This is a genomic window from Streptomyces sp. NPDC050485 (genome assembly GCF_044458185.1).
Lineage (GTDB): Bacteria > Actinomycetota > Actinomycetes > Streptomycetales > Streptomycetaceae > Streptomyces.
Window position 1 is genome coordinate 1 of the sequence record NZ_JBITHR010000027.1, and the last position, 104,463, is coordinate 104,463.

Here is a 104,463-nt window from a genome sequence, read left to right on the forward strand (position 1 = left end):
GACACGGGTGCGCGGCTGGGTATCCACGCGCAGGACGACACCGGGTGCGCGGTCGCCAACACCCTGGCCGCCGTGGACGCGGGCGCCACCCATGTGCAGTGCACCGCGAACGGCTACGGCGAGCGGGTCGGCAACGCGAACCTGTTCCCGGTGGTGGCGGCTTTGGAGTTGAAGTACGGCAAGCGGGTGCTGCCCAAGGGTGCGCTGGCGGAGATGACGCGGATCTCGCACGCGATCGCCGAGGTGGTCAACCTGGCGCCGTCCACGCACCAGCCGTATGTGGGTGTCTCGGCGTTCGCGCACAAGGCGGGCCTGCACGCCTCCGCGATCAAGGTCGACCCCGACCTCTACCAGCACATCGATCCGGGTCTGGTCGGCAACCACATCCGGATGCTGGTGTCCGACATGGCCGGGCGGGCCTCCATCGAGCTCAAGGGCAAGGAACTCGGCGTCGACCTGGGCGATGACCGCGCCACCGTCGCCCGCGTCGTGGAACGCGTCAAGGCACGCGAACTGGCGGGTTACACCTACGAAGCCGCCGACGCCTCCTTCGAACTCCTCCTGCGTGACGAAGTCGAAGGCGGCCCCCGCAACTACTTCCGCATCGAGTCGTACCGGGCGATCATCGAGACCCTCAAGGACGGCACCCACGCCAACGGCGCCACCGTGAAGTTCTGGGTCGGCGACGAGCGGATCATCGTCACCGCCGAGGGCAACGGCCCGGTCAACGCGATGGACTCCGCGCTGCTCCAGGGACTGGAGCGGTTCTATCCGCAGGTCGCCAAGTTCGAGCTGGTCGACTACAAGGTGCGCACCCTGGAGGGCAAGCACGGCACCGCCTCCACCACCCGCGTCCTGATCACCACCACGGACGGCACCGGCGAGTGGACCACCGTCGGCGCGGGCCCCAACGTCATCGCGGCGTCCTGGGAAGCCCTCCAGGACGCGTACACCTACGGACTGCTGCGCGCCGGAGCCAAACCGCTCCGGTAGGGGGTGTCCGTGGATCCGTCCAGGATGGAGCGGGGCGCGCCGCTCCTGCTCCATCCTGTATGTCCGTTTCCCGGCGGCCTCAGGTAGCGTCGGGCCCATGAGGCTCAGGGTTTTCTCCGCACTCGCCGCCGCAGCGCTCGCCGCGCTGGCCGTGGCGGCCCCCGCGATGGCCGCCACCGGCGCGTCCGACGTGGCCGACCAGCTCAAGAAGAGCCCCGTCTACGTGGACCCCGGGGCCGCGAACCAGCTCAGTCCGGCCCAGGCCGACGCGCTCGCGAAGAAGATCAAGGACGCGGACAAGCCGCTCTTCGTGGCCGTGCTCCCCAACAGCGCCGCGTTCCCCAAGGACTCCATCCTCCCGATCCTGCGCACCGACACCGGCGTCAGCGGCCTGTACGCGATCCGCCTCGGCGACGCGTTCACCTCCGGCGCCGACCGCAAGGTCATGTCGAAGCAGGCCGTCCAGAACCTGAACACCGCCGTCCGCGCGCCCGGTACCAACACCGACGCCGCGACCCAGCTCAACACCTTCGTCGACAAGGCGCTCCCGCAGATGAAGGGCCACGCCCCCGCCTCGTGGAGCGGCGGCTCGGGCTCCGGCGGCGGGGTCAGCACCGGCGCGCTCGTCGGCGTGGGCGCGGTGCTCGTCGCGGGCGGCGCGGGCGGGTACGCCCTGGTGCGGCGCAACCGCAGGAAGAAGGCCGAGGAGGAGCGGGCCGCGCTGCAGCGCCTCCAGGTCGTCGTGGACGAGGACATCACGGCGTTCGGCGAGGAACTCGACCGGCTCGACTTCCACCCGGCCGAGGCCGGTGCGGACGATGCGATGCGCGCCGACTACGAGCGCGCCCTTGACTCGTACGAGACCGCGAAGTCGCTGATGGCGAAGGCCGCGCGGCCCGCCGATGTGTCGGGCGTGACCCAGGCCCTGGAGGACGGCCGGTTCTCCCTCGCCACCCTCGCGGCCCGCCGCGAGCACAAGCCGCTGCCCGAGCGGCGCGCCCCCTGCTTCTTCGACCCGCGCCACGGCCCCTCCGTCGAGGACGCCAGCTGGACCCCGGTCGGCGGCGCCCCGCGCCAGGTGCCGGTCTGCCTGGCCGACGCGACCCGGCTGCGCGACGGCCAGGACCCGATGGTCCGCGAGGTCGACACCGACCAGGGCCGCCGCCCCTACTACGACGCGGGCCCGGCGTACGGCCCCTGGGCGGGCGGCTACTTCGGCGGCGGCATGCTGCCCGGCCTCCTGATGGGCACGATGCTCGGCTCGATGCTGTCCAGCCCGGCGTACGCAGCCGACTACGGCGCCGGTTCCTACGACGCGGGCTCCGGCTTCGACGGCGGCGACGTGTCGGGCGCCGACTTCAACTCCTCCGACTTCGGCGGCGGTTGGGGCGACGGTGGCGGCGGCGACGGGGGAGGCTTCGGCGGCGGCGACTGGTGACCGGGCCGGGCCCGGCGGTCGGCTGTTGACCCGCCCCGTTCCAGCGGGCGATAGTTTGCGAGCCGGACCATCCAGGGTTGGGGATACATGCACGCCGGGCACGACGACGTCATATCGGTCTGCGCCGATGCGGAGGCGCTGCTGCGGGCGGGCCGCAACAGCGAGGCCCGCAAGGCCGCGCGGGCCGCGCTGTACACGGACGGTCCCGACCCCCGGCTGTACGCCCTGCTCGGCCGCGCGCACGCCGCCGAGGCCGACCAGCGGCACACCGACCGGGCCGAGGCCATCCTCCGCGAAGGCCTCGCCACCTTCCCCGAGGACCCCGTCCTGCTGGCCGCGTACACGGATCTGCGCGCGGCGGTGGATCAGGCAGCCGCCCCTGAACTCGCCGCCCCGCCAAGGGAGTTGAGCCCCGAACGGCGCCGAGCGGCGGCTGCCGGTCAGGCGGCGGCGGCCACGGGAGCGGACCCGTCCGCGCCGGGACCGGCGAACGCCGATGGGGCGACGGACACCGATCGGGCGGCGGCCACCGGTGGGGCGGCGAGCGCCGATCGGGCGGCGGCCACCAGCATCCCCGTCACCGGCCAGGGCGGACGCGGTACCACGACCGCGACATCGGCCGGCCGTCGGCAGCGGCACGACGCACGCCTCGTGCTCGCCGTCATCGGCCATCCGATCGGCGCCGCCCAGCAGGCACGGGGCCAGGCGCAGGCGCGGCCCGCCGATGACCGGATCGCCGTCCTCGCCGAAACGCTCAGCGCGCTCGCCCGCCCCGGCCGGGCACCGCTGCGACTCCTGGTGCGGGCCCCGCTGACCGCCGGGGTCGGCTGCTGGGCCTGGTTCGCGGGCTGGCTGCTGGCCGTGGCCGCCCTGCACCTCCCGGCACCGGCAGGCCTCGCCGCACTGCTCGGCCCGGCGCTCTTCCCGCTGCTCCACGGGGTGCTGTGGGCGGCCCGCCACCGGGCCCGCGACCGCGCACCGGCCGCTCCCGCAGGGCCGCCCCCACACAGGGCGTTCCCCGTGCTGCCACCGGTCCCGCCGTACACACCCCGCGAGAAGGCGGCCGCCGCGCTGGTCCTCGCCATGGTCGCCGTAGCCCTCGCGGGCTTCGCACTGACGGGTAACTGAGCGGGTAACTGAGCGCTACGGCGTGGCCGGCCGGGGTGCGGGGCTCCGGCGGGCCGTGCCGTTTCGGCGGGGACGCGGGCCAGGTGTCACGCCGCCTTGATCGCGGAGATGTCGAGGGTCAGCTTCACCTTGTCGCCGACCAGGAAGCCACCGGTTTCCAGGGCCGTGTTCCAGGTCAGGCCCCAGTCCGAGCGCACGATCTCGGTGCCGCCCTCGAAGCCGATGCGCTGGTTGCCGTAGGGGTCGGTGGCCGTGCCGTTGAACTCCACGTCGATGGCGAGCGGCCTGGTCACGTCCTTGATCGTCAGGTCTCCGGTGAGCTGGTACGTGTCGCCGCCGAGCGCCTTCGCCCCGGTCGAGCGGAAGCTCATCACCGGGAACTGCTCGGCGTCGAAGAAGTCGGCGCTGCGTAGGTGGGCGTCGCGGTCGGCGATGCCGGTGTCGATGCTGGCGATCTTGATGTCGACGGAGGCGGTGGAATTCGCCGGGTTCGCGCCGTCCAGGGTGAGGGTCCCCTCGGACTCGGTGAAGGAGCCCCGGACGTTGGTGACCATGGCGTGCCGCACCACGAAGCCGATCCTGGTGTGCGCCGGGTCGATCGTGTACGTGCCGCTCAGCGCGGCCAGCGCCGGGTCGACGTCGGCGGGGGCGGCGGAAGCGGGGGTGCTGCTGTTCTTGCGGCCGAAGAGACCCATGACTGCTCCTTGGGGACGCGCTGCGGCCTTGCGCCGGAGCGGTTTAAGTTTCAACGAGATTCAGGTTAGGTCCATTCCGTTCGGGTTTCAACAACTTCGATTCCGGTGGTGTGGCGAGCGGTCGTTCCGGCAGTGGGAGTGCGCTAGATGCGGGGTGCCATGGGGGCCGGGCCCAGGGTCGTCGTGCCCGGTGCGGCGCGGTGGCCGAGGCCGGTGCGGTAGGCGTCCAGGGCCGCTTCGATGCGGCCGGTGCGGCGCAGGAGGTCGCCGAGCAGCCGGCACAAGTCTGCCACGTCACCGCTCGCCCCGCTCCGTTCGAGCAGCCCCAGCGCGGTGACGTAGTGCTCCTCCGCAGGCTCCGGCTCGCCCCGCTCCTCGCAGATCAGCCCGAGCAGCCGGTGCGCCCCGCCCGCGTGCACCGCGCCGTGCCGATCGCCGAGCTCGGTGAGCGGGGTGAGCAGCGCCATCGCCTCCGTGTGCCGCCCCCGGCGGCGCAGCACGTCCGCCAGCTCCACCTCGACCTGCGCGGTGAACAGCGCGGCCCGCTTGGCCGCGAGCATGTCCCGTGCCGTACTCAACTCCCGCTCGGCGGCGTCCAGTTCGCCCTCCTGGGCGTACACGTAGCCGCGCATCCAGTGGCAGTGCGCGAGGTCGGTGCGCAGCCGCAGCTGGCGGTAGATCGACTGGGCCTTGGCGAGCGAGGCGTCCGCGTCGGCGGTACGCCCCTCCGCGAGGAAGGTCCGCGCCACCTGCCGGTGCATTCCGGCGACCAGTGCCGGGTCCGAGACCTGCGGGGCCAGTGCGAGCGCCAGCTCGGCGGCGCGCGCGGCGCGGGCCTGGGCGCCCATGTCCAGATAGGGGCCGATGACCGCGGCGTACAGCAGGACGAGCGCCTCCGGGTCGGCGAGCCCGCTGATGCCGAGAGCGTCGATGGTCGACTCCAGGAGATAGCAGGCGTAGCGCAGCTCGCCCGCGAGGATGTGCGCGACGGCCCGGCCCCGGATCGCGCGCGCCCGGCGGGGCAGCGGCTCGGCCGCCAGAATCTGCTCGCACGCCTCGAAGTGCCGTATGGCGTCGGCGAGTTCACCGGTTTCGAGCGCACAGTCGCCGAGGCCGAGCAGCGCCTCGGCCCGCTCCTCGTCCAGGCCGTGCAGCTCGGCCTCGGTGAGCAGTTGCCGGTAGCGGACGGCGGCCTCGTCGGCCTCGCCGGTCGCGAGCGCCCGCTGGGCGTCGGTCAGGCCGAGCCGGAGTTCGGTGGCGAGGTGGGCCGGGCGCCCGGTGGCCAGCTCCTCGTACGTCGTGCCGAGCCGCTCCGCGAGATGGCGCAGGGCGGCCTCGGAGGGGCGGACCTTGCCGGACTCCAGGGTCGAGACATAGGCGGGCGTATAGGCGGGCTCGGCCAACTGGCGCTGGGTCAGGCCCAGTTGAGCGCGCAGTCGCTGAACTCGGCGGCCGATCACGGCGGGTTCATCCATGGCATCCCCTTGGCCCCGGGCCATTGCGCACGCCCCGTGCGCCCCCTAATTTAAGCAGGCCGTTCAACGCATTTACCCGATCGCTTAACTTCCGTTACAGGAGGAGGACTTCGTGCGTCCACCCATGCGCAGAGGCATCGTGACGGCGGCGCTCGCCACCACCGCCGTCCTGGCCGCGCTCGCCGCCGGACCCGGCTCCGCGGCCGCGGCCGATCCGGGGCCGCCGCAGCCGCACCGGCAGGTACAGGTCGAGATACCCGGCCCGGAGTCCGGCACCGGGGAGACCCTCGCCGGCTCCGGCCACGCGCTCGTACCGTCGAATGGGCAGGGCAAGCCCGCGCCGCACCTCTCGGCGCCCGCGGCCGTCGCGGCCGACGGCCAGGTCACCAAGATGATCGACAACGGCTCGACCGCCGACCGCCTGGACGTCGTCATCATCGGCGACGGCTACACGGCCGATCAGCTGGCGCAGTTCCACGCCGACGCCAAGGAGAAGTGGGGCGAGGTCACCGGCGTCGAGCCGTACACCACGTACCAGAACCTCTTCAACGTCTGGACGGTGGACGCGGTCTCCGCCCAGTCCGGCGTCTCCGGCGACCCGGCCAAGGGCGACGTGAAGAACACCGCGCTCGGCGCGTACTTCTGGTGCGACGGCGTCGAGCGGCTGCTCTGCGTCGACCAGGACAAGGTCGACTCGTACGTGGCGAAGGCGCCCCGGGCCGATCTGGTGATCGTCCTCGCCAACAGCGCCAAGTACGGCGGCGCGGGCTACAACGAGCCGTCCAAGACGCTCGGTTACGAGGGCATATCCACCGCCTCGGCGGGCAACGCCAAGTCCGGCCAGGTCGCCATCCACGAGACCGGCCACTCGCTCGGCAAGCTGGCCGACGAGTACTTCTACCCGGGCACCCCCGGCTACGAGCACTACTCGGGCCCCGAGGCGGTCCAGCCCGACATCTCGATCCTGCCCGCCGACCAGATGGCCGCGCAGCGCACCAAGTGGTACCGCTGGCTCGGCGAGACCTCGCCGGACGGGGGGACGGTCGGCGCGTACGAAGGCGGCGGCTACTACGTCACCGGCCTGTACCGGCCCACCGACGCCTCGATCATGCGGGTCCTGGGCAAGCCGTTCAACTTGCCCGGGGTGGAGGCCATGATCGCGGGCTTCTACCGCCACGCGTCGATCGCCACCGCCGGCACTCCGACCACTCGTACGCTGCGGTCCTACGACACCGCGAAGGTGACGGTGCCGCGGCTTGCCGGTGCGCGGCAGCTGGATGTCCGCTGGTACCTGGACGGCAAGGAGCTCAAGCGGTACGCGGGCCGTACGGCCGTGCCGGTGAGGGGGTTGGGCCTCGGCCGCGGCGACCACCGCCTGACGGTGAGGGTGGCCGACCGGACGCCCTCGGTCCGCGACCCTGCGATCGCAGCGGGACTGCGGGGGAGTGTGGAGTGGGGGGTGCGTCGCTGACCCGGGGCCGCCTTTGCTGGGGGCTGCGCCCCTAGCAAATCAAGCCCCTCCGGCGTTTGAGGAACGGGGGTTCGGGGGCGGAGCCCCCGGAGGGCACCCCGGTCAGCTGCTCGATGACCGTACCTTCAGCTCCGGCAGGATCGACAGATGGTGTCTGGGCCGCGCGGGGTCACCGATGCGGAGGGCCAGGAGGTCCACCGCCGCCACCCCCACGGCCCGCTTCGGCGGCGCCACCGCGGTGAGCGGAATGTCGGCCAGCGCCGCGACCTCGTCGTCGTACGCCACGATCGCGAGGTCGCCCGGCACGGAGAGCCCCCGTGCCCGCAGCCGCGGAAGCAGCACGATCGCATCGTGGTCGTTGTGGACCAGCACCGCGTCGAGCCGCCCCGCGGCCACCGCCCCGGTGAACTCGTCCAGTTGGGCGTCCCGCCGGGCTGGATCGGTCTCGGGGGCGGTGATCGTGAAGCGGAGTTCCCCGGGCGCCGGGAGCGCGAGGGAGGCGAGCCCGCCGAGGTAGCCCTCCAGGACCAGCGCGCCGTGCGGGCTGTCCGCGCGCAGCAGGAGCCCGATCCGCTCGCGGCCCGCCCGCGCGAGATGGCGTACGGCGAGGCGGGCGCCGTACGCGTGGTCGGTGACCACCCGCTCGGCACCCGGGACATCGTCCCCGGAACGCCGCTCCACCAGGGCGAACGGCACGCCCAGCGCCGCCAGCCAGTCCTGGTCGCCGACCGGGCTGCACGGCGCGATGAGCAGCCCGTCGATCCCGTGGGCGAGCAACTGGCGCACCTGCGCCTGCTCCTCGTCGGGGCGGTACTGCGAGATGCCGAGGACGAGCCGGATGCCCCGGGCCGCGGCGGCCTCCCTGGCACCCTTGATGACCTCGGGGTAGTAGTAGTCGGCCGCGGGCACGACGAGGCCGAAGACAAGGTCCGGGCCGGGCCCGCCGGGCGGCTGGAACGCGGGGGCGGCCGATGCCGCCGCGGCATCGGGCAGCAGCGCGCCGCCGTGCACCCGCGCCACCAGACCGCGCTCGGCGAGCGCCTCCACGTCCCGGCGCACGGTCACCGCGGACACCTTCAACTCCTCGGCGAAGTCGGTCACTCGCAGCGAGCCGCGCTCCCGCAGCCGCCGCAGTATCGCCTGGTGCCTGTCCTCGGCGTGCACGTGATTCCGCCTCTCCGGTCGACCGTCGTCAATCGCTGACCAGGAGCGTAACCCTCGCTAGATCGTTTGTGCACGGTTCTGACCGAACGATCAATTTCCCTGATGAATGTGCGAACTCTTGCGCGTTCTTTCGAAGTCATGAGAGAAACCGCTCAATCGCGCCTCACCCAACCCGCGTTCCGTGCTCCCCCGTGCCATCCAGCGCCACCCCGAGCTCCTCCCGCCTCGTTTCCGCTCCGGAGGTTCCGTCCATGTCATCCGCCCAGGGCCGTTCACGCCGCACCTTCCTCGCCGCGTCCACAACCGGCGCCGCCGCCGTCGCGCTCGGCCTGACGCTGCCCGCCGCGCGCGCCGCGCTGGCCCAACCGGCCGCCACCGGCGACGAGTTCGACACCCTGCGGCTGAGATGGCGCGACCTCACTCTCGGCACCGGCTTCGACGCGACCGCCGAGCCGTACGCCACCAAGCTGGCAGCGCTTGGCACTTCGGCCCGCACCGCACTCACCGCCATGCGGCCCGTGACCGGCTCGCTCTGGCCCGACCAGCCGCTGACCACCCCGGCCACCGGCTCCGCCAACATGAGCGGCAGCTACGGCCGGCTCAACACCATGGCGCAGGCCTGGGCGCAGCCCGGCACCGGCTCAACCGGCGACCCCGCCCTGATCGCCGCCGTCGGCAGGGGTCTGGACCACCTCTACACCCAGATCTACAACGAGCACACCAAGACCTTCGGCAACTGGTGGGACTGGCAGATCGGCAGCTCCCGGCTGCTCCTTGACACTGCCGTCATCGCCCACGACACCCTCACCGCCGAGCAGATCGCCCACTACACCGCCGCGATCGACCACTTCGTCCCGGACAGCGCCGTCGCCCGTTACACCGGCACCTCCACCGGGGCCAACCGCACCGACCTGTGCCGGGTGCTCGCCACGCGCGGTGTGCTCGGCAGGAACGCCGCGAAGATCGCGCTGGCCCGGGACGCCCTGTCGCCGGTCTTCCCGTACGTCACCTCGGGCGACGGGCTGCACGCCGACGGGTCCTTCGTCCAGCACACCTGGATCGCCTACACCGGTTCGTACGGCGAGGTCCAGATCGACGGCCTGGCCCGGCTCTTCGCCCTGCTCGCCGGGTCCAGCTGGGCGGTCACCGATCCGAACCGGCAGATCATCCTCGACTCGGTCGAGCGGAGCTACGCACCCCTCATCCACAACGGCCTGATGATGGACTGCGTCAACGGCCGCGCGGTCTCCCGCCAGACCACCGACGACCAGCTCACGGGCCGCACCGTCATGGCCCACATCGCCATGCTGGCCCTCAGTGCGTCGCCCGCCGAGCGCGACCGCTGGCGCGCACTGATCAAGGGCTGGGCCGCCCGGACCCAGGCCCCGCCCGTCCTCGCCGATCAGCGGCTCTCCGTCGCCGGCCTCGCCCTGCTGCGGGCTGCCGTGGACGCCGCGCCCGCCGCGGCGCCCGCCCCCACCGGCCACCGGCTGTTCCCCGCCATGGACCGCGCGGTGCACCGCGGCACCCGCTTCGCGGCCTCGCTGAGCATGGCCTCGGAACGGATCGCGTACTACGAGAACGGCAACGGCGAGAACCTGCGCGGCTGGCACACCGGCTCCGGCATGCTCGCCTGGTGGGGCGACGGCTTCGCCCAGGACCAGTACAGCGACGGCTTCTGGCCCACCGCGGACCCGTACCGCATGCCCGGCACCACCGTCTCGCGCAAGCCGCTCGCGGACGGCGAGGGCGGCGCCTGGGGCGCGGCCAGGCCCGCCGTGAAATGGGTCGGCGGCGCCACCGACGGTACGTACGCGGCCGTCGGCCAGCACCTCAAGGGGCTGTCCGCCACCCTCACCGCCCGCAAGTCGTGGTTCTTCGCGGGCGACGAGATCGTGTGCCTCGGCGCCGGGATCACCGCCACCGACGGCGTCCCCGTCGAGTCGGTCGTGGACCACCGCAACCTCGGCGCCACCGGAACCAACGCCCTCACCGTCGACGGCCGCCGGCTGCCCGCCACCCTCGGCCGCCACGACACCTTCCCGCGGGCCCACTGGGTGCACCTCGCGGGTCACGGCGGCTATGTCTTCCCCGACGGCGCCGCCGTGCAGGCGCTGCGCGAGGAGCGCACCGGCACCTGGAAGGCCATCAACACCGGCGGCACCAGCGACCCGGTGACCCGCCGCTACCTCACCCTCTGGTCCGACCACGGCACCGATCCCGTCGACGCCTCGTACGCGTACGTCCTGCTGCCCGGGGCCCGGCAGCAGGAGACCGCGGGACGCGCCGCCGACCGCGACCGCGTGCGCATCCTCGCCAACTCGCCCTTCGCGCAGGCCATTTCGGCCCACCGGCTCGGTCTGCTCGCCGCGAACTTCTGGACGGCGGGCACGGCGGGCGACCTGGCGGTGGACGGCCCCGCGAGTGTTCTGGTCCGCACTGCGGCGCACACGGCCACCCTCTTCGTCGCCGCGCCCGAGCGCACCGGGACTCCCATCGAGCTCACCTGGGACCGGCCGGTACGCTCGGTGGCCGCGCGGGACCCGAGGATCGAGGTGCTCGCCACCAGCCGCTCGCTGCGGCTGCGCATCACTCCGGACACCTTCTGCGGCACGGTGCGGACCGAGGTCGTGCTCGGCTGACGCGGAAACCCCGCCCGGGGCCGTTGTCGGGACCCTACAGATCTCGGCCCCCTGGCGCTGTCGAGTCGGCCGCTCGGCGCAGGTCTACTGTCATCCCTCACTAGGAAAGCGGTCCGGAGACTGTTCGGAGTCGACGGAGGAAATCCTTGGTCGCTTTCGTAGGGTCGGTACATGACCGTTGTGGACGAAACCCCGGGCGAGCCGAGCGACACCCGTGGACGCGTGGCCGAGCTGCTCGCCCTGCGCGAGGAGGCCCGGCGCGGGCCGAGTGACCGTGCGACCGAGGCGCAGCACGCGAAGGGCAAGCTGACCGCGCGTGAGCGTGTTGAGCTGTTGCTCGATCCGGAGTCGTTCCATGAGGTGGAGCAGCTGCGGCGGCACCGGGCGTCGGGTTTCGGCCTGGAGGCGAAGAGGCCGTACACGGACGGTGTGATCACCGGGTGGGGCACGGTGGAGGGCCGGACGGTCTTCGTGTACGCGCATGACTTCCGGATCTTCGGCGGCGCGCTGGGTGAGGCGCACGCGACGAAGATTCACAAGATCATGGACATGGCGATTGCGGCGGGTGCGCCGCTGGTGTCGCTGAACGACGGTGCGGGCGCGCGTATCCAGGAGGGTGTCTCGGCGCTCGCGGGGTATGGCGGGATCTTCCAGCGCAACACCAGGGCGTCGGGTGTGATCCCGCAGATCTCGGTGATGCTGGGTCCGTGCGCGGGTGGCGCCGCCTACTCGCCGGCGCTCACGGACTTCGTGTTCATGGTGCGGGAGACGTCGCAGATGTTCATCACCGGGCCGGACGTGGTGCGTGCGGTGACCGGTGAGGAGATCTCCCAGAACGGTCTGGGCGGCGCGGATGTGCACGCCGAGACCTCGGGCGTCGCGCACTTCGCGTACGACGACGAGGAGACCTGCCTGGCGGAGGTCCGCTATCTGATCTCGATGCTGCCGTCGAACAACCGGGAGAACCCTCCCGTCCACCCCGGCGGCGATCCCGCCGACCGCCGCTCCGAGGTCCTCCTGGACCTGGTCCCCGCCGACGGCAACCGCCCGTACGACATGCACAAGGTGATCGAGGAGCTCGTCGACGACGGCGATTTCCTGGAGGTCCACGAACGGTGGGCCCGCAACATCATCTGCGCGCTGGCCCGCCTGGACGGGCAGGTGGTGGGGATAGTGGCGAACCAGCCGCAGTCCCTGGCCGGGGTCCTGGACATCCAGGCCTCCGAGAAAGCCGCCCGCTTCGTACAGATGTGCGACGCGTTCAACATTCCCATCGTCACCCTGCTGGACGTACCCGGCTTCCTGCCTGGCGTCGACCAGGAGCACGGCGGCATCATCCGCCACGGCGCGAAACTCCTGTACGCGTACTGCAACGCCACCGTCCCGCGGATCTCACTGATCCTGCGCAAGGCCTACGGCGGCGCGTACATCGTCATGGATTCGCAGTCCATCGGCGCCGACCTCACCTACGCCTGGCCCACCAACGAGATCGCCGTGATGGGCGCGGAAGGCGCGGCCAACGTCATCTTCCGCCGCCAGATCGCCGGCGCCGAAGACCCCGAGGCGATGCGCGCGCGCATGGTCAAGGAGTACAAGGCCGAGCTGATGCACCCCTACTACGCCGCCGAACGCGGACTGGTGGACGACGTCATCGACCCCGCCGAAACCCGCCAGGTCCTCATCGCCTCCCTCGCGATGCTCCGCACCAAACACGCCGACCTGCCCTCCCGCAAGCACGGCAACCCCCCTCAGTAAGAGGAGACCGACGTGAACACCCCGACGCCTTCCGAATCCGTACTCCGCGTGGAAAAGGGCGACGCCGCCCCCGAGGAACTCGCCGCGATCACCGCGGTGCTCCTGGCCCGCGCCGCCGCCCAGGCCGACGCCCCCGCACCCAAGCGCGGCCGCAACACCGCCGGCTGGCGCCGACTGGAGCGCGCCCCCGGCTTCCGCGCCCCCCACTCCTGGCAGGTCTGACCTCTCCCGGAGCCACCGCGTGAAAGGCCCTCGCCGAGACATCGGCGGGGGCCTTTTTCGCTGTCCGAAAGCCTGTGGCCTAGGTATATTAGGCCTGAACCTAGAGGTACTAGGTTTCTGGTTCAGGGGGTGTGCGGATGGTGCGGGCAGGACTGAGCGCCGAGCGGCTCACCGTGGCGGCGGCCGAGCTGGCCGACGAGGTCGGGTTCGAGAACATCACCGTGTCCGCACTCGCGCGGCGCTTCGGCGTCAAGGACGCGAGCCTGTACTCGCACGTCAAGAACCTCCGCGAGCTGCGCCAGCGGGTCGCGCTGCACACGGCGGGCGAGTTCATCGACGCCATCGCGGCGGCCGTCGCGGGCCGGGCGGGCAAAGACGCCCTGATCGCCTTCGCCGACGCCTACCGTGCCTACGCGCTGGCCCATCCCGGCCGGTACGCCGCGACCCAGCTGCGGGTCGACCCGGAGGTCCTGGCGGACTCGACTGTCCTCGCGCGCACCGTGGACACCACCTACGCGATGCTCCGCGCCTACGGCCTCGCCGAGCCCGACCTCACCGACGCCGTACGCCTGCTGCGCAGCACCTTCCACGGCTACATCAGCCTCGAAGCGGCGGGCGGCTTCGGCCACCCCCGCGAGGTGCGGAAGTCGTGGGAGCGCGGGGTCGAGGCGCTGCACATCCTCCTTGAGCACTGGCCCACGAACGGGGAGAACAACGATGGCTGAACCGACCACCGGCACGCTCAAGGTGCCGGGCGCGACCCTCCGGTACGAGGTGCGCGGCACCGGACCCGTACTGCTGCTCATAGCGGGCGGTGGCGGTGACGCCGGGATCTTCGAGCCGGTGGCCGATGCGCTCGCCGACCGGTACACGGTGGTGACCTACGATCCGCGCGGCCATTCGCGCAGCCCGCTCGACGGTCCCGACGTGGACCAGCGGGTGGACGTACAGGCCGACGACGCGTACCGGCTGCTCGCGCGGGTGGCGCCGGACGGGGCGCCCGGGTACGTCTTCGGCAGCAGCTCGGGCGCGATCGTCGCGGTGGAGCTGCTGATCAGGCACCCCGAACAGCTGGCCCGGGTGGTCGCGCACGAGCCGGTGCTCGTGGGGCTGCTGCCCGACGCGGCCGAGCAGCACGCGTTCTTCGGCTCCGTCGTCGCCGCCTTCCATCGCGAGGGCGTCGGCGCGGCCATGGCGGAGCTGGGCGCGGGATGCGGCGAGGAGCGCGGGGGAAAGCCGGACTTCAGCGCGCTGTCGCCGTCGATGACCGAGACGTTCCAGCGGGTGCACGGCAATACGGCGTTCTTCCTGGCCCGGATCCTCGGCCAGTTCAGCGGGCATGTGCCGGATCTGGCCCAACTCGACGCGCAGGCGGGCAAGTTGGTACCGGCCGCAGGATGGGCCTCGTACGGGCTGCGGCTCCACCGGCCCGCCGCCCACCTCGCGGAGCGGTACGGCACCGAGCTCGCGGAGTTCCCCGGCGGCCACGTCGGGGTCACCACCCACCCCGCCCAATTCGCCCGGAAACTGGCCGAGTTGCTGCGGTAGCCGCATGACGAAGGCCCCGTGCTCCGGTGACGGAGTGCGGGGCCTTTCCCGTACGTACGACGACTACCGCAGGCGGGCCATCAGTGCGTGCTCGACCAGGGTGATGAGCGCGCTCTTGGCGTCCGCGCGGTGCCGGGCGTCCGTCGTGAGGATCGGGGTGTCGGGGCCGATCTGGAGTGCTTCGCGGACTTCGTCGGGGGTGTAGGGCTGGTGTCCGTCGAAGCCGTTGAGTGCGATGACGAAGGGGAGGCCGCTGTTCTCGAAGTAGTCGACGGCGGGGAAGCAGTCGGCGAGGCGGCGGGTGTCGACCAGGACGACGGCGCCGATGGCGCCGCGTACGAGGTCGTCCCACATGAACCAGAAGCGGTCCTGGCCGGGCGTACCGAAGAGGTACAGGATCAGGTCCTGGTCGAGCGTGATGCGGCCGAAGTCCATCGCGACCGTGGTGGTCGTCTTGTCGCCCGTGTGCGTGAGGTCGTCGATGCCCGCGCTCGCGGACGTCATGACGGCCTCGGTACGCAGGGGATTGATCTCCGAGACCGCGCCGACGAACGTGGTCTTGCCCACGCCGAAACCGCCCGCCACCACGATCTTCGCGGAAGTAGTGGAGCGGGCAGCACCGCCGCTAGAGCTTGCGAAGTCCACTGAGCACCCTTTCGAGCAGTGTCACGTCTGGCTGTCCGCCGGCGGACTCGTCGCCGCCGGGCTGGTGGATGGCGACAAGTCCGGCCTCCGCCAGGTCGGCGACGAGGATCCGGGCAACGCCGAGAGGAATGGTGAGGAGTGCCGAGATCTCGGCGACCGACTTGATCTCGCGGCACAGGTGGCAGATCCGCTGGTGCTCGGGCAACTGCCCTTGCAGCCTGGCCGGGTCTGCTGTGGTGCTGACCAGCGCCTCGATGGCGAGCTGGTAGCGCGGCCGGGTCCGGCCGCCGGTCATGGCGTACGGCCGCACCAGGGGATTGTGCTTGCTGCCCGCCGGTGCGGGCTGGGGCGTCTGCCTCGGCTGCACCGTTTCGATCCGGGGCTGCGGCGGCTCGTCGTACGGGCTCGGCTGACGGTGCGGCTGCTGGTACGGCTGTTGCCCGTACTGCCCCTGGCGCTGACCTTGTCTGCCGGGCGCGGAGGGGAAGTTGAAGCGGTTCTGGCCGTGCTCACCCGGAGACTGCTGTCCACCGCTGTACGGGTGCCCGCCTGGGGGTGTTGTCACGTTTCCTCCTCCGACTACCGGCGCCCGTCCCGTGGGGGCCGCGCCACCGCACCTTATGGCGCGGTGGCGAGAAACGCACTGCCTGTCTGCTGATTGAGAACTGATCGGTAACTATTGACTAGTTGAGCAGGCTTCCCTGGAGTTCCGCGCGCAGATCGGGAGTCAGTACACTCCCGGCGCGGTCCACGAGGAGGGCCATCTCGTAACCCACCAGGCCGATATCGGCCTCCGGGTGGGAGAGAACGGCGAGGGAGGAACCGTCGGAGACCGACATGATGAAGAGGAAGCCGCGCTCCATCTCCACCACCGTCTGGTTGACGGCACCGCCCTCGAAGATCCGGGAGGCACCCGCCGTGAGGGACGTCAGACCGGAGGCCACGGCCGCCAGCTGATCGGCCCGGTCCCGGGGAAAGCCTTCGGACATCGCCAGCAGGAGTCCGTCGGCGGAGACCACCACCGTGTGGGACACCCCGGGGGTGTTGTCCACGAAGTTGGTGATCAACCAGTTCAGATTCTGCGCCGCCTGGCTCATCGGGCTCACACTAACGCTCCTGGTTGTAGGTGTTACTTGTGTCCGACCCCGCGTTACGGCCCTGCTGGACACCGCGGCGCAGGTTGCTCAACCTGCCGCGCACGTCCTCCGGAGCGCGGGAGACCTGAGGGCCGCCCTGCGGGGTCTGCTCGGCCGTGCCCTCGACCAGATTGGCCTTGGGCACCCGCCGGGGGAGACCGGAGGGAGTGACCCCGCCGGCCTTCGGCTCGCGGAGCTTCTCGGCCCGCGTCCAGCGCTCGTCGTTGGTCGAGCGCCAGTTGCCCGCCGGTCCGTCCGGCTTCTCGGCCTGCTCCTGCTCGGGCTCGGCCGGCCAGCTCTGCTGGCTGCCGCGCCTCGGCAGACCGGCGTCGGTCAGCTTGTGGGCGGCGGTCGGGCCGGGGCCCGGACGGTCGAAGCCTACGCGCTCCGCGGCCCCCTCGGGACCGCCCCGGGTGTCCGCCGCGGATTCCGCTTCCGGCTGGAAGGGGGCCGCGTACGGCTCCTGGTAGCCGTTCTCCTGCTGCCAGTCGCCTTGCGGCGCCTGGGCGGCGTACGGGGCCTCATAGGCGCTCTGGTCGGCCGTGGGCTGCTGGTAGGAGCCTTCCGGATAGGCAGGTTCCCGGTAGTCGCCCTGAGGCGCGTAGGAGTCCTGCGCGTAGCCGCCGGTGTGCTCGGGAGCGTACTGCTGGTTCTGGTACGAGCCGTCGTAGCCGTTCTGCTGCTGGGGCTCGTACCCGGTGCCGTAGGGCTGCTCCTGGGCGTACTGCTGCTGGTTGTCGTACGAGTCGTCGTACGACGGGGTCTGCTGGGGCTCGATCTCGTCGCGGAACAGCGGGCGTTCGCCGCCCTGCGCCTGGGCCTCCAGGGCCGCGCGGCGCTCCTCGCGCATCAACGAGCGGTTGACCGGGTCGAGTTCACGCGGGTCGAGCTGCTCGCCGCTCTCGTACCGGGAGTCGTCGAAGCCGAGCTCGGCCGCCGTACGGATCGGGGCGGGGACGGGCTCGTACGACTGCTGCTGGCGCTGCTCGGGGATGATCGAGGAGACCGTGAAGTCGTCGCCGAGCGGGGCGCTCTCGCCGCCGCCACCGTGGGTGATGGCGTCCGGGAGCATGACCAGCGAGGTGGTGCCGGCCTGCTCGCCCGAGGGGCGCAGCTGCACGCGGATGCCGTGCCGGTCGGAGAGCCGGCCGACCACGAACAGGCCCATGCGCTGCGAGACGGCGGCGTCCACGGTCGGCGGGTTGGCCAGGCGGTGGTTGATGTCCGCGAAGTCCTCGGCGGTCAGGCCGATGCCCTTGTCGTGGATCTCGACCATCACGCGGCCGTCGGGGAGCCGGGTCGCGGTGACGCGGACCTTGGTCTGCGGCGAGGAGAACGTGGTGGCGTTCTCCAGGAGCTCGGCCAGCAGGTGCACGAGGTCGGTGACGGCCCGGCCGTGGATCTCGGCCTCCGGAACACCGGACAGCTCGATGCGCTCGTACGACTCCACCTCGGAGGAGGCGGCGCGCAGCACGTCGACCAGCGGGACCGGCTGGTCCCAGCGGCGGCCCGGCTCCTCGCCGGCGAGGACCAGGAGGTTCTCGCCGTTGCGGCGCATACGGGTCGCCAGGTGGTCGAGCCGGAAGAGGCTCTCCAGCTGGTCCGGGTCGGCCTCGTTGTTCTCCAGGTCGGTGATGAGGGTCAGCTGGCCCTCGATCAGGGACTGGTTGCGGCGCGACAGGTTGGTGAAGATCGCATTGACGTTCCCGCGCAGCAGCGCCTGCTCGGCGGCGAGCCGGACGGCCTCGCGGTGCACCTGGTCGAAGGCGCGGGCCACCTCGCCGATCTCGTCCGTGGAGTCGATCGGGATCGGCGTGACCCGGGTGTCGACCCGGCCCGGCTCGGTGCGCGAGAGCTGGTCGACGAGCATCGGCAGGCGCTGCTCGGCCACGTCGAAGGCGGCGTTGCGCAGCCGGCGCATCGAGCGGCTCATCTGGCGGGCCACCATGCCGGCCAGGATGAAGGCGGCGAGCAGCGAGACGACGACGATCGCGCCGTTGATGTACGCCGTGGTCTTGGCGTCGTCGGCGATCTGGCCGGCCTCGGTCACGGCCCGGCTGACCAGCTCGTTCTCGACCTGGCTGTACCCGTCGAACTTGGACGTGGCGGCGGCCATCCAGGACTCGGGGGTGATGCCCTCGGTCCTGAGCTGCTTGACGCTCTGGCCCCCGCCGATCGCGGCGGCCATCCCGTTGTAGATCGAGCCGTCGGCCGCCGGGGCGGCACCGATGTGCGGGCCGTCGTCGGCCTGCTGCTTGGCCCCGGGGAAGTCCTGGGCGACCTTGGCGGCGTTGGTGGTCATGACGTCTTTGAGGTGCTGGCTGTCGGCGTCCGTACCACCCGCGTCGAACTCGCCAAGAGCGATGAACTCCAGGTAGTTGTACGAGTTGAACGCCTTGACCTGCATCTGGAAGGTCTTGGGGTCGTCGCTCGGCCGGAGCAGGAGGTGCAGCCCGATGGAACGCTGCAGCGACCCCGCGGACTTGGCCAGGTCGACCGCGTACACCATGCGGCCGTAGCTGGTGATGTTGCCGGTTCCCAGACCGAGCTCGTTGGAGAACGTGCTCAGGTAGTGGGGGATCGCGGTGTAGCCCTCTTCGGTGAGCACCGGGTTCTTGGCCTCGACGCCCTTGACGTAGGCGGTCTTGCGCAGGTCGTCGAGGGTCTTCTCGGCGTCGCGGACCTTGGCCAGGCGGCGCTTGAGGCTCGGCGTGTCCGGCATGCCCTGGACGGCGTCGTTGAACTTGGCGCGGGCGGTGTCTGAGGTGGCGTACGCCTTGCTGATGATGTCGCTGTCGCGCTTGTTCTGCAGCAGGGGTTCGGCGGTGAGGTCGCGCTCGTTGAGCAGGGCCTGGCCGTAGTCGGAGGCGGCGCGCACGATGGTCGCGACCTTCTCGGCGTTCCGGGCGTCGCGCCAGGTGGCTATGGACCCCTTCACCTCGAAGCCGCCCATGACGAGGCCGACCAGTACGGGGATGAGGAGGATCGCGTTCAGCCTGGTGGCCACCCGCCAGTTGCGCGGCGAGAAGCGGCTGCTGCTGCCCGGGGCGTCCTTGCCGGGATCCGGGGCAGAGGAGGTCTGGGGCGCGGGCGCCACCGGCGTGCGCTGCGGCGGGGTGAAGTTGCCCCGCGCCTGCTGCGTCGCGGAGCTCGTCTTGCTTCGCTTCACTCGACCAACAACCTCTCGGAGCCGGCACCTCGATGGTGTGTGCCGCTTTGTGTTTCAGAGCCGTACTACTCGGGAGTTCGCCGAATTCCAGCACGCGAGACGGCTGCCATCCAAACGTGTGGAATCTCAGGTTCCGAGTGGCCAAGGCCTCAGATAAAACGGGCATAAAGAGCGAGCCCCGCCAAATGACGGGGCTGTTGTGTGCGCAGCGACACCGAATGAACGCGGCGGGTTGCGGTGACACGGGAATTCTCTGTCGAAACGTTATGAACACAGGGGCGGATCGTGTCAAAGGACACAGTCCGCCCCCAATTCCTCTACAACAACTGCCGTAGGCGACTACCTACTTGAGGCGGGCCATCAGTGCATGCTCGACCAGTGTGATCAGCGCGCTCTTCGCGTCCGCCCGATGCCGGGCATCGGTGACGATGATCGGAGCGTCCGGACCGATCTGGAGTGCTTCGCGGACTTCGTCGGGGGTGTAGGGCTGGTGTCCGTCGAAGCCGTTGAGTGCGATGACGAAGGGGAGGCCGCTGTTCTCGAAGTAGTCGACGGCGGGGAAGCAGTCGGCGAGGCGGCGGGTGTCGACCAGGACGACGGCGCCGATGGCGCCGCGTACGAGGTCGTCCCACATGAACCAGAAGCGGTCCTGGCCGGGCGTACCGAAGAGGTACAGGATCAGGTCCTGGTCGAGCGTGATGCGGCCGAAGTCCATGGCCACGGTCGTGGTGGTCTTGTCCCCGGTGTGGGTGAGATCGTCGATGCCGGCGGAGGCCGAGGTCATGACGGCCTCGGTGCGCAGCGGGTTGATCTCCGAGACCGCGCCGACGAACGTGGTCTTGCCCACGCCGAAACCGCCCGCCACCACGATCTTCGCGGAAGTAGTGGAGCGGGCAGCACCGCCGCTAGAGCTTGCGAAGTCCACTGAGCACCCTCTCGAGCAGCGTTACGTCCGGCGTGCCGCCGGCCTCTCCATTGCCCGGCTGGTGGATCGCCACCATGCCGGCCTCCGCCAGGTCGGCGACGAGGATCCGGGCGACACCGAGCGGCATCTGCAGCAGCGCGGACACCTCGGCCACCGACTTGACCTCACGGCACAGGTGGCAGATCCGCTGGTGCTCGGGCAGCAGCGTGGCAAGGTGCGCCGGGTCTGCTGTGGTGCTGACCAGCGCCTCGATGGCGAGCTGGTAGCGCGGCCTGGTCCGGCCGCCGGTCATGGCGTACGGACGGACCAGCGGCTGGTCGCCCTCACTGTCGTACGCCGCGTCGTGCAGCGCGCCGTACGAATCGTGTGAGGCGGGTGGCGGGGTCATTGGTTCCTCCGGGCGGCGACAGCAAGGCATCTGCGAGCCGTCTGACAGGGCCGGTGGGGGGCAGGGGTGCGGCCGGGACGGGTATCTGCGTCGTGCGGGGCCGGTCCGCGCCGGAGGGGGCGGCGCTTCGGGCTCCCGACCCCGGCCTCGCGAGCGGCTCGGCCGGGGGTTGGCGGTCAGTGGAGCAGGCTGCCCTGGAGCTCGGCGCGCAGGTCCGGAGTCAGGACGCTGCCCGCTCGGTCGACCAGGAGGGCCATCTCGTAGCCCACCAGGCCGATGTCGCACTCCGGGTGCGCGAGCACGGCCAGGGAGGAACCGTCGGACACGGACATCAGGAAGAGGAAGCCGCGCTCCATCTCCACCACGGTCTGGGCGACGCTGCCGCCCTCGAAGATCCGGGAGGCTCCAGCGGTCAGCGAGGTCAGCCCGGACGCCACGGCGGCCAGCTGGTCGGCGCGGTCGCGCGGGAAGCCTTCGGACATGGCGAGGAGCAGGCCGTCGGCGGAGACCACCACCGTGTGGGACACCCCTGGGGTGTTGTCCACAAAGTTGGTGATCAACCAGTTCAGGTTCTGTGCCGCCTGGCTCATCGGACTCAACTAACGCTCCTGCTGGTGAGTGGGGTCCACGTGGAAGCTGCCGGTTGAGCCGTTGCCGGCCTGCCGGCCCTGCTGGATGCCCCGGCGGAGATTGGTCAGCCGGCCGCGGACGTCGTCCGGCGCCCGGGAGACCTGGGGTCCTGCCTGGTGGTTCTGCTGCTGTGCGGTGCCCGGCACCAGGTTGGCGCGCGGGACCCGCTTGGGCAGTCCGGACGTGGTGACACCGCCGGCGGCGGGCTTGCGGGCCCGCTCGGCCTGGCGGACCAGATCGTCGTTCGGCGAACTGCGCCAGGCACCGGTGCCGCCAGAGCCGTCCGAGCCGTTCGCGGCGCCGCTCTCGCGGACCGGGCGGCGCTCGGCGGGCTGCTGCCGCGGCTCGGCCGTCCTGCCCTGCGGGGCCCGCTGCTGCGGAGCCTGGGGCGCCTGCGGTGCGCCCTGCTGCGGAGGCTGAGCGCCCTGCTGGCCCTGCTGCTGGAACCAGTTGGTCTCCAGCGTGTCGTACAGCGGGGTGCGCCCGTCACCGGCACCGGCCGGCGGCAGCGCCTCGTGCTGCGGCTGCGCCGGCAGGCTCGCGGCGGGCCGGCGCGGGGCACCGAAGTCGTCGCGCTGACGCGGGGCGCCCGGACCGAAGTCCTGGCCCTGCTGGGGCGCCTGCTGCTGGTACTGCTGCGGCGCGGGCGGCCGGGGCGCGTTGAAGTCCGGGCGGGCGAACTCGGAGGTAGCCGCGGGGCCCTGGAGCTCATCGGCGGCGGGGCGCCCGTACTGACCGGTGTCGCCACCCTGGCCGGGCCGGGGGAACTGGCCGGTGCTGGACGGGTCCTGGCCGGGACGCGCGAACTGGCCGGTGTTGGACGGGTCTTGGCCGGGACGCGCGAACTGGCCGGTGTTCGAGGACTGGTCGCCGTACCCGTTGTAGGCACCCGGGCGCTCGAACTGCCCGGTCGCCGAGGGGTCCTGCGCGGCCGGCGCGCCGAACACGTCGGGGCGTACGAACGGGCCGGTCGTCGCGGACTGGTCCTGGCCGGTGCCCGGCGGGGGACCGTCGAAGTCGGGGCGGGCGAACTCGGCGGTCGAGCCCGGACCCTGGCGGTCGTCGAGCGCGGGACGCGGGTACTGGCCGGTGTGCTGCTCCGGCTCCTCGTGGCCGCGCGGCGCGTCAAGCGCCGAACCCGGCCCCGCGGGCCGGTCGTTGCCCCAGCTCGCGGCCTGCGGCCGGGCGGGCTGCTGCGGGTTGCCGCCGGGCAGCTCGGCGCGCGGGGCGCCGGGCGGCGGGGTGATCGGACGGTCGCCGCGGCGCGGCGCGGCCGGGGGAGCGGCCGGGTTGCCGCCGAAGGCGGACTGCTGGCCCTGCTGCGGTCCTTGCTGCTGGCCCGGCTGGCCCTGCTGCGGGCCGCCGCTGCGGGGCGGCAGCGCGGCGCGCGGTCCCGTACCACCGGTGACCTGGCCGCGCGGAGCACCCGCGGCGAGCCGGCCGCCGGGGGCACCCGGGCCGCCGCCGAGCGGGCCCGCGGCGAGCCCGGCACGCGAGGGCGGACCGCCCGCGAGACCGGGACGGCCGCCCTGGCCGGCCGGGACCTGCGGCTGCTGGACACCCGCCTTGCTGGGCACCTTCTTGCCGCCCTGGGCGACATCGACGGGCAGCATGACGAGCGCTGTCGTACCGCCGGAGTCGGAGGGGCGCAGCTGGATGCGGATGCCGTGTCGCAGGGACAGGCGGCCGACCACGAACAGACCCATGCGGCGCGAGACCGAGACGTCCACGGTGGGCGGCGACGCGAGCCGCTCGTTGATCGCGGCGAGGTCCTCGGGGGAGAGGCCGATGCCGGTGTCGTGGATCTCGACCAGCACGCGGCCGTCGGGCAGCGCGTGACCGGTGACGCGGACCTTGGTCTGCGGCGAGGAGAACGAGGTCGCGTTCTCCAGGAGCTCGGCGAGGAGGTGCACGAGGTCGTTGACCACGCGTCCGGCGACCTCGGTCGCGGGCACGGCGGCCAGTTCGATGCGCTCGTACTGCTCCACCTCGGAGGCGGCGGCGCGGAGCACGTCGACCAGCGGGACCGGGCGGGTCCAGCGGCGGCCGGGCTCCTCACCGGCGAGGACGAGGAGGTTCTCACCGTTACGGCGCATGCGGGTCGCGAGGTGGTCGAGCTTGAACAGCGAGGACAGCTGGTCCGGGTCGGCCTCGCGGGACTCCAGCTCGGAGATGAGCGAGAGCTGACGCTGGATCAGACCCTGCGAGCGGCGCGAGAGGTTGGTGAACATCGCGTTGACGTTTCCTCGCAGCAGCGCCTGCTCGGCGGCGAGTCGTACGGCCTCGCGGTGTACGTCGTCGAAGGCCGCGGCCACCTGGCCGATCTCGTCCCGGGAGTGCACGCCGACCGACTCCACCGAGGTGTCGACGTCCTGCGGGTCCGACTCCGAGAGCTGCTTGACGAGCTCGGGCAGGCGGTCCTGGGCGACCCGGGTCGCGGTGTCCTGCAGGCGCCGCAGCGAGCGGATCATGGAGCGGGACACGACGAAGGCGCCGACCAGCGAGACGCCGAGGACGATGAGGATCAGCGCACCGTTGAGGATCGCGTCCTGCTGCGAGGAGTCGCGCAGATCGCGCGCCTTCTGCTCCATCTCGCCGAGCAGGGTCTGCTCGATGGTCTTCATCTGGTTGATCTTGTTGGAGTCCTGGTCGTACCAGTCGAGGTACGAGCGCCGCTGCTCCTGGTTGATGCCGCCGGTGTTCTTGAGCACGCGCTGTGAGTACGCGTTGGCGGCGGTGATCTCCGAGTTGCCCTTGTCGAGCGGGGCCATCAGCTCGGTGGAGTTGCCGCCGTTGGCCTCGTACACGTTCTGGAACGAGGCGAGGTCCTGGCGCTCGCCGTCCTGCGCGGCCTTGGCGTAGAGGCGGTCGGGCTCCAGGAGGTTGCCGGGCTTGTCCTTCGTGGCCGGCAGCGCGGCGGCGATGATCGCGCGCTGGACCGAGGCGTACTCCTTGGCGGAGGAGAAGGCCGCAAGCGCACGGGTCCGCTTGATCATCTCCGGGTTGGAGGTGGCCTGCGCCATGTCCTGGGAGAGGCTGAGCAGGCCGCGGATGAGACGGCTGTAGGACTCGACCGTCTGGGAGTTGGTGGAGCCGTCCTTGTACGCGGTCCGGCGGATGTTCTCCAGGTCCTGGAGCTGGATCGCGATGTTGGTGACGTTGCGCCGGATCGATTCCAGCGCGGCGTCGTTCTCCGTGCCGCTGACGGCCTGGGTCGCGCTCATGAACGACTTCTTGACCAGGTCGGTGGCCGAGCGGTCGGTCTGGACGCGGGCGTCGGAGGTCTGCGTGGAGAGCGGGCCCGCCGAGTCGTCGCGCTCGGTCTGGAGCGCGGCGGCGAGCTCGGTCGCCTGCTTGGTCATGTCGGTGAGCAGCTGCATGTGGTCGAGCTGCTGCATGTCGTTCATCGACTGGTTGATGCGCAGCCCGCCCAGGGTGGTCGCGGCGACCACGGGGAGGGCGAGCAGGGCGACCAGACGGGTCGAGATGCGCCAGTTGCGCAGGGCTATTCGGGAGCCGGTGTCGACGGGGCCCGTCGGCTTCTGGGCAGCCTTCGGCTCCTCGCCGCCGGTGGGGCCGGAAGGCCCGCCGGTGCGCGCCGTCGGACCGCTCGCGTCACTGGCCGGCGAGCCGGCCGGGTTCTCGGGGCCCCGGGGGTTCTGGGCGTGCTGGGGCGAGGAACTGGCTGTTCTGGGGCCAGTCCCGCCCTGCGGCTCCTGCTCCGCCGCAGCGCTGCCATCCCTCTTGAAACGTCCCTGCACTAGCGTCGCAACCTCTGGACCAGGCGTCCCCCCGCGTAGACGGATGGGACGGTGTCGGCGTCATCTGGGGGCACTGCGCGCCCCCTGTGTGGTCTGAGTGACCGGCGCTTGTCCTGCTCCCCCTCCCGCCGCTCACCGGCGCTGCGTTGCGCCCCTGCGCGCCGGTCCGGTCAGTGACCCGCGGCGGTGCGTGGAATTCCAGCACAGTGCCGGATCTCCAACAAGGCCCGCGTACCGGGCTGTGACCTGGGTGACACATTGTGATGAGCGCGTCACGAGACGTAGAAAGTGATCACGGAGAAAGCGGACGTTTGCGTACGAGTCGCTTACGGGTGGGGGGTGTCCCAGTCGCGATGATCAGGAGCGGAATGAAAGGTTCAGTACTGGAATGTCCGTTCCTGGATGGTCAGTTGACGGACCGCTATATCCCTTTTGTGGCTTGATTCGTGAGGAAACTCACACATTGATCGTCGTCTCTCGAACCCTTTGCCGGGAATTCGAATGTTTAGCCTGGCGCTTTACAGGGATGGCCAATCCGACAACCGGCGCCCCCGCGCGCCCGTACCGACAGGGTCCGTAGCAGAGATGAAGACGACGATGATCATCCGCAACATAGCCAACCCGCGCCGCACCACCCTCGCGCACCTCGCGGACGCCGAGGATCTGCAGCGGGCGCCCCAGCCGGAGCACACCGTCGAGCTGCCCGCCCAGACGGCCAACCCGCGCCGCACCATCCTGATGGAAGCCCCCGCCGAGGCCGCCGCCGCGCACTGACCGCCCGGCCCGGACCGCGGCCCGCCGCAGGTCGCGCCGCGGAGTAATCGCACAGCCGGTGCCCCCGCCCGCGTTAGCCTGGAGCGTCAGACTCCGGCCAGTACCAGCTAAGCGAAGTGAGGGGCGACAGCACTCGTGCGCATCGCCAGGTTCTCCATCGACGGCAATGTCGCCTTCGGAGCCGTCGAGGGCGAAGGCCCCGACGGTCTCGTACTCGACATCATCAAGGGCATCCCGTACGGCGACTTCGAGCTCAGCGGCACCAAGGTCCCGCTGAGCAAGGTCCGCCTCCTGCCGCCCGTGCTCCCCAACAAGGTCGTGGCCATCGGCCGCAACTACGCGGAGCACGCGAAGGAGCTCGGCAACGAGGTCCCTGAGGTGCCGGTCGCCTTCTTCAAGCCGACCACCTCGGTGATCGGCTCCGGGGACGCCATCGAGTACCCCTCCTTCTCCAACGAGCTGCACCACGAGGCCGAGCTCGCGGTCGTCATCGGCCGGATGTGCCGCGAGGTCCCGCGCGAGCGCGTCAAGGACGTCATCTTCGGCTACACCTGCGCCAACGACGTCACCGCCCGCGACGCCCAGCAGCGCGAGAAGCAGTGGGCCCGGGCCAAGGGCTTCGACACCTCGTGCCCGCTCGGCCCCTGGGTGGAGACCGACCTTGACCCGGCGGACCTCACCATCCAGGCGACCGTCAACGGTCAGCAGCGCCAGCTGGGCCGCACCAGCGACATGATCCGCTCCATCGAGGACCTGGTCGTCCACATCACCGAGGCCATGACGCTGCTCCCGGGCGACGTCATCCTCACCGGCACCCCCGCCGGGGTCGGCCCCCTCAACGTCGGCGACGAAGTCGCCGTCACCATCGAAGGCATCGGCACTCTCACCAACAAGGTGATCAAGCGTGGCTAACGCGACTCCCGTACGCGTACGGTTCTGTCCCTCCCCGACCGGCAACCCCCACGTGGGCCTGGTCAGGACCGCCCTGTTCAACTGGGCGTTCGCCCGGCACCACGGCGGCACCTTCGTCTTCCGCATCGAAGACACCGACGCGGCGCGCGACTCGGAGGAGTCGTACAAGCAGCTGCTCGACTCGATGCGCTGGCTGGGCTTCACCTGGGACGAGGGCCCGGAGATCGGCGGCCCGCACGCGCCCTACCGCCAGTCGCAGCGCATGGACATCTACCAGGACGTCGCCGAGAAGCTGCTCGCCGGCGGCTACGCGTACCCCTGCTACTGCACCACCGAGGAGCTGGACGCCCGCCGCGAGGCGGCCCGCGCCGCCGGCAAGCCGTCCGGCTACGACGGCCACTGCCGCGAGCTGAGCGCCGAGCAGAAGCAGGCGTACGAGGCCGAGGGCCGCAGCCACGTCGTCCGCTTCCGGATGCCGGACGAGGCGACCACCTTCACGGACCTGGTCCGCGGCGAGATCACCGTCCAGGCGGAGAACGTCACCGACTACGGCATCGTCCGCGCGAACGGCGCCCCGCTCTACACGCTCGTCAACCCGGTCGACGACGCCCTGATGGAGATCACCCACGTCCTGCGCGGCGAGGACCTGCTCTCCTCTACCCCGCGCCAGATCGCGCTCTACAAGGCGCTGATCGAGCTGGGCGTGGCCAAGGACATCCCGTCCTTCGGGCACCTCCCGTACGTCATGGGCGAGGGCAACAAGAAGCTCTCCAAGCGCGACCCGCAGGCGTCCCTGAACATCTACCGCGAGCGCGGCTTCCTGCCCGAGGGCCTCCTCAACTACCTCTCCCTGCTCGGCTGGTCGTTCTCGGCCGACCAGGACGTCTTCTCGATCTCCGAGATGGTGCAGAAGTTCGAGATCGGCGACGTCAACGCCAACCCGGCGCGCTTCGACCTGAAGAAGGCCGAGTCCATCAACGCGGACCACATCCGCCTCCTTGACGGGAAGGCGTTCGCGGCGGCCTGCGAGCCCTGGCTGACGGCCCCGCACGCCAACTGGGCCCCCGAGGACTTCGACCGGGCGGCGTGGGAGGCCATCGCCCCGCACGCCCAGACCCGCGTGACGGTCCTCTCCGACATCACGGCCAACGTCGACTTCCTGTTCCGCGCCGAGCCCGTCGAGGACGAGGCGTCCTGGACGAAGGCCATGAAGGAGGGCTCCGACGCGCTCCTGCGCACCGCGAAGGAGAAGCTGTCGGCGGCGGACTGGACGTCGCCGGAGTCCCTGAAGAACGCGGTCCTGGCGGCGGGCGAGGAGCACGGCCTGAAGCTGGGCAAGGCCCAGGCCCCGGTCCGCGTGGCCGTAACCGGCCGCACGGTCGGCCTCCCCCTCTTCGAGTCCCTGGAAATCCTGGGCAAGGAGAAGACCCTGGCGAGGATCGACGCGGCGCTGTCGAAGCTGGCGGCGTAGGCGTTCGGACGCACGTGACGTCCGTACGCACGTGACTGAGGGGCGGCAGCCGCATCGGCTGCCGCCCCTCAAGCCGTTGCCGCCCTCACACCGTTCCGGCCTCGGCCCAGCCGGTCGGCGAGCAGGGCGAGCCAGGCGCCGGGGGAGTAGCGGGCAGGGGGATCCACTTCCATGCCCAACTCGGCGACGGCGAGGGCGTATTGGGACTCGTCCAGGTCAAGGGTAACCAGCTCGTGCGGCTGCCCGACAGCTCTGGCGGCGAGTGACCGGTCCGTGGTCCGTCGGGCGTCCTGAGGTCCGGATCACTCTGCATGCCGCCCACCCTGGCGGCTTATCACCCTGTGGTCCTCAACCTTGCTCAAGCACCCTGACAACAGGCTTCAGCGGTACGGAAGTTGCATCTGTGACAGATGTGATGGCCGGGCGGCGTCGCCCCGGACGGCGTTGTCAGTGCCCCGAGTTATGTTTTCTGGCAGCGCAGAGAGCAACGGACAACAGCCGCACACCTTCCCGGGGAGACCCTCATGCCCATGCCCGCCCCCGACTTCTCCTGGCACTTCACTCCGGGCAACACCTTCACGGAGGAGTCCGGCACCACCGGCACGCTGTCCGTGGCGGCCGGCGGGGAGTTGTGGCTGCACACCGGGCGGGTCATCGCCTGCGATCCGTTCGTCTCGCTCGGATTCGGCGAGGCCGAGCCGTTCACGGCCGGCGTCGAGCCTGGGCGGTACCGCGTGGACGCGGCGGTGGCCACGCTCGTGCGGCCGGGGGAGCCCGAGCCGGACACCCCGCACCTGCGGGTGGCCGCCGCGCGGCTCGTCATCAAGGACGCCCCCACCGTCTCCTGGGAGCTCGCGCTCCAGCCCGGCCAGGACCTCGCCGAGCTCGACGACGACGAGTTCTTCGGGTACGGCGTCGACGCGGGCACCGGCTGCTTCTACGACGCCGGGTCCGACGGGTCCTTCCCCGACTGCGAGGGCGACGAGGGGCCGCTCTGGGACGCCTTCGACACCGTCCCGCCGTCCCCGGGTCCGCACACCGTGACCGACCCCGCCTCGGGCCACAACCTGATCGCGTTCACCTCCGGTTGGGGCGACGGTGCCTATCCGACCTGGATAGGCCGCGACGAGGCCGGCGCGATCACCTGCTTCGTCACCGACTTCTTCGTCGTCCCGGCCGAGGCGCTCCCGGCCGAGGCATCCACGGCCACGGCGCACGCCGACGAGGCGCTCACGCCCTGAGACCGCCCCGTTCGCGCTGTCCGCGAATGCCGTCCGCCGCCCGGGCGCACGGCCTAAGCTCGAAGCATGGCCATCCGCGCCGTCCTCTGGGACATCGACGACACGATCTTCGACTACGCCACGGCCTCCCGCTCCGGCATGCGCGCGCACCTCGCCATCGAGGGCCTGCCCCGTGCGTACGACTCCCTGGAGGCGGCGCTCGACAGCTGGGACGAGGTCACCGCGTACCACTGGGCGCGGTTCTCGGCCGGGGAGACCGACTGGCACGGGCAGCGGCGCGACCGGGTGCGGTCCTTCCTGGGCGAGGGCATGAGCGACGAGGACGCCGACGCCTGGTTCGAGCGGCACATCGCGCACTACGAAGCCGCCTGGAGCCTCTTCCCGGACACCCTGCCCGTCCTGGACGTACTCGCCGACGAGTACCGGCACGCCATCCTGTCCAACTCCTCCCTCCACAACCAGGAGCGGAAGCTCCGCATCCTGGGCGTGCGCGACCGCTTCGAGGCGCTGCTGTGCGCCGCCGAACTGGGCATCGCCAAACCGGAGGCGGCCGCCTTCCACGCCGGGTGCGAGGCGCTCGGGCTGCCCCCGGGAGAAGTCGTATACGTCGGCGACCAACCGGACATCGACGCTCGCGGGGCGGTCGAGGCGGGGCTCAAGGGGGTCTGGCTCGACCGGTCCGGGACCGGCGGACGGCCCGAGCTCATCCGCATCACCGGGCTCGACCAGCTCCCCGACCTCCTGCGTCTCGATACCCGTTTTGGAGCGCCGGACACCTTCGGGTAATGTTCTTCCTGCGCCGAGGGGAGCGGGAGAAAAAGCCCGGAACCGAAAGCGCAAGCCGAGCAAAACCCCCGACGGGAGTTGCGCTTTGGTGGGCTATGGTGTAATTGGCAGCACGACGGTTTCTGGTTCCGTTAGTCTAGGTTCGAGTCCTGGTAGCCCAGCTCGCAGAGCTTTTCTGCAACGCCCCCGTTGTGTAGCGGCCTAGCACGCCGCCCTCTCAAGGCGGTAGCGCCGGTTCGAATCCGGTCGGGGGTACAGATCCTTCCCGCAGGATCACCAGGGTCGCACCCGGTGGACCTGATGCAGGATCGCTAGGGCCCCCGTTGTGTAGCGGCCTAGCACGCCGCCCTCTCAAGGCGGTAGCGCCGGTTCGAATCCGGTCGGGGGTACTGGTCTAAACCACCATGGGCTATGGTGTAATTGGCAACACTACGGTTTCTGGTACCGTCATTCTAGGTTCGAGTCCTGGTAGCCCAGCGGGTCATTACAAGATCCTGGATCTTCATCGAAGGTCCGAAAAGCAGGCAGGCCCCCGTTGTGTAGCGGCCTAGCACGCCGCCCTCTCAAGGCGGTAGCGCCGGTTCGAATCCGGTCGGGGGTACGCACAGAGAATTGGCCCTCCGCATCATGCGGAGGGCCTTTTCGTGTGCCCTGCGCCGGAGTGCCGCGCCATCAACTCCCGGCCCGGCGCGAGCGGTTGAGCGGGCCCGGACACACCTGCGGCCCACCGCTGCGGCGTTGAAGCGGTGGGCCGGCAAGTGGCAGTAGGGACTCAGCCGTTGCGGCGCAGCGCCTCGGACAGGCGCGCGGCGGCGTCGATGACCGCCTGGGCGTGCATCCGGCCCGGATGCCGGGTCAGACGCTCGATGGGACCGGAGACCGATACGGCGGCCACCACCCGGTTCGACGGGCCGCGCACCGGCGCCGACACCGAGGCCACGCCCGGCTCGCGCTCGCCGATCGACTGGGCCCAGCCCCTGCGGCGTACCCCGGAAAGGGCCGTCGCCGTGAAGCGGGCGCCCTGCAGGCCGCGGTGCAGGCGCTCGGGCTCCTCCCAGGCCATCAGGATCTGGGCGGAGGAGCCGGCCTTCATCGTCAGCGTGGAGCCGACCGGGACGGTGTCGCGCAGGCCGGAGAGGCGCTCGGCGGCCGCCACGCAGATCCGCATGTCGCCCTGCCGGCGATAGAGCTGGGCGCTCTCGCCCGTCACATCGCGCAGATGCGTCAGTACGGGCCCGGCCGTGGCCAGCAGGCGGTCCTCGCCGGCGGCCGCCGCGAGCTCCGCGAGCCGGGGGCCGAGAATGAAACGGCCCTGCATGTCCCGCGCCACCATCCGGTGGTGTTCCAGTGCCACGGCGAGGCGGTGTGCCGTGGGTCGTGCGAGCCCAGTGGCCGCGACCAGACCTGCGAGGGTGGCCGGACCGGACTCCAGAGCGCTCAAGACAAGGGCAGCCTTGTCCAGAACGCCGACGCCGCTAGAGTTGTCCATGCAACGATATTCGCGTCTCACTCTGTGAAACGCAAGTTCAATTTTCTCCGGAAGTCGTCAAGCTGTACTGGCGATCCGTACAACGGATCCGGCTCTCGCCCGGGGCGTGCGGTACGGGCATGGGCAATCGGTCTCTAGAAGTGCCGGCGAAGACGCCGGCCGGAGGGAAGGCGATGGGTAGGACACTCGCGGAGAAGGTCTGGGACGACCATGTCGTCAGGCGCGCCGAGGGCGAGCCGGACCTGCTCTTCATCGATCTGCACCTGCTGCACGAGGTGACCAGCCCGCAGGCCTTCGACGGACTGCGCAAGAGCGGCCGCCAGGTGCGCAGGCTGGACCTCACCATCGCCACCGAGGACCACAACACCCCGACCATCGACATCGACAAGCCGATCGCGGACCCGGTTTCGCGGGTCCAGCTGGAGACGCTGCGCAAGAACTGCGCCGAGTTCGGGGTGCGGCTGCACCCGCTGGGCGACGTCGAGCAGGGTGTTGTCCACGTGGTGGGACCGCAGCTGGGCCTGACCCAGCCCGGCACCACCGTGGTCTGCGGCGACTCGCACACCTCCACGCACGGCGCGTTCGGCGCGCTGGCGTTCGGCATCGGCACCAGCCAGGTCGAGCACGTCCTGGCCACCCAGACGCTGCCGCTGGCCCCCTTCAAGACCATGGCCATCACCGTGGAGGGCGAGCTGCCCGAGGGCGTGACCGCCAAGGACCTGATCCTCGCCATCATCGCGCGGATCGGCACCGGCGGCGGCCAGGGCTACGTCCTGGAGTACCGCGGCTCCGCCATCGAGCAGCTGTCGATGGAAGCCCGCATGACCATCTGCAACATGTCGATCGAGGCCGGTGCCCGCGCGGGCATGATCGCCCCGGACCGGACCACGTTCGACTACCTGGAAGGCCGCGCGCACGCCCCCAAGGGCGCGGACTGGGACGCGGCGGTCGCGTACTGGGAGACGCTGAAGACGGACGAGGACGCGGTCTTCGACGCCGAGGTCGTCATCAGGGCGGACGAGCTCTCGCCGTTCGTCACCTGGGGCACCAACCCCGGCCAGGGCGCCCCGCTGTCGGCGAAGGTCCCCGACCCGGCTTCGTACGAGGACGCTTCGGAGCGCCTGGCCGCCGAAAAGGCCCTGGAATACATGGGGTTGACCGCCGGGCAGCCGCTGCGCGACATCAACGTCGACACCGTCTTCGTAGGTTCATGCACCAACGGCCGCATCGAGGACCTGCGCAACGCGGCCGCCGTCATCGAGGGCCGCAAAGTCGCCGACGGCGTACGGATGCTGGTCGTCCCGGGCTCGGTCCGGGTCGCCCTGCAGGCCATGGACGAGGGCCTGGACAAGGTGTTCACCGCCGCCGGCGCCGAATGGCGGCACGCGGGCTGCTCGATGTGCCTGGGCATGAACCCGGACCAGCTGGCCCCCGGTGAGCGCTCCGCGTCCACCTCCAACCGCAACTTCGAGGGCAGGCAGGGCAAGGGCGGCCGCACCCACCTGGTTTCGCCGCAGGTCGCCGCCGCGACCGCGGTCCTCGGCCACCTTGGCTCGCCCGCCGACCTGTCCGACGCCCGCACCCCCGTGGAGGCCTGACAAATCATGGAAGCTTTCACCACGCACACCGGCCGGGCCGTACCGCTGCGCCGCTCCAACGTCGACACCGACCAGATCATCCCGGCCCACTGGCTGAAGAAGGTCACCCGGGACGGCTTCGAGGACGGGCTCTTCGAGGCCTGGCGCAAGGACTCCGAGTTCATCCTGAACAAGCCCGAGCGCAAGGGCGCCACGGTTTTGGTGGCAGGACCCGACTTCGGCACCGGCTCCTCCCGCGAGCACGCCGTGTGGGCACTGCAGAACTACGGCTTCAAAACCGTCATCTCGTCCCGCTTCGCCGACATCTTCCGGGGCAACTCGCTGAAGAACGGGCTGCTCACGGTCGTTCTCGACCAGAAAGTCGTGGACGCGCTGTGGGAGCTGACCGAGCGCGACCCGAGTGCCGAAATCACCGTTGACCTGCAGGACCGCCAGGTTCGCGCGGAAGGCGTCACGGCCGACTTCGAACTCGACGAGAACGCCCGCTGGCGGCTCCTGAACGGCCTGGACGACATCTCGATCACGCTCCAGAACGAGCCCGACATCGCCACCTACGAGGCCCGCCGACCCGCCTTCAAGCCCAGCACGATCCAGGCCTGAACCGCGTATTGACCCCCCTTCGGCTGCATCGCGCCCCCTGATTCCGGGATTGATTTCCGGGCAGGGGGCGCGTCGCGTTTTGGGCTCCGGGGGTGACGTCAACTAGCCTTGTGCACAGGGCAGATGGCCGGATAGTCGCTTGCGCGATCGGGGGTGCGTACGGACCTCCAGGAGTGGCTGGATTCGCCCAGTTGCCCCCGCCGGAGGTGACAACTCGCCTCAGATGGCACAATCGACGCATGGAACGCGACAGCCAACTCGGGCTCTACGGGATGGTGGCGGACCAACTCAAAGAAGCGCACACAAGGGTGCGTGAACTGCAAGTCCCGGAGGGCGTACGGATGGCGCTGTCCCGGAAGCTGCTGGTCATAACAGCGGCTGCCAAACACGATCTCGCCGATGCGGCAAGGCGTCTGGACCGGTTGATGAAGGACCTCGACGAGGGCCGATTCCCCGAAGGCGACTGAGCCGCAAGGAACTCGGCGAGAGCCGACTTCGTTGCGGCACTAGGGTGATTAGCCCGTTTCGTGTTTGATTTGCGGTATATATCTGCCTAACGTGCGAAAAGGCCTGGACACTTTCGCTCAGGCAATGTCTCCGAAGGGGAAGACGTGAACAAGGCGCAGCTCGTAGAAGCGATTGCCGACAAGGTCGGCGGCCGTCAGCAGGCCGCGGACGCGGTTGACGCGGTGCTGGACGCGATCGTCCGCGCAGTCGTCGCCGGCGACCGCGTCTCGGTCACCGGTTTCGGCTCGTTCGAGAAGGTCGACCGCCCGGCCCGGTACGCCCGCAACCCGCAGACGGGTGAGCGCGTACGGGTCAAGAAGACCTCGGTTCCCCGCTTCCGCGCGGGCCAGGGCTTCAAGGACCTCGTCGCGGGCTCGAAGAAGCTCCCGAAGAACGACGTGGCCGTCAAGAAGGCCCCCAAGGGCAGCCTCTCGGGCGGTGCTTCCACCCGTACGACCGTCAAGAAGGCCGCGGCCAAGAAGGCCACCGCCAAGAAGGCGACGGCCAAGAAGGCCACCGCGGTGAAGAAGACCACTGCGGCGAAGACCACGGCGGCCAAGAAGACCACCGCCAAGAAGGCGACGGCCACGGCCAAGAAGGCGGCACCGGCCAAGAAGGCCGCCACCGCCAAGAAGGCCACCGCGAAGAAGACCGCGCCGGCCAAGAAGGCCGTCGCGAAGAAGGCGCCCGCGAAGAAGGCCACGGCGCGCAAGACCACCGCCAAGAAGGCCACCGCTCGCAAGAAGTAGTCCGCAGCGGTTACGCGGCAAGGCTCAAGCGCCGGGCCGGGCTCCCCTCGGGGAGACCCGGCCCGCGGCCGTTTTCGGCCACATCGCCCCGCGTACGGCGGGGGCTCACAAGGTCTGCAGCGTCACCAGCGTGATCCTCAGCTCCGCACCGGACCCCTCGGTCTCGATGCGGACCCGCTGGCCCGGCCGCAGCAGTCGCAGCCCGCCCGCGTCGAAGGCCGCGGCGCCGAAGTCCACCGGGGTGCCGTCGTCGAGCAGCACACTGCCGCTGCGGGTCTCAAGGTCGTATGTGTACGCGGTCGCCTGCATACCGCCAGCCTAGTGCCCCCCTACGAGGTCCAGAGCTCCCCGCAGGGCGGCCGTGGCCGGGCCCACGCCCAGGGTCAGGGCGGCTCGCAGGTCTGTGCCGGTGTCGACGTCGCCGCGGACCGAATCCACACCGTCGAGCAGGATTTCGGCGGCCCCCGATGCCGAATGTGCGGCCCGGGAAGGGCCGCCGAAAACCGGATTCAAATCGACGCCCGGAACGGCCGAAAGGAAAGTCGTTCCGATTCCCGCCGCATCCGCGAGAAAAGCCCGCGGAAATGCGGTCGCCGCGGTGAGCACCCGGCCCAGTTCGGCGGGCCGCAGCGCCGGCAGATCCGCGTTCAGGGCCGCCACCGGGGCCGCCGGGCGCCGGGCGCGCACCCGGTACGCGCCGTGCGCCAGCGCGGCGTTGAGGCCCGCGCCGGGGGAGTCGGGCACGATGCGCGCGCCCAGCGCGGCCAGTTCCGCCCCCGCCTTCGGGTCGTTGGTGACGACCGCCACATCGCGCACCGCGTGGCAGTCGAGCGCGGCCGCCACCGTGTCGAGCGCGAAGGCCAGCGCGAGCCGCGGCCGCAGCCCGCCGCCGACGGCGGCCGCCAGCCTGCTCTTGGCCAGCGCCAAGGGCTTCAGCGGTATGACGAGGGACCAGCGGGCAGTTGTGGCGGTGTTCGTGGCGTCCCCTCCGTCCGAGCGCCGCCCCGGTCCGGCCGGGCGGCGGCGGGCTTCATTGTCACCCGCCAGGAGGGAGGCTGTCCGGGCCGGGGCGTACGGTGTTCTCGACAGACCAGGGGCCTGGGGCGACACTTGCCCCCAGCAGCCACGCAGAGTCAGTTCACCCCCCGGGTCGCGCAGCGGCCCGGCCGGGTCCACAAAGGAAGGTGTCCGAGTGTCCCGCCGCAGAATCGGCTTCTGGTACCGCCTGGCGGCGGTCATCGCAAAACCGCCGCTGGTGGTTCTGATCAAGCGGGACTGGCGCGGAATGGAGAACATTCCGGCCGAGGGCGGATTCATCACCGCGGTGAACCACAATTCCCATCTGGACCCGTTCGCGTACGCCCATTACCAGTACAACACGGGCCGCGTTCCGCGATTCCTGGCCAAGCACGGGCTTTTCAAGAAGGGGTTCATCGGGACCATCATGCGGGGCACCGGGCAGATCCCCGTCTACCGCGAGACCACCAACGCGCTCAGCGCGTTCCGGGCCGCGATCGACGCCGTGGAGCGCGGCGAATGCGTCGCGTTCTACCCCGAGGGCACCCTCACCCGGGATCCCGACCAGTGGCCGATGACCGCCAAGACCGGCGCCGCCAGGGTCGCGCTGACCACCCGCTGCCCGGTCGTCCCGGTCGCCCAGTGGGGGGCCAACCTGGTACTGCCGCCGTACGCGAAGAAGCCGCACCTGTTCCCGCGCAAGACGCACATCGTGCTCGCCGGACCGCCGGTCGACCTGTCGCGGTTCTACGGCAAGGACTTGACCCCGGACGTCCTCAAGGAGGCGACCGAGGTCATCATGGCGGCCGTCACCGAACTCCTCGGCGAACTACGGGGCCAGACCCCGCCCGCCGAACCGTACGACCCGCGCAAGGCACGACTGGAACAGCGCCGCAAGGCCGCCGGGGAGGGCACCAAGTGACACACGGCACCACCAAGGCAGCGGTGTTCGGAACGGGTTCGTGGGGCACGGCGTTCGCCATGGTCCTCGCCGACGCGGGCTGCGAGGTGACCCTCTGGGCCCGCCGGCCCGAACTCGTCGAAGCGGTCAACTCCACGCGCACCAACCCGGACTATCTGCCCGGCATCGAACTCCCCGCGTCCGTACGGGCCACCACCGACCCCGCCGAGGCCGCGGCCGGCGCCGACTTCACCGTCCTCGCCGTGCCCTCCCAGACGCTGCGCGCCAACCTCGCCGAATGGGCCCCGCTGCTCGCCCCCGACACCGTGCTGGTCTCCCTCATGAAGGGCGTCGAACTCGGCACCGCCAAGCGGATGAGCGAGGTCATCGCCGAGGTCGCCAAGGTCTCGGAGGACCGCGTCGCGGTCGTCACCGGACCCAACCTGGCCAAGGAGATCGCCAAGCGGATGCCGGCCGCCGCCGTCGTCGCCTGCCGCGACGAGGAGGTCGCCCGGCGCCTCCAGGCCGCCTGCCACACCCCGTACTTCCGCCCGTACACCAACACCGACGTCGTCGGCTGCGAACTGGGCGGCGCCGTCAAGAACGTCATCGGCCTCGCCGTGGGCATCGCCGACGGCATGGGGCTCGGCGACAACGCCAAGGGCTCGCTCATCACCCGGGGCCTCGCCGAAACCACCCGGCTCGGCCTCGCCATGGGCGCCGACCCGCTGACGTTCTCCGGCCTCGCGGGCCTCGGCGACCTCGTCGCCACCTGCTCCTCGCCGCTCTCGCGCAACCACACCTTCGGCACCAACCTCGGCAAGGGCATGACCCTGCAGGAGACGATCGCCGTCACCAAGCAGACCGCCGAGGGCGTCAAGTCCTGTGAATCCGTGCTGGATCTGGCGCGTCGGCACGGCGTCGACATGCCCATCACGGAGACCGTCGTCGGCATCGTCCACGAGGGCAAGCCGCCGGTCGTCGCGCTCAAGGAACTGATGTCGCGCAGCGCCAAGGCCGAGCGGCGCTGACCGCGCCGGGCCCTCGGCAGCGGCAGCGGCGCGTCGAACGGGTACCCTCAACGCGATATGAGCAGCGAGAACCTCCCCCAGAGCCCTGAGAAGCAGCTCCGCAAGCCGCGGGTGGCCGTAGTGTTCGGCGGCCGCAGCTCCGAACACGGCATCTCGGTCGTCACCGCCGGTGCCGTGCTGCGCGCCATCGACCGCACGAAGTACGACGTGCTGCCCATCGGCATCACGACGGACGGCCGCTGGGCAGTCACCGCCGACGACCCGGAGCGGATGGCGATCAGCGACCGCCGCACGCCCAGCGTCGAGGACCTCGCCGAGTCCCCCCGGGGCGGCGTGGTCCTCCCCGTGGACCCGGGCAGCCGCGAAGTCGTCTACAGCGAGCCCGGATCGGTGCCCAAGGCGCTGGGCGAGGTCGACGTCGTCTTCCCCGTGCTGCACGGCCCCTACGGCGAGGACGGCACCCTCCAGGGCCTCCTGGAGCTCTCCGGCATCCCGTACGTCGGCGCGGGCGTCCTCGCCTCGGCCGTCGGCCAGGACAAGGAGTACATGAAGCGCGTCTTCACCTCCTTCGGGCTGCCCGTCGGGCCCTACCTGGTGGTGCGTCCGCGCGAGTGGGAGCAGGACGAGAAGAGCGCCCGCCAGCGGATCGCGGACTTCGCCGGCGAGCACGGCTGGCCGCTGTTCATCAAGCCGTCCCGGGCCGGCTCCTCGTTCGGCATCACCAAGGTGGACTCCTTCGAGGGCCTGGACGAGGCCATCGCCGAGGCCCGCCGCCACGACCCCAAGTTCCTCGTGGAGTCGCTGCTGCGCGGCCGCGAGATCGAGTGCGGGGTCCTGGAGTTCGAGGACGGGCCGCGCGCGAGCGTGCCCGCCGAGATCCCGCCGGTCACCGCCCACGACTTCTACGACTTCGAGGCCAAGTACATCGACTCGGCGGCCGGGATCGTGCCCGCGCCGATCGGCGACGAGGCCACCGCCGAGGTGCAGCGGCTCGCCGTCGAGGCCTTCGACGCGGCGTCCTGCGAGGGCCTGGTCCGCGCGGACTTCTTCCTTCAGGACGACGGCCGGTTCGTCATCAACGAGATCAACACCATGCCGGGGTTCACGCCGATCTCGATGTACCCGCGGATGTGGCAGGAGAGCGGCGTCGAGTACGCGGACCTGGTCGACAAGCTCATCCAGGCGGCGCTGCGCAGGTCCACGGGGCTGCGCTAGGGCACGTCCAGCGTCTTGGGAATCGTCTTGCCGACAGGAGCGCCGAACGGCTGGAGCAGCGAGGCGTCGTGCTCGTACCGCGTCCCTGTCAGCAGCTCGACGTAGGGCTCCCGGTACTGGGTGATGAAGCGCGGCCCCTGGGAGCGGGTCTGCACGGTCCAGGAGACCCCTTCCACCTCGACCCCCGGATACTTCGGATCCGCCACCTCCGCGGGCCGCGGGATCCCGCAACGCAGTACGATCTCCGCGTCCCCCGCACCCCACCGCGCGGTCAGCGGGGAATCGGGAGCGGGGTCGTCGCGCTGCTGCCCGGCCACGGTGTCGGGCAGCAGCCTGTCCAGCGCCGCACAGGCGGCCGCCTCCTTCGCAGGTGGCGAGGGAACCGCCACCTGTGCGGTGGCGTCGGACGAAGAACAGCCCGCGGCCGCCAGTACGGCGGCCGCGGACAGGACGAGAGGCGGCCGGCGGCGCGAAGAAGTCACCGGCCCAGGGTAAGCGGGGGCTACAGATGGACGACCGGGCAGGTCAGGGTTCGGGTGATGCCGTCCACCTGCTGGACCTTGGCGACCACCATGCGACCGAGTTCGTCAACCGTCTCGGCCTGCGCCCGCACGATCACGTCGTACGGTCCGGTCACGTCTTCGGCCTGGATCACCCCCGCGAGCTTTCCGATGGCCTCGGCGACTGTCGACGCCTTGCCCACCTCGGTCTGGATGAGGATGTACGCCTGTACCACGGAACCTCCAGGGCGGCCACGAGGATCATGTGGGGGAGAGAAAGAGACGCCACGGTACCGCGTCGCCCCGCGCGACGGGGAGACCCGCGCGCCCGGCCGCGCACGCCGAGTGGCGAAGGCGGACATGAAGTTGACGTATGTGTTGACGGTACCCACGGCCGAGACCGCTCGCGACCGCAAGCGCACCGGGGCACCCTGGGTACGAAGATGAGAGGTGGGACACGGTGAAAGGCACTGTGGGCGAGTTGGGGGAGTTCGGGCTCATCAGGGAGCTGACCTCCCGGCTCACCTCCACCCCCGCGGTACGGCTGGGGCCGGGCGACGACGCCGCGGTCGTGACCGCACCCGACCGCAGGGTGGTCGCCAGCACGGACATCCTCCTTGAGGGCCGGCACTTCCGGCGCGACTGGTCGACGGCGTACGACGTGGGCCGCAAGGCCGCCGCGCAGAACCTGGCCGACATCGCCGCCATGGGCGCCGTGCCGACCGCGGTCCTGCTCGGCCTGGTCGTGCCGGCCGAACTGCCGGTCACCTGGCCCACCGAGCTGATGGACGGCATCCGCGACGAGTGCCAGGTCGCGGGGGCGGCCGTGGTCGGCGGCGACGTGGTGCGCGGGGACACCATCACCGTCGCCATCACCGCACTCGGCGACCTGCGCAACCACGAGCCGGTCACCCGGGCCGGCGCCCAGCCCGGCGACGTGGTCGCGGTGACCGGCTGGCTCGGCTGGTCGGCGGCGGGCTACGCCGTCCTGTCGCGCGGCTTCCGCTCGCCGCGAGCCTTCGTCGAGGCACACCGCCGCCCGGAGCCCCCGTACCACGCGGGCCCCGCGGCCGCCGGGCTCGGCGCCACCGCCATGACCGACGTCAGCGACGGTCTGGTCGCCGACCTCGGCCACATCGCCGAGGCCAGCAAGGTCCGCATCGACCTGCGCTCCGGACTCATCGACATCCCGACGCAGATGAGCGACATCGGCCAGGCCGTCGGCGTCGACCCGCTCCAGTGGGTGCTCACCGGCGGCGAGGACCACGCCATCGTTGCGACGTTCCCGCCCGACGTGAAGCTGCCCGCCCGCTGGAAGGTCATCGGCGAGGTCCTCAACCCGTCCGCGCTGCCCACCGTGACCGTGGACGGCGCGCCCTGGACCAGCAAGGGCGGCTGGGACCACTTCGGGGACGATCCCGCATGATCCCCCGTGTGCTGACCGTCGCCGGATCCGACTCCGGCGGCGGCGCGGGCATCCAGGCCGACCTCAAGACGATGCTGGCGCTCGGCGTGCACGGCATGAGCGTCATCACCGCCGTGACCGCGCAGAACTCGCTCGGCGTCCAGGGCACCTGGGAGCTTCCGGTCGAGGCGGTGCGGGCCCAGTACCGGGCCGTCGTCGACGACATCGGCGTCCAGGCCGTCAAGACCGGCATGCTGTCCTCGGCGCCCCTCGTGGAGGCCGTCGCCGAACTGCTGGCCGGCACGGACGCGCCCGTCGTCGTGGACCCGGTGGGCGTCTCCAAGCACGGTGACCCGCTGCTCGCCGCCGAGGCCCTCGACTCCGTACGCACCAGGCTGCTGCCGGCCGCGACCGTCGCCACCCCCAACCTGGACGAGGTGGCCCAGCTCACCGGCGTACACGTCGAGGACGAGGACGGCATGCGGCGGGCGGCCCGGGCGGTCCTGGAGTTCGGCCCGCGGTGGGCGCTCATCAAGGGCGGGCACTTGCCGGGTGGGAACGACGCGGTGGACCTGCTCACCGACGGCGCCGAGGAGCACTGGCTGCGGGCCCCGCGCCTCGACAACCGGCACACCCACGGCACGGGCTGCACGCTGGCCTCCGCCGTCGCCTCGGGCCTCGCCAAGGGGCTCACCGTCCCGGAGGCGGTCCGGGCGGCCAAGGAGTACGTCACGGGCGCCATCGCCGCGGGATTCGCGCTGGGCGCGGGCATCGGCCCGGTCGACCACGGCTGGCGCTTCAGGTAGCGGGTACGGCAAAAAGCCGGTCCACCGAGGTGGACCGGCTTTTCAAGGCAACCGCAGGGGCTGCGCTACGACAGACGTCGCAATTAGCGCGAGACCTTGCCGGCCTTGATGCACGAGGTGCAGACGTTGAGCCGCTTCGGCGTCCGACCGACCACGGCACGCACACGCTGGATGTTCGGGTTCCAGCGACGAGACGTACGGCGGTGCGAGTGCGAAATGTTGTTGCCGAAGCCCGGCCCCTTGCCGCAGACGTCGCAGTTGGCAGCCACGGGTCACTCCAAAGACTTCAGATGCATTGAATGCACTTACAGTGAAAACCGGCGCACCGGAATCAGAGATCTGAAGTGGCTTGCCGGGGGAATTCGGCCCGACTCTCGCCGGGCAACCGAAGCAGCATACAACGGCTGCTCCTGAGATACGAAACTACCACGGCCCCGGCCGCCCCCGCCCCGGCCCCGGGCCCGCACCGGGTCTACCCTGCGGGTTCAGAGCCTCCCCGCTCGCCGTTCGCATCCGCAAGGAGGACCACCAGGTGCCGCAGACCCTCGATGCCGTCGCGGTACGCAGCTGGTGCGCACTGGCGCTGGACGCGCTGGGCCGGGACCGCGAGGCGATCGACGCGATCAACGTGTATCCGGTCGCGGACGGGGACACCGGCACCAACCTCTACCTGACGATGGAGTCGGCGGCGCAGGCCGTGGAGGCGGTGTTCGCCGCCTACCCCGAGCCGCCGGTGTACGACGGCATCCCGGACACCGCCGACGTCGTACGCGCCATGGCGCACGGCGCGCTGATCGGCGCCCGCGGGAACTCGGGGACGATCCTCGCCCAGCTTCTTCGGGGCATGGCCGAGGTCGTCGCCGAGGGCGACGGGGAACTCGCCGCGGCGCTGCGCAGGGCCGCCTCCGCCGCCTACCTGGCGGTCGCCCACCCCGTCGAGGGCACCGTCCTTTCGGTGGCCACCGCGGCCGCCAAGGCCGCCGAGAACGCGAGCGGAACCCCGGCCGCGGTGGCCCAGGAGGCGTACGCGGGCGCCAGGGACGCCCTGGAGGCGACGCCCTCCCAGCTCGCCGTCCTCGGGCGCGCGGGCGTCGTGGACGCGGGCGGCCGCGGCCTGGTCACCGTCCTCGGCGCCCTGGTCCAGGCCCTCTCGGGCGAGGCCCCGGTGGTACGGCACGAAGCTCCGGTGCCGGTGCCGGTGGAGGACTGCCCGGCCGAGGCCCCCGGCGCCGGGCCCGCCTTCGAGGTGATCTACCTCCTGGACGCCGACGACGCGGCCGTGGACCGGCTGCGGGCCCGCCTCGACCGGCTCGGCGACAGCCTGGTGGTGGTCGGCGGCGACGGGCTGTGGAACGTCCACGTGCACGTGGACGACGCGGGCGCGGCCGTGGAGGCCGGGGTCGAGGCGGGCCGGCCGCACCGGATCCGGATCACGCACTTCGAGCAGCCGGTCACCGTCGTTCCGCCCAGGGAGCAGGTCCAGCGGGCCGTCGTCGCCGTCGTACCGGGCGAAGGCCTCGCCGGGCTCTGCGCCGAGGCCGGGGCGACGACCGTGCTCGCCCGGCCCGGCGAGGCCCCGGCCAGCGGGGAACTGGTCGAGGCGATCCGCCGCGCGCACGCCCGCGAGGTGGTACTGCTGCCCAACGACGCCGAGCTGCGCCACACGGCCGCCGCCGCCGTCGAACAGGCACGCGCGGAGGGCATCCGGGTCGCGCTCATCCCGACCAGGGCCGCCGTCCAGGGCATCGCGGCGCTCGCCGTCCACGCACCCGAGCGGCGCTTCGACGAGGACGTGGTCGCGATGACCTCGGCGGCCGGCGCCACCCGGCACGCCGAACTCGCCGTCGCCGAACGGCAGTCGTGGACGACGGCCGGCGTCTGCCAGGCCGGGGACGTGCTCGGCCTCATCGACGGGGACGTGGCGGTCATCGGCCACGACCTGGCGTCCACCGCCCGCACCGTCCTCGACCGGATGCTGGCGGCGGGCGGCGAACTGGTCACCCTGGTCCTCGCCACCGACACCCCGCCGGGCCTGGCATCGGCCCTGGAGTCGCACGTCCGCGAATCCCACCTGGCGGTGGACACCGTGGTGTACGAGGGCGGACACCAGGCGGTGCCGCTGCTGATCGGCGTGGAGTAGCACCGCTCCGCGGCGCGGGTTGACCAGCGGTTATCCACAGGGGGCGGCGTGCTGTCAGTCCCGTGGTGTGCAATGGATCGCGTGCCTGCGCTCGAAGAACCACTGAAGAAGCTGCTCGGCGGACCCACCGCGAAGGTGATGGCCGAGCACCTCGACCTGCACACGGTCGGCGACCTCCTGCACCACTACCCCCGGCGGTACGAGGAGCGCGGCCAGCTCACCAAGCTGGCCGAGCTCCCCCTGGACGAGGACGTCACCGTCGTCGCCCAGGTCGCCGACGCCCGGGTGCACACCTTCAACGGCGGCCGGGGCCAGCGCCTGGAGATCACCATCACCGACGGCAGCGGCCAGCTCCAGCTGGTGTTCTTCGGGCGCGGCATCCACAAGCCGCACAAGGAACTGCTGCCCGGCAGCCGGGCGATGTTCGCCGGCAAGGTGTCGATGTTCAACCGCCGCCTCCAACTCGCCCACCCCACCTACGCGAAGCTGGGCGCCGACGCGGACGACGAGAGCGACATCGACTCCTGGGCGGGCGCCCTCATCCCGATCTACCCCGCCTGCAAAGGACTTGAGTCCTGGAAGATCGCCAAGGCGGTCGACGCGGTGCTGCCCAGCGCCCAGGAGGCCGTCGACCCGCTGCCGCCCACCCTGCGCGAGGGCCGCGGCTTCGTCCCGCTGCCCGAGGCGCTGCTGAAGGTGCACCGGCCGCGTGCCTTGGCCGACATCGAGGACGCCCGGCAGCGGCTGAAGTGGGACGAGGCCTTCGTCCTCCAGGTGGCGCTCGCCCGCCGCCGCTACGCCGACACCCAACTCCCCGCCGTGGCAAGGAAACCCGCCCCCGGCGGAGTCCTCGACTCCTTCGACGCCGAGCTGCCCTTCACCCTCACCGAGGGCCAGCGGAAGGTCTCCAAGGAGATCTTCGACGACCTCGCGACCGAGCACCCCATGCACCGCCTCCTCCAGGGCGAGGTCGGCAGCGGCAAGACGCTGGTCGCCCTGCGCGCCATGCTCGCCGTCGTCGACTCCGGCGGGCAGGCCGCGCTGCTGGCGCCCACCGAGGTGCTGGCCCAGCAGCACCACCGCTCCATCACCGAGATGATGGGCGAGCTCGCCGAGGGCGGCATGCTCGGCGGGTCCGAGCAGGGCACCAAGGTGGTCCTGCTCACCGGCTCGATGGGCATGCCCGCCCGCCGCCAGGCACTGCTCGACCTGGTGACCGGCGAAGCCGGGATCGTCATCGGCACGCACGCCCTGATCGAGGACAAGGTGCAGTTCCACGACCTGGGCCTGGTCGTGGTGGACGAGCAGCACCGCTTCGGCGTCGAGCAGCGCGACGCCCTGCGCGGCAAGGGCAAGCAGCCCCCGCACCTGCTCGTCATGACGGCCACCCCCATCCCGCGCACCGTCGCTATGACCGTCTTCGGTGACCTGGAGACCTCCGTCCTGGACCAGCTCCCGGCCGGGCGCTCGCCCATCGCCAGCCATGTCGTCCCCGCCCAGGACAAGCCCCACTTCCTGGCCCGCGCCTGGGAACGGGTCCGCGAGGAGGTGGACAAGGGCCACCAGGCGTACGTGGTGTGCCCGCGCATCGGAGACGATGAGGAGGAGGCGAAGACCGCCAAGGGGAAGCAGAAGGCGGAGGAGGCCGAGACGGCCGACCGGCGGCCACCGCTCGCCGTGATCGACATCGCCGGGCAACTGCGCGAGGGCCCGCTGCGAGGGCTCCGCGTCGAGATCCTGCACGGGCGCATGCAGCCCGACGACAAGGACGACGTGATGCGCCGGTACGCGGCGGGCGAGGTGGACGTGCTGGTCGCCACCACGGTCATCGAGGTCGGGGTGAACGTGCCGAACGCCACCGCCATGGTGATCATGGACGCCGACCGCTTCGGCGTATCCCAGCTCCACCAGCTGCGCGGCCGCGTCGGCCGCGGCGCCGCCCCCGGCCTGTGCCTGCTGGTCACCGACATGCCCGAGGCCGCCCCCGCCCGGGCCCGGCTCACCGCGGTCGCCTCCACCCTCGACGGCTTCGAGCTCTCCCGCATCGACCTCGAACAGCGCCGGGAGGGCGATGTGCTCGGCCAGGCCCAGTCCGGCGTCCGCTCCTCGCTGCGGATGCTCACCGTCATCGATGACGAGGAGGTCATCGCCGCCGCCCGGGAGGAGGCCGTCACAGTGGTCGCCGACGACCCGGACCTCGCGCACCTGCCGGGGCTGCGCACGGCCCTGGACGCCCTGCTCGACAAGGACCGCGAGCAGTATCTCGACAAGGGCTGACAGACTGGGGGCGCAAGGTTGACGTACGTACACGGACAAGGACTGAGATGACCCGCGTGATCGCCGGCCAGGCCGGTGGCCGCCGCCTCGCCGTACCGCCGGGCACCGGCACCCGCCCCACCTCCGACCGGGCGCGCGAAGGCCTCTTCTCCACCTGGGAGTCGCTGCTCGGCACGCTCGACGGCATCCGGGTGGCGGATCTGTACGCGGGCTCCGGAGCCGTCGGCCTGGAGGCGCTCTCGCGGGGCGCCGCGCACGCCCTGCTCGTGGAGGCCGACGGACGCGCGGCCCGCACCGTCCGCGACAACGTGGCCGCGCTCCAACTGCCGGGCGCCGAAGTGCGTACCGGCAAAGCGGAACAGATCGTGACAGGACCGGCGCCCGCCGATCCGTACGACGTGGTCTTCCTGGACCCGCCGTACGTCGTCACCGATGACGATCTTCGCGAGATCCTGCTCACACTCCGCCGCGGGGGCTGGCTCGCCGAGGGCTGCCTCGTCACCGTGGAGCGCAGCACCAGAGGCGGGGAATTCGGCTGGCCCGAAGGATTCGAAGGAGTGCGGGCCCGTCGTTACGGCGAAGGCACGCTTTGGTACGGTCGCGCCGCCTCCACGTGCGAAGCCGCACCCGGAGACACCCCATGACCGGACCGGAGAGCGAGGGACATCAGTTGCGCCGCGCCGTCTGTCCGGGGTCCTTTGACCCCATCACCAACGGACATCTCGACATCATCGCCCGCGCCTCCCGGCTGTACGACGTCGTACACGTCGCGGTGATGATCAACCAGTCGAAGCAGGGCCTGTTCACCATCGAGGAGCGGATCGAGATGATCCGCGAGGTGACGGCCGACTTCGGCAACGTGGAGGTCGAGTCCTTCCACGGCCTGCTTGTCGACTTCTGCAAGCAGCGCGACATCCCCGCCATCGTGAAGGGGCTGCGCGCCGTCAGCGACTTCGACTACGAACTGCAGATGGCCCAGATGAACAACGGCCTCTCGGGCGTCGAGACCCTGTTCGTGCCGACCAACCCCACCTACAGCTTCCTGTCGTCCTCGCTGGTCAAGGAGGTCGCGACCTGGGGCGGAGACGTCTCGCACCTGCTGCCGGCCACCGTCCACCGGGCCCTGGTCGCCCGGCTCGCCGAGAAGTGAGCAGCTGACAGTCCGTCACTCGGTGTCGGGCGGGCGCCGACTGGCCTTACAGTCGTCCCGTCCGTCTCCAATCCGTAGAAGAGTGGCGATCACCGGTGGACGTGCAGAAGAAGCTCGACGAGATCGTCGAGGTGGTCGGCAGCGCCCGGTCCATGCCCATGTCGGCCTCGTGCGTGGTCAACCGCGCCGAGCTGCTCGCGATGCTGGAAGAGGTGCGCCAGGCCCTGCCCGGCTCGCTCGCCCAGGCCCAGGAGCTGATCGGCGGCCGTGAGCAGATGGTCGAGCAGGCCCGCCAGGAGGCCGAGCGGATCATCGAGTCCGCGCACGCCCAGCGCGGCACGCTGATCTCCGACACCGCGGTCGCCCGCCAGTCCCAGGACGAGGCCGACCGGATCCTCGGCGAGGCCCGCCGGGACGCCGAGGAGATCCGCGCCGAGGCCGACGACTACGTCGACTCCAAGCTCGCCAACTTCGAGGTCGTCCTCACCAAGACCATCGGCTCGGTGGACCGCGGCCGCGAGAAGCTGCTCGGCCGGGGCCCCGGTCTGGACGAGCAGGGCCACTCGGACGAGGACGCCCCCGAGTACAGCGCGGACCCGCAGACGTTGATCCACCGCGCCGACGAGTACGTCGACGCCAAGCTGGGCGCCTTCGAGGCGGTGCTCGCCAAGACCCTCGAAGCGGTCGGCCGCGGCCGTCAGAAGCTGCACGGACGGACCGCGTCGGACGAGCTGGGCGCCCACATGGCCGCCCAGGACGCGGCCGGCGATCTGGGCCGGCACACCAGCGACGCCGACTACCTGGCCGGCCTCGCAGAGCTGGCCGAGCCTGAACCGGCCGCAGCCCCCGTCGCCGCCGAGCCGCACATCCCCGCGCAGCAGCAGCCCCAGGCCTACGACCCGTACGGCTACCAGCAGCCGCAGCAGGACCTGTACGGCTATCAGCCCCAGCCCCAGCAGGAGCAGCAGTACGCGCAGTACGGGTACACCCAGCAGGACCCGTACGCCTACGACCCGGGCCAGCAGTATGTGCCGCAGCAGCACCAGCATCAGCAGCACCACCACCCGCAGCAGGCCGCGCTCGACGAGACCAGCCTCTTCGACACCAGCATGATCAACCTCGATCAGCTGCGCGCGTACGAGCAGGGCCACGGGCAGGGCCGCTCGTAGCGCTGCGGTTCCGGATGCGGCCGGAGTGTGAGCGGCCGGGGGAGGATCCGGGCCGGATTGGGTCTATCGCGGCCGGTCCAGTATCCTGGCTCTTCGGTCGCGCGTACGTCCGCGATCCACGCTGCCCGATTCGCTCCGCGAAGCCGGTGGCAGCCACTCCACGACCTCGAAAGCAGGAAGAGCCCTGAGCACGCGCCTTGACCACCGCGACCCCCTCGTGTTCGACACACACGAGCTGGGACGGCGTCCCGGTGCGCTCCAGCGGCTCTCCCGCACCGTGGAAGCCCCGAGGGAACTCGGGATCCCCGAGGTCATCCACGTGCCCGAGGGCCGGCCCGTGGAAATCGAGCTCCGCCTGGAGTCGGTCATGGAAGGGGTGCTTGTCACAGGCACCGCCCGTGCATCGGCCGAGGGTGAGTGCGTAAGGTGTCTGGAGCCGCTTCAGCAGGACGTTGAAGTGGACTTCCAGGAAATGTTCTCGTACCCCGACACCGACGACCGGGGCCGCCGCAAGGCAGCCGCGGACGACGATGCCGAGGACGACGAGGACATGATTCCGCTTGAGGACGGCATGTTCGACCTCGAGCCTTTGCTGCGTGATGCGGTGGTGCTCGCACTGCCGATGCAGCCGGTGTGCCGGGAGGACTGCCCGGGGCTGTGTTCCGAATGCGGAGCGCGCCTGGCGGACGACCCGGACCACCACCACGACGCCGTCGACATTCGTTGGGCGGCACTGCAGGGACTCGCCGGGACCATCCAGGACGGCGAGAAGGACAACATGAGCGGCACTGCGTCTGACGTGCAGGATGCCGCCGAGAAGCAGGAGAAGTAGCCGTGGCTGTTCCGAAGCGGAAGATGTCGCGCAGCAACACGCGCCACCGCCGGTCGCAGTGGAAGGCTGCGGTCCCCACCCTGGTTGCGTGCGAGCGCTGCCATGAGCCGAAGCTCCAGCACATCGCGTGCCCGAGCTGCGGCACCTACAACAAGCGCCAGGTCCTCGAGGTCTGAGCGGCTGGTGAGAGGCCCGATGTCTGAGTCCAACGCCAAAAAGGCGGACAACAACACGGCCTCGTCCCACACGCTTCTGGAAGGGCGGCTCGGCTATCAGCTCGAGTCCGCCCTTCTGGTGCGTGCGCTCACCCACCGTTCGTACGCGTACGAGAACGGCGGTCTGCCGACCAATGAGCGGCTCGAGTTCCTCGGGGACTCGGTGCTCGGTCTGGTCGTCACCGACACGCTGTACCGCACCCACCCCGACCTCCCGGAAGGCCAGTTGGCCAAGCTCCGGGCCGCGGTGGTCAATTCTCGTGCGCTTGCGGAGGTGGGCCGCGGGCTCGAACTCGGCTCCTTCATCCGGCTAGGCCGGGGCGAAGAGGGCACGGGTGGCCGGGACAAGGCGTCCATCCTCGCCGACACCCTTGAAGCGGTGATCGGCGCGGTCTATCTCGACCAGGGTCTTGAGGCGGCGTCCGCGCTCGTCCACAAGCTGTTCGACCCCCTGATCGAGAAGTCCTCGAACCTCGGGGCCGGCCTGGACTGGAAGACCAGTCTCCAGGAGCTGACGGCGGCCGAAGGGCTCGGAGTTCCCGAGTACCTGGTCTCCGAAACCGGTCCTGACCACGAGAAGACCTTCACTGCTGCCGCCCGCGTCGGTGGTGTCTCGTACGGCACCGGCACCGGCCGCAGCAAGAAGGAAGCGGAGCAGCAGGCCGCGGAATCGGCATGGCGGGCCATTCGGGCCGCCGCCGACGAGCGGGCCAAGACGGTGGCCGAGGCCCCCGTCGCCGCCGAGGCCGATGGCGGGTCGCCGACCCCCGCCGCCGGTGCCTCGGCCTGACGCCCCCTTCCTTCGAGCCCCCGCCCAGCGCCCTCCGGTGCCGGGCGGGGGTTCTGCTTTTCCCTGGTGGGACGCGGTCGCACGAGCCGGGGTCCGCCGCAACTCGCCCTGGGGCAAGGGGTATTCTGCGCCCATGCCTGAGCTGCCAGAAGTCGAAGTGGTCCGGCGCGGACTCGAACGCTGGGTGGCCGGACGCATCGTCGCGGACGTCGAGGTGCTGCACCCGCGCGCCGTGCGCCGCCATCTCGCCGGGAGCGAGGACTTCGCGGCCCGCCTCAAGGGCCACCGGATCGGCATCGCGCGGCGGCGTGGAAAGTATCTGTGGCTGCCGCTCGCGGACATGGACGCCTCCGTGCTCGGGCACCTCGGGATGAGCGGGCAGCTGCTCGTCCAGCCGCAGGACGCCCCGGACGAGAAGCATCTGCGGATCCGGATCAGGTTTCAGGACGAGGCGGGCACAGAGCTGCGCTTTGTCGACCAGCGGACCTTCGGGGGGCTCTCGCTGCACGACAACACCCCCGACGGGCTGCCCGATGTCATCGCGCACATCGCCCGGGACCCACTGGACCCCGAGTTCGACGACGAGGCCTTCTTCGCGGCACTGCGGCTGCGACGCACCACGGTCAAACGAGCACTGCTCGATCAATCGCTCATCAGCGGGGTCGGCAACATCTACGCCGACGAGGCGCTCTGGCGCGCCCGGCTGCACTACGACCGCCCGACCGCGACCCTGACCCGCCCCAAGGCCGCCGAACTCCTGGGCCACGCACGGGACGTGATGAACGCGGCACTCGCCGTCGGCGGCACCAGCTTCGACAGCCTCTACGTCAACGTCAACGGCGAATCCGGGTACTTCGAGCGATCGCTCGACGCGTACGGACGCGAGGGCGAGCCCTGCCGGCGCTGCGGGACCGCGATGCGCAGGCGCGCCTGGATGAACCGGTCCAGCTACTTCTGCCCGAAGTGTCAGCGGGTCCCGCGCGCCACGTCGTAGCTCTGCTGTGCCCCGAGGACCGCGGGCATCCGCTCCTCCACGAAGTGGATGAGCGCCAGCAGTCGTTCGGCCACCTCCCGGCCCAGCGGGGTCAGTTCGTAGTCGACCCGCGGCGGATTCGTCGGCTGCGCCTCGCGGTGTACGAGTCCGTCGCGCTCCAGGGAGTGCAGCGTCTGGGAGAGCATCTTCTCGCTCACGCCGTCGATCCGGCGGCGCAGCTCGTTGAAGCGGAAGCTCCCCTCGTACAGCGCGCCAAGGGTCAGACTGCCCCAGCGGCCCGTGACGTCCTCCAGTGTGCTGCGGGACGGGCAGGACTTGGCGAACACGTCGAACGGCAGGTCGGCGGCGGCGGTGAGCTTGGCGGTACAGGAGTTCTCGTCCATGGCACCACCATACTCGTGCACAGCGCATGCTCAAGGGTTGCGCTAACCAGAAGTTAGTGCTTACCTGTGTACAGCGCCGCAGCGGGCAGCCGCCGCGGGGCCGAACACCGGCCGTCGCGCCTGCCCTGCCGCTTCACGTCCTCATGAGGAGAATCCTGCCGTGACCACTCCCGTCGTCTCGATCGCCTACCACTCCGGATATGGCCACACCGCCGTCGTCGCGGAGGCCGTCCGCAACGGTGCCGCCGAGGCCGGAGCGACCGTCCACGTCATCAAGGTCGACACCATCACCGACGCCGAGTGGGAGCTGCTCGACGCCTCCGACGCCGTCGTCTTCGGCTCGCCCACTTACATGGGCACCGCGTCCGGCGCCTTCCACCAGTTCGCCGAGGCCACCTCCAAGCGCTGGTTCAGCGACGCGTGGCAGGACAAGCTGGCCGCAGGCTTCACCAACTCCGGCTCCAAGAGCGGCGACAAGGGCCACACCCTGCAGTTCTTCCAGACGCTGGCCGCCCAGCACGGCATGCACTGGGTGAGCCTCGGCCTGAAGCCCGGCTGGAACTCCAGCACCGGCTCCGAGCAGGACCTCAACCGGCTCGGCTTCTTCTCCGGCGCGGGCGCCCAGACCAACTCCGACCAGGGCCCCGAGGCCGTCCACAAGGCCGACATAGCGACCGCCGAGCACCTGGGCCGCCGCGTCGCCGAGACTGCCCGCATCTTCGCCGCGGGCAAGGCCGCCGTCAGCGGCTGATCGCCAGGGAACGCCGTCAACGGCTGATCGCCGGGGAACAGTGAGCGATTGCCCGATCTCGTGATCTGATTCCGCGCATGCGAAAGGGCCCCCTTCGTTCGTAACGCCCAGAGCGTTCGAAACGAAGGGGGCCCTTTCATGCGCGTACGAACAAGTGACGTATACGCGGGGACGAATGAGCGATTACCCGGACGTGAGGGCGTACGGGCAAATGATCAAAAGCCGAAGTCCTGTGTCCACCACGGGCCGCCGGGGCCGAAGTGCACTCCGACGCCCAGGGACTTGTACCCGCAGTTGAGGATGTTCGCGCGGTGGCCCGGGCTGTTCATCCAGGCGTCCATCACGGCCTTGGCGTCGGCCTGACCGCGGGCTATGTTCTCGCCGCCGAGGCCCTGGACGCCGGCCTTCGCCGCCCGGTCCCAGGGCGACTTGCCGTCCGGGTCGGTGTGGTCGAAGAAGCCGCGGGCCGCCATGTCGTCGCTGAACGCGGTGGCGAGCGAGGCGAGCGAGGCATCCGCCTTCAACGGCGTGCAGCCGGCCTGCGCCCGCTGCTGGTTGACCAGCGACATCACGGTGGCGGCGGCCGAGATCTCCGCCGACGGCGCCTGGACGCGCTGCTGAGGGACCACGGCCGAGGGGACGACCGAGGGGACGACCGGCGTGACGACTGGCGGGGTGACCGGCTTCGAGGGCGCCGGAACCGAGGGCTTGCGCGGTGCGGGCGGCGCGGAGGCCGGCGCCGACGGCGTGGCCGAAGCGCTGGGGGAGGGGGCGGTCGACGGCAGGTGCGCGGCCTTGGCCGTCTCACTGGGCGTGGGCGGCGCACTGGTCGGCTTCTCCGACTCGCCGCCCTGTGCCTGCACATTTGGCGTACCGCTCGGGTTGAGCTGGCCACCGGCCATCGTGTCGCCGCTCACGTTGTACGTGCCGCCGCCCGGCAGCAGCCCCGAGGCGACGGCCACGGCGCCCACCGCCACCGCGGCGGACACGCCGAGCAGCCCGGTGCGCACGGGCACCGAGACCCGCTTCTTCCCGCGTGATCCACCCCGGGACCGGCCGTCCGAACCCTCCGCGAGATCTGCGGGCGCGGGTTCGGCGGCGGAGCGTCGATGGCGTCCCATCTGCTGTGCCTTCCTCCATGCCTGGGCAATGCCTGGTCGCAATGCACCCGGGCCGCGATCGGCCCGGGATGATCAAATGGGCACTAACCCATTCGGGTGAGGCTCATTTCGTCGCGACTGTACGCCATGCCGCATGGGGGCGAAGTGCTGCGTGAGCAATTGGCCGGTTAGCGTGCACCTATGAACGAAGATGCGCACGGAGATGTTCGAGTCACGGCCTGGGTGCGCGGGCAAGTGCAGCAAGTCGGCTTCCGCTGGTTCACCAGGGCAAACGCTCTGGAAATCGGCGGCCTCACCGGGTTCGCCCTCAATCTGGACGACGGACGGGTACAGGTCGTCGCCGAGGGGTCGCGTGAGAATTGCCACCGTTTGCTGGAGTGGCTCCGCTCCGACGACACACCGGGGCGGGTCGACGGAGTGACCGAAATCTGGGACACCGTGCGGGGCGGCTACGACAGCTTCGCGATCCGCTGACTCCCTGTCGTATACGAGCGGCAGCCGACCGCGGTGACACCCCGCGTCCGGCTCGCAACCCCGCGCTGACCTCGAACGATCTGCCTGTTGCCAAGTCGGGCTCGGCGTGGAAGGCTGCGGCAGTAAGGATGATCTCCACGCCCCCAGGGCTCCGAGAAGTGGCAGCGCCGCTCGTTCCAGCGGCCGCGCGCCCCCGGATTGCCCGTGGATACGGGGCGTGATCGTGTTGACCGTCAAACTTTTTGGTGAGACTCTGGAAGCCCCGCGCACCTTAGCTGTTTGGCATGAGAACCGCAGTCAAGTCCAAGCACCGCGGGTGCGATTCCCTCACGACCCAACCGCTTCGGTCGGTCACTCATTGTGGAGGACCATCCATCATGGCAAAGGCGCTTCTCGGTTACGTCGGCGGTTCCGACCCGCGACTCCTCGCCGAGATGCGACGGCTCCAGCAGCGCGTCCAGGACCTTGAGTCCGAGCTCAACCGGATTCAGTCCGAGAACGACGTGCTGTCCGCTGCCGCCGCTTCGCACCGCGGAGATTCGCTGCTCGAAGGCATCGACATCGACGTCCCGCAGGCGGAGCCCGCACTCACCTGATTGCGGGGTGAGAGGCTTCCGTCGTCTCGTCGAGATCGAGAGATCCGCAACACCTGCAAGGTATTGCAAGGGACGCCCCGGCGTCCCTTCTTTCATTCCGCCTCTTCACCGCCCCGGCGCGCCGATGGCCGGACGCCGCCCCTCACCGTCTGATGTGCCCTGCACCTTCCTGGGTGAAACCGTCGACGCACTGCCTTCCCGGGGCAGCGCTCCCGTGCGCCCGGCGCGAAAACCCACGTGGCAGGCCCAAGGGGTGACCTCCGGCGGTCGGAGCAGAGCGAGAGGTAGAGTCCGGCGGCGTGCACCTCAAGGCCCTCACCCTGCGCGGATTCAAATCATTCGCGTCCGCGACCACGCTGAAATTCGAGCCGGGCATCACCTGTGTGGTGGGCCCCAACGGCTCCGGCAAGTCCAATGTCGTGGACGCGCTGAGCTGGGTCATGGGCGAGCAGGGCGCCAAGTCGCTGCGCGGCGGCAAGATGGAGGACGTCATCTTCGCCGGGACCACCGGCCGTCCGCCGCTCGGCCGCGCCGAAGTGTCCCTCACCATTGACAATTCCGACGGCGCGCTGCCCATTGAGTACGCCGAAGTCACCATCACGCGGATCATGTTCCGCAACGGCGGCAGCGAATACCAGATCAACGGCGACACCTGCCGGCTGCTCGACATCCAGGAACTGCTCTCCGACTCCGGCATCGGCCGCGAGATGCACGTCATCGTCGGCCAGGGCCAGCTCGACTCCGTACTGCACGCCGATCCGATGGGCCGCCGGGCCTTCATCGAGGAGGCCGCCGGCGTCCTCAAGCACCGCAAGCGCAAGGAGAAGGCGCTGCGGAAGCTGGACGCGATGAAGGCGAACCTCGCCCGCGTCCAGGACCTCACCGACGAACTGCGGCGCCAGCTCAAGCCGCTCGGCCGGCAGGCCGCCGTCGCGCGCCGGGCCGCCGTCATCCAGGCCGATCTGCGCGACGCCCGGCTCCGGCTGCTCGCCGACGACCTCGTACGGATGCGGGAGGCGCTGCGCACCGAGATCGCCGACGAGGCCGAACTGCTGCGCCGCAAGCAGAGCGCTGAGGCCTCTCTGAAGGCCGCCCTGACCCGCGAGGCCGAGCTGGAGGACCAGGTACGGCAGTTGTCGCCCCGGCTCCAGCGGGCCCAGCAGAGCTGGTACGAGCTGTCCCAGCTGGCCGAGCGGGTGCGCGGCACGATCTCGCTCGCCGACGCGCGGGTCAAGAGCGCGACCGCGCAGCCGCCCGAGGAACGGCGCGGCCGTGATCCGGAGGACATGGAGCGCGAGGCCGCCCGTATCCGCGAACAGGAGGCCGAGCTGGAGGCCGCGCTCGAAGCGGCCGAGCACGCCCTGGAGGACACCGCCCGACACCGCGCCGACCTGGAGCGGGAACTCGCCGCCGAGGAACGCCGTTTGAAGGATGTGGCCCGGGCCATCGCCGACCGGCGCGAAGGCCTGGCCCGGCTGCACGGCCAGGTCAACGCGGCGCGGAGCAGGGCGGGTTCGGCGCAGGCCGAGATCGACCGGCTCGCCGCGGCGCGCGACGGGGCGAGGGAGCGGGCGGCCCTCGCCCAGGAGGAGTACGAGCAGCTCAAGGCGGAGGTGGACGGCCTCGACGCAGGCGACCACGAGCTGGCCGAGGCGCATGATGCCGCCAAGCGCGAGTTCGCCGCGGCCGAGACCGCGGCGGCCGCCGCGCGCGAGGAGGCGACCGCCGCCGAGCGGAAACGTGCCGCCGTCTCCGCCCGCCACGACGCGCTCGCGCTCGGGCTGCGCCGCAAGGACGGCACGGGCGCGCTGCTCGGCGCCCGCGACGCGCTGACCGGACTGCTCGGCCCGGCCGCCGAACTGCTCACCGTGGCCCCCGGGTACGAGGTGCCGGTCGCCGCCGCGCTTGGCGCCGCGGCCGACGCGATCGCGGTGAGCGGCCCCTCGACGGCCGCCGAGGCCATCCGGATGCTGCGCAAACAGGACGCGGGCCGCGCCGCACTGCTGGTGAGCGGCGCCCCGGACACCGCCGACGACCGTCCGGTACGAGGCGAAGGACCGTCGCCGCACGGGGACGTGGCGCGCGGTGAAGGACCTGCGGCCGCCGCCGACGGGGTGGGCCGGGAGGGCTCCAGGTACGCGGCCCACCCGGTACGCGGCGAAGGACCGCCGCGGCACAGGGACGTGGCGCGCGGTGAAGGACCGTCGCCCGCCGATGCCATGGGCCACCAGGGCTCGCCTCACGCCGCCCACCCGCCCCGCGCCGCCGACCTCGTGCGCGGGCCCGATGAGCTGATGTGTGCCGTACGGCGGCTGCTGCGCGGGGTCGTTGTCGTCGGGACGCTGGAGGATGCCGAGGACCTCGTCTACGCGCAGCCCCACCTGACCGCCGTCACCGCCGAGGGCGATCTCCTCGGCGCGCACTTCGCGCAGGGTGGATCGGCCGGGGCGCCCAGCCTCCTGGAGGTGCAGGCCTCCGTCGACGAGGCCGCCGCCGAGCTCGCCGAACTCGCCGTGCGGTGCGCGGAACTGGCCGAGGTCCAGCGGGCGGCGGGGGAGCGGCGCACCCAACTGGCCGCGGAAGTAGAGGAGTTGGGGGAGCGGCGGCGGGCCGCCGAGAAGGCGAAGTCCTCCGTCGCGCAGCAGCTCGGGCGGCTCGCGGGGCAGGCGCGCGGTGCGGCCGGGGAGGCCGAGCGGACCGAGGCCGCGGCCGCCCGCGCCCAGGAGGCCCTGGAGAAGGCCACCGAGGAGGCCGAGGAGCTGGCCGAACGGCTGCTCGTGGCGGAGGAGATGCCGGTCGAGGAGGAACCCGACACCTCCGTACGGGACCGGCTCGCGGCCGACGGAGCCAACGCCCGCCAGACCGAGATGGAGGCCCGCCTCCAGGCCCGTACCCACGAGGAACGCGTCAAGGCGCTCGCCGGGCGGGCCGAGGCGCTCGACCGCGGCGCCCGCGCGGAACGCGAGGCGCGCGCCCGGGCCGAGCACCGGCGCGCCCGGCTGCGCCACGAGGCGGCCGTCGCCGAGGCCGTCGCGTCCGGAGCCCGCACGCTGCTCGCCCACGTCGAGGTGTCGCTGGTACGGGCCGAACGGGAGCGGGCCGCCGCCGAGGCCGCCAAGGCGGAGCGCGAGCAGGAACTGACCGCCGCCCGGGCCGCCGGACGGGACCTCAAGGCGGAGCTCGACAAGCTGACGGATTCGGTTCACCGCGGCGAGGTGCTCGGTGCCGAGAAGCGGCTGCGGATCGAGCAGCTGGAGACCAGGGCGCTGGAGGAGCTGGGGGTCGAGCCTGCCGGGCTCGTCGCCGAGTACGGCCCCGACCAGCTGGTGGCCCCCTCGCCGCCCGCCGACGGAGAGGAACTGCCGGACGACCCGGGCCATCCGCGCAATCAGCCGGTTCCCTACGTGCGGGCCGAGCAGGAGAAGCGGCTCAGGGCAGCCGAACGGGCGTATCAGCAGCTCGGGAAGGTCAACCCGCTCGCCCTGGAGGAGTTCGCGGCGCTTGAGGAGCGCCACAAGTTCCTCTCCGAGCAGCTGGAGGACCTCAAGAAGACCCGGACCGACCTCCTTCACGTCGTGAAGGAGGTGGACGAGCGGGTGGAGCAGGTCTTCACCGAGGCCTACCGGGACACGGCCAGGGAGTTCGAGGGCGTCTTCTCCCGGCTCTTCCCGGGCGGCGAAGGCCGGCTGATCCTGACCGACCCCGGCAACATGCTCGCCACCGGGGTGGACGTCGAGGCACGTCCGCCGGGCAAGAAGGTCAAGCGGCTCTCGCTGCTCTCCGGCGGGGAGCGCTCGCTGACCGCCGTGGCGCTGCTCGTCGCCATCTTCAAGGCCAGGCCCAGCCCGTTCTACGTGATGGACGAGGTCGAGGCGGCCCTCGACGACACCAACCTCCAGCGGCTGATCCGGATCATGCAGGAGCTCCAGGAGTCCTCGCAGCTGATCGTGATCACGCACCAGAAGCGGACCATGGAGGTCGCCGACGCCCTGTACGGGGTCTCGATGCAGGGCGACGGTGTCTCCAAGGTCATCAGCCAGCGGCTGCGCTGACGCACGGCCGGTAGATCCGTGCGCTGACCTCCGCTTCTTCAAGACTTGAACATCATGCGGCGAGTCATGCCCTCAAATTCACAACGGAACAGGTATTGACTTCGAAACTTGAAGGCATAGTCTCTGCAACGTTGCTTTTACCTTCAAGTGGTGGGTGACGGGAAGTTGTGCGCCACTTGGAGGAGTCCCCCACGCCCGGCGACGCTGCCGGGCGGCTCCAGGAGTACACGTGACCAGTACCGCGCAGGCACAGGCGTCCGGAGGCGGCCAGACCGCGCCGGACCACCTCGGCCATGTCATCTTCATCACGGCGGCGGCCGCGATGGGCGGCTTCCTCTTCGGCTACGACAGTTCCGTGATCAACGGCGCCGTAGAGGCGATCCGCGAGCGGTACTCCATCGGCTCGGGGACACTCGCCCAGGTCATCGCCATCGCCCTGATCGGCTGTGCGATCGGCGCCGCCACCGCGGGCCGGATCGCCGACCGCATCGGCCGCATCCGCTGCATGCAGATCGCGGCGACGCTGTTCACCATCAGCGCCATCGGCTCGGCGCTGCCGTTCGCGCTCTGGGACCTCGCCTTCTGGCGGATCATCGGCGGCTTCGCCATCGGCATGGCCTCGGTCATCGGCCCGGCCTACATCGCCGAGGTCGCCCCGCCCGCCTACCGCGGCCGGCTCGGCTCCTTCCAGCAGGCCGCCATCGTCATCGGCATCGCCATCTCCCAGCTCGTCAACTGGGGCATCCTCAATGCCGCCGGCGGCAACCAGCGCGGCAAGCTCATCGGGCTTGAGGCCTGGCAGGTCATGCTCGGCGTGATGGTCGTCCCCGCCGTCCTGTACGGGCTGCTCTCCTTCGCCATCCCCGAGTCGCCGCGCTTCCTCATCTCGGTCGGCCGCGACAGCGACGCCAAGAAGGTGCTCGCCGATGTCGAGGGCAAGGACGTCGACCTCGACGCCCGCGTCGCCGAGATCGAGCACGCCATGCGCTCGGAGCACAAGTCGACCTTCAAGGACCTGCTCGGCTCCAAGTTCGGCTTCCTGCCCATCGTCTGGGTCGGTATCGGCCTCTCCGTCTTCCAGCAGCTCGTCGGCATCAACGTCGCGTTCTACTACTCCTCGACGCTGTGGCAGTCCGTCGGCATCGACCCGTCGAGCTCGTTCTTCTACTCGTTCACCACGTCGATCATCAACATCATCGGCACCGTGATCGCGATGGTGCTTGTCGACCGGGTGGGCCGCAAGCCGCTCGCGTTGGTCGGCTCCATCGGCATGGCGGTCGCGCTGGCCGTCGAGGCCTGGGCCTTCTCCGCCAACCTCGTCGACGGCAAGCTCCCCAACACCCAGGGCATCGTGGCCCTGATCGCCGCCCACGTCTTCGTGCTCTTCTTCGCCCTGTCCTGGGGCGTGGTGGTGTGGGTCTTCCTCGGCGAGATGTTCCCCAACAAGATCCGCGCCGCCGCCCTCGGCGTCGCCGCGGCCGCCCAGTGGATCGCCAACTGGGCCATCACCGCCAGCTTCCCGACCCTCGCGGACTGGAACCTGTCGGGCACCTACGTCATCTACTCGGTCTTCGCCGTGCTCTCGATCCCCTTCGTGCTCAAGTACGTCAAGGAGACCAAGGGCAAGGCGCTGGAGGAGATGGGCTAATCCCCGCTGCCCCTCTCTCCTCGCACAGCACACTGCCCCGGCTCGCCCGTCGAGCCGGGGCAGTGTGCTGTCAGAACCCTCAGAGCGCGGGCAGCACCCGTTCGCAGAACAGGTGCAGACTGCGCCAGCCCTCGTCCACCGGCATACCGCCGCACAGCGGGTGCAGGACCAGGGTGTCGGCGGCCAGCGCCACGCACTGCTCGGGGGTCACGATCCGGTAGACGCCCTCGGCGCGCAGCTCGTCCACCGTGGTGGCCGCCGACTTCACCGCCGAGCGGATGTCCTTGGACTGCCAGGACGCGTACATCCGCGCCTCGTGCAGGAAGTGCTCGCCGTACTCGGCCCACACCTGGTCCGGGTCCTCGGCGATGTGCAGCAGCGGCGTCCGCGCCGTCGGCATCATGCAGAAGCCGTCGGTGCCGTACTCGGCGAGCTTCGCGTGGTAGTACGCCTCCAGCTCCGGCAGATGCGCGCTCGGGAAGAACGGCAGCCCCAGCCGGGCCGCGCGGCGGGCCGCGGCCCGCGAGGAGCCGCCGACCAGCAGCATCGGATGCGGCTCGGTGAACGGCCTTGGCGTGACCCGGACTTGACGCCCCCGGAAGGTGAACTCCTCGCCCGTCCACGCCTTCAGGAGGGTTTCGAGCAGCTCGTCCTGGAGCCTGCCGCGCCGCCCCCACTCGACGCCCTGCTGCTCGTACTCGGCGGGCCGGTAGCCGATCCCCGCCACCGTGACGAGCCGGCCGCCGCTCACCAGGTCGAGCACCGCGATGTCCTCGGCCAGGCGCAGCGGGTCGTACAGCGGGCCGATGATCGCGGAGACCGTCACCGCGAGGCGGCGGGTCGCGCCGAAGACCGCGCCCGTGAAGGCGAAGGGCGACGGCAGCCAGTTGTTGTCCGCGCCGTGGTGCTCCTCGGTCTGGACGGTGTCGATGCCCCGGTCGTCGGCGTACGCCGCCATCTCCAGGGCCGCCCGGTAGCGGGCGGACAGCGACTGCGAGGTGGCGGCCGGGTCCACCAGATTCATGCGTACGACCGTGAACGGCATGGGAAATCCCCCTCCACCGGGGCGGGTTCCGGTGCAGGGGGACGGTAGCTGACGACGCGTCAGACGGCCAGGGGCTCGGGGGACTTGACCGTCTCGGACGGCTCCGGGGTCACCACGGGGGGCTTGGGCAGCACCACGTACAGCAGTCCGGAGATCACGATGGTGGCGACCCAGCCGAGGCCGTACTCGCCGACCGGGTTGTTCGCGGCCAGCGGGCCGGTGAACCAGTCGGAGGTGGTGAACATCAGGCCGCCGAGCAGACCGACCGCCCAGGCGATGACCGCGGCGGGGGAGAAGCCGCCCCGGTACCAGTAGGCGCTGGTGCGGGTGGTGTCGAGCAGCGCCTTGGCGTCGTACTCGGTGCGGCGCAGCATGTCCGCGCCGAACACGCCGACCCAGGCCGAGAACGCGACGGCGAGCAGCGAGAGGAAGGCGATGAACGAGCCCATGAAGCTCGTCGCGACCAGCATCAGGACGCCGCCGAAGATCAGCGAGATCACCGCGTTCACCGAGACGGCCCAGTGGCGCGGGATCTTGAAGCCGAGGGTCTGCGCGGTGAAGCCCGCCGAGTACATCGACATCGAGTTGATCAGCAGCATGCCGACCAGCGCGATCAGCAGGTAGGGCACCGCGATCCACATCGGCAGGATCTCGCCGAGGAAGGACACCGGGTCGCTGGCCGAGGCCAGGTCCGGGGTGGAGACCGCCATGACGGCGCCCATCAGGACCATGGGCAGCACCACGATGCCGGCGCCGCCGACGGAGTTGCCGACGATCGCCTTCGAGGAGGCGGTGCGCGGCAGGTAGCGGGCGAAGTCGGGGGCCGAGGGGATCCAGCTGACACCGCCGGCGGCGATCATGCCGGTGCCCGCGACCATCAGCGAGGTCTTGCCGGCCGGCTGGTCGAAGACGGCGGACCAGTGGGTGTTCATGACCAGGTAGACAAGCACCAGGACCGAGAAGGCGCCGAACAGGTACGTCGCGTACTTGTTGCACTTCTGCACGACATGGATGCCCAGACCCGAGATCGCGAAGGTGATGACCACGAAGACGGCGAGCGTGACGATGATCAGGAACGTGTTGCTCTTGATCCCGAAGAGGATGTCGAGCACGGTCAGCACCGCATAGGCGCCGGTCACCGCGTTGATGGTCTCCCAGCCCCAGCGCGCCACCCAGATCAGCGAACCGGGCAGCAGATTGCCGCGCTGGCCGAACACCGCACGCGACAGCGCCATGCCGGGCGCCCCGCCCCGCTTGCCCGCGATGCCGATGAGGCCGACCAGGCCGTACGAGACGACGGGGGCGCAGACGGCGACCACGATCGCCTGCCAGAAGTTGAGCTTGTACGCGACGACCAGGCTCGCGCCCATCGTGAGCAGCAGCACGCTGATGTTGGCGGCGACCCAGGTGGGGAAGAGCTCGCGGGTTCTCGCGGTGCGCTCCGCGTCCGGCACCGGCTCCAGGCCGCGTGTTTCCAGGGCGCTCTGCGCTTCGTCGGGGGTGCTAGTGCTCATGGGGGTGGAGTTCCGTGCCTCTCGCTCGGCTCGGCGCTGAGCCGGTGGGGGGTGGTCGAAGGGGACTCTACGCGCGTTGATAGGCCTACTTCTATCGTACTTTAATCTGACACCTGCCCCATAATTCCGTTCCGTTCCTGGAGGAAGACACAAGCTGGGTCCCTCCGGGGCCCATGCCCGATACTGGGACGGTTATGGAATTCGTCTTGCTTAACCCACAGCTCAGGTGGGCTCTTCGGGTGATCCCGGGGGGCTGACGGTGTGATCGTTTCGGGCGTGTCGCTTCCCGGGGGTGAGCTGAGTCTCGCAACGTTCGAATCGCATCGGCATCGGCCTCGAATCGAACACCTGAGAGGAACGAAGTTGAGCTATCCCGAGCTTCAGCAATGGGTGCTGGAACGGGTTGCCCTGGGGGGCAGCGAGAAAGAAGCGAACGCATCGTCACGCATGGTCGCGGCCATGGCTACCCGGCTGGGGGTGCCGCCGAGCGAACTGCCCGACAATGCCGTCTCGCTGCACTTCAGCGATGCCAAGGGAAAGGGAATCGGAGCGAGCGGCCGCAAGTACGGCGTGGCCCTGCGTTCGTGGCTGCGGTACGCCCGTGAACGCAGTGCCAGCGTCAAGTCTCATGCCACACCCCAGGCCATCACGGACCCCGACTTTCTCGCTTGGGAAGACGCGCTGTTGGGGGAGGGGCGCAACGAAGAGACGTTCAAGCGCTACGCGCGTGCCGTCACCGACCTTTGCCACATCGTGGGCAAGCCGCCGCGCGAACTGACCAAACCCGACATCACCAGGGCGCTCCGGGTCATCTCCGATCGCATCGAGGCGCGCAAGGGCCGTCCGATGCGCGCCGGATACCGCAACTCCTTCATCGCCGCGCTCCGCTCGTTCTACTTCTGCCTGGAGATCCAGAACCCGCCGACGCAGTTCATCCGGTCCCAGCGCGGAGCGTCAGACAAAACCAAGCCCATCGAGGAAGACGACTACGAGCGGCTGTGCGCGGGCGCGCTCCAGCTCATGGAGGAGAACCGGGGCGCCGGTGGTGACGCGGCCGTCTATGACTGGGCCCGCCGCCATTACGCGGCGACCCTGGTGATGGGAACGGCTGGCGTACGTATCGGTACGGCGCGGCGGCTGCGACCGGCGTGGGTCCAGCCGCGCGACGGCTGGCCGCACTTCCGTGTCCCGGGGCAGGCGACCAAGGGGCACGAAGCGCATGACGCCCGGTGGATCCCCTGTCCCACCGAGACCGCCGCCTGGCTGTCCGAGAACTTCCAGGCCCATGAGGCCATTTATCCGCTTGAGTGGAACTCCACCCGAGCGACCAACGAGTTCAAGTCGTTCGCGGAGCGCTTCGGCGTCTTCACTCACCCTCACCAGCTCCGCGCCCTGGTCGCGGACGTGGTGTACGACACCACGGGAGGCAACGTGAAAGCCGTCAAGGTCCAGCTCGACCACGACGACGACGCCACGTCGCTCGGGTACGTGAGCGACCGCCGGGCAGTCTCCAAGGTCCGGCACCACATGGACACGACGAACGTCCACCTAGCGCGCCCGACAACGCGCAAGGCCGCCAACGTGGTATCTATGGCGCGCCCCGCCAAGAACAGCGAGCCCATCCCGTTCTGATGACCAGTCAGGGGCGCTCCAGAGGGGCGCCCCTTTGGCCTACCTGAATGTGCGTGCACTTCGGCGCGGTCTGATCATCGGGTCATGACCTCAGTTGCGGTAGCGGCAGTGATGAGCATGTCTCTCACGACCCTGATCATGGCGGCCCTGGTGGTGATGCTCACGTCCCGGATACTGCCTTCCAAGGCGGCTGCGGGCCGCTCGTACGCCGCCGGGCAGCGGGAGGCCTACCGGGCCGCCGTGGATGCTCACGAGACGGGCTGGAGCGACCCCGGGCGGCACACCGACGGCGGTTCCGGCGGACTCCTCAGGGGGTTTGGATTTCGGCCCGCAGACGAACCGTACGCGCGCTGACGTCCGCGAAATCGGCTACCTCGTACTCGGCACGGTCCTGGTGGGGATCGGGCTGCTGATGATCGTCTGTATTCCGATGCGGTGATGAGTGTTCCCCAGGCTGTGGATAGGTCCAGCCGCGCGGGAATGATCACTGCATGGACACGGCAAAGCGGCGTGCCTGCCGCCACCGACAACAGCACCTCATCGATCAGCGCGGGCGCCGGGAGATCTGGCTCTGTCTCCACTGTCACCGACACATCGTCAAGGTGGTGCCGTGGCAGCAGCTCGGCATGTTCGAGGCGTACGAAAGGACCGCGATTCGATGACCAAAGCGATGTACCGGCTGGGCCATTACGAACTGGTCGGCGGTCATCTGGACGGCACGACCATGTGCGTTACGGGTCCCGGCGTCAGTGTGCTGCGCACCGTGGATGCCAACGGCTGGCCCAGCTACTGGCAGCGTCTCAATCCGGCTGACCTCGCGCTGGCCGCGCGCATCCTCGATGACTGTTCGGATCACCTCGCCATGTGTCGCGATCCAGGCTGTACCTGCGGTGACCAGTCAGCTCAGTGAGACCGGCAGTACCAGGCAGTGGAGGCAGACGCGCGCCCAGGTGCTGGCCGAGGAACCGCTGTGCTGGCAGTGCGGTGAGCCGTCCGCCGAGGTGGACCACATCATCCCGAGGGCTCACGGCGGGGACGACCGGCGCAGCAATCTGCGCGGGAGCTGCCGCCCCTGCAACCTGGCTCGGGGTGCGGGCGGCTGGTGCGCCGAGCCCTCACGCGACTGGTGACAGAGCGTTCAGCCGGCACAAACGCAGAGTGAAGCCGCGGGGCCCGAAAGCAAGATCGTTCCGGGCCGGAACGATCTTTTTGGGCGGGGGGCATCGCGGACACCCCGCGCCCCCCTGTTCTCTCTCCCCGCCAAGGGAGGGGGGTCCCGCACATAACGCGCCCAAACGGGCCTGACCAGGGAGAATGCGAGTCATGGCGTCTACTAAGCGCACACGGGCGAACCGGGGATCCAGCGTCCCGCACCCCCGCCGCGTGGCCGGGCGCGCCGAGCGCGGGGTGGAGGCGGCTATCCGGGCCTCCCGCGCCGGGGGCAAGGCGGATCCGAGATGCGCGGGCATTGAGGCCGTGATCCGCATTGCGGCCCGAGCGCTGGACGGCGCCGCCGACGATCCGTACGCGGTCGCCCAGCTCTTGCCCCGGGTGCTGGACGTCATGACCTTCGCCGGACTCGTCCCCGAGCCCAAGGGGGCTGCTGATGACTCCCTGGCAGCGCTCCTCAGTGCCATGGCGGCCCCCACGGTGGGGCACCAGGCCAACCCCTGGGAGCAGTAGCTACGGACCGGCCGTAGCGGCGCTGGCTGCCGCGTTCGGTCAGCCGTTCATGCCGTGGCAGCACTACGTTTCCTGGGTTGCCCTGGAGATCGATCCGTCCGGTATCGGGTTCCGCTATCCCGAGGTCCTGGTGACGGTGCCGCGTCAGTCGGGCAAGACCACCTTGCTCCGCCCGGTGATGACGCACCGGTCGCTGATGCTGCCGGACGCCGCGACGTGGATGACCGCCCAGAAGCGCAACGACGCCCGGGATACGTGGCTTACCACTGTGAAGCACGTGGAGCGCTCGCCGCTGGCGGGTCTGGCGACGGTGCGGCGGGCCAACGGGAGCGAGCGGATCACCTTCGCCAACGGCGGGCAGCTCGGCGTGTTCGCGCCGTCGACCGACGCGCTGCACGGCAAGTACGCCGACCTGGTGTTCGTGGATGAGATCTGGGCTTTCCTCATGGAGCAGGGAACCGCGCTGACTCAGGCGCTGGTTCCGACCCAGGCAACGAGGCCGTGGGCGCAGACCTGGTACGTGTCGACGGCCGGAACGGGGCGCTCGGCGTGGATGCGCGCCATGGTGGAGCGCGGGCGGGAGGATCAGCGCACGGGGCGCCCGACCCGGCTCGCCTACTTCGACTGGTCCATCCCGCCGGACTGCACCGACCTCACGGATCTTCAGATCTACGCTGACCATCACCCGGCGCTAGGGCACACGATCGGGATGCGCGCTCTGGAACAAGCAGCCGAGACCCTGGCGCCGGGGGAGTTCGCCCGCGCCTTCGGGAACTTCTGGGTCTCCTCGGACACGTTCGTCATCGCCCCCGCCTTGTGGGACGGCGCCCGCACCGCCGAGAAACTCGCGCCCGGCTCGCCCATCGCGTTCGCCGCCGAGGTGCACGCCGACCGCTCCGGCGGCGTCATCGTGGCCGCTGGACGCGTTCCTGACGGCCGGAGCGCGGTGGAGGTGATCGAGGGCCGGGGCGGCGTCGGCTGGATCGCTCCGCGCCTGCTTGAGCTCGTACGCCGTCACCGCCCGGTCGCGGTCGTCGTGGACGCGCACGGCCCTGCCGGAACCGTGCACGCCGCCCTGTCCGAACAGCGCGCCGTACAGGTCCCGCTGATCCCCATCAGCGCGGGGGACGTCGTCCAGGCCCACGCCGAGTTCCGCGACCAGCTCACCGCCGGAACCCTCGCCCACCGCCCCGACGAGACCGGACGACTGGACGCCGCCCTGTCGGCCGCACAGACCCGGCTCGTGCGGGAACAGGAAGTCGTGTCGCGGCTCATGGCCGAGGACGGCAGCTCACCCGCCGCGCTCATCGCGGCCGAGCTCGCCGCCTACGGACTGACCCACCCCGGCGAGCAGACCCCCGCCCCGCGCCTCATCGTCGTCGGGACTTAAGACTGTGCCGGCCCCGGGACCAAAGTCCTACCGCGGCTTGGCCGAAGGTCCCCCGGGGCCGGGACTGGGGGGTGAGGTCTGGCCCCGGGGGAGCCAGAGGCTACCACCTGCGGGGCGTCCGATATGCGGACGTTATACGTAACACGTACGGTGTCGGACATGGGATGGTTCGCCCCGGTGTCACGGTTGGTGGGTCGCGCACGGGTCGTGCAGGCCGCCGCCTCACTTCAGATCGGGGACACGCCCGTTCCAGGCCGGGGCGGGGTTTCCGGAGTCAGCCCCGTCCTGGCTCACCAGATCCGTTCCGGCGCGGATCCTGTGGGCGGATGGCTGTCGGGCGGCATGGTGCCGCGTGCCGTCGCCCTTCAAGTCCCCGTGGTGCGCCGCTCCGTGAACCTGATCTCCGGGGCGGTCGGCGGTCTCCCGCTGATCCGCTGGCGCTGGGGCGAGCAGATCGAGCCCGGCCCGCTCCTGGAGCAGCCCGAGACGTGGCGCCCGTACTGCCGCACCATCGCCGCCACCGTCGCGGATCTGATCTTCTACCCGCATGCGTGGTGGAAGGTCACCGACCGCGACTCCTGGACCGGCTACCCGACCAAGGTGGTGCGCCTGGACCCCGAGTACGTCCAGGTCCAGCACGCGCCCGGCTCGGACGAGATCAGCCGGGAATGGGCCACCTACAAGGGCCACCCGGTCCCGGTGGATGATCTGATCCGCTTCGACGGCCCGGATGAGGGTTTCCTGATCCACGGGCGGTCGGCGGTGACGACCGCGATCATGCTGGAGCTCGCCGCGAACCGGTACGCCTCCCCGTCCGTGCCGACCGGCTACCTGCGGCAGGTGGGCCAGTACGACCTCACAGACGATGAGGTCCGCGAACTGCTGGACCGGTGGGAGGGCAGCTTCGCGGGCGGCACCACACGGTGGCTGAACAGTTCGGTGGAGTACGAGTCGGTGGAGTCGACGGCGGCCGAGCTCCAGTTGGTGGAGGCGCGCGAGGAATGCGCACTGCAACTCGTGCGTCACCTGGGTCTGCCGCCCCGGTACGCCGCCGTCACCTCCGGCGACTCGATGACCTACAGCAACCTGGAGAGCGAACGCCGCGACCTGATCGAGCTGTGCTTCGGTCCCTACCTCGCTGCGATCGAGCAGCGGCTGAGCATGTCGGACCGCAACGGCAGCCCGCGCGGGCAGAAGGTCCGCTTCTGCCTCGATGACTTCTCGCGGGCCGTCCCGCTGGAACGCGCGCACCGCTACCAGGCGCTCATCCCGCTCGGCGTGATGTCACGCCAGGAAGCACGCGACGCAGAGGACTTGTCGGGGGCCGCACCCAAAATCGAGCCCGCGCCCACCCCGGCCGCCGAGCCCTCAACGGCGCCTGAACCCAAGCGAGTTGATGCGCCGTGATGCTGCGAATGACGTCGCCGCTGACTGCTGTGGTCGCCGCCGACGATGAGCACCAGGACCAGGCCGCCGAGCCCCGGGAGCGCACCATTGAGGGCCAGATCCTCGAATACGGCGTTCGCTCGCACCCGGGCGGCCCGTTCGACGGGGTCACCTTCGCGCCCGGCTCGCTTGAGGCCGAGCAGGACCTGACCCGCGTCAAGCTGCTGCGCGACCACGACCGCGCCCAGCCGCTCGGCGTCATGAGCACGCTGGCTGACTCCGAGATCCGCGCCGACGCCATTTTCCGGATGGGCCGCCACCAGGCCGCCGACGAAGCTCTCTCGCTCGCCGCTGATGGCGTGCTGGACGGGCTGAGCGTGGGGGTCGAGCCGATCGAGTGGAGTGAGGACGACGACGGCAAGGGCGTGACCGTCACCCGCGCCGCCCTGCGGGAGGTGTCCCTCGTGGCGCTCCCCGCCTACACCAACGCGCGGGCTACCCGCGTCACCGCCGAAAGGACTTCCGCCATGCCTCCCGAGCCCACAACGCCCCCGCCCCCGGCCGCGCCGGTTGAGGCGGTAGAGGAAACGGTCCGCCGCATCATGGCCGAGCTCCGCGCGCCCGAGCAGGCCGCGCCGCTCGCCGCGCCCGAGGTGACGGCGAGCATCGAGACCGCCGACGCACACCGCCCCGCGCGCGTCATCGACCGCGACGGCTACGGCCGCCGCCTGCCCGGCATCGTGGCCGGACGCGAACGCGTGGACGCGGCCGATTACCTGGCCGCCTCGCTGGAACTCATGGTCAACGGCAACCGCATCCCTTTCGAGCGCGTCACCCGCGTTATCCGTGCAGCGACCGCGAACGAGACCACTGACATGGTTCCCGGTCTGCTGCCTCAGGTGATCGTCGGCCCGATCCAGGACCGGCTCAGCACGCTGCGCCCGGTGTGGAACTCCCTTGCTGTGCGCACCATGCCGTCGACGTCCAACAAGTTCGAGCGGCTGCGGATCACCCAGCACACGAAGGTGGATCAGCAGGCGAAGGAACTGGACGAGCTTGCCAGTCAGCAGCTCAAGGTGTCGGCCGAGGACGTCGCGAAGAGCACGTACGGCGGCTGGGTCAACATCTCCCGGCAGGTGGTCGACTGGACGACCCCCGGGGCCCTGTCGCTGATCATCGAGGACCTGACCTCGAATCTGATGCGGCAGGCGGAGACCCGGGCATGTACGGACCTGGTGACCACCGCCGGAACGCCCGTTGAGGTCGACCTGGACGACCCGGCCGCGCTGAACGCCGCGATCTACACCGCCGCCGCCACGGTCTACCAGCCGCACAACAATCCCCCTGACCGCGTGTGGATGTCCCCGGACATCTGGGCACTTCTGGGCAGCCACGTGGATGAGAGCAAGCGGCCCTTGTTCCCGGTGCTCTCGCCGTCCAATGCGCTCGGGTCGGTCCGGCCGTCCGACCCGGCGGGCGGTGACTTCGTGGGCCTGCGCATCGTGGTCGGTGGACAGCTCCCCGCTGGAACGCTGATCGTGGGTGTCTCGGAAGCCGTCGAGGTCTACGAAGACCTTCGCGGCATGCTTGAGGCCGTCCAACCGTCCGCGCTCAGCACGCAGATTGCCACGTACGGCTATCTGGCGACCTATCCGGCCCAGCCTGCCGAGCTCGCCCCGCTCAAGCAGAAGGCGAAGCCCGGGGGCAGCAAGTAGCCATGGCCGCCGCAGAAATCACGGTGGCCGAGGTGTGCGCCGTCATCGGTATCGCCGTCCCCGACCCGGGGACGGCGGACGGCGTATGGCTCGCCCAGGCCGTGGCCGCCATCAACGCGCTCGCCGTCGACACCGTGCCGCGCCTGCGGACGTTGTCCCGGCCGCCGTCGCCCGGTACGTCTCCGGCCAGTCCTGTACGTCAAGCAGATGACGTACCGGTCTGGCCCGAGGACATCCGGGCCGCGCTCCTCATGCAGGCCCAACGGCTCTTCGCGCGCCGCTCCTCGCCGACCGGCGTCGCGGTGTACGGGGACGCCGGACCGGCCTACGTCGCCAAGTGGGATCCGGACGTCGAGCGCTTGTTGCGCATCGGTTCGTGGTCGCCGCCCCAGGTCGGGTGATCGTCATGTCCCGCGTCACCGACGCCATGGAACGCCTCGCCGACCGGATCCGCGCCCAGGTCGACCGGCCGGTCACCACCGACCCGCGCAACGTGGTCGCGCCGTGCGTGCTGATCGCCCCGCCGCAGCTCACCCCGGACGGGGTCCAGTGCGGCGGCTACAAGGCCAAGCATCAGGTTCTCGTGATCGGTCTGCCCGGCGCGCGCGCCGAGCTCGATCCGCTCGCCGAGCTCCTGGACCAGGTGCTGACCGTCCTGGATGACGGGCCCGGCTGGACGCTGGCCGAACTCGTCTCCTACGAGCCGCTTTCCGACCCGTCGCACATCGAGCCGTCCATGGCCTATCAGGTCACGGTAGAGGAGTACGTATGACCATCGTCGAGTCCAAGCTGAAGGAAGGCATTCTCGTCTTCGGGCCCAAGGACACCCCGACGCTGACCGCCTCATGCCAGGCAACCGCCGTCACCCTGGAACCCTCACAGGAGGACTCCGGGGAGGCCGTAGAGGTGCTGTGCGGCGACTCGCTGGCCGCGTCCACCAAGACCAGTTGGGTGCTGAAGTTCACCGGTATCCAGGACTGGGAGTCGAAGGAAGGCTTCATCAACTTCGCCTTCGACAACGACGGGACACAAGTCGCGTTCTCGTGGCAGCCCGTCAAGGACGGGCCGACGTACAGCGGGACATGCGGCGTGGCCGCCGTCGTCATCGGCGGAGACGTGAACACCCGCATCACTTCGGACGCCGAGTGGCCGGTCGTCGGCAAGCCCGTCCGGACCGAGGCACCCAAGCCCGCGAACGGGGCGGAGCAGGCCACCGCGGAAGGACTTTCGGCCCAGCCGGCACCGGGACCAAAGTCCCGTAAGGACGGCTGACCATGGCCGCGACGGTCTACGCCATCGACGGCATGCGCGACGTCCGCCGGGCGCTGCGCCGCGTCGGCGGTAACGAGCTCCTCAACGGTCTGAAGGGCGTGACTTCCCGCGCCGCCACCGTGGTCGAACGCGCCGCCGCCACGTTGGCGCCGCGCCGCTCGGGCCGGATGGCCCGCACGCTGCGCAGCTCCGGTACCCGCACGATGGCCATCGTGCGGGCCGGGCGCGCTTCGGTGCGCTACGCGGGTCCCGTGCACTGGGGATGGCCGAGCCGCCCCAATCCGGCGCGCGGCTGGCGCGGCGGCCCGATCGGCGGGTTCCCGTTCATCGCGATCGCCGCCCAGCGCACCGAGCCTGAGTGGCGGGACAACTACGAACGCGCGCTGCGCGAGCTTGTCAGAAGGGCGGAAGCAGGTGCCTAAGAAGTGGGTCAGCGACATGAACGAGCTGACGGTGGAGGAGACAGACCGCGCGTGCGCGATGGTCGGGATCACCGCCGATCAGATGGGCGCCCGCGCCATGTCGGTGGCCGGAGCCGCCGCCGTGATCCTGGCGCAGCGTGATGACCCGTCCATCCCGGACGAGACGTGGAAGACGCTCAAGATTGTCGATCTCGTGATGGTCGATGCGGTCGATGTGGAGGACGATGCGGACCCTACGTAGCGCGCCTGTATGCGCGGGTTGCCCTGTCGAGAGCCTGGGGTATCAGCCCGCGTGAGGTGCGCTGCCTGACGAATGCGGAAGTCGCGCTGATGTGGCGGCTGTTGGAGCAGATCGAGGGGGTGGAGGAAGGGGCGTAGTCCCATGGGTAGACCGGCCATCCTCTCTGTGCGGATCACCGCCGATGCACGGCGGGCCCAGCAGGGCGCCCAGACAGCGCAGCGCGCTTTCGACAAGCTCAGCTCGACCATCAAGGGCATGGCCGTCACGGCGGCTGCCGCAGCCGGGCTCGGCGGTATCGCCGCGTTCGCCACCAAGGCCGTCAAGAGCGCATCCGAGGTAGAGCAGAACTTCGGGGCACTCGACGCGGTTTTCAAAGGCTCTTCGGAGCAGATGAAACGGTGGGCGGCTGACGCCGCCCAGGCCGCCGGACTCTCCAAAGAGTCCTACAGCGGCATGGCCGTGATCCTGGGTGCGTCCCTGAAGAACCAGGGCGTTGCGCTGGGGGACGTTGGCAAGCTGACCAACTCCCTGATCACCAAGGGCGCCGACCTCGCGTCGATGTTCGGCGGCACCACCCAGGAAGCCGTAGAAGCGCTCACGGCGGCGTTCCGGGGTGAGGCCGACCCGGCCGAGCGCTACGGCCTGAACCTCTCGCAGACCGCCGTCCAGGCCTACAAGGCCGCCCACGCAACACAGAACCTCACCGACACCCAAGCGCGCCTCGCGCTGATCACCGAGCAGTCCAAGGACTCGACGGGCAATTTCGCGAAAGAGGCCGACACCCTGCAAGGGCAGGTGCAGCGCCTCTCCGCGCAGTGGGACAACATGGTCGCAGCCCTCGGCACCAAGGTTCTCCCGTACCTGACCCAGGCCGCCACGGTGGTCAACGCGAACGTACTGCCCGCGATCGGCGCGCTCGCGAGCACCATCGGAAGCCAGCTCGGCCCGACACTGCTCGCGCTCGGTTCCTGGATCGGTACCAACGTTGTTCCCGTGCTCCAGACGCTCGGCGCGTTCCTCATCACCAACGTGCTGCCGGTCCTTGGGACTCTGGCCGCGACGATCCTCACCGTCGTCATCCCGGCTATCGCCTCGTTCGTCCAGTGGATCGCCCAGACCGTATCTGACTGGGCACCGCTGATCGCCGCCATCGGCGTGGCCGCCGCGATCCTGGCGGGCCCCTACCTCGCAGCCGTCGTAGCGGCCAACGTGCGGGGTCTGGTGTGGATGGCCACCATGGGCGCCCAGACCGTGGCGATGAACGCCACGCGGATCGCTACCACCGTGTGGACCGCCGCCCAGTGGCTCCTCAACGCCGCCATGTCCGCCAACCCGATCGGGCTCGTAATCGCGCTCGTGGCCGGGCTCGCGACTGGGGTCTACCTTGCGTACCAGCGATCCAGCACCTTTCGCGGGATCGTTCAGGCCGTCTGGGCACAGTTGAAGACGCTCGGCGGGTACGTCGGCGGGGCGTTCAAATCCATCTGGAACGGGCTCGTATCCGGCTTCAACGCCGTGAAGGACGCTATCGGGTGGGTCATCGACAAGGTCAGCTCACTGATCAACTGGCTCGGCAAGATCAAAATGCCCAAGGTGCTGTCCGACATCGGGGGCGCGATCGGCGGGCTCTTGTCCAGTCCCGCACCGAAGCAGGCGAACACTTTGCGTTCAGCCGGCCGCAACGCAGAGTGGTTGGGCGGGCCGAGGAACGCACCCACGCGCGGACGCACCGCGCTGAGCTTGAACCCGCAGTTTCACCTCATGGTGTCCATCGACGGGCAGCAGCTTCAGGGCCGCATCCACCGCACGGTGAACCGCGCGCTCCTGGAGGACGGCGCCCGCCTCGCCGCCGGGGGCTGGGCCTGATGGTCGCCGGGGACCAGCCGTGGCCGCTGCCGCGCCTCGCGCTGGAAGCCAAGACCAGTGCCACCCCCGACGACCGCGCGACCACAACGTTCACGGTCACCAACGGCAAGCAGGCCGGGAAAGCGACCGTAGCGACCGGCGACGGCCGAAGCGTCGAGATCACGCTGGACGCGACCGGCACGGGAACGGGGACCTATCAGTACAGCGACCCCGGCCACCACACCTACACCGCGACCGTCACCGCCCCCTGCCCGGTCCTGTACGCCACGTGGCAGCTGCTCGAAAGGGCCATCGATCTGTGGTCGGTGGTGGGCGAGTTCGTCCAGACGTGGGCCGATACCGACCGTGCCACGGAGACCGCGTCGGCCACGGTGGATGTCGACGTGGGCCCGGCCACGCTGTGGGCCACCGTCACCCCCGACCAGCCGGTACCGCATATCCAGATTGATGCGTGGATCGGCGATGCGGGAACGGTCACCGCCTGGCAGATCGAACGCGTAGCGCCCCAGGGCGGGGGCGACCAGAACGTACCGATCTATCTCGGCGACAAGAGTTCGGGCGCGATCTCGATCGAGGACCACGAGGCGCCGCTGGGACAGACCGTGATCTACCGGCTCACGATCACCCGCAAGAACGGCACCGTCCAGATCATCGAATCGAGCCCCATCCTCATCGACGGCACCCGGGGATGCTTCCTGACCGACACGACCAGCGCGGCGACGGTGGCCGTCACGCTCCGGGCCTGGGCCGAGCGGACCAGCAAGGCACGCCAGAGCGTCCTCACCGTCCTCAACAGGCCGGACCCTGTGGTGTTGTCCGACATCCACACCATCCCCGAGGGGAAGTGGGTGTTCCTCACCCGCACCCAGGCCGAGCTCGAAGCGCTCTACGGCGTGCTCCTCGCCGGGCGCCTGGTACTGCTCCGCACCCAGCCAGACAGCGCGATCCGCACCACCTACGCGGCGGTCGGCGACATCACCGAGTCTCGCCTGTACCCCGAACTCGGCGACGCGTGGGAGCGCCTCGTGGAAGTCGAAGTACAGGAAGTGGCGCCGATCCCCGCTACCGCGCGGGCGCTGCGGGTCGGCTGGGACCAGGTGGCCGCGAACTGGGCCCGGTGGGACGCGATCCCCGCCGACATGCCCACCTGGCTGGACCTGTCGCGCTGGAACCCGGAAGGCTGACGATGCGCCCCACATCCCTCACGTGGCCCCACGTCATCCCGGCCGCCCACCACGTCGCCGCAACCGTCGAATCCTGGCGCTCCGGGGTGCGCCTGGCCGACCGCATCCCGATCGTGTCCGGTTCGATCACCTACGACGACACCGCCACGCTGCGCCGCCGCGTCACGCTCACCGTTGCGGCCCGCACCCCGGACGGCACGGTGTGGGACCCGGGCAGCAACCCCGCGCACCCGCTCGCCGCCTACGGCCAGCGTCTCCACATCCGGGCCGGGATCCACCACCCGGCGGGCCAGAGCGAGCTACTCGACCACGGCTGGTACCTGATCACCGGATGGGAGCGCGCCGAGGACGAGGGCGCGCTCACCGTGACGGGCGTTGACCTGGCCCAGCTCCTGGCCGACGCACGCCACTACCGCACCGAGACCCCGGCCAAGAACAACACCTACGCCACCGAGTTCACGCGCCTCGCGGACAACATCCTCCCCACCGTCATCGACTCCCACCTGCCGTCGCGGAAGGTGAACGCGCTGACCGTGTGGGACCGCGACCGCACCCGCAACCTTGACGACCTGTGCGACGCGTGGGGCGCGCGCTGGTACGTCGATGACCAGGGCCAACTCGCCGCCGCCCCCGCCTATGCCCCGGTTACCGCCGCCACGCCTTATCAGCTGCGCCTCGTGTCCGGCCGCAACGGGACCGTGGTCACCCGCCAGCGCACCGGAGAACGAGGCCGCCTGTACAACGCGGTCATCGCCACGGGGAAGGCGGGGGAGAACCAGGAACCCGCGCCGTACGCGGTCGCGGAGATCACCGACCCGCTTTCCCCGATCCGCGTGGGTGGCCCCTGGGGACGCCGCCCGCGCTTCTACCAGTCGGACATGCTCACCACGAGCGCGGACTGTCTCGCCACCGCCCGGCAGCTCCTCGTGAGCGCTTCCGCGATCTCACGCACCGAGCCGATCCAGTGCGTGCCCGATCCGGCGGTAGAGCTCGGCGACGTCGCCGAAGTCGTCACCGACGGAACCGCGTTCCGGGGCCGCGTCACCTCCCTGACGCTGCCGCTCCTCGCGTCCGGCCCGATGTCCCTCACGATCACCAACGCCCCCAAAGACGAAGAGAGCCCGTGATGCCGACCGTCGCCCAAGTCCTCAGCCAACGCCCCACCACCCCAGGCCCGCGCTTCGTGCTCGCCACGGTCACCGCCGTCGCCGGAGCTAAGGCCACGGTCGCCCTGGAAAGCACCGCCGAAACCACCGCTCTCGTACCCCCTGACATTCAGCCGGCACCGGGCAACTCCGTGCTTGTGCTGGTCAGTTCAGCCGCAAACGTCATCCTCTGCCGACTGGAGCTCTCATGACCAAGTACACCCCGGACCTGCGCCTGCCCTACCCCGAGCCCGCCGACCCGCCGCGCGGCTGGGAACAGATGCAAGCCATCTGCGACACCCTCGACAGCCTCAAGCTCACGTGGGTGCCGCTCCAAATCCTTGACGGGTTCATCGCCCATGACGGAGACATTCCCGGCTACGCCCTGTCCGGGGGCATGGTGTTCCTGACAGGCAAGATCGCCCGCGCCAACGGGCAGCCCATCGAGCAATCGGCAACGGTCGCGGTCGTCCCGTACTACGGGCGCCCCGACCGGTTCGCCGTCATGTCCAGCGGCGTGCAATGGGGCAGCGCCGGACCCCCCACATGCCGCATCGACGTCCAGCCAGACGGTCAGCTCATCGTCTCCACCCTCAAGGCAACGTGGGTCAGCCTCACGGGATGCTGCTACCCGAGACGCACCAAGTTCGACTGAACGCAAAGCGCCCCCGCCGATCACGTCGGCGGGGGCTGACTGTGTGCCTACACGGGGGGTGTTCCCGGCGGAGACGGCGCCGGGGGCGGGTTGGGCAGAGGGGGCCCACCTCTAAGCGACAGCTCGAATTCCAGCGAGACACTCACCGACTGATCACCTCTCTCTCGTAGTTAGGACCTCACACGCCGATCATCTCGGCGCAGATGTGACAGGCCCATGTATGGGGCTCCACTTCGCTCATTTGGTGACCACGGGAGCAGAGCACGGACTACCGGTCGCGGAGATGGAACGGGGGCGCTGATCGTGCCTTGGGTGGTTGCGTACCGCTGCCGCCGCGTCGTACGCCTTTCCCCAGTCCTCGGCCTTTTTGGCGTCGTCCAGCTCATGCATGAGCGACGCGCATACCCCGCAGTCTTCGGCGGGAGTGCAGCCATACAGGTAGGCGTCCATCGCTCCCGCAAGCTCAACCGGCGGGCGCTGATACTTGATCGGGTCGGCCATCACGCAACTCCCCGCGCGTCTACCCCGAACACGGCGGCGTAGTACTGATCCCGCCACGCATCGACGTTGGTAATCAGGTCTTCCCACGTGGAGCCGTAGACCTTGGCCTGAAGCCGTACGACTACCGGGGGCGGGTTCTTCCATTCGCCCGCTTGCGCAGCTCGCACGCGCTTCTCGATGAACCAGGGAGGGGAGGCCACAAAACCGCCTGCCGTCCCGCTTGCCAGCATCCAACCGTTCGGGAGACAGAACGGTTGATGTTCGTCGCGTCGCTGGCGGGTGCCCCAGAGGGGCCCGTCAAGCGACCTTCCCCACGCTTGCGCGTGGTCCGCTTGGGTCATTTGGAGTTGTCCTTGCGTGTGGGCGGGCCGGACGGGCTCGCCGTCGGGTAGTGCCAAGCACAACCGTAGCGCTACCGTCTGCCTGTGTGACCAGCCCAACTGCCGTATGGCATATGCCAAGTTGAGCGAAAGATAGGCTCCTGACATGCGAAGTATCGGGATCATCGGCCGCCCCCGCGTCGGCAAAGACACCGTGGCAGATCACCTGATCGAGCGGCACGGGTACGAGCGGGTGAGCATCGCCGGGCCCATCAAGGAACTCGGTCTGATCATGAATCCCGTCATTGGGGCCCACGGCGACTCCAACGGGAATACCCAACTAGTCCACCTGTACCCCGCCGTTGAGAAGCACGGGTGGGAGTACGTCAAGGATGAGTACCCCGAAGTCCGCCGCTTCCTGTGGGCCATGAGCGTTGATGGCATCGCAGGCACCTTCGGCCCGGAAATCTGGACAGACCTAGCCGTGAACACCATCCGCGCCACAGCGGCACCAGTCGTTGTCACGGACGTACGGCTAGCCGATGAAGCCCAGGCACTCCGCCGACAGGGGCTGACCATCGTCTACCTGACCCGGGAGGGAATCCCCGAGGACGACCAGCGGGAGGGCGAGCACCTCGGCCCCGAGCACGCTGACTGTCGGCTGCACAACGGCGGCACGCTCGCCGAGCTGCACGACCAGGTCGACGCACTCATACACTCCGACACCAGCCCGCGTAGACGCGGGCAGTAGAGCCGACACCACGAAGGGTCCCGTCCGCTCGCAGCTCCAATGCGAGCGACCGGGGCCGCTTCGGTGCTTCTGCCTCTCACCCTCGGCGCGTGGCGGGCTCCTCCGCACAATCGGATTCGGTGGTGGGGTTGCACGTCTCGAATGCCAAGCACCGCCCACAGTGCCCGCACGCGAAGCTGCGGGCGCAGTCCTGACACGCAAGCGCGATCAGGTCTTCCTGCCCCATGTTGAGTCGCTGGTCACACCAGCAGCACCGCGCCCACGGCTCCAGGATCACGGCGGAGACCGCCAGGTAGAACGCGGGATGCGAATCCCGCTGGTGGGCGTACATCAGCTCTAGATGGTCGTCAAAGTGTTCATCCGGGGGGCTCCCGGCGGTGTAGGCCGCGACGGCTTCCAAGGTCGCGATGCGCTCACACTCCGCGCACCCCAGTAGCTCTAGGCGCATAGTGGGGGTGGCCAACGGTCGGCGTCCCCCGTATTCGGTGAGGGTCATAGCTCCATAACGAACCACATCGGCGTGCATCACACGGGCTGGCTTGCTACCACTGACGGCTTACTGTTGACGTGTGGGTTCATCATCTAGACTCCCTCCTGCCTGAGCAGGGGAAAGGCTCCATCCGGGTTCATGGAATTCGTCATCCTTGCTGTAGTCATCGCCCTGGTCGCGGTCGGCGTGATCAGCGGGCTCGTGGTCAGCAGCCGCAAGAAGAAGCAGCTGCCGCCCACCGCACCGCCGAGCACGCCGACCATCACAGCCCCGCCCGCCGAACCTCAGGTCGGTGAGGACGCCGCGGAGACGGCTGAGGAACCCCGCCGCACCATCGAGGAGGTCGGCCTTCCCGAGGCGCCCGCCACGCCGGTCGCCGTCGAGGAGCCGCCCGCTCCCGAGATCCCGGCGATCGAGGTCCCCGAGCCCACCGCCGGCCGGCTCGTCCGGCTGCGCGCCCGCCTCGCCCGCTCGCAGAACTCGCTCGGCAAGGGACTGCTCACCCTGCTCTCCCGCGAGCACCTCGACGAGGACACCTGGGAGGAGATCGAGGACACCCTGCTCACCGCAGACGTCGGTGTCGCGCCGACCCAGGAACTGGTCGACCGGCTCCGCGAGCGCGTCAAGGTGCTCGGCACCCGCACCCCCGAGGACCTGCGCACGCTGCTGCGCGAGGAACTCCTCACCCTGCTCGGCCCGGACTTCGACCGCGAGGTCAAGACCGAGGGCGGCGAGACCGTCCCCGGCGTCGTGATGGTCGTCGGCGTCAACGGCACCGGCAAGACCACCACCACCGGCAAGCTCGCCCGCGTCCTGGTCGCCGACGGCAAGTCCGTCGTGCTCGGCGCGGCCGACACCTTCCGGGCGGCCGCCGCCGACCAGTTGCAGACCTGGGGCGAGCGCGTCGGCGCCCGCACCGTGCGCGGCCCCGAGGGCGGCGACCCCGCCTCGATCGCGTTCGACGCCGTCAAGGAAGGCATCGCCGAGGGCGCCGACGTCGTCCTCATCGACACCGCCGGCCGGCTGCACACCAAGACCGGGCTCATGGACGAGCTCGGCAAGGTCAAGCGCGTGGTGGAGAAGCACGGCCCGCTGGACGAGATCCTGCTCGTCCTGGACGCCACCACCGGCCAGAACGGCCTGGTCCAGGCGCGGGTGTTCGCCGAGGTCGTGGACATCACGGGCATCGTCCTGACCAAGCTCGACGGCACCGCCAAGGGCGGCATCGTCATCGCCGTCCAGCGCGAACTGGGCGTGCCCGTCAAGCTGGTCGGGCTCGGCGAGGGCGCGGACGACCTGGCCCCGTTCGAACCCGAGGCCTTCGTGGACGCGCTCGTCGGAGAGTAGCTCCCCCCGTTGCGCCCGAACGCCCCGCCGCACCATAAGGATGCGGCGGGGCGTCTTTGTGTCCGGGGTTACGCCGCCGAACGGTGGCAGATGTACGCGAGTGTGCCGAGCAGCAGCCGGGCCTCGGGTGGGCGGGTCGCCGTGTCCAGGGACGGCGGGCGCAGCCAGTGCACCTCACCCGACGGCGGCGCCGGTACGTGGCCGCCGCGCGGCGGGCAGCGCAGGTCGAGACCGGCGTCGTCCCAGCCCATCCGGTAGAGCAGCCGGGGGAGTTCGGCCGAGGCGCCCGGGGCGACGTAGAAATGGGTGCGGCCGGCCGGCGTGCTCGACACCGGCCCCAGCGGCATCCCCATCCGCTCCAGCCGCACCAGGGCGCGCCGTCCGGCCGGGGCCGCCACGTCCAGCACGTCGAAGGTCCGACCGACCGGCAGCAGTACCGCCGCGCCCGGGCACTGGGACCACGCCTTGGTCACCTCGTCCAGGGTGGCGCCCGCCGGGACCTCCGGCATGAAGCCGAGCGGGTGCGCGCCCGGCGACGTACACGCCGAACTGCCGCAGGAGCACTGGCCGTTCAGCTCGCGGGCGCCCGGCGCGACGTCCCAGCCCCACAGGCCGGTGTACTCGGCGACCGCGGTGACCTCACTCGTGCGGGTCGAGCGCGCCGAGCGGCCGAGGCGCCAAGAGCCGGGCCGGGTCTCCCTGATCCCCCGGCCGCCGCCGATCGTGAAGCCCATGCCCCCTCCAACGGGTCTGCCGCGCCGGTGGTTACGACGCCGGCCAGGTTGTCGTGACGATGCGGAGTCTTCCCTTCACGCTCCGTCTCCGCCAGGTCGGTCGCGGTTGTGAAAGGGGTGGTGCGATTCGTCGCGCGCGCCCCGGCTCGCTCCGCTCCACCCGACGCTGATCGTCATGTGTCAAGTGAATCGCGCCCGGCGCCAAGCGAGTTCATTCGAAGGGGTGGCGAATGGTGGCGATTGTGGAATCGCCATGGCTAGAGGGGTGATCGTAGGATTACCGTCGGTACACGAACCCTGTGGATGCAACCGCTTGCGGGTATGCCGGAGGCAAGCCGGTTTACCGTCCGAGCGGGGGCAACCGTAAGACAGGAGGCCCAACTAGCGGCATTCTGGTAGGGGTTCGCGCAATCGATGCACAACCGGCAGGCAGAGACTTCAATGGAATGGGGGCGTTCCCGTGGGCGGCAGTGGGGCTAGCGGTACGAGCGCCGGCAAGCGCCCCAACGAGCAGCTGAGTTCGTGGTTCGTGCGGAGCGGCTGGTCGAAGGGCGAGTTGGCGCGCCAAGTGAACCGGCGCGCACGCCAGATGGGCGCGCACCACATCAGCACCGACACCTCAAGGGTCCGGCGCTGGCTCGACGGCGAAATGCCCCGCGAGCCCATTCCCCGCATCCTCTCCGAGCTGTTCTCCGAACGCTTCGGCAGCGTCGTCGCCATCGAGGACCTCGGCCTGCGCCAGGCCCACCAGTCACCGTCGGTGGCCGGGGTCGACCTGCCCTGGGCCGGACCCCAGACGGTCTCGCTGCTCAGCGAGTTCTCCCGCAGCGACCTCATGCTCGCCCGGCGCGGCTTCCTCGGCACCTCGCTGATGCTGGCCGCGGGCCCCTCCCTGATCGAACCGATGCAGCGCTGGCTGGTGCCCTCGCCCGGCGGTGAACTCGGTCCCCGGGAGACCGCCGCGAACGCCCGCCGCCCCTCCCGGCTGTCGAGGCCGGAACTGGAACTCCTCGAATCCACCACCGCGATGTTCCGCCAGTGGGACGCCCAGTGCGGCGGCGGACTGCGCCGCAAGGCCGTGGTCGGCCAGCTCCACGAGGTCACCGACCTGCTCCAGGAACCCCAGCCCGCCGCCACCGCCAAACGCCTCTTCCAGTGCGCGGCCGAACTCGCCGAGCTGGCCGGCTGGATGAGCTACGACGTCGGCCTCCAGCCCACCGCCCAGAAGTACTTCGTGCTCGCCCTGCACGCCTCCAAGGAAGCGGGCGACAAACCGCTCGGCTCGTACATCCTGTCCTCGATGAGCCGCCAGATGATCCACCTCGGCCGCCCCGACGACGCCCTGGAACTCATCCACCTCGCCCAGTACGGCAGCCGCGACTGCGCCACCCCGCGCACCCAAGCCATGCTGTATGCGATGGAGGCCCGCGCGTACGCCAACATGGGCCAGCCCAGCAAGACCAAACGGGCCGTCCGGATGGCCGAGGACACCTTCGGGGACGCCGGGCTCGACGGCGAGCCGGAGCCCGACTGGATCCGCTTCTTCTCGGAGGCGGAGCTGAACGGCGAGAACGCCCACTCCTACCGCGACCTCGCCTATGTGGCCGGCCGCAGCCCCACCTACGCCTCGCTCGCCGAACCCGTGATGGAACAGGCCGTCGCCCTGTTCGGCAAGGACGACGAGCACCAGAGGTCGTACGCGCTGAACCTGATCGGCATGGCCACCGTGCACCTGCTCAAGCGCGAGCCGGAGCAGTCCACGGTGCTGGCCGAGCAGGCCCTGCGGGTCGCCAAGCGGGTCCGCTCCGAGCGGGTCAACACCCGGCTGCGCAAGACCGTCGACACCGCCGCCCGCGACTTCGGGAACGTCGCCGAAGTCGTCCAGATGACCGACCTTCTCAGCAGGGAACTGCCCGAGACGGCCGAGGCCGTCTGAGCAAGGGCACCAGAATCCCGGCCGCGGCCCCCTCCCCCCGTTCCGCCCGACTCGGCTCCCCACGCCAGGTCGAGCGGGTGACGTCGCGGCCGGTCCGGTGTCCGCGAACGTACGCGGATGGTAGTGGCCGGACCCCCTTCTGATCCGGCAATTCACGGGCGTGTAACACGCCCGCCTCCTTCGTCACTGCGGTGAAACATCGAGCGGCATCGACCGAAACCGCGCTGGGCCAACCTCATGGCGCATAACCGGCCCCCCAGCCAGTTCCCGCCCGAGTAACGCCCCCGCACGGGTCGTACCGACGACGAGGAGACGCCGATGCCCCCAGGCATCACGCTCGCAGCTGACGCTCCGCAGCTGTCCAGCGCCAACACCGGATTCATGCTGATCTGCTCAGCGCTGGTGATGATCATGACCCCGGGCCTGGCCTTCTTCTACGGAGGCATGGTCCGCGTCAAGAGCACCCTCAACATGCTCATGATGAGCTTCATCAGCCTCGGCATCGTCACGATCCTGTGGGTGCTCTACGGATTCAGCCTGACCTTCGGCGAGAGCAACGGCTTCATCGGCTGGAGCAAGGCCTACTTCGGGCTCAGCGGCATCGGCCTGGTCCAGCTCTGGCCCGGATCCACCATCCCGATCTACGTCTTCGCCGTCTTCCAGCTGATGTTCGCGATCATCACGCCAGCGCTCATAAGCGGAGCCCTCGCGGACCGTGTCAAGTTCACCGCCTGGTCGCTGTTCATCGCCCTGTGGGTCACCGTCGTCTACTTCCCGGTCGCGCACTGGGTGTGGGCCTCGGACGGCTGGCTCTTCAAGAAGGGCGTCATCGACTTCGCCGGCGGCACCGCCGTCCACATCAACGCGGGTGCGGCCGCCCTCGGCGTGATCCTGGTCATCGGCAAGCGCGTCGGCTTCAAGAAGGACCCGATGCGGCCGCACAGCCTGCCGCTCGTCATGCTCGGCGCGGCCCTGCTGTGGTTCGGCTGGTTCGGCTTCAACGCCGGCTCCTGGCTCGGCAACGACGACGGCGTGGGCGCCGTCATGTTCGTCAACACCCAGGTCGCCACGGCCGCCGCGATGCTCGCCTGGCTGCTGTACGAGAAGCTCCGGCACGGCTCCTTCACCACGCTGGGCGCCGCGTCCGGCGCGGTCGCGGGCCTCGTCGCCATCACCCCCTCCGGCGGCTGCGTAAGCCCCCTCGGCGCGATCGCCATCGGCGTCATCGCGGGCGTCCTGTGCGCCATGGCCGTCGGCCTCAAGTACCGCTTCGGCTTCGACGACTCGCTCGACGTGGTCGGCGTCCACATGGTCGGCGGCATCGCCGGCTCGCTGCTCATCGGCCTCTTCGCCACCGGCGGCGTACAGTCCACCGCCAAGGGCCTCTTCTACGGAGGCGGCCTGGACCAGCTCGGCAAGCAGGCCATCGGTGTCGGCGCGGTCCTCGGCTACTCGCTGGTGGTCTCGGCCATCCTGGCCTTCGCCCTCGACAAGACGATCGGGATGCGGGTCCCCGAGGACGACGAGGTCCTCGGCATCGACCAGGTCGAGCACGCCGAGACGGCGTACGACTTCAGCGGCGCGGGCGGCGGCACGGCGCCCCGCACCACCGCGCCGGCCCCGGGCGAAGTGGCAGCGAACAAGAAGGTGGACGCATGAAGCTCATCACCGCGGTCGTCAAGCCGCACCGGCTGGACGAGATCAAGCAGGCCCTCCAGGCCTTCGGCGTCCACGGCCTGACCGTCACCGAGGCCAGCGGATACGGGCGCCAGCGCGGCCACACCGAGGTCTACCGGGGCGCCGAGTACACCGTCGACCTCGTACCCAAGATCCGGATAGAGGTCCTGGTCGAGGACGACGACGCGGAGGAGCTGATCGACGTCGTGGTCAAGGCCGCCCGCACCGGAAAGATCGGCGACGGCAAGGTGTGGAGCATGCCGGTCGAGACGGCGGTCCGGGTACGGACCGGCGAGCGCGGACCCGACGCACTGTAGAGACAGCAAGGAGCTGCTGGGTGACGAGCGTTGAAGTGAGCACGGAATCCTCTGACGGCGACTCGGAGCCCGACGGCTACGCGGCGGCCCGGCTGCGTCTTCTCAACGAGAAGGCGCAGTCCGGGCCGCCGCGCCGTGCGGCCCTGGCCGAGCTGACCGACGACTGGCTGGCCAGGATGTTCACCGTCGCCGCCGAAGCCGCCGAGGTGGCGGGCGCTTCCCTGGTCGCGGTCGGCGGCTACGGGCGCGGCGAACTCTCCCCGCGCAGCGACCTCGACCTGCTGCTCCTGCACGACGGACGGGCCGACGCCGCGGCCGTCGCCTCCCTCGCCGACCGGCTCTGGTACCCGGTGTGGGACCTCGGCCTCGCCCTCGACCACTCCGTACGCACCCCGGCCCAGGCCCGCCGGACGGCGGGCGAGGACCTCAAGGTCCAGCTCGGCCTCCTGGACGCCCGCCATGTCGCGGGCGACCTCGCCATGACGGCCGCCCTGCGCACCGCCGTCCTCGCCGACTGGCGCAACCTCGCCGCGAAGCGCCTGCCCGAACTGGACGAGCTGTGCCGCGAACGGGCCGAGCGGCAGGGCGAGTTGCAGTACCTCCTCGAAGGCGACCTCAAGGAGGCCAGGGGCGGTCTGCGGGACGCCACCGCACTGCGGGCGGTCGCAGCCTCCTGGCTGGCGGACGCGCCCAGGGAAGGGCTCGGCGAGGCCCGGCGCAGACTTCTGGACGTGCGCGACGCGCTGCACCTGTGCACCGGCCGGGCCACCGACCGCCTCGCCCTCCAGGAGCAGGACGCCGTGGCGGCCGAACTGGAGCTCCTCGACGCCGATGTGATGCTGCGTCAGGTATCGGAGTCGGCACGCGTCATCTCCTATGCGGGCGACGTCACCTGGCGCGAGGTCGGCCGGGTGCTGCGGGCCCGGTCCGCGCGGCCCCGGCTGCGCGGACTCCTCGGCGGCCGCACCGCCGCACCCGGGCGGACCCCGCTCGCCGAAGGCGTCGTGGAACAGGACGGCGAGGTCGTGCTCGCGCTGGCCGCCCGCCCCGAGAAGGACCCGGTCCTGCCGCTGCGCGCCGCCGCCGCGGCCGCCCAGTCCGCGCTGCCCGTCTCCCCGCACGCGGTACGCCGGCTGGCGAGCGCGGCGCGGCCCCTCCCGTCGCCCTGGCCCGCCGAGGCCCGCGAACAACTCGTCACGCTGCTCGGCGCGGGGGAGCCGACCGTCCCCGTGTGGGAGGCCCTGGAAGCGGAAGGCCTCATCACCCGGCTGCTGCCCGACTGGGAGCGGGTCCGCTGCCGCCCGCAACGCAACGCCGTGCACACCTGGACCGTCGACCGCCACCTGGTGGAGACCGCCGTGCGGGCCTCGTATCTGACCCGCCGGGTCGGCCGCCCCGACCTGCTCCTGGTCGCCGCCCTCCTGCACGACATCGGCAAGGGCTGGCCCGGCGACCACTCGGTGGCCGGCGAGACCATCGCCCGCGACATGGCGGCGCGGATCGGCTTCCCCGGCGACGACGTGACCGTCATCGCCACGCTCGTACGCCACCACCTGCTGCTCATCGAGACCGCGACCCGGCGCGACCTGGACGACCCGGCGACCGTGCGCGCGGTCGCGGACGCGGTCGGCTCGACCGGCACCCTGGAACTGCTGCACGCCCTCACCGAGGCGGACGCGCTGGCCACCGGACCCGCCGCCTGGTCGTCCTGGCGCGGAGCGCTCGTCGCGGACCTGGTGAAACGCGCCTCGGCGGTCCTCGCGGGCGAGAGCGTCGACCCCGAACCCGCGGCGCCCACCGCCGAACAGGAACGCCTCGCCGTGGAAGCGCACCGCACCGGCGGGCCCGTCCTCGCCCTGCGGGCCCGCGCCGACGGCTGTGACGAGCAGGAACCTCTCGGCGTGGAACTCCTCGTCGCCGTCCCCGACCAGCCGCAGGTGCTGCCCGCCACGGCCGGCGTCCTCGCCATGCACCGCCTCACCGTGCGCGCCGCCGAACTGCGCGCGGTCGAACTCCCGGATCCGGTCGGCGGCTCCGTACTCCTCCTGGACTGGCGGGTGGCCGCGGAGTACGGCTCCCTGCCGCAGGCGGCCCGGCTGCGCGCCGATCTGGTGCGGGCCCTCGACGGCTCCCTCGACATCGAGGGCCGCCTCGCCGAGCGGGAGGCCGCCTACCCGCGCCGCCGCGGTGTGCAGGCGCCGCCGCCCCGGGTGACGGTCGCCCCCTCGGCCTCCCACCACGCCACGGTCATCGAGGTCCGCGCTCAGGACGCCCCCGGTCTGCTGCATCGCATCGGGCGCGCCCTGGAGAGCGCGGGCGTCCGGGTGCGCAGCGCCCACGTCTCGACGCTGGGGGCCAATGCGGTGGATGCGTTCTATGTGACAGACGGGGCAGGGGCGGTGCTGACCCCCAGCGAGGCGGCGGAGGTGGCCAGGAGCCTGGAGGCGGCGCTGGGGGCTGCGGGGTAGGGGAAAGCCCGCAGGCACCCCCCAAGGCTCCCGCCGCCCGGGATACCCTGGGGGACGTTCACCCGACCGCCCCACGACGCCGAGGACCCGCGACCACCGTGTTCGACACCCTCTCCGACCGCCTTGCCGCGACATTCAAGAACCTCCGGGGCAAGGGCCGCCTGTCCGAGGCGGACATCGACGCCACGGCGCGCGAGATCCGTATCGCGCTGCTCGAAGCCGACGTCGCGCTGCCCGTAGTCCGCTCCTTCATCAAGCAGGTCAAGGAGCGCGCGTCCGGCATCGAGGTCTCCCAGGCCCTCAACCCCGCCCAGCAGGTCATCAAGATCGTCAACGAGGAGCTCATCGGCATCCTCGGCGGCGAGACCCGGCGCCTCAGGTTCGCCAAGAACCCGCCGACCGTGATCATGCTCGCGGGTCTCCAGGGTGCCGGTAAGACCACCCTGGCCGGAAAGCTCGGCAAGTGGCTGAAGGGGCAGGGCCACTCCCCGCTCCTGGTGGCCTGCGACCTCCAGCGCCCCAACGCCGTCAACCAGCTGAGCGTGGTCGCCGAGCGCGCGGGCGTCGCCGTCTACGCGCCCGAGCCGGGCAACGGCGTGGGTGACCCGGTCAAGGTCGCCCAGGAGTCCATCGAGTTCGCCCGGTCCAAGCAGTACGACGTGGTCGTGGTCGACACCGCCGGACGCCTCGGCATCGACCAGGAGCTGATGCAGCAGGCCGCGGACATCCGCGATGCCGTCAGCCCCGACGAGATCCTCTTCGTGGTCGACGCGATGATCGGCCAGGACGCGGTCAACACCGCCGAGGCCTTCCGCGACGGCGTGGGCTTCGACGGAGTGGTGCTCTCCAAGCTCGACGGCGACGCCCGCGGCGGTGCGGCGCTGTCCATCGCGCACGTCACCGGCAAGCAGATCATGTTCGCCTCCAACGGCGAGAAGCTGGAAGACTTCGACGCGTTCCACCCGGACCGCATGGCGTCCCGCATCCTCGACATGGGTGACCTGCTCACCCTGATCGAGCAGGCGGAGAAGACGTTCAGCCAAGAAGAGGCCGAGAAGATGGCCTCCAAGCTGGCGTCGAAGAAGGGCCAGGACTTCACCCTGGACGACTTCCTGGCCCAGATGGAGCAGGTCAGGAAGATGGGCTCCATCTCCAAGCTGCTCGGGATGCTGCCCGGCATGGGGCAGATCAAGGACCAGATCAACAACATCGACGAGAAGGATGTCGACCGCACGGCCGCCATCATCAAGTCGATGACCCCGGCCGAGCGCGCCGACGCCACGATCATCAACGGCTCGCGCCGTGCCCGTATCGCCAAGGGTTCCGGCGTCGAGGTCAGCGCGGTCAAGAACCTGGTCGAGCGGTTCTTCGACGCCCGCAAGATGATGTCCCGGATGGCCCAGGGCGGCGGAATGCCGGGCATGCCGGGGATGCCCGGCATGGGTGGCGGCCCCGGCCGCCAGAAGAAGCAGATCAAGCAGGCCAAGGGCAAGCGCAAGAGCGGCAACCCCATGAAGCGCAAGGCCGAGGAGGCCGCGGCCGCCGAGGCCAAGGCGCAGGGCGGGGCGCTCGGCCTGCCGGCCGCCGAGGCGCAGAAGAACTTCGAGCTGCCCGACGAGTTCAAGAAGTTCATGGGCTGACCGCCCGCAGCACCGCGCGTGGGGCGCCTTCCGGCCGGTCCGGAAGGCGCCTTCGCCGTTTCCGGACGGCGCGGCGACCGACACCGTGACGACCCGGCGGCCCGGCACCGTGACGGCCCATCGGACCTGCCCGGAATGCCTCATTTATGCCGCTCTCCAATAATGGCGCGTACCGGCCATGAGGAGAGCACGTGCCCAGTTCCGTACCCCCGCGCGACCGCACCGACCAGCCGTGGCGCTCCGAGGGGGCGCCACCGCCGCCCGCGCCGAAGAGGAAGCTGCCCGGCGGCTGGGGCAGGCTCATCCTCACCGCCCTGATCGTCTACCTGATCACCAACCTGATCCTGTCGTTCTTCAACGACGGCGGCGAGCCGACGGTCTCGTACACCGAGTTCAGCAAGCAGGTCGCGGCCGGCAACGTCTCGAAGATCTACGCCAAGGGCGACGCCATCCAGGGCCAGCTCAAGAACAAGGCGCCGGTGCCGTCCGGCGAAGGCAGCGGCGACTACACCAAATTCACCACCCAGCGGCCCACCTTCGCCAACGACGACCTGTGGACCCAGCTGACCAAGCAGAACGTCACCGTCACCGCCGAACCCGTCGTGGTGCACCGCAGCTTCCTGGCCAACCTGCTGATCTCGCTCGCGCCGATGCTGCTGCTCGTCCTGCTCTGGGTGTTCATCGCCCGGCGCATGAGCGCGGGCATGGGCGGCGGCGCCGGCGGCATGCTCGGCCGCAAGGCCCCGCCAAAACCCGTCGAGATGGCCGGCGGGAAACGCACCACCTTCGAGGATGTGGCCGGCATCGACGAGGTCGAGGGCGAGCTCAACGACGTCGTGGACTTCCTCAAGAACCCGGACGCCTACCGGGAGATGGGCGCGAAGATGCCCGGTGGCGTCCTGCTCGCGGGAGCGCCCGGAACCGGCAAGACGCTGCTCGCCCGGGCGGTGGCGGGGGAGGCCGGGGTGCCGTTCTTCTCGGCCTCCGCCTCGGAGTTCATCGAGATGATCGTGGGCGTGGGCGCCTCGCGGGTACGTGAACTCTTCGCCGAGGCCCGCAAGGTGGCCCCCGCGATCGTCTTCATCGACGAGATCGACACGATCGGCCGGGCCCGCGGCGGCGGCTCCGGCATGGGCGGGCACGACGAGCGCGAACAGACCCTGAACCAGATCCTCACCGAGATGGACGGCTTCTCCGGCTCCGAGGGCGTCATCGTGCTGGCCGCCACCAACCGGTCCGACGTCCTGGACCCGGCGCTCACCCGGCCGGGCCGCTTCGACCGCATCGTCCACGTCAGCCCGCCCGACCGGGGCGGCCGCGAGGCCATCTTGAAGATCCACACCCGGGAGATCCCGCTGGACCGGAACGTGGACCTGGAGCACGTCGCCCGCACGACCCCCGGCATGACCGGCGCGGAACTCGCCAACCTCGCCAACGAGGCGGCCCTGCTCGCCGTCAAGCGCCAGCAGCGCCACGTCACCCAGTCCGACCTCTCCGACGCCCTGGAGAAGGTCCAACTCGGCGCCGAGCGGCCCCTGGTGATGCCGTACGAGGAGCGCCGCCGCACCGCGTACCACGAGAGCGGGCACGCGCTGCTCGGGATGCTCCAGCCCGGCGCGGACCCGGTCCGCAAGGTCACCATCGTGCCGCGCGGCCGGGCCCTCGGCGTCACCCTGTCCACCCCGGACGCCGACAAGTACGCGTACACCGAGGACTACCTGCGCGGCCGGATCATCGGCGCCCTCGGCGGCATGGCGGCCGAGCGGACCGTCTTCGACGTCATCACCACCGGCGCCGAGAACGACCTCGAACAGGTCACCAACCTGGTCCGCGGGATGGTGGCCCGCTGGGGCATGAGCGAGCGGATCGGCCCGCTGACCGCGCTGCCGAGCGACGCCCAGCAGGCGTACGGGCTCTCCGCGGCGCCCGCCACCCTGGACGCCGTCGCCCACGAGATGCGGCGCATCGTCGACGAGTGCTACGAGACCGCGTGCCGACTGCTGCGCGAGAACCGCGCCAAGCTGGACGCGCTGGCGGAGGCCCTGCTCGCGAACGAGACCCTGGAGGAGGAGGCCGCCTACCGCGCGGCCGGGATCCCCCGCCTGGCGAAGGCGGGATCGTAGAGCGAAACCTCAACCCCCTTGACTCAATGGCTAGTTGGGGATCACGGCGTACGGGCGATCAGATAGCGGAAGACGTTCGGCATCCACACCGTGCCGTCCCGCCGGACATGCGCGTGCAGCGCCTCGGCGAGCTCCTTCCCGACCTGGGCCTGGTCGGTGGCCCGGGCCGCCGCGTCGAACGCGCCCGTCGCCAGCAGACCCCGCACCGCGCTGTCCAGGTCCGCGTAACCGAAGGGGCACGCCACCCGGCCCGAACCGTCCGGCCCGAGCCCGGCCCGCGCGGCCACGTCCTCCAGGTCGTCGCGCCGGCTCGGCCGCCAGCGCGCGGCGTCGCTCACCCGGCCGGTCAGCCGGGTCGCCACCCGCAGCACCGCCGAGGTGGCACACCGCTCCGGCGGACCCCAGCCGGCCAGCACCACCGCACTGCCGTGCTCCGCGAGCGCGACCGCCGACTCCAGCGCGGGCACCAGACCTTCCGTATCACCGGCCGCACAGCCGACCGGCTCGAAAGCGGTGATCAAGTTGTACGGGCTGCGACCCGGCTCAGCGGTGTCGGCGGGCCCGCCCGTCACCAGCCGGCTCCCGCCCGGCCCCGCAGCGCCGCCCCGCCCCGGCCCGGGCAGCAGCCGCTCACGCGCCAGCGCCAGCCGCGCGGCACGCTCGGGGCGGTCGACCCCGGTCACCGCCGCCCCGCGCGAGGCCGCGAGCACCAGCGCGAGCCCGGTGCCGCAGCCGAGCCCGAGCAGCCGGGTGCCCGGTCCGACGTCGAGGCGCTCGTACGCCGCCTCGAAGAGGGGGACCAGCATCCGTTCCTGGATCTCCGCCCAGTCCCGCGCGCGCACGGACGTGCCCCCGAAGGGGACCGAGGCCGTACGGGACTGATGCCGGACGAGCGTTGGTGTCATGGAAAGCGCCCCAATCCGCCGAGAGGTCAGCTGTGCCCTGATTGACAGCCCCCCGTGAATGTCCGTACGCACTTCCCCCGAATGCCAGGGAACTCCGCATCCCGCCCCGCGTCCAGAGGGCGGAGGGCAGGAACGCCAACAAGTACCGGGCCGGGGCGGCCGGAAGGCGATTCACGCTCCGGCACCCCTGCGCCGTACCATTCGCGCCATGGCAAAGGCACCCGTTCTCACGCCCCAGGCGGAAGACTTTCCCCGCTGGTACCAGGATCTGATCAACAAGGCCGAGCTCGCGGACAACGGCCCCGTGCGCGGCACCATGGTGATCCGACCGTACGGCTATGGCCTCTGGGAGCGGATGCAGCAGGAGATGGACGCACGCATCAAGGACGCGGGCGCCCAGAACGCGTACTTCCCGCTCTTCATCCCCCAGTCTTACCTGACTCGCGAGGCTCAGCACGTCGAGGGCTTCGCGCCCGAGCTCGCGGTGGTCACGCACGGTGGCGGCAAGGAGCTCGAAGAGCCCGTCGTGGTCCGCCCGACCTCCGAGACGATCATCAACGACTACTTCTCGAAGTGGGTCCAGAGCTACCGCGACCTGCCGCTGCTCATCAACCAGTGGGCCAACGTGGTCCGTTGGGAGATGCGCCCGCGGGTCTTCCTCCGTACGAGCGAATTCCTGTGGCAGGAGGGGCATACCGCCCACGCCACCTATGAGGACGCCCGCGACTACGCGGCGCGCATCCACAAGGACGTCTACGCCGACTTCATGATCAACGTCCTCGGCATCGACGTCGTCCTCGGCCGCAAGACCGCCAGGGAGCGGTTCGCCGGAGCCATCAACACCCTCACCCTCGAAGGGATGATGGGCGACGGCAAGGCCCTCCAGATGGGCACCAGCCACGAGCTCGGCACCAACTTCGCCAAGGCCTTCAACACCCAGTACCTGTCCAAGGACGGCAAGCAGGAACTGGTCTGGCAGACCTCCTGGGGCGTCTCCACCCGCATGGTCGGCGGGCTGATCATGTCGCACGGCGACGACAACGGCCTGCGGGTGCCGCCGCGGCTCGCCGCCGTCCAGGTCGTCGTCATGGCGATCAAGGGCGACGAGGCCGTCGCCAAGGTCCGCGAGCTGGGCGACCGCCTCAAGGCCGCGGGCATCCGCGTCCAGGTGGACGACCGCGTGGACACCCCCTTCGGTCGCCGCGCCGTGGACTGGGAGCTCAAAGGCGTCCCGGTACGCGTCGAGATCGGCCCGCGCGACCTGGAGGGCGGCACCGCGATGCTGGCCCGCCGCATCCCCGGCGGCAAGGAGTCCGTCTCCATCGACGCGCTCGCCGAGCTGCTGCCCGCCGTCCTCGAAGAGGACCAGGCGATGCTCCTGAGGCAGTCCCGCGAGCGCCGCGAGTCCCGTACGAGCGATGTCGCCACCCTGGACGAGGCCGCCGAGGCCGCCGTCGCCGGCGGCTGGGCGCGCATCCCGTGGGCGACGCTGGGCCCCGAGGGCGAGGCCAAGCTCGCCGAACAGGCCGTGTCGGTGCGGTGCCTGGTCGCCGAGGACGGGTCGGTGCCCGACGCCGACGACGCACCCGGTACGGTCGCGATCGTGGCCCGCGCCTACTGAGGCGACCCGGCCCCGCCGCGGATGGCGCACGTGCCACCCGGAGTCGGCCGAAACACCTCTTGCGCATCCGCCGACAACAGCCGCTCCGGCGCGCAGACTTCCTCTACGCGCCGGGGCGTACGCGCCGCTACGTCATACCTTGGTGTGAGCTGTGAGCCTTCTCCGCAGATCAGCGCACCCGCCCTCGTCCGCACGCATCAATGCCAACTGACGGGTACGAGCAAATTATTTGGGATGCCCCGGAATAGGAACACAGCGGCACTGCGGCTCGTTGTCACGACGTGAGCACGACACCACCTGTTCTCGCCGCAGAGCTGGCACAGGCGTGGGCCGACATTCAGCGGTACCACCCCGAGCTGCCGGACCTAGCCGCGCCCGAGTCCCTGATCGGAGAGTCCTCGTCCGCCTGCGGCGCCGAGCTCTCCTTCGAGCGACTGCTCCATGAGGCAGTCCACGGCATTGCCGCCGCCCGCGGTGTCCGCGACACCTCCCGCGCCGGCCGCTACCACAACCGGAGATTCCTGGCGATCGCCGAGGAGCTCGGCCTCGACCATACGGAGGAACCGCACCCCAGCAGCGGCTTCTCCCTGGTCACGCTGAACGCCGAGGCCAGGCGCCGCTACCGGCCCACCATCGAACGGCTGCAACGCGCGCTCAAGGCGCACACCGTCGCCACGGCCGCCGACACCAAGCGCTCCTTCCGCGGACCTGCCGCCCGGCACGGCTCCTCCGGCGGCGGCGTGCGGGTCAAGGCCGTGTGCGACTGCGGGCGCAATGTGCGCGTCGTGCCGTCCGTGCTCGCCCAGGCGCCGATCGTCTGCGGCGGCTGCGGCAAGCCGTTCCGCATCCCGGAGGGAGCGGAAGTGGTCGCCGTGGCGAGCTGACCCCGGGGCCGGACACCCCCCTGGCCCCGGGGGAGCGACGTCCACCGGGGGCGCCCCACGGGCCCCCGGCGTGCGCACCCCAGGCGTGTGGCACAATGACTAGCTGTACTCGACAGCCGCACAGGAACCCTCTCGCCTCCGGCTGACGCGTCCATCGGGCACTCCGAGTACCGCAACCCCACGTGGCATCTCATGTGCCCAACCACGTCAAGACCAGGAGACACCACTCCAGTGGCAGTCAAGATCAAGCTCAAGCGCCTCGGCAAGATTCGCCAGCCGCACTACCGCATCGTCGTCGCCGACGCCCGCACCCGCCGTGACGGTCGCGCGATCGAGGAAATCGGTCTGTACCACCCGACGTACAACCCCTCGCGCATCGAGGTCGACGCCGAGCGTGCGCAGTACTGGCTGTCCGTCGGCGCCCAGCCGACCGAGGCCGTCCTCGCCATCCTGAAGCTCACCGGCGACTGGCAGAAGCACAAGGGCCTGCCGGCCCCCGCGCCGCTGCTCCAGCCGGCGGCGAAGGAAGACAAGCGCGCTTCCTTCGAGGCCTTCGCCAAGACCCTCGAGGGCGACGACGCCAAGGGCGAGGCCATCACCCAGAAGGCGAAGAAGACCGAGAAGAAGGCGGACGAGGCCGAGGCCGCCGCCGAGTCGACCGAGGCCTGAGCATGCTCGAGGAGGCTCTCGAGCACCTCGTGAAGGGCATCGTCGACAACCCCGACGACGTGCAGGTCGCCTCGCGCAACCTGCGCCGTGGGCGCGTGCTGGAGGTCCGGGTCCACCCCGACGACCTCGGCAAGGTGATCGGCCGCAACGGCCGTACCGCCCGCGCGCTGCGCACCGTCGTGGGCGCCATCGGCGGCCGTGGCATCCGGGTCGACCTCGTCGACGTGGACCAGGTCCGCTGACCAGTTGGGTCGCTTTACCTAGATACGCCGGCTCGGGCCGGGGAGGGCCACTGGCCCACCCCGGCCCGCAGTCGTATCCCGGGCCATAGTGGTACGAAGGCCGCAGCCGTACCGAGGCCGCAGCTGTCTGAAGGAGAAACAAGCGTGCAGTTGGTAGTCGCGCGGATCGGCCGCGCCCACGGCATCAAGGGCGAGGTCACCGTCGAGGTGCGCACCGACGAGCCGGAGCTGAGGCTCGGCCCCGGCGCCGTCCTCACCACCGACCCGGCGTCGGCGGGCCCGCTGACCATCGAGACCGGCCGGGTGCACAGCGGCCGGCTGCTGCTGCGCTTCGAGGGAGTGCGCGACCGCAACGCCGCCGAGGCCCTGCGCAACACCCTCCTCATCGCCGACGTCGACCCGGCCGAACTGCCGGAAGAGCCCGACGAGTACTACGACCACCAGCTCATGGACCTCGACGTGGTGCTCGCCGACGGCACCGAGATCGGCCGCATCACCGAGATCACCCACCTGCCCTCGCAGGACCTCTTCATCGTGGAGCGGCCCGACGGCAGCGAGGTCATGATCCCCTTCGTGGAACAGATCGTCACCGAGATCGACCTGGAGCAGCAGCGCGCGGTCATCGACCCGCCACCCGGCCTCATCGACGACAGCGAGGCTGTGATCGACTCAAGCAGCGACGACGACGACGGCAGCGATGCCGGGACCGCCGCTGGCCGCGATGCCGAGGACGCCGGCTGATGCGGCTCGACGTCGTCACGATCTTTCCCGAGTACCTCGAACCGCTGAACGTCTCCCTGGTCGGCAAGGCCAGGGCCCGCGGTCAACTCGACGTCCACGTCCACGACCTGCGGGACTGGACGTACGACCGCCACAACACGGTGGACGACACCCCCTACGGCGGCGGACCCGGCATGGTCATGAAGACCGAGCCGTGGGGCGCCTGCCTGGACGACGCACTCGCGGACGGATACGAATCCGGGGCACACGGCCCGGTCCTGGTCGTCCCCACGCCCAGCGGCCGCCCCTTCACCCAGGAACTCGCCGTCGAGCTCTCCGCACGGCCCTGGCTGATCTTCACGCCCGCCCGCTACGAAGGCATCGACCGCCGCGTCATGGACGAGTACGCGACCCGGCTGCCCGTGTACGAGGTGTCCATCGGCGACTACGTACTGGCCGGAGGCGAAGCCGCCGTCCTCGTGATCACCGAGGCCGTGGCCCGGCTGCTGCCCGGCGTCCTCGGCAACGCCGAGTCCCACCGCGACGACTCCTTCGCGCCCGGCGCCATGGCAAACCTCCTCGAAGGCCCCGTCTACACCAAGCCCCCCGAGTGGCGCGGCCGGGGCATCCCGGACGTCCTCCTCAGCGGCCACCACGGCAAGATCGCCCGCTGGCGGCGCGACGAGGCGTTCAGGCGCACCGCCCTCAACAGGCCCGACCTGATCGAGCGTTGCGACGCCGGCGCCTTCGACAAGAAGGACCGCGAGACCCTGTCCATCCTCGGCTGGGCCCCCGAGCCCGGCGGCCGATTTTGGCGCAGGCCGCAGGCCGTGGAAGAATAGGCCGCTGCTGTACGCCCAGCCGGCGCCCCTGCCACAGGGGGAACGACGCCGCCCTCGCGCACAGCACCCCCAACTCATCTCCAATTCCGCTGATGACCTGTGGCATCGGCGAGGAAGCAGTCAGACATGGCAAGCCTGCTCGACTCCGTCAACGCGGCCACGCTGCGCACCGACGTCCCGGCCTTCCGCCCGGGTGACACCGTCAACGTCCACGTCCGCGTCATCGAGGGCAACCGCTCCCGTATCCAGCAGTTCAAGGGCGTAGTCATCCGCCGCCAGGGCGCCGGTGTCTCCGAGACCTTCACGGTCCGCAAGGTCTCCTTCTCCGTCGGCGTCGAGCGCACCTTCCCGGTGAACTCCCCGATCTTCGAGAAGATCGAGGTCGTGACCCGCGGTGACGTCCGTCGCGCCAAGCTCTACTACCTCCGTGAGCTGCGCGGCAAGGCCGCGAAGATCAAGGAGAAGCGCGACCGCTGAGCCCCGGCTCACACCCGCGTACGGGTCTGACGGCAGCCGGATAAGCTCTGGCCCCGATGGACACCGAAGCACAGCACACGGAGCGCGACCCTTCCGCCACCCCCGATCTGGGGCCCGCGGAACGGTCGCGCTCCGCGCGTTTCACCGCACTTTCCGGCCACCTCGACGGGCCCTGGCGCAAAGCCGCGGCGCTGCTCACCATCTGCGTGGTCTTCCTGCTGCTGCTCAGCCACTTCGCCGTACAGCCCTTCCTCATCCCCAGCGGCTCCATGGAACCGACCCTTCAGGTCGGCGACCGGGTCCTGGTCGACAAACTCGCCTACCGCTTCGGCAGCACCCCGGCGCGCGGCGACGTCGTCGTCTTCGACGGCCGCGGCTCCTTCGTACAAGAAGGCGACGAGGGGAACCCGCTGGGGCGTGCCGTGCGTTCAGCAGGAGCGGCACTCGGGCTGACCGAGCCCGCCGAGACCGACTACGTCAAGCGCGTCGTCGGCGTCGGCGGGGACCGGGTGGTCTGCTGCGATAAACGGGGGAGGATCCAGGTGAACGGCACGGCCATCGACGAGCCCTACCTCCACCCCGGCGACAGCCCCTCGCAGGTGCCCTTCGACATCGTCGTGCCCGACAACACGCTGTGGGTCCTCGGCGACCACCGCTCCCGCTCCAGCGACTCCCGCGACCACCTCGGCGACCCCGGCGGCGGCATGGTGCCGGTGGACCGGGTGATCGGGCGGGCCGACTGGATCGGCTGGCCCTTCGGCCGGTGGACCTCGGTGGGCGGTTCCGACGCCTTCGCGGGCGTACGGAGCCCGGGCGGGGGACATGGGTAATCGCGGGCGGCCGCGCTCAACCGCCCCCGCCCACGACCAGCCGCTGCCCACCGGCACCCGGCCCACGAGCGCCGCACCCGACCCCGGCCGGCGCGGCCAGACCGGCCGTGCCGAGCGCCGCAGGCTCGCCCGCAAGGTCAAGCGGCGCAGACGCAGGTCCGCGGTGCGCGAGATACCTCTCCTGATCACCGTGGCGCTGCTCATCGCGCTCGTACTGAAGACCTTCCTCGTGCAGGCCTTCGTGATCCCGTCCGGCTCGATGCAGCAGACGATCACCATCGGCGACCGGGTCCTGGTCGACAAGCTCACGCCCTGGTTCGGCTCGACGCCGCAGCGGGGTGACGTCGTGGTGTTCAAAGACCCCGGCGGCTGGCTCAAGGACGAGCAGAAGACGGCCTCCGGCGAGGACCCCGTCGTCGTCAAGCAGGTCAAACAGGGACTCACCTTCATCGGCCTGCTGCCCTCCGACAACGAGCAGGACCTGATCAAGCGCGTCATAGGGGTCGGCGGCGACACCGTGAAGTGCTGTGACAAGGACGGCAGGGTCAGCGTCAATGGCGTACCCCTGGACGAGCCCTATGTGTATGTGCCCCCCGGCGATCCGCCTGGCGTTATCCAATTCGAGGTAAAGGTTCCCCAGGGCCGGCTGTTCGTCATGGGCGACCACCGGTCCAACTCCGCGGACTCCCGGTACCACCTCAACGACGGTCACCAGGGCACCGTCTCCGAGGGGGGCGTGGTGGGCCGCGCAGTGGTCATAGCCTTCTCGCACTGGCGCAGGCTTCAGGAGCCGCCCGCGTTCAGCTCGGTGCCCGCCGCGCCCGGCGGCTCGGCACTGCCCGCGTCGAATAGGGTGTCGTCCCGGGATCCGGCGGCGGATCCGGACCGAGCGACCCAGCCCCCGACCCCTGCGGAACTCCCGCTCGTTATGGGAGTGGTGGGCCTGAGCCTTGTACGGACCAGGCGGTGGCACAGAGTGAGGAGTGGATGTGGGGGATTTGGCGGTCGGCGCACGATCCGGACGCGAAGAGCCGGAGGAGCGGCCGGAGCATGGGCTCGCCGATTCCTCCCCGGGACCAGTCGCGGGACCGGGCTCCGTGCCGTCCGTGGACGGAACCCCGCCCGTGGTGCCGGCACAGGACAGCGGACCGGGCGACGGCGGTTCCGGCGACGAAGGACCCCGTGAGGGCGAGGGCCGCGCCCCCAGGAAGCCGCGTTCCTTCTGGAAGGAACTGCCGCTCCTCATCATCATCGCCCTGGTTCTCGCCCTGCTGATCAAGACGTTTCTGGTGCAGGCGTTCTCCATCCCTTCGGACTCGATGCAGGACACCCTGCAGCGCGGCGACCGGGTTCTTGTCGACAAACTGACCCCGTGGTTCGGCGCCGAGCCGCAGCGCGGCGAGGTCGTCGTCTTCCACGACCCGGGCGGCTGGCTCGACGGCGAGCCCACGCCGAACCCGAACGCGGCGCAGAAGTTCCTCAGCTTCATCGGCCTGATGCCGTCCGCCGAGGAGAAGGACCTGATCAAGCGGGTCATCGCGGTCGGCGGCGACACCGTGGAGTGCAAGAAGGGCGGGCCCGTCATGGTCAACGGCCACGCCCTGAAGGAGCCGTACATCTACCCGGGCGACAGCGCCTGCGACGACATGCCGTTCGGGCCGCTCAAGGTGCCGGACGGGCGGATCTGGGTGATGGGCGACCACCGCCAGAACTCCCTGGACTCCCGCTACCACCAGGAGCTGACCGGCGGCGGCACGGTCTCCACCGACGAGGTCGTCGGCCGCGCCCTCACCATCGCCTGGCCGCTCAACCGCCTGGACTGGCTCGGCGTCCCGGACACCTTCGACCAGCCCGGCCTGAGCGCGATGGGCACGGGCGCGCCCGCCGCCCTCGGCCTCGTCGGCGCGGTGCCGATGGTGCTGTGGCGCCGCCGCAAGCTCCTTCAAGCGCAGGTCAAGGCGGAAAGCCCGGTCGCCAAGGGCTGACCCGAGGGCATACCGCCGGGTAGGGTGCGGTCCCGGATTGTCGATCTCCGGGGCCCCGGGGTGCGTCGAGCACCCCGGGGCGCTGCCGGAAAGGGAGCGCAGCGATGAGCGGTAACGGACTGGACCACGACGGCCGCGGCCGCGGTCTCGGCAGTGTGCTGTCGAGCCTGGCCGTGGCCGTCGGCTGTGTGCTCTTCCTCGGCGGCTTCGCCTGGGGCGCCGTGCAGTACAAGCCGTACACCGTGCCCACCCAGTCCATGTCGCCGACCGTCAAGGCCGGGGACCGGGTGCTGGCCCAGCGCATATCCGCGGGCGATGTCCGGCGCGGCGACGTCGTGGTCTTCAAGGACGCGACCTGGGGCGACATGCCCATGGTCAAGCGGGTCGTGGGCGTCGGCGGCGACCACGTGGCCTGCTGCGGCAAGGACGGCCGGCTGACCGTCAACGGCACACCGGTCGAGGAACCGTATCTGCACGGCATGAACCCCGCCTCCGGCACCCCCTTCGACGCCAAGGTCCCGGCCGGGCAGGTCTTCCTCCTCGGCGACGACCGCCTGGTCTCGCTCGACTCCCGCGTCCACCTGGACGACGCCGCCCACGGCTCGGTCCCGCTGTCCGCCGTGACCGGCCGCGTCGACGCCGTCGCCTGGCCCATGAACGGCATGCTGGCACGCCCCTCGGGCTTCGAGGCGCTGCCCGGTGGCCTCTCGCAGCCCGGCCCGCTGAAACTGGTCGTGGGCGCCGTCGTGGCCGGCGCGGTGCTGATCCTGGCCGGAGCCGCCTACGGGCCGATCGCCCGCCTCGCCCGGCGCCGACGGATCCCGGCCGCTTCGCCCGCGGGGAGGTGAGCCGGTGACCGAGCCGCGCAAGGTGGCCCGGGTCGTGCTGCTCGACCCGCAGGACCGCATCCTGCTCATGCACGGATACGAGCCCGAGGACCCCGCCGACACCTGGTGGTTCACCCCCGGCGGCGGCCTGGAGGGCGACGAGACCCGCGCCGAGGCAGCCCTGCGCGAACTCGCCGAGGAGACCGGGATCACAGACGTCGAGCTCGGCCCCGTGCTGTGGCGGCGCAGGTGCTCGTTTCCCTTCGACGGGCGCCGCTGGGAACAGGACGAGTGGTACTACCTGGCACGTACCACCCAGACCGAGGCCGCCCCGGCCGGCCTGACGGAGCTGGAGCTGCGCAGTACCGCGGGCTTGAGGTGGTGGACCTCCGCCGAACTGTCGGCGGCGCGTGAGACGGTGTACCCGACCAGGCTCGCCGAGCTGCTGCGCACGCTGCTCGACGAGGGTCCTCCGCCTGCGCCGGTGATCCTGGCCCCGGAAATCGTCTAGGGGCCCAGGGGGCTGACGCACAATAGGGGGACGCACGGCTGAAGGGGAACATGCCATGAGCGCCGAGGACCTCGAAAAGTACGAGACCGAGATGGAGCTGAAGCTCTACCGGGAGTACCGCGACGTCGTCGGTCTGTTCAAATACGTGATCGAGACCGAGCGGCGTTTCTACCTCACGAACGACTACGAGATGCAGGTGCACTCGGTCCAGGGCGAGGTGTTCTTCGAGGTGTCGATGGCGGACGCCTGGGTCTGGGACATGTACCGGCCGGCCAGATTCGTCAAGCAGGTACGGGTCCTCACGTTCAAGGACGTGAACATTGAGGAGCTGAACAAGAGCGACCTCGAACTGCCGGGCGGGTGATCGCGGGCGGCCGGGGCTTTCCGCGGCCGGGGCGCTGAATCCGCCCCGCGAGCGGGCGGCCACGCGGGTCGGCCCCGGGCGGAACCACCCCTTCGGGCGGCGGGGTTTTCCACAGCCGACGAGTTGTCCACCAAGATCCACTTCCCGGTGGCGGATGCGTGACAGTCGGTACCGGAGGTGGTACCGGATGAACGCTCGCGGAGCACTCGGAAAATACGGCGAAGACCTGGCGGTACGGCTGCTGGAAGCCGCCGGAATGACAGTCCTGGAACGCAACTGGCGATGCGGCAGGACCGGCGAGATCGACATCGTCGCCCACGACACGTCCCCCTGCGGACCCGTGCTCGTCGTCTGCGAGGTCAAGACCCGCAGGGCCGGCGCCTACGAACACCCCATGGCCGCCCTCACCCCCGCCAAGACCGACCGCCTCAAACGCCTCGCCGACCACTGGCTCACCGACCACGGCGGACCACCACCCGGCGGCGTACGCATCGACCTTGTCGGAGTCGTCCTGCCCCGCAAGGGCGCCCCGCGGGCCGAACACGTGCGGGGGGTGGCCTGACATGGGATTCGCCCGCACCTGCTCGGTCGCCCTGGTCGGCGTCGAAGGAGTCGTCGTAGAGGTCCAGGCCGACCTCGAACCCGGCGTCGCCGCCTTCACCCTCGTAGGACTCCCCGACAAGAGCCTCATCGAAAGCCGCGACCGCGTCCGCGCCGCCGTCGTCAACTCCGGCGACACCTGGCCCCAGAAGAAACTCACCGTCGGACTCAGCCCCGCATCCGTCCCCAAGAGCGGCTCGGGCTTCGACCTCGCCGTAGCCTGCGCCATCCTCGGCGCGGCCGAACGCATCGATCCACGACAACTCGCCGACCTCGTCATGATCGGCGAACTCGGCCTCGACGGACGCGTACGCCCCGTGCGCGGCATCCTGCCCGCCGTCCTCGCCGCCGCCGAAGCGGGCTACGAACACGTCGTCGTGCCCGAACAGACCGCCGCGGAAGCCTCACTCGTCCCCGGCATCTCCGTCCTCGGCGTCCGCAGCCTGCGCCAACTCGTCGCCGTCCTCACCGACGAACCCGTCCCCGAAGAAGAACCCGCCGAAGAAGGCCGCCCCGACGCCATGCTCGCCGGACTCATGGTGCCCGGCGCGGGAGCCGGCACCGGACTGACCGCAGGCCTCAACGACAGCGAACTCGACCTCACCGACGTCGCAGGCCAGCACGGAGCCCGCGCCGCCCTCGAAATCGCCGCCGCGGGTATCGGTAAGTCCGGCTATCAGGACTTGCGGAATGCCTTCCGGCGGGAGAGTTCGGCAGCGTAGTCAGCTCGTGTGGAGCCTGCCTCCTTGGTCC

103 protein-coding genes, 5 tRNA genes and 2 pseudogenes are annotated in these 104,463 nt (G+C 70.5%); 84 read left to right on the forward strand and 26 right to left on the reverse strand.

What is annotated here, in order from left to right; translation table 11 throughout:
* The 3 genes from ACIBK6_RS35285 to ACIBK6_RS35295 form a co-directional block, all read left to right on the forward strand.
* A partial coding sequence (locus ACIBK6_RS35285) for an alpha-isopropylmalate synthase regulatory domain-containing protein (RefSeq protein WP_399056412.1) occupies nucleotides 1–993 on the forward strand: 993 nt, incomplete at its 5' end.
* Nucleotides 994–1,090: 97 nt separating this feature from the next.
* Nucleotides 1,091–2,431, forward strand: a complete 1,341-nt coding sequence (locus ACIBK6_RS35290) for a hypothetical protein (protein ID WP_399056414.1) — start codon at nucleotides 1,091–1,093, stop codon at nucleotides 2,429–2,431.
* 87 nt (nucleotides 2,432–2,518) lie between these two features.
* Entirely contained in the window at nucleotides 2,519–3,559 is a 1,041-nt protein-coding gene (locus tag ACIBK6_RS35295) for a hypothetical protein (protein ID WP_399056416.1), read from the forward strand.
* Nucleotides 3,560–3,645: 86 nt separating this feature from the next.
* On the opposite strand, the gene ACIBK6_RS35300 is transcribed toward ACIBK6_RS35295, so the two are convergent.
* Together ACIBK6_RS35300 and ACIBK6_RS35305 are read right to left on the reverse strand one after the other, a co-directional pair.
* Nucleotides 3,646–4,254: a YceI family protein gene (locus ACIBK6_RS35300; protein WP_399056418.1), complete on the reverse strand. Its 609-nt coding sequence runs from the start codon at nucleotides 4,252–4,254 to the stop codon at nucleotides 3,646–3,648.
* Between the two features lie 143 nt (nucleotides 4,255–4,397).
* The gene (locus ACIBK6_RS35305) at nucleotides 4,398–5,729 is read right to left on the reverse strand and encodes a helix-turn-helix domain-containing protein (protein WP_399056421.1); all 1,332 of its coding nucleotides are present in this window, start codon (nucleotides 5,727–5,729) and stop codon (nucleotides 4,398–4,400) included.
* Nucleotides 5,730–5,853: 124 nt separating this feature from the next.
* Between ACIBK6_RS35305 and ACIBK6_RS35310 the strand changes: the two genes are divergently transcribed.
* Complete coding sequence (locus tag ACIBK6_RS35310; protein ID WP_399056583.1) at nucleotides 5,854–7,200, forward strand: M64 family metallopeptidase; 1,347 nt, start codon at nucleotides 5,854–5,856, stop codon at nucleotides 7,198–7,200.
* A gap of 102 nt (nucleotides 7,201–7,302) precedes the next feature.
* Here the strand turns inward: ACIBK6_RS35310 and ACIBK6_RS35315 are convergent, their stop codons facing one another.
* Complete coding sequence (locus tag ACIBK6_RS35315; RefSeq protein WP_399056423.1) at nucleotides 7,303–8,364, reverse strand: substrate-binding domain-containing protein; 1,062 nt, start codon at nucleotides 8,362–8,364, stop codon at nucleotides 7,303–7,305.
* A gap of 251 nt (nucleotides 8,365–8,615) precedes the next feature.
* On the opposite strand from ACIBK6_RS35315, the gene ACIBK6_RS35320 reads away from it, so the two are divergent.
* The 5 genes from ACIBK6_RS35320 (at nucleotide 8,616) to ACIBK6_RS35340 (ending at nucleotide 14,531) form a co-directional block, all read left to right on the forward strand.
* Nucleotides 8,616–11,006 carry a polysaccharide lyase 8 family protein gene (locus ACIBK6_RS35320; protein ID WP_399056424.1) on the forward strand — a complete coding sequence of 797 codons (2,391 nt, stop codon included), beginning with the start codon at nucleotides 8,616–8,618 and terminating at the stop codon, nucleotides 11,004–11,006.
* A 171-nt stretch (nucleotides 11,007–11,177) separates the two neighbouring features.
* Entirely contained in the window at nucleotides 11,178–12,761 is a 1,584-nt protein-coding gene (locus tag ACIBK6_RS35325; protein ID WP_399056425.1) for an acyl-CoA carboxylase subunit beta, read from the forward strand.
* 12 nt (nucleotides 12,762–12,773) lie between these two features.
* Nucleotides 12,774–12,983, forward strand: a complete 210-nt coding sequence (locus ACIBK6_RS35330; protein ID WP_399056426.1) for an acyl-CoA carboxylase subunit epsilon — start codon at nucleotides 12,774–12,776, stop codon at nucleotides 12,981–12,983.
* Nucleotides 12,984–13,120: 137 nt separating this feature from the next.
* Nucleotides 13,121–13,708, forward strand: a complete 588-nt coding sequence (locus tag ACIBK6_RS35335) for a TetR/AcrR family transcriptional regulator (protein ID WP_399056428.1) — start codon at nucleotides 13,121–13,123, stop codon at nucleotides 13,706–13,708.
* Nucleotides 13,701–14,531 (forward strand): alpha/beta fold hydrolase, encoded by an 831-nt coding sequence (locus ACIBK6_RS35340; RefSeq protein ID WP_399056430.1) that lies wholly within the window; start codon nucleotides 13,701–13,703, stop codon nucleotides 14,529–14,531. The genes ACIBK6_RS35335 and ACIBK6_RS35340 overlap by 8 nt, the downstream gene beginning before the upstream one ends.
* Before the next feature lie 63 nt (nucleotides 14,532–14,594).
* Here the strand turns inward: ACIBK6_RS35340 and ACIBK6_RS35345 are convergent, their stop codons facing one another.
* The 8 genes from ACIBK6_RS35345 to ACIBK6_RS35380 all read right to left on the reverse strand — a co-directional run bounded on the left by ACIBK6_RS35345 (nucleotide 14,595) and on the right by ACIBK6_RS35380 (nucleotide 25,185).
* Complete coding sequence (locus tag ACIBK6_RS35345; protein WP_014048542.1) at nucleotides 14,595–15,176, reverse strand: ATP/GTP-binding protein; 582 nt, start codon at nucleotides 15,174–15,176, stop codon at nucleotides 14,595–14,597.
* On the reverse strand, nucleotides 15,157–15,741 hold the full coding sequence (locus ACIBK6_RS35350; RefSeq protein ID WP_399056432.1) for a DUF742 domain-containing protein: 585 nt from the start codon (nucleotides 15,739–15,741) through the stop codon (nucleotides 15,157–15,159). The genes ACIBK6_RS35345 and ACIBK6_RS35350 overlap by 20 nt, the downstream gene beginning before the upstream one ends.
* Nucleotides 15,742–15,859: 118 nt before the next feature.
* A complete protein-coding gene (locus tag ACIBK6_RS35355) occupies nucleotides 15,860–16,273 on the reverse strand; it encodes a roadblock/LC7 domain-containing protein (protein WP_162952516.1) in 414 nt (137 codons plus the stop codon).
* Between the two features lie 10 nt (nucleotides 16,274–16,283).
* Nucleotides 16,284–19,481, reverse strand: a complete 3,198-nt coding sequence (locus ACIBK6_RS35360; RefSeq protein WP_399056435.1) for a nitrate- and nitrite sensing domain-containing protein — start codon at nucleotides 19,479–19,481, stop codon at nucleotides 16,284–16,286.
* A gap of 343 nt (nucleotides 19,482–19,824) precedes the next feature.
* Complete coding sequence (locus ACIBK6_RS35365; RefSeq protein WP_329462830.1) at nucleotides 19,825–20,406, reverse strand: ATP/GTP-binding protein; 582 nt, start codon at nucleotides 20,404–20,406, stop codon at nucleotides 19,825–19,827.
* Entirely contained in the window at nucleotides 20,387–20,794 is a 408-nt protein-coding gene (locus ACIBK6_RS35370; protein WP_329462829.1) for a DUF742 domain-containing protein, read from the reverse strand. Before ACIBK6_RS35370 ends, ACIBK6_RS35365 begins: the two co-directional genes overlap by 20 nt.
* 176 nt (nucleotides 20,795–20,970) lie before the next feature.
* Nucleotides 20,971–21,384 (reverse strand): roadblock/LC7 domain-containing protein, encoded by a 414-nt coding sequence (locus ACIBK6_RS35375; protein ID WP_100577622.1) that lies wholly within the window; start codon nucleotides 21,382–21,384, stop codon nucleotides 20,971–20,973.
* 9 nt (nucleotides 21,385–21,393) lie between these two features.
* The gene (locus tag ACIBK6_RS35380) at nucleotides 21,394–25,185 is read right to left on the reverse strand and encodes a nitrate- and nitrite sensing domain-containing protein (RefSeq protein ID WP_399056437.1); all 3,792 of its coding nucleotides are present in this window, start codon (nucleotides 25,183–25,185) and stop codon (nucleotides 21,394–21,396) included.
* Between the two features lie 585 nt (nucleotides 25,186–25,770).
* On the opposite strand from ACIBK6_RS35380, the gene ACIBK6_RS35385 reads away from it, so the two are divergent.
* The 3 genes from ACIBK6_RS35385 (at nucleotide 25,771) to gltX (ending at nucleotide 28,342) form a co-directional block, all read left to right on the forward strand.
* Nucleotides 25,771–25,959, forward strand: a complete 189-nt coding sequence (locus tag ACIBK6_RS35385) for a hypothetical protein (RefSeq protein WP_399056439.1) — start codon at nucleotides 25,771–25,773, stop codon at nucleotides 25,957–25,959.
* A 135-nt stretch (nucleotides 25,960–26,094) separates the two neighbouring features.
* Nucleotides 26,095–26,871 carry a fumarylacetoacetate hydrolase family protein gene (locus tag ACIBK6_RS35390; protein WP_399056441.1) on the forward strand — a complete coding sequence of 259 codons (777 nt, stop codon included), beginning with the start codon at nucleotides 26,095–26,097 and terminating at the stop codon, nucleotides 26,869–26,871.
* On the forward strand, nucleotides 26,864–28,342 hold the full coding sequence (gene gltX, locus ACIBK6_RS35395; RefSeq protein WP_399056443.1) for a glutamate--tRNA ligase: 1,479 nt from the start codon (nucleotides 26,864–26,866) through the stop codon (nucleotides 28,340–28,342). The genes ACIBK6_RS35390 and gltX overlap by 8 nt, the downstream gene beginning before the upstream one ends.
* A gap of 68 nt (nucleotides 28,343–28,410) precedes the next feature.
* Here the strand turns inward: gltX and ACIBK6_RS35400 are convergent.
* Nucleotides 28,411–28,614 (reverse strand): annotated as a pseudogene (locus tag ACIBK6_RS35400) (hypothetical protein); the annotation flags it as partial.
* Between the two features lie 252 nt (nucleotides 28,615–28,866).
* Between ACIBK6_RS35400 and ACIBK6_RS35405 the strand changes: the two are divergent.
* The 7 genes from ACIBK6_RS35405 (at nucleotide 28,867) to ACIBK6_RS35435 (ending at nucleotide 30,970) form a co-directional block, all read left to right on the forward strand.
* Nucleotides 28,867–29,583 (forward strand): DUF4241 domain-containing protein, encoded by a 717-nt coding sequence (locus ACIBK6_RS35405; protein WP_399056446.1) that lies wholly within the window; start codon nucleotides 28,867–28,869, stop codon nucleotides 29,581–29,583.
* A gap of 66 nt (nucleotides 29,584–29,649) precedes the next feature.
* Nucleotides 29,650–30,369, forward strand: coding sequence for an HAD family hydrolase (locus ACIBK6_RS35410; RefSeq protein ID WP_399056448.1), 720 nt, complete (start codon nucleotides 29,650–29,652; stop codon nucleotides 30,367–30,369).
* An 89-nt stretch (nucleotides 30,370–30,458) separates the two neighbouring features.
* A tRNA-Gln gene (locus ACIBK6_RS35415) sits at nucleotides 30,459–30,530 on the forward strand.
* Between the two features lie 21 nt (nucleotides 30,531–30,551).
* A tRNA-Glu gene (locus tag ACIBK6_RS35420) sits at nucleotides 30,552–30,624 on the forward strand.
* Between the two features lie 61 nt (nucleotides 30,625–30,685).
* Nucleotides 30,686–30,758: transfer RNA gene (locus ACIBK6_RS35425), tRNA-Glu, on the forward strand.
* 16 nt (nucleotides 30,759–30,774) lie between these two features.
* Nucleotides 30,775–30,846: transfer RNA gene (locus ACIBK6_RS35430), tRNA-Gln, on the forward strand.
* Nucleotides 30,847–30,897: 51 nt separating this feature from the next.
* Nucleotides 30,898–30,970, forward strand: a tRNA-Glu gene (locus ACIBK6_RS35435).
* Between the two features lie 171 nt (nucleotides 30,971–31,141).
* Here ACIBK6_RS35435 and ndgR read toward each other — a convergent pair.
* Nucleotides 31,142–31,858, reverse strand: a complete 717-nt coding sequence (ndgR, locus tag ACIBK6_RS35440; RefSeq protein WP_005311436.1) for an IclR family transcriptional regulator NdgR — start codon at nucleotides 31,856–31,858, stop codon at nucleotides 31,142–31,144.
* Between the two features lie 173 nt (nucleotides 31,859–32,031).
* Between ndgR and leuC the strand changes: the two genes are divergently transcribed.
* The 4 genes from leuC (at nucleotide 32,032) to ACIBK6_RS35460 (ending at nucleotide 35,312) form a co-directional block, all read left to right on the forward strand.
* Nucleotides 32,032–33,456, forward strand: coding sequence for a 3-isopropylmalate dehydratase large subunit (gene leuC, locus ACIBK6_RS35445; protein ID WP_399056450.1), 1,425 nt, complete (start codon nucleotides 32,032–32,034; stop codon nucleotides 33,454–33,456).
* 6 nt (nucleotides 33,457–33,462) lie between these two features.
* Nucleotides 33,463–34,056 carry a 3-isopropylmalate dehydratase small subunit gene (gene leuD, locus ACIBK6_RS35450; RefSeq protein ID WP_399056453.1) on the forward strand — a complete coding sequence of 198 codons (594 nt, stop codon included), beginning with the start codon at nucleotides 33,463–33,465 and terminating at the stop codon, nucleotides 34,054–34,056.
* 239 nt (nucleotides 34,057–34,295) lie between these two features.
* Complete coding sequence (locus tag ACIBK6_RS35455) at nucleotides 34,296–34,523, forward strand: hypothetical protein (protein ID WP_329462819.1); 228 nt, start codon at nucleotides 34,296–34,298, stop codon at nucleotides 34,521–34,523.
* A 144-nt stretch (nucleotides 34,524–34,667) separates the two neighbouring features.
* On the forward strand, nucleotides 34,668–35,312 hold the full coding sequence (locus tag ACIBK6_RS35460) for an HU family DNA-binding protein (RefSeq protein WP_399056455.1): 645 nt from the start codon (nucleotides 34,668–34,670) through the stop codon (nucleotides 35,310–35,312).
* Between the two features lie 105 nt (nucleotides 35,313–35,417).
* On the opposite strand, the gene ACIBK6_RS35465 is transcribed toward ACIBK6_RS35460, so the two are convergent.
* Both ACIBK6_RS35465 and cofC read right to left on the reverse strand, forming a co-directional pair.
* On the reverse strand, nucleotides 35,418–35,621 hold the full coding sequence (locus tag ACIBK6_RS35465) for a hypothetical protein (protein WP_399056457.1): 204 nt from the start codon (nucleotides 35,619–35,621) through the stop codon (nucleotides 35,418–35,420).
* A gap of 9 nt (nucleotides 35,622–35,630) precedes the next feature.
* Nucleotides 35,631–36,359 (reverse strand): 2-phospho-L-lactate guanylyltransferase, encoded by a 729-nt coding sequence (cofC, locus tag ACIBK6_RS35470; protein WP_399056586.1) that lies wholly within the window; start codon nucleotides 36,357–36,359, stop codon nucleotides 35,631–35,633.
* A 145-nt stretch (nucleotides 36,360–36,504) separates the two neighbouring features.
* On the opposite strand from cofC, the gene ACIBK6_RS35475 reads away from it, so the two are divergent.
* Genes ACIBK6_RS35475 through ACIBK6_RS35485 form a run of 3 tightly spaced genes read left to right on the forward strand, consistent with a single transcriptional unit; the run spans nucleotide 36,505 to nucleotide 39,476 of the window.
* Nucleotides 36,505–37,251 carry a lysophospholipid acyltransferase family protein gene (locus ACIBK6_RS35475; RefSeq protein WP_399056459.1) on the forward strand — a complete coding sequence of 249 codons (747 nt, stop codon included), beginning with the start codon at nucleotides 36,505–36,507 and terminating at the stop codon, nucleotides 37,249–37,251.
* Nucleotides 37,248–38,261 (forward strand): NAD(P)H-dependent glycerol-3-phosphate dehydrogenase, encoded by a 1,014-nt coding sequence (locus tag ACIBK6_RS35480; protein WP_399056461.1) that lies wholly within the window; start codon nucleotides 37,248–37,250, stop codon nucleotides 38,259–38,261. The genes ACIBK6_RS35475 and ACIBK6_RS35480 overlap by 4 nt, the downstream gene beginning before the upstream one ends.
* A 57-nt stretch (nucleotides 38,262–38,318) precedes the next feature.
* The gene (locus ACIBK6_RS35485; protein ID WP_399056463.1) at nucleotides 38,319–39,476 is read left to right on the forward strand and encodes a D-alanine--D-alanine ligase family protein; all 1,158 of its coding nucleotides are present in this window, start codon (nucleotides 38,319–38,321) and stop codon (nucleotides 39,474–39,476) included.
* On the opposite strand, the gene ACIBK6_RS35490 is transcribed toward ACIBK6_RS35485, so the two are convergent.
* Both ACIBK6_RS35490 and ACIBK6_RS35495 read right to left on the reverse strand, forming a co-directional pair.
* Nucleotides 39,473–39,958, reverse strand: a complete 486-nt coding sequence (locus ACIBK6_RS35490; RefSeq protein ID WP_399056465.1) for a DUF3515 family protein — start codon at nucleotides 39,956–39,958, stop codon at nucleotides 39,473–39,475. The genes ACIBK6_RS35485 and ACIBK6_RS35490 overlap by 4 nt on opposite strands.
* 20 nt (nucleotides 39,959–39,978) lie before the next feature.
* Nucleotides 39,979–40,212 carry an Lrp/AsnC family transcriptional regulator gene (locus tag ACIBK6_RS35495; protein ID WP_053727902.1) on the reverse strand — a complete coding sequence of 78 codons (234 nt, stop codon included), beginning with the start codon at nucleotides 40,210–40,212 and terminating at the stop codon, nucleotides 39,979–39,981.
* 224 nt (nucleotides 40,213–40,436) lie between these two features.
* Between ACIBK6_RS35495 and ACIBK6_RS35500 the strand changes: the two genes are divergently transcribed.
* Entirely contained in the window at nucleotides 40,437–41,402 is a 966-nt protein-coding gene (locus ACIBK6_RS35500; RefSeq protein WP_053727946.1) for a thiamine-phosphate kinase, read from the forward strand.
* Nucleotides 41,399–42,187, forward strand: coding sequence for a bifunctional hydroxymethylpyrimidine kinase/phosphomethylpyrimidine kinase (gene thiD, locus ACIBK6_RS35505; RefSeq protein WP_399056468.1), 789 nt, complete (start codon nucleotides 41,399–41,401; stop codon nucleotides 42,185–42,187). Before ACIBK6_RS35500 ends, thiD begins: the two co-directional genes overlap by 4 nt.
* Nucleotides 42,188–42,270: 83 nt before the next feature.
* On the opposite strand, the gene rpmB is transcribed toward thiD, so the two are convergent.
* Nucleotides 42,271–42,456, reverse strand: coding sequence for a 50S ribosomal protein L28 (gene rpmB / locus ACIBK6_RS35510; protein WP_003957616.1), 186 nt, complete (start codon nucleotides 42,454–42,456; stop codon nucleotides 42,271–42,273).
* A gap of 263 nt (nucleotides 42,457–42,719) precedes the next feature.
* Between rpmB and ACIBK6_RS35515 the strand changes: the two genes are divergently transcribed.
* The 9 genes from ACIBK6_RS35515 to mutM all read left to right on the forward strand — a co-directional run bounded on the left by ACIBK6_RS35515 (nucleotide 42,720) and on the right by mutM (nucleotide 51,754).
* The gene (locus ACIBK6_RS35515; RefSeq protein WP_399056470.1) at nucleotides 42,720–44,327 is read left to right on the forward strand and encodes a DAK2 domain-containing protein; all 1,608 of its coding nucleotides are present in this window, start codon (nucleotides 42,720–42,722) and stop codon (nucleotides 44,325–44,327) included.
* Between the two features lie 72 nt (nucleotides 44,328–44,399).
* Complete coding sequence (gene recG / locus ACIBK6_RS35520; RefSeq protein WP_399056472.1) at nucleotides 44,400–46,604, forward strand: ATP-dependent DNA helicase RecG; 2,205 nt, start codon at nucleotides 44,400–44,402, stop codon at nucleotides 46,602–46,604.
* A 47-nt stretch (nucleotides 46,605–46,651) separates the two neighbouring features.
* Nucleotides 46,652–47,248, forward strand: coding sequence for a 16S rRNA (guanine(966)-N(2))-methyltransferase RsmD (gene rsmD, locus ACIBK6_RS35525; protein ID WP_399056475.1), 597 nt, complete (start codon nucleotides 46,652–46,654; stop codon nucleotides 47,246–47,248).
* Between the two features lie 26 nt (nucleotides 47,249–47,274).
* Complete coding sequence (coaD, locus tag ACIBK6_RS35530) at nucleotides 47,275–47,754, forward strand: pantetheine-phosphate adenylyltransferase (protein WP_399056588.1); 480 nt, start codon at nucleotides 47,275–47,277, stop codon at nucleotides 47,752–47,754.
* Nucleotides 47,755–47,849: 95 nt separating this feature from the next.
* The gene (locus ACIBK6_RS35535; protein WP_399056477.1) at nucleotides 47,850–48,923 is read left to right on the forward strand and encodes a cell division initiation protein; all 1,074 of its coding nucleotides are present in this window, start codon (nucleotides 47,850–47,852) and stop codon (nucleotides 48,921–48,923) included.
* A gap of 184 nt (nucleotides 48,924–49,107) precedes the next feature.
* Nucleotides 49,108–49,755: a DUF177 domain-containing protein gene (locus tag ACIBK6_RS35540; RefSeq protein WP_329467541.1), complete on the forward strand. Its 648-nt coding sequence runs from the start codon at nucleotides 49,108–49,110 to the stop codon at nucleotides 49,753–49,755.
* Between the two features lie 2 nt (nucleotides 49,756–49,757).
* Nucleotides 49,758–49,931, forward strand: coding sequence for a 50S ribosomal protein L32 (rpmF, locus tag ACIBK6_RS35545; protein ID WP_007493396.1), 174 nt, complete (start codon nucleotides 49,758–49,760; stop codon nucleotides 49,929–49,931).
* 19 nt (nucleotides 49,932–49,950) lie between these two features.
* Complete coding sequence (rnc, locus tag ACIBK6_RS35550) at nucleotides 49,951–50,760, forward strand: ribonuclease III (protein ID WP_399056479.1); 810 nt, start codon at nucleotides 49,951–49,953, stop codon at nucleotides 50,758–50,760.
* A gap of 133 nt (nucleotides 50,761–50,893) precedes the next feature.
* The gene (mutM, locus tag ACIBK6_RS35555; RefSeq protein ID WP_399056481.1) at nucleotides 50,894–51,754 is read left to right on the forward strand and encodes a bifunctional DNA-formamidopyrimidine glycosylase/DNA-(apurinic or apyrimidinic site) lyase; all 861 of its coding nucleotides are present in this window, start codon (nucleotides 50,894–50,896) and stop codon (nucleotides 51,752–51,754) included.
* Here the strand turns inward: mutM and ACIBK6_RS35560 are convergent.
* Nucleotides 51,727–52,137, reverse strand: coding sequence for a winged helix-turn-helix transcriptional regulator (locus ACIBK6_RS35560; protein WP_399056483.1), 411 nt, complete (start codon nucleotides 52,135–52,137; stop codon nucleotides 51,727–51,729). The genes mutM and ACIBK6_RS35560 overlap by 28 nt on opposite strands.
* 160 nt (nucleotides 52,138–52,297) lie before the next feature.
* Between ACIBK6_RS35560 and ACIBK6_RS35565 the strand changes: the two genes are divergently transcribed.
* Nucleotides 52,298–52,888, forward strand: a complete 591-nt coding sequence (locus ACIBK6_RS35565; protein WP_399056486.1) for a flavodoxin family protein — start codon at nucleotides 52,298–52,300, stop codon at nucleotides 52,886–52,888.
* Between the two features lie 215 nt (nucleotides 52,889–53,103).
* Here ACIBK6_RS35565 and ACIBK6_RS35570 read toward each other — a convergent pair whose 3' ends face one another.
* Nucleotides 53,104–54,009 carry a CAP domain-containing protein gene (locus tag ACIBK6_RS35570; RefSeq protein WP_399056488.1) on the reverse strand — a complete coding sequence of 302 codons (906 nt, stop codon included), beginning with the start codon at nucleotides 54,007–54,009 and terminating at the stop codon, nucleotides 53,104–53,106.
* 180 nt (nucleotides 54,010–54,189) lie between these two features.
* Here ACIBK6_RS35570 and ACIBK6_RS35575 point away from each other — a divergent pair, with 180 nt between their 5' ends.
* The 4 genes from ACIBK6_RS35575 to ACIBK6_RS35590 all read left to right on the forward strand — a co-directional run bounded on the left by ACIBK6_RS35575 (nucleotide 54,190) and on the right by ACIBK6_RS35590 (nucleotide 60,779).
* Entirely contained in the window at nucleotides 54,190–54,483 is a 294-nt protein-coding gene (locus ACIBK6_RS35575; protein WP_399056490.1) for an acylphosphatase, read from the forward strand.
* A 377-nt stretch (nucleotides 54,484–54,860) separates the two neighbouring features.
* Complete coding sequence (locus ACIBK6_RS35580) at nucleotides 54,861–55,079, forward strand: hypothetical protein (RefSeq protein WP_053727915.1); 219 nt, start codon at nucleotides 54,861–54,863, stop codon at nucleotides 55,077–55,079.
* A 299-nt stretch (nucleotides 55,080–55,378) separates the two neighbouring features.
* Entirely contained in the window at nucleotides 55,379–59,131 is a 3,753-nt protein-coding gene (locus ACIBK6_RS35585; protein WP_399056493.1) for an AAA family ATPase, read from the forward strand.
* A 229-nt stretch (nucleotides 59,132–59,360) separates the two neighbouring features.
* Nucleotides 59,361–60,779, forward strand: a complete 1,419-nt coding sequence (locus ACIBK6_RS35590; RefSeq protein ID WP_399056495.1) for a sugar porter family MFS transporter — start codon at nucleotides 59,361–59,363, stop codon at nucleotides 60,777–60,779.
* Between the two features lie 79 nt (nucleotides 60,780–60,858).
* Here the strand turns inward: ACIBK6_RS35590 and ACIBK6_RS35595 are convergent, their stop codons facing one another.
* Nucleotides 60,859–61,824, reverse strand: a complete 966-nt coding sequence (locus tag ACIBK6_RS35595; protein WP_399056497.1) for an LLM class flavin-dependent oxidoreductase — start codon at nucleotides 61,822–61,824, stop codon at nucleotides 60,859–60,861.
* 59 nt (nucleotides 61,825–61,883) lie between these two features.
* Nucleotides 61,884–63,338 (reverse strand): cytosine permease, encoded by a 1,455-nt coding sequence (locus tag ACIBK6_RS35600; RefSeq protein ID WP_399056499.1) that lies wholly within the window; start codon nucleotides 63,336–63,338, stop codon nucleotides 61,884–61,886.
* Between the two features lie 363 nt (nucleotides 63,339–63,701).
* Here ACIBK6_RS35600 and ACIBK6_RS35605 point away from each other — a divergent pair, with 363 nt between their 5' ends.
* The 19 genes from ACIBK6_RS35605 (at nucleotide 63,702) to ACIBK6_RS35695 (ending at nucleotide 77,929) form a co-directional block, all read left to right on the forward strand.
* Complete coding sequence (locus tag ACIBK6_RS35605; protein ID WP_399056501.1) at nucleotides 63,702–64,970, forward strand: hypothetical protein; 1,269 nt, start codon at nucleotides 63,702–63,704, stop codon at nucleotides 64,968–64,970.
* Between the two features lie 117 nt (nucleotides 64,971–65,087).
* Complete coding sequence (locus ACIBK6_RS35610; RefSeq protein WP_399056503.1) at nucleotides 65,088–65,324, forward strand: hypothetical protein; 237 nt, start codon at nucleotides 65,088–65,090, stop codon at nucleotides 65,322–65,324.
* Nucleotides 65,325–65,461: 137 nt separating this feature from the next.
* Nucleotides 65,462–65,632, forward strand: coding sequence for a hypothetical protein (locus tag ACIBK6_RS35615; protein ID WP_399056505.1), 171 nt, complete (start codon nucleotides 65,462–65,464; stop codon nucleotides 65,630–65,632).
* Nucleotides 65,629–65,880 (forward strand): hypothetical protein, encoded by a 252-nt coding sequence (locus ACIBK6_RS35620; protein ID WP_399056507.1) that lies wholly within the window; start codon nucleotides 65,629–65,631, stop codon nucleotides 65,878–65,880. Before ACIBK6_RS35615 ends, ACIBK6_RS35620 begins: the two co-directional genes overlap by 4 nt.
* Nucleotides 65,861–66,100 (forward strand): HNH endonuclease, encoded by a 240-nt coding sequence (locus ACIBK6_RS35625; RefSeq protein ID WP_399056509.1) that lies wholly within the window; start codon nucleotides 65,861–65,863, stop codon nucleotides 66,098–66,100. Before ACIBK6_RS35620 ends, ACIBK6_RS35625 begins: the two co-directional genes overlap by 20 nt.
* A gap of 193 nt (nucleotides 66,101–66,293) precedes the next feature.
* The gene (locus tag ACIBK6_RS35630) at nucleotides 66,294–66,653 is read left to right on the forward strand and encodes a hypothetical protein (RefSeq protein WP_399056510.1); all 360 of its coding nucleotides are present in this window, start codon (nucleotides 66,294–66,296) and stop codon (nucleotides 66,651–66,653) included.
* A gap of 49 nt (nucleotides 66,654–66,702) precedes the next feature.
* Nucleotides 66,703–68,043, forward strand: a complete 1,341-nt coding sequence (locus ACIBK6_RS35635) for a terminase large subunit domain-containing protein (protein WP_399056512.1) — start codon at nucleotides 66,703–66,705, stop codon at nucleotides 68,041–68,043.
* A 159-nt stretch (nucleotides 68,044–68,202) separates the two neighbouring features.
* Nucleotides 68,203–69,450, forward strand: coding sequence for a phage portal protein (locus tag ACIBK6_RS35640; RefSeq protein WP_399056514.1), 1,248 nt, complete (start codon nucleotides 68,203–68,205; stop codon nucleotides 69,448–69,450).
* A gap of 8 nt (nucleotides 69,451–69,458) precedes the next feature.
* The gene (locus ACIBK6_RS35645; protein ID WP_399056516.1) at nucleotides 69,459–71,144 is read left to right on the forward strand and encodes an HK97 family phage prohead protease; all 1,686 of its coding nucleotides are present in this window, start codon (nucleotides 69,459–69,461) and stop codon (nucleotides 71,142–71,144) included.
* A gap of 2 nt (nucleotides 71,145–71,146) precedes the next feature.
* The gene (locus ACIBK6_RS35650) at nucleotides 71,147–71,545 is read left to right on the forward strand and encodes a hypothetical protein (RefSeq protein ID WP_399056518.1); all 399 of its coding nucleotides are present in this window, start codon (nucleotides 71,147–71,149) and stop codon (nucleotides 71,543–71,545) included.
* A gap of 5 nt (nucleotides 71,546–71,550) precedes the next feature.
* Nucleotides 71,551–71,916: a hypothetical protein gene (locus ACIBK6_RS35655; RefSeq protein ID WP_399056520.1), complete on the forward strand. Its 366-nt coding sequence runs from the start codon at nucleotides 71,551–71,553 to the stop codon at nucleotides 71,914–71,916.
* Nucleotides 71,913–72,416, forward strand: a complete 504-nt coding sequence (locus tag ACIBK6_RS35660) for a hypothetical protein (protein ID WP_399056522.1) — start codon at nucleotides 71,913–71,915, stop codon at nucleotides 72,414–72,416. The genes ACIBK6_RS35655 and ACIBK6_RS35660 overlap by 4 nt, the downstream gene beginning before the upstream one ends.
* A gap of 2 nt (nucleotides 72,417–72,418) precedes the next feature.
* Nucleotides 72,419–72,838, forward strand: a complete 420-nt coding sequence (locus ACIBK6_RS35665; protein WP_399056524.1) for a hypothetical protein — start codon at nucleotides 72,419–72,421, stop codon at nucleotides 72,836–72,838.
* A 16-nt stretch (nucleotides 72,839–72,854) separates the two neighbouring features.
* Nucleotides 72,855–73,079: a hypothetical protein gene (locus tag ACIBK6_RS35670; protein ID WP_399056526.1), complete on the forward strand. Its 225-nt coding sequence runs from the start codon at nucleotides 72,855–72,857 to the stop codon at nucleotides 73,077–73,079.
* A gap of 141 nt (nucleotides 73,080–73,220) precedes the next feature.
* Nucleotides 73,221–74,945 (forward strand): hypothetical protein, encoded by a 1,725-nt coding sequence (locus ACIBK6_RS35675; RefSeq protein ID WP_399056528.1) that lies wholly within the window; start codon nucleotides 73,221–73,223, stop codon nucleotides 74,943–74,945.
* Complete coding sequence (locus ACIBK6_RS35680; RefSeq protein ID WP_399056530.1) at nucleotides 74,945–76,129, forward strand: hypothetical protein; 1,185 nt, start codon at nucleotides 74,945–74,947, stop codon at nucleotides 76,127–76,129. Before ACIBK6_RS35675 ends, ACIBK6_RS35680 begins: the two co-directional genes overlap by 1 nt.
* Nucleotides 76,130–76,131: 2 nt before the next feature.
* Nucleotides 76,132–77,256, forward strand: coding sequence for a DUF5047 domain-containing protein (locus ACIBK6_RS35685; protein ID WP_399056532.1), 1,125 nt, complete (start codon nucleotides 76,132–76,134; stop codon nucleotides 77,254–77,256).
* Complete coding sequence (locus ACIBK6_RS35690; protein WP_399056533.1) at nucleotides 77,253–77,486, forward strand: hypothetical protein; 234 nt, start codon at nucleotides 77,253–77,255, stop codon at nucleotides 77,484–77,486. Before ACIBK6_RS35685 ends, ACIBK6_RS35690 begins: the two co-directional genes overlap by 4 nt.
* Complete coding sequence (locus ACIBK6_RS35695; protein ID WP_399056535.1) at nucleotides 77,483–77,929, forward strand: hypothetical protein; 447 nt, start codon at nucleotides 77,483–77,485, stop codon at nucleotides 77,927–77,929. Before ACIBK6_RS35690 ends, ACIBK6_RS35695 begins: the two co-directional genes overlap by 4 nt.
* Before the next feature lie 237 nt (nucleotides 77,930–78,166).
* Here ACIBK6_RS35695 and ACIBK6_RS35700 read toward each other — a convergent pair whose 3' ends face one another.
* Both ACIBK6_RS35700 and ACIBK6_RS35705 read right to left on the reverse strand, forming a co-directional pair.
* Nucleotides 78,167–78,430, reverse strand: coding sequence for a hypothetical protein (locus ACIBK6_RS35700; RefSeq protein ID WP_399056537.1), 264 nt, complete (start codon nucleotides 78,428–78,430; stop codon nucleotides 78,167–78,169).
* Nucleotides 78,430–78,771 (reverse strand): hypothetical protein, encoded by a 342-nt coding sequence (locus ACIBK6_RS35705; protein WP_399056540.1) that lies wholly within the window; start codon nucleotides 78,769–78,771, stop codon nucleotides 78,430–78,432. Before ACIBK6_RS35705 ends, ACIBK6_RS35700 begins: the two co-directional genes overlap by 1 nt.
* Nucleotides 78,772–78,916: 145 nt before the next feature.
* Between ACIBK6_RS35705 and ACIBK6_RS35710 the strand changes: the two genes are divergently transcribed.
* Together ACIBK6_RS35710 and ftsY are read left to right on the forward strand one after the other, a co-directional pair.
* Complete coding sequence (locus tag ACIBK6_RS35710; RefSeq protein ID WP_399056542.1) at nucleotides 78,917–79,501, forward strand: hypothetical protein; 585 nt, start codon at nucleotides 78,917–78,919, stop codon at nucleotides 79,499–79,501.
* Between the two features lie 628 nt (nucleotides 79,502–80,129).
* Nucleotides 80,130–81,338, forward strand: coding sequence for a signal recognition particle-docking protein FtsY (ftsY, locus tag ACIBK6_RS35715; RefSeq protein WP_399056544.1), 1,209 nt, complete (start codon nucleotides 80,130–80,132; stop codon nucleotides 81,336–81,338).
* 68 nt (nucleotides 81,339–81,406) lie between these two features.
* On the opposite strand, the gene ACIBK6_RS35720 is transcribed toward ftsY, so the two are convergent.
* Nucleotides 81,407–82,072 (reverse strand): bifunctional DNA primase/polymerase, encoded by a 666-nt coding sequence (locus ACIBK6_RS35720; protein ID WP_399056546.1) that lies wholly within the window; start codon nucleotides 82,070–82,072, stop codon nucleotides 81,407–81,409.
* 460 nt (nucleotides 82,073–82,532) lie between these two features.
* Between ACIBK6_RS35720 and ACIBK6_RS35725 the strand changes: the two genes are divergently transcribed.
* The 6 genes from ACIBK6_RS35725 to ftsH all read left to right on the forward strand — a co-directional run bounded on the left by ACIBK6_RS35725 (nucleotide 82,533) and on the right by ftsH (nucleotide 92,233).
* The gene (locus tag ACIBK6_RS35725) at nucleotides 82,533–84,008 is read left to right on the forward strand and encodes a hypothetical protein (RefSeq protein ID WP_399056549.1); all 1,476 of its coding nucleotides are present in this window, start codon (nucleotides 82,533–82,535) and stop codon (nucleotides 84,006–84,008) included.
* Between the two features lie 318 nt (nucleotides 84,009–84,326).
* Nucleotides 84,327–85,667 (forward strand): ammonium transporter, encoded by a 1,341-nt coding sequence (locus ACIBK6_RS35730; protein WP_399056551.1) that lies wholly within the window; start codon nucleotides 84,327–84,329, stop codon nucleotides 85,665–85,667.
* On the forward strand, nucleotides 85,664–86,002 hold the full coding sequence (locus tag ACIBK6_RS35735) for a P-II family nitrogen regulator (protein ID WP_399056553.1): 339 nt from the start codon (nucleotides 85,664–85,666) through the stop codon (nucleotides 86,000–86,002). Before ACIBK6_RS35730 ends, ACIBK6_RS35735 begins: the two co-directional genes overlap by 4 nt.
* A 20-nt stretch (nucleotides 86,003–86,022) precedes the next feature.
* On the forward strand, nucleotides 86,023–88,470 hold the full coding sequence (locus ACIBK6_RS35740; RefSeq protein WP_399056555.1) for a [protein-PII] uridylyltransferase: 2,448 nt from the start codon (nucleotides 86,023–86,025) through the stop codon (nucleotides 88,468–88,470).
* A 98-nt stretch (nucleotides 88,471–88,568) separates the two neighbouring features.
* The gene (ffh, locus tag ACIBK6_RS35745) at nucleotides 88,569–90,110 is read left to right on the forward strand and encodes a signal recognition particle protein (RefSeq protein WP_399056557.1); all 1,542 of its coding nucleotides are present in this window, start codon (nucleotides 88,569–88,571) and stop codon (nucleotides 90,108–90,110) included.
* Nucleotides 90,111–90,301: 191 nt separating this feature from the next.
* Entirely contained in the window at nucleotides 90,302–92,233 is a 1,932-nt protein-coding gene (gene ftsH / locus ACIBK6_RS35750; RefSeq protein WP_399056559.1) for an ATP-dependent zinc metalloprotease FtsH, read from the forward strand.
* Nucleotides 92,234–92,274: 41 nt separating this feature from the next.
* Here the strand turns inward: ftsH and ACIBK6_RS35755 are convergent, their stop codons facing one another.
* Entirely contained in the window at nucleotides 92,275–93,138 is an 864-nt protein-coding gene (locus ACIBK6_RS35755) for an SAM-dependent methyltransferase (RefSeq protein ID WP_399056561.1), read from the reverse strand.
* A gap of 208 nt (nucleotides 93,139–93,346) precedes the next feature.
* Here ACIBK6_RS35755 and proS point away from each other — a divergent pair, with 208 nt between their 5' ends.
* The 15 genes and pseudogenes from proS to ACIBK6_RS35830 form a co-directional block, all read left to right on the forward strand.
* Nucleotides 93,347–94,759 carry a proline--tRNA ligase gene (proS, locus tag ACIBK6_RS35760; RefSeq protein WP_399056563.1) on the forward strand — a complete coding sequence of 471 codons (1,413 nt, stop codon included), beginning with the start codon at nucleotides 93,347–93,349 and terminating at the stop codon, nucleotides 94,757–94,759.
* Between the two features lie 281 nt (nucleotides 94,760–95,040).
* Nucleotides 95,041–95,643 carry a hypothetical protein gene (locus ACIBK6_RS35765; RefSeq protein WP_399056565.1) on the forward strand — a complete coding sequence of 201 codons (603 nt, stop codon included), beginning with the start codon at nucleotides 95,041–95,043 and terminating at the stop codon, nucleotides 95,641–95,643.
* A 231-nt stretch (nucleotides 95,644–95,874) separates the two neighbouring features.
* Nucleotides 95,875–96,312: a 30S ribosomal protein S16 gene (rpsP, locus tag ACIBK6_RS35770; protein ID WP_399056567.1), complete on the forward strand. Its 438-nt coding sequence runs from the start codon at nucleotides 95,875–95,877 to the stop codon at nucleotides 96,310–96,312.
* Nucleotides 96,313–96,314: 2 nt separating this feature from the next.
* On the forward strand, nucleotides 96,315–96,554 hold the full coding sequence (locus tag ACIBK6_RS35775; RefSeq protein WP_005311361.1) for an RNA-binding protein: 240 nt from the start codon (nucleotides 96,315–96,317) through the stop codon (nucleotides 96,552–96,554).
* 144 nt (nucleotides 96,555–96,698) lie between these two features.
* Nucleotides 96,699–97,295, forward strand: a complete 597-nt coding sequence (gene rimM / locus ACIBK6_RS35780) for a ribosome maturation factor RimM (protein WP_399056569.1) — start codon at nucleotides 96,699–96,701, stop codon at nucleotides 97,293–97,295.
* Nucleotides 97,295–98,116 (forward strand): tRNA (guanosine(37)-N1)-methyltransferase TrmD, encoded by an 822-nt coding sequence (gene trmD, locus ACIBK6_RS35785; protein ID WP_399056571.1) that lies wholly within the window; start codon nucleotides 97,295–97,297, stop codon nucleotides 98,114–98,116. The genes rimM and trmD overlap by 1 nt, the downstream gene beginning before the upstream one ends.
* Nucleotides 98,117–98,242: 126 nt before the next feature.
* On the forward strand, nucleotides 98,243–98,593 hold the full coding sequence (gene rplS, locus ACIBK6_RS35790) for a 50S ribosomal protein L19 (RefSeq protein ID WP_261716477.1): 351 nt from the start codon (nucleotides 98,243–98,245) through the stop codon (nucleotides 98,591–98,593).
* Between the two features lie 56 nt (nucleotides 98,594–98,649).
* Nucleotides 98,650–99,423 carry a signal peptidase I gene (gene lepB, locus ACIBK6_RS35795; protein ID WP_399056573.1) on the forward strand — a complete coding sequence of 258 codons (774 nt, stop codon included), beginning with the start codon at nucleotides 98,650–98,652 and terminating at the stop codon, nucleotides 99,421–99,423.
* Nucleotides 99,416–100,609, forward strand: coding sequence for a signal peptidase I (lepB, locus tag ACIBK6_RS35800; protein WP_399056575.1), 1,194 nt, complete (start codon nucleotides 99,416–99,418; stop codon nucleotides 100,607–100,609). The genes lepB (ACIBK6_RS35795) and lepB (ACIBK6_RS35800) overlap by 8 nt, the downstream gene beginning before the upstream one ends.
* On the forward strand, nucleotides 100,551–101,408 hold the full coding sequence (lepB, locus tag ACIBK6_RS35805) for a signal peptidase I (RefSeq protein ID WP_399056590.1): 858 nt from the start codon (nucleotides 100,551–100,553) through the stop codon (nucleotides 101,406–101,408). Before lepB (ACIBK6_RS35800) ends, lepB (ACIBK6_RS35805) begins: the two co-directional genes overlap by 59 nt.
* 104 nt (nucleotides 101,409–101,512) lie before the next feature.
* On the forward strand, nucleotides 101,513–102,256 hold the full coding sequence (gene lepB / locus ACIBK6_RS35810) for a signal peptidase I (RefSeq protein ID WP_399056577.1): 744 nt from the start codon (nucleotides 101,513–101,515) through the stop codon (nucleotides 102,254–102,256).
* 4 nt (nucleotides 102,257–102,260) lie between these two features.
* On the forward strand, nucleotides 102,261–102,746 hold the full coding sequence (locus tag ACIBK6_RS35815) for an NUDIX hydrolase (protein ID WP_399056579.1): 486 nt from the start codon (nucleotides 102,261–102,263) through the stop codon (nucleotides 102,744–102,746).
* A gap of 55 nt (nucleotides 102,747–102,801) precedes the next feature.
* Nucleotides 102,802–103,110: a DUF2469 domain-containing protein gene (locus tag ACIBK6_RS35820; RefSeq protein ID WP_003965949.1), complete on the forward strand. Its 309-nt coding sequence runs from the start codon at nucleotides 102,802–102,804 to the stop codon at nucleotides 103,108–103,110.
* Between the two features lie 187 nt (nucleotides 103,111–103,297).
* Nucleotides 103,298–103,672, forward strand: coding sequence for a YraN family protein (locus ACIBK6_RS35825; protein ID WP_399056581.1), 375 nt, complete (start codon nucleotides 103,298–103,300; stop codon nucleotides 103,670–103,672).
* A gap of 1 nt (nucleotide 103,673) precedes the next feature.
* A pseudogene (locus ACIBK6_RS35830) lies at nucleotides 103,674–104,369 on the forward strand (magnesium chelatase domain-containing protein); the annotation flags it as partial.
* Nucleotides 104,370–104,463: the final 94 nt, after the last annotated feature.

What these genes read in the sequence shown, in the direction of transcription:
- ACIBK6_RS35290 (WP_399056414.1), top strand. Translation starts at nt 1,091, where the DNA reads ATGAGGCTCAGGGTTTTCTCCGCACTCGCCGCCGCAGCGCTCGCCGCG.
- ACIBK6_RS35295 (WP_399056416.1), top strand. Translation starts at nt 2,519, where the DNA reads ATGCACGCCGGGCACGACGACGTCATATCGGTCTGCGCCGATGCGGAG.
- ACIBK6_RS35300 (WP_399056418.1), bottom strand. Translation starts at nt 4,254, where the DNA reads ATGGGTCTCTTCGGCCGCAAGAACAGCAGCACCCCCGCTTCCGCCGCC.
- ACIBK6_RS35305 (WP_399056421.1), bottom strand. Translation starts at nt 5,729, where the DNA reads ATGGATGAACCCGCCGTGATCGGCCGCCGAGTTCAGCGACTGCGCGCT.
- ACIBK6_RS35310 (WP_399056583.1), top strand. Translation starts at nt 5,854, where the DNA reads ATGCGCAGAGGCATCGTGACGGCGGCGCTCGCCACCACCGCCGTCCTG.
- ACIBK6_RS35320 (WP_399056424.1), top strand. Translation starts at nt 8,616, where the DNA reads ATGTCATCCGCCCAGGGCCGTTCACGCCGCACCTTCCTCGCCGCGTCC.
- ACIBK6_RS35325 (WP_399056425.1), top strand. Translation starts at nt 11,178, where the DNA reads ATGACCGTTGTGGACGAAACCCCGGGCGAGCCGAGCGACACCCGTGGA.
- ACIBK6_RS35335 (WP_399056428.1), top strand. Translation starts at nt 13,121, where the DNA reads ATGGTGCGGGCAGGACTGAGCGCCGAGCGGCTCACCGTGGCGGCGGCC.
- ACIBK6_RS35340 (WP_399056430.1), top strand. Translation starts at nt 13,701, where the DNA reads ATGGCTGAACCGACCACCGGCACGCTCAAGGTGCCGGGCGCGACCCTC.
- ACIBK6_RS35355 (WP_162952516.1), bottom strand. Translation starts at nt 16,273, where the DNA reads ATGAGCCAGGCGGCGCAGAATCTGAACTGGTTGATCACCAACTTCGTG.
- ACIBK6_RS35370 (WP_329462829.1), bottom strand. Translation starts at nt 20,794, where the DNA reads ATGACCCCGCCACCCGCCTCACACGATTCGTACGGCGCGCTGCACGAC.
- ACIBK6_RS35375 (WP_100577622.1), bottom strand. Translation starts at nt 21,384, where the DNA reads ATGAGCCAGGCGGCACAGAACCTGAACTGGTTGATCACCAACTTTGTG.
- ACIBK6_RS35385 (WP_399056439.1), top strand. Translation starts at nt 25,771, where the DNA reads ATGAAGACGACGATGATCATCCGCAACATAGCCAACCCGCGCCGCACC.
- ACIBK6_RS35405 (WP_399056446.1), top strand. Translation starts at nt 28,867, where the DNA reads ATGCCCATGCCCGCCCCCGACTTCTCCTGGCACTTCACTCCGGGCAAC.
- ACIBK6_RS35410 (WP_399056448.1), top strand. Translation starts at nt 29,650, where the DNA reads ATGGCCATCCGCGCCGTCCTCTGGGACATCGACGACACGATCTTCGAC.
- ndgR (WP_005311436.1), bottom strand. Translation starts at nt 31,858, where the DNA reads ATGGACAACTCTAGCGGCGTCGGCGTTCTGGACAAGGCTGCCCTTGTC.
- leuC (WP_399056450.1), top strand. Translation starts at nt 32,032, where the DNA reads ATGGGTAGGACACTCGCGGAGAAGGTCTGGGACGACCATGTCGTCAGG.
- leuD (WP_399056453.1), top strand. Translation starts at nt 33,463, where the DNA reads ATGGAAGCTTTCACCACGCACACCGGCCGGGCCGTACCGCTGCGCCGC.
- ACIBK6_RS35455 (WP_329462819.1), top strand. Translation starts at nt 34,296, where the DNA reads ATGGAACGCGACAGCCAACTCGGGCTCTACGGGATGGTGGCGGACCAA.
- ACIBK6_RS35465 (WP_399056457.1), bottom strand. Translation starts at nt 35,621, where the DNA reads ATGCAGGCGACCGCGTACACATACGACCTTGAGACCCGCAGCGGCAGT.
- ACIBK6_RS35485 (WP_399056463.1), top strand. Translation starts at nt 38,319, where the DNA reads ATGAGCAGCGAGAACCTCCCCCAGAGCCCTGAGAAGCAGCTCCGCAAG.
- thiD (WP_399056468.1), top strand. Translation starts at nt 41,399, where the DNA reads ATGATCCCCCGTGTGCTGACCGTCGCCGGATCCGACTCCGGCGGCGGC.
- recG (WP_399056472.1), top strand. Translation starts at nt 44,400, where the DNA reads ATGGATCGCGTGCCTGCGCTCGAAGAACCACTGAAGAAGCTGCTCGGC.
- rsmD (WP_399056475.1), top strand. Translation starts at nt 46,652, where the DNA reads ATGACCCGCGTGATCGCCGGCCAGGCCGGTGGCCGCCGCCTCGCCGTA.
- rnc (WP_399056479.1), top strand. Translation starts at nt 49,951, where the DNA reads ATGTCTGAGTCCAACGCCAAAAAGGCGGACAACAACACGGCCTCGTCC.
- mutM (WP_399056481.1), top strand. Translation starts at nt 50,894, where the DNA reads ATGCCTGAGCTGCCAGAAGTCGAAGTGGTCCGGCGCGGACTCGAACGC.
- ACIBK6_RS35560 (WP_399056483.1), bottom strand. Translation starts at nt 52,137, where the DNA reads ATGGACGAGAACTCCTGTACCGCCAAGCTCACCGCCGCCGCCGACCTG.
- ACIBK6_RS35570 (WP_399056488.1), bottom strand. Translation starts at nt 54,009, where the DNA reads ATGGGACGCCATCGACGCTCCGCCGCCGAACCCGCGCCCGCAGATCTC.
- ACIBK6_RS35575 (WP_399056490.1), top strand. Translation starts at nt 54,190, where the DNA reads ATGAACGAAGATGCGCACGGAGATGTTCGAGTCACGGCCTGGGTGCGC.
- ACIBK6_RS35580 (WP_053727915.1), top strand. Translation starts at nt 54,861, where the DNA reads ATGGCAAAGGCGCTTCTCGGTTACGTCGGCGGTTCCGACCCGCGACTC.
- ACIBK6_RS35595 (WP_399056497.1), bottom strand. Translation starts at nt 61,824, where the DNA reads ATGCCGTTCACGGTCGTACGCATGAATCTGGTGGACCCGGCCGCCACC.
- ACIBK6_RS35600 (WP_399056499.1), bottom strand. Translation starts at nt 63,338, where the DNA reads ATGAGCACTAGCACCCCCGACGAAGCGCAGAGCGCCCTGGAAACACGC.
- ACIBK6_RS35610 (WP_399056503.1), top strand. Translation starts at nt 65,088, where the DNA reads ATGTCTCTCACGACCCTGATCATGGCGGCCCTGGTGGTGATGCTCACG.
- ACIBK6_RS35615 (WP_399056505.1), top strand. Translation starts at nt 65,462, where the DNA reads ATGGACACGGCAAAGCGGCGTGCCTGCCGCCACCGACAACAGCACCTC.
- ACIBK6_RS35620 (WP_399056507.1), top strand. Translation starts at nt 65,629, where the DNA reads ATGACCAAAGCGATGTACCGGCTGGGCCATTACGAACTGGTCGGCGGT.
- ACIBK6_RS35630 (WP_399056510.1), top strand. Translation starts at nt 66,294, where the DNA reads ATGGCGTCTACTAAGCGCACACGGGCGAACCGGGGATCCAGCGTCCCG.
- ACIBK6_RS35635 (WP_399056512.1), top strand. Translation starts at nt 66,703, where the DNA reads ATGCCGTGGCAGCACTACGTTTCCTGGGTTGCCCTGGAGATCGATCCG.
- ACIBK6_RS35640 (WP_399056514.1), top strand. Translation starts at nt 68,203, where the DNA reads ATGGGATGGTTCGCCCCGGTGTCACGGTTGGTGGGTCGCGCACGGGTC.
- ACIBK6_RS35645 (WP_399056516.1), top strand. Translation starts at nt 69,459, where the DNA reads ATGACGTCGCCGCTGACTGCTGTGGTCGCCGCCGACGATGAGCACCAG.
- ACIBK6_RS35650 (WP_399056518.1), top strand. Translation starts at nt 71,147, where the DNA reads ATGGCCGCCGCAGAAATCACGGTGGCCGAGGTGTGCGCCGTCATCGGT.
- ACIBK6_RS35655 (WP_399056520.1), top strand. Translation starts at nt 71,551, where the DNA reads ATGTCCCGCGTCACCGACGCCATGGAACGCCTCGCCGACCGGATCCGC.
- ACIBK6_RS35660 (WP_399056522.1), top strand. Translation starts at nt 71,913, where the DNA reads ATGACCATCGTCGAGTCCAAGCTGAAGGAAGGCATTCTCGTCTTCGGG.
- ACIBK6_RS35665 (WP_399056524.1), top strand. Translation starts at nt 72,419, where the DNA reads ATGGCCGCGACGGTCTACGCCATCGACGGCATGCGCGACGTCCGCCGG.
- ACIBK6_RS35670 (WP_399056526.1), top strand. Translation starts at nt 72,855, where the DNA reads ATGAACGAGCTGACGGTGGAGGAGACAGACCGCGCGTGCGCGATGGTC.
- ACIBK6_RS35675 (WP_399056528.1), top strand. Translation starts at nt 73,221, where the DNA reads ATGGGTAGACCGGCCATCCTCTCTGTGCGGATCACCGCCGATGCACGG.
- ACIBK6_RS35680 (WP_399056530.1), top strand. Translation starts at nt 74,945, where the DNA reads ATGGTCGCCGGGGACCAGCCGTGGCCGCTGCCGCGCCTCGCGCTGGAA.
- ACIBK6_RS35685 (WP_399056532.1), top strand. Translation starts at nt 76,132, where the DNA reads ATGCGCCCCACATCCCTCACGTGGCCCCACGTCATCCCGGCCGCCCAC.
- ACIBK6_RS35695 (WP_399056535.1), top strand. Translation starts at nt 77,483, where the DNA reads ATGACCAAGTACACCCCGGACCTGCGCCTGCCCTACCCCGAGCCCGCC.
- ACIBK6_RS35700 (WP_399056537.1), bottom strand. Translation starts at nt 78,430, where the DNA reads ATGGCCGACCCGATCAAGTATCAGCGCCCGCCGGTTGAGCTTGCGGGA.
- ACIBK6_RS35705 (WP_399056540.1), bottom strand. Translation starts at nt 78,771, where the DNA reads ATGACCCAAGCGGACCACGCGCAAGCGTGGGGAAGGTCGCTTGACGGG.
- ACIBK6_RS35710 (WP_399056542.1), top strand. Translation starts at nt 78,917, where the DNA reads ATGCGAAGTATCGGGATCATCGGCCGCCCCCGCGTCGGCAAAGACACC.
- ftsY (WP_399056544.1), top strand. Translation starts at nt 80,130, where the DNA reads ATGGAATTCGTCATCCTTGCTGTAGTCATCGCCCTGGTCGCGGTCGGC.
- ACIBK6_RS35720 (WP_399056546.1), bottom strand. Translation starts at nt 82,072, where the DNA reads ATGGGCTTCACGATCGGCGGCGGCCGGGGGATCAGGGAGACCCGGCCC.
- ACIBK6_RS35730 (WP_399056551.1), top strand. Translation starts at nt 84,327, where the DNA reads ATGCCCCCAGGCATCACGCTCGCAGCTGACGCTCCGCAGCTGTCCAGC.
- ACIBK6_RS35735 (WP_399056553.1), top strand. Translation starts at nt 85,664, where the DNA reads ATGAAGCTCATCACCGCGGTCGTCAAGCCGCACCGGCTGGACGAGATC.
- ACIBK6_RS35755 (WP_399056561.1), bottom strand. Translation starts at nt 93,138, where the DNA reads ATGACACCAACGCTCGTCCGGCATCAGTCCCGTACGGCCTCGGTCCCC.
- proS (WP_399056563.1), top strand. Translation starts at nt 93,347, where the DNA reads ATGGCAAAGGCACCCGTTCTCACGCCCCAGGCGGAAGACTTTCCCCGC.
- ACIBK6_RS35775 (WP_005311361.1), top strand. Translation starts at nt 96,315, where the DNA reads ATGCTCGAGGAGGCTCTCGAGCACCTCGTGAAGGGCATCGTCGACAAC.
- trmD (WP_399056571.1), top strand. Translation starts at nt 97,295, where the DNA reads ATGCGGCTCGACGTCGTCACGATCTTTCCCGAGTACCTCGAACCGCTG.
- rplS (WP_261716477.1), top strand. Translation starts at nt 98,243, where the DNA reads ATGGCAAGCCTGCTCGACTCCGTCAACGCGGCCACGCTGCGCACCGAC.
- lepB (WP_399056573.1), top strand. Translation starts at nt 98,650, where the DNA reads ATGGACACCGAAGCACAGCACACGGAGCGCGACCCTTCCGCCACCCCC.
- lepB (WP_399056575.1), top strand. Translation starts at nt 99,416, where the DNA reads ATGGGTAATCGCGGGCGGCCGCGCTCAACCGCCCCCGCCCACGACCAG.
- lepB (WP_399056577.1), top strand. Translation starts at nt 101,513, where the DNA reads ATGAGCGGTAACGGACTGGACCACGACGGCCGCGGCCGCGGTCTCGGC.
- ACIBK6_RS35820 (WP_003965949.1), top strand. Translation starts at nt 102,802, where the DNA reads ATGAGCGCCGAGGACCTCGAAAAGTACGAGACCGAGATGGAGCTGAAG.
- ACIBK6_RS35825 (WP_399056581.1), top strand. Translation starts at nt 103,298, where the DNA reads ATGAACGCTCGCGGAGCACTCGGAAAATACGGCGAAGACCTGGCGGTA.